This is a genomic window from Streptomyces sp. NPDC058145 (assembly GCF_042884245.1).
Taxonomy (GTDB): domain Bacteria; phylum Actinomycetota; class Actinomycetes; order Streptomycetales; family Streptomycetaceae; genus Streptomyces.
The window spans coordinates 340,240-455,582 of the sequence record NZ_JBHVUH010000006.1; the positions used below are offsets into that span (position 1 = coordinate 340,240).

Sequence of the window (115,343 nt, forward strand, 5' to 3'; positions counted from 1 at the left end):
GCTCGTGCATGGGTGAACAGCGAGCGGGCCCGTATCCGAGCCGTGGCGAACGGATACGGGCCGCGAGGAAGGACCGGTGCAGGACCGGTGCGTCCCGTCGAGTTCCGGTCAGCCGGTCTGGTGGCGGGCCGGTGTCACGAGAGGCCGCACTAGAACTTGCTGCTGCACTGCAGCGGGTACAGGTCGCTGTCGAAGCGGACGCACACGCGGTACTTGTACTCCGGACCGCCGAGCATGTTCGACCAGTCGGTCTTGCCGTAGCCGGGCGTCCTGACGGACAGGGACTTCAGCAGCTTGCCGTCGAGGCTCCACTTCTCGATGGTCGCGGTGGAGTCGTAGACCGACGGGTCCGCGTTGTTCTTGATCCGCACCCAGCCGGCCAGGCAGTCGGCCGACCAACGCAGTTCCGCCACACGGCCGTTGCTGTTCACCGTCCGCTTGGTGGAGCTGCTGTCGTCGCACTTGTAGGTGACCGGGCCCTTGTTGTCGCACCCGGCACCGGAACAGCCGGCGGCGTACGACGTACCGGCCAGCGGAACCATCGACAGCGTCGCCGCCGCCACACCGATGAGCGCCAGCCTGGCTGTGGTCTTGCGCATGACTGAGTTTCCCCCTCAGGAGTATGCGGTGTCCGGACACCCCGTTCGGCGCTGGGCCGTCACGCCGGAACCGCGGTGGAGCGCACCCGGCTGGTCAGTGCCGTGCGCGCTGTCGGTCGACGATCTTTCCGTCGACCAAGTGAGCCTGATCCACATCGAACACTCAAGTCAACGAAATTCTTCCCAAACCCCTGCTTTCAGGGCATGTTGGCCGAAAAATGACTGGCGCCGGGTTCCGCTGAACCCGGCCGCGTCGACCTCGGACATCGCACAGGCGACAAGTCGGCAGTGGCCGCACGGGGTTGTCGGTGGCAGGCACTAACGTGCCCGCAGTGCCCGTCGATCTTTGAACCCCCGAGGAGCCGCGATGCCCGGTGCCGCGCCCGAGTCGCCCGCGAAGGACCTGCGCTCACTGATACCGGAGTACGCGGGTCTTGCCCGGCAAGCAACCCTCCTCAACCCGGAGCCCGGCGACCCCGGTGCGCTGGACAGCTCGCTGGGAGGCGAGTTGCTGTGGCCCGCGGACGAACCGTGGCCGTACTGCGCGCAGGAAGACCACTGGACGTTCGGATCCGACTCGCGCAACCGCACCGAGATCGTCCCCGGGGCGGTGCCGATGGTGCCGATCCTCCAGCTGTTCGCCCGTGATGTGCCCGGCTTGGAGTTCCCGGAGGGCAAGGACCTGCTGCAGCTCGTGTGGTGCGCGCTGATACATGAGCAGGACCCCGGCCCGGTGATGCCGCGGCTGTACTGGCGCAACGAGGCGGAGGTCGTGGCGGGAGGGCTGCTGTCCGAGATCCCGGAGGCGAGCGAGGGGGAGTACGACGAGGACAACATGCCGGTACCGTCCACGCTGTCCCCGGTCGCCGCGGAGGACTGTCCGAGGTGGCTCGATCTGCCCAAGGACATCCGGGAGTCCTGGGAACCCCGTCTCCGGTCGCCGTCGGGCGGCTCCAAGTGGCCACCCGACTCCAACGTCATCGGTACGAAGGTCGGCGGCTGGCCCGCCTGGGCGCAGCCCGCCGACTGGCCGAACTGCGAGAGCGGACACCGCATGGAGCACCTCCTGACCATCACCGGCGACATCCAGCTGGGCGACTGCGGCGGCGTCTACTTCTTCCATTGCCGCCAGTGCCCCGGCCTCCCGTGGGACTGGCGGTTCGACTGCCACTGACAGGTGAGGCGGCGGAGGGGCTTTGAGCCGGAGCCGCTTCGGCGCGAGTGATCAGGCTCCGTGGGCTTCCGGCGCGTCGAGCAGTCGGTGGACCTGCCCGGTACGCACATCGTCTGGGCCGTAAAAAGCCCTCCCGGTCGGGAGGGCGGAGACTTGCGCCCCCGGCAGGACTCGAACCTGCGGCCAAGCGCTTGGAAGATGCGGGCAAGCCATGGTGGGCCGGCGGCTCGTCTCGTGCCGCCACCGTGTCGGGTCGCCGAGTAGCCGCTGCCGTCCGCCGTCGTTGCCGTCGGCGCTGCCGTCACTGCCGTCGGACCTGGCGTGAGCGAGCACCGTTTCAGGAGTTCGATCGGGCGGCTCTTCTCGGCCTGCATAGTGGCTTCGTACCGACGGTTGTGGGTACGCCCTCAGCTGCACTTCTACGCCGACGTTCGCGCCCGTTGATGTCGGGCGTAGATACCAGCTGCCTCCCTGACGCCCTTGTTGACCCGCGGATCACGGGACAAGGCGTTTGCGGAGTCACAGGGCGTACCGCCCCCGACCGTGTGGGGGCGATACGCCCTGCCGTGCCGCTGGCTAACCCATGGTCTTGGCGCCGTCCAGGGACTCGCGGATGATGTCGGCGTGGCCGGCGTGCTGGGCGGTCTCGGCGATGATGTGCATCAGCACCCGGCGGGCCGACCATCGCGCGCCCGACTCGGACCACGGTGCCTTCGGCAGTGGCTGTGTGGCGCCCAGGTCGGGCAGAGTGACGACCAGTTCGTCGGTCCGACGGGCTACCTCGGCGTAGTCGGCGAGCACGCCGGTCAGCGTCTCGCCGGACAGCATCCGGAACTCGTCGGCCCGCCGGGCCCAGTCGGCCTCGGTCATGGCGGTGAAGTCAGGCATCGCCGACGGGCCCTCCAGGATGAACTGCACCCAGGTTCGCTCGACCGCGGTGACATGTTTGATCAGGCCGCCCAGGCACAGCTGGCTGGCGGTGGTCCGGCGCCCGGCCTGCTCGTCGGTGAGGTCACGGGTGGTGAATCGCAGGAATTGCCGATGCTGGGCCAGCGCCTCCAGCAAGTCGGCGCGCTCGCCGGTGGCGGTCGGCTCATGGGCCGGGTCGTGAGTGGCCAGTTCGTTGACGGTCACGGTCTCGCTCATGGTCGCTGCCTTCCGTGGTTCGTGTTCAGCCGGGCAAGGAGGACGCTAGAGGCCGTAGAGGTCAGATCCTGACCTAAATGACGGGAGAGGTGAGATTTCCATGATTCATTCCCCGCTCGCTCCCCAGGCGCCTTCCAGGAACGCGTCAGGCCCGGCCTCCTGATAGGCGGCCGGGCCTGACCTGGTGTTTCACCTGTCGGGGCGGCGGAATCCGAACCCACGACCTCTCCGTCCCGAAGCAACGTGAGCGAGGGCTCCGCCTTGGGCCGGTGTGGCCCGATCCAGATTCTTCGGACTTCGGCGGTCTGCTGATGTCGAGAACGTGCCACCGGCTCCGTCCCAGGGACATCAGCGGCCACCACCGGCCGCACGAGGAACAAGGAGAAGCCAGCATGGCGATTCAGCGGATGGACAACGTCGGCATCGTCGTCGAGGACATGGATGCCGCCATCGCGTTCTTCGTGGAACTCGGTATGGAGCTGGAGGGCAGGGCGGAGGTCAAGGGCCTCTTCGCCGACCAGTGCACCGGACTCGACGGCGTCCGCTGTGACATCGCGATGGTCCGGACCCCAGACGGTCACAGCCGGCTCGAGCTGGCGAAGTACCGCAGCCCCGCGGTGATCAGCGCCGGGCCGCGCAACCGGCCGCACAACATTCTGGGCACGCACCGCGTCATGTTCGCCGTCGACGACATCGAGGACACCGTTGCCCGCCTGCGCCCTCACGGCGCCGAACTCGTCGGCGAGATCGCCCGGTTCGAGGACAGCTATCTGCTCTGCTACCTCCGCGGCCCGGAGGGCATCATCGTCGGACTGGCCGAGCAACTGCGCTGAGCAGATGGCGAGCCACCTCTCTGCGAGGTCCATCTGATGGCTTCCATTCGGCTGCATGGTTCGGTTCCTCCTTAAGAAGGCGCGTGGCTAATAGGGGACGAGCCACCTCCCTACCTGCGAGCTTGTAGCTGCTCGACCTACGAGGAAGGCATATTTCGACACCCATTCGACAGGCAGCGGACCATGCCCTTCTTGCTTCGGGGCCCGTTCTGGCGAGAGCGGCCGTGACTAGCCCTCTTGGAGCTCAACCCGCATGAGCTCGCTGAACTGCTGGACAAGCTGTTGCATCGTGTCCAGGTCGTCGGTTTCCGCGGCCACCCGCCAAGCCTCAGCGAACTGGCGAGCTCCGGCGCTCCCGAACGCGTGCAGTGCAATGAGGGCCTCCATGCTCATTTCGATGCGTTTGGTCTTAGTCCAGTAGCGCTCTACTTTACGAAGCCTTCTGACCTTACGAGCCCGCTCGTACCGCAGGCGGCGGATATCGAGTACGGCTACGCGGAGTGCAGCGAAATAAGCATCGCGCCGCTCCTTGCGCAGATAGGTGCGCTGCTCGGCTTCATGCGACTGGGCAACCATGCGCTCTGCATGTGCTCTACCCTGCGCTCCCGCGAGCCACGTGAAGACGACGCCAACGGCTCCTGAGACGCCAGTGACTACAGGGGCGATCCACTCCGATGCCATGCGTTTATCGTGCGCTGTGAGCCGGTGTCCGAGACGACATCGTTGATGCTGGGCACGGCCTGCACCCATTGCTCCGTCCGCTCACGCCGAACGTGGTCGATGGCAGCAGACCGCTTCGTCCCGAAGCAATTTGGGCGGGGCGCTGCCTTGGGCATGTGGGCCTCTCATCTGCGGTGAAGGTCCATGGGTGTCCGCGCCCGTCCGTCGCTGTCGTCGGCGTTGTCACGTAATTGGACACTCACTGGTGGCAGTCTGGTCCCATGAGTGGGACGACGGACCCCAGTAATCCGAACGGCATCCAGGTAGGCGACATCTACGAGGACTGCTCGTTCCACCCGGTCCTGTGCACTGCGGTCGATGAGGTAGCGGGTGTGGTTCTCAGCGGCATCTCGCTCATCGACGGCACCTTTCCTCGTTCCTGCGATGCCCTGCACTGCGGGCCTATCCGGATTCGCGTTGAGGAAGTCATGGCCATCAGGCAAGACCTCGACGGCTACATCCGCCGGCGAAAGGAAGAACTACGGACCAGTGACAACACCTGATCCGTAGTTCTACAGAGATCGGTCAAGGCGGGTCATAGAGACCGCCGTTCGGTCCTTGAGAGCCGCTGGTGGTCATGGTCGGCGGCTGGGCGAGCACCGCGATACACCAGTACTGCCCTGCGTGATGCCCGGCTAGCACACGTGCTGAAGGAGACGCGCAGTGCTGTCCGTGCCGGTGAGCTGACCCGGGCATACACCGAGTTCACCGTGCGGGGGGTGAGGCGGTCGTTCTTCACCAAGTGGTTCGCCACTGTCGATGACCCGGATGCCGAGTGCGAGCGTGCCTTGATCCTGGATGACCGCGTCTTCCGCTCCCTCAACTCGCTCGGCTGGTCCAGCAAGGAAGCCGCGAGCACACGTCGTGCACGAGTGGGCCGGCTCCCTGGGCGTCACGGCGGCCTGGCTCGAGTGGCTGATGTTCGACCTGAACGGTCATGTAGAGGCCGAATGACCTCAGCTTGGGAAGCTGCGATCGGTTGGGGCCGGTTCGGGCGCTGACCTGGGAGGAACGATCGAGGAGCGGCCTTGCCGGGCTCGGTGGCTCTCCACCGTGGTTCCCCGCTGTTCCCCGCTCGATCTGGTGCGCTTGTGGTGCAGGGCTGCAACGCCACATGCCGGGTATCCGTCCCCGCATGGTGGCCATCGTGTATCGGTCCTACGACGCAGCGACGACCGTTTGGGCGTTCGTGTTGTCGCTTCTGGTCGTGCTGGTTGTGGGCTGGTACGTCCGGCGGCGCAGGTAGGTGTGACCATCGCATTAGGAGTTCGATCCGCCCTCGGCCTGGTCGGGACCCACCTCATGCACCAGTGCTGGACGCGGTTGCTGTATGTCGCCGCCGTCCGCGGTCGTCGCCGAGCTGCCCACGCCCTCCGTGCCCCATGCCCTTGCCGCTGCTGACGCGGCTATGTACGCGGCCAAGGGCCGCAGCCGCCGGGGCTCGCGCACCTCTCGCTGAAACGCCGCCGGGTGGCGCCCAAGCCGCCAAGCACGCCGCCACCCGGGGCATCACCCTCGGCGGCCGCGACACCCGCGGCCACCTGCGCACCATCACCGCCCACTGCGCGTTTGCCACGGCACCGGCACCGCCCCCGCCCGCCGCGACCGGGAGGGCGCCCGTGCCTGAGACGCTGCTCGACCCGACCACCCTCGGCGAAGACCTGCTGACGGCGGCTTCGGCCCCCGACTACGGCCGCTGGGAAGACCAGATCCGCCGCACCGAAGGCTGCGCCGACCCCATCCATCTGACCGGCTGGACCCTGCACAAGGACAAGACCACCGGCGAGACCCTGCACCACTACTCCACCGCGAACGAACCCGGCGGACACCTGCGCCTGGCCTGCGGCAACCGCCGCGCATCCCGCTGCCCCGCCTGCGTCTGGACCTGTGCGGGCGGCACCTACCACCTCATCCGCGCCGGGCTCGCCGGTGACGACCGCCGCGACATCGCCGCCACCGTCCGCGACCACCCCCGCGTCTTCGCCACCCTCACCGCCCCGTCCTTCGGCCGCGTCCACAACCGGCCCGACCACGGCCTCTGCCGCTGCGGCACCCGGTCAACCCTCTGCCCAGGGGCAAGGAGTCCACAGTCGTCAGGAGGTCGGGAAGCAGTGGACCGACACGGGGGAGATCCACGAGCAACGCGACCTCGAAAGCCGTGCGGAGGGCGAGACACGCGCTGTGCCGAGGCATCCCGCCCTGACCGCATCCTTCGACAGCACATCGAGGACGAACAGCTCCAGTCGGCTGAACTCTTGTTCCAGGGTGAGTCGGGTGGCATTCTCGCCGGCTCTGTCATCCGTCGGGCGTGGCGCAACGCGCGCAAGGCCGTACTCCCTCCGCACGTCTTCGGGTCGCCCACCGGACGGCGCGTGTACGACAACCGGAACACGCGCCTGACGAAGTGGCTCGACGACGGCATCCCGCCCGCCCAGGTGGCCGAGTGGGCCGGGAACAGAGTCGCCGTGCTCCTGGCGACCTACGCCCGCTGCATCGACGGGCAGCTGCCGGACCTGAAGCGGCGGCTGGAAGCCGCGGGCGACCTGCCCGAGCCGGAGGTGCCGAGTGCTGGCTGATCCTCCTCGGGTCGAGAACTTCGACACGCATTCGACACAGCCACCCGCGAGAACCCGGTGACAGCCGGACAGCCCCGGAGTCTGCCCCTGATCATCAAGAGGGCGACCAGGGCTTCGTCGTGGTCGGCGCTGCCGGCCCTGACCAGCAAAAAGCCCTCCCGAGGGGAGGGCTGAGGGTGGGCGCCCCCGGCAGGACTCGAACCTGCGGCCAAGCGCTTAGAAGGCGCCTGCTCTATCCACTGAGCTACGGGGGCCTGGTGGCGGGACAAGGATAAAGCTCCTCGTTCCCTGACCCTGTCGCTTCGCCTCCGTGGCTCGATGTGGAGGTTCGGTGAAGCGATCCTGATAATCGCAGGCAGGTACGAATCGTGCACCGCTTTTGGCCCCCGACGCACCGGGTGTTGTGCACTCGTTATGCCTGGACTGCGCCCTCGTACCAGTCGTCCCTTACGTCGGTTGTGTTCCATCGGCGCGCTGAGATGTCCATATGCTTCAGAATTCCCCTAAAATTGGGCATTCTTCACATGTGGTGACCTTGGACGTTCAGCCTCAGCTGCTCGACACACTCTCCGCTCTGCGCGACCGTGTCGCCGCCGCACGCTTTCCGCTGCCCCTGGCCGGGGCCCCACGCGCGCGTGCGAACCGTGATGAGCTGCTTGCGCAGCTCGACGACTATCTTGTGCCCCGACTAAAGGACCCCGGTGCTCCTCTGCTGGCCGTCATCGGCGGGTCCACCGGGGCCGGCAAGTCGACCCTCGTGAACTCCGTCGTGGGGCGCCGGGTCAGCGAGGCGGGCGTGCTCCGGCCGACGACCCGGACACCGGTCCTGGTCTGCCATCCGGAGGATCATCACTGGTTCAGCGGCATGCGCGTGCTCCCCGACCTCACACGCGTGTGGGCGCCCCAGCCGGACACGGGAGACGATCTGCTGTTCCCCGGCCAGGCCCCCGCGCGCGTGCTGCGGGTGGAGACCGCCGAGAGCCTCCCGCGCGGACTCGCCCTGCTCGACGCCCCCGACATCGACTCGCTGCTCGCCGACAACCGCGTTCTGGCGGCCGAACTGATCTGCGCCGCCGACATCTGGATCATGGTCACCACGGCCGCCCGCTACGCCGACGCCGTGCCCTGGCATCTGCTGCGTACGGCCAAGGAGTACGACGTCACCCTGGTGACCGTCCTCGACCGTGTGCCGCACCAGGTGGTCTCGGAGGTCTCCCGGCAGTACGGCGCTCTGCTCACCAAGGCCGGGCTCGGCGACGTACCGCGTTTCACCGTGCCCGAGCTGCCCGAGTCGGCCTGGGGCGCCGGTCTGCTGCCCAGCACCGCCGTGGCGGCCCTGCGGACCTGGCTCGTGCACCACGCGCAGGACGCCGCGGCCCGCGAGCACGTCATGGCCCGCACGGCGCACGGCCTGCTCGACTCGCTCAAGTCGCGCATGCCCGAGCTGGCCGCCGCCGTCGCCGCTCAGTACGCTGCCGCGCTCCGGCTCACCTCCGCCGTCGAAAGCGCCTACGACGGCGAGCACGCGCGCGTGCGGGGCCGGCTGCAGTCCGGGGCCGTACTCGCGGGGGACGCGCTCAAGCGCTGGCGTGCCTTCCCCCTGGACTGCACGGCGGGCGAGCTGCTGGACGCCCTCGTGGAGAGCCTGGGCGCGCTGCTGCTGTGTGCCGTCACGGCCGCCGACGAGCGCGTCGACGAGGCCTGGCGGCGCGAGCCCGGCGCGGCCGCTCCGGGGCTCGCCGAACGGCATCCCTCCCCGGACAAGGCCGAGCACCGCATCGGGCTCGCGGTCCGTCGCTGGCGGCGCGAGCTGGAGGAGTACGCCGAGGACGAGGCGCGGGACATCGAGCGCAGCACCGCTCCCGACTCCGAGAGCGTCGCCGCACTCGTCGCCACCGCGCTGCTGGGCGGGAGCCGGGCGCGTACCGCGGGCGAGCGGCTGGCCGAGCGGATCGGTGCCCATGGCGCGCTGCGGCTGCGCGACCGGGCCGAGCGCCTGCTCAACGACACCGTCGACCGCGTCGTGCACACCGAACGCGAGCGGCGCCTCGCCCCGCTCGACGCCCTGGACCTTCGTGCCGAGCCCCAGGCGGAGCTCATCGCCGCGCTGTCCGTACTGCAGAAGGAGAGGTGAACGGTGACAGCCGTCACTGACCATGATCACACGGACCACAGGGACCACAGGGACCACACCGATCACATGACTCACATGGACCGCATGGACCGCACGACACACGTGGGCCCCTCCGACCACGCCGGTCCTGCTGCTGCCGGCACGGACGGCCGGGCCGGGGGAGAGGGCGAGACGGTCAACGGCCGGACACCGGTCGCCGGCGGCTCCGCACACGTCACCCCCGGCACGGCGCGCGGCGCGGAAGCCGGTGACGACACCGGGGCAGGGCCCAGGGTCGAAGTCACCGAGGCCGAGCCACACCGGGACGAGAGGGGAGGCCCGGAGACGGACGGCCGCGGGCACGCGCGCGTGCCCGCGAAGCGCTCCGACCGCGAGGAAGGCGCGTCCGCCCATGAAGGCGGCGACCAGGCATCCGCCCCCGCGGGAGAGCGGGAAACGGACCCGCACGCGAAGGCCCCGGGTAGCAGGACCGGCACCGGGACCGATGGGGGCCCGCACCGCCCCGCGGAGGACGACGGGAAGGCCGGCCCCGACGCGGACGCCGACGCGTCCGACGCCTGGGACGACGGGCTCATCGCCCGCCGGGTGACGGACAGCGGCGAGCGCGTCTCCGTCCTCGACAAGCCCGTCCGCGCACCCGGCACCCACACCCCCGCGCCCCTGGCGTACGACGGCCCCCTGCGCTCCCGGCTCGACGCGCTGCGCGAACTCGTCGGCCTGTCCCGCGCCCGCCTGGACACCCGCACCCTCGCCGAGGCCGGCCGGGTCCTGGACGAGGCGGCCGCCCGCCGCAAGCTCTCCGGCGGGCACACCGTCGTCGCCATCGCGGGCGCCACCGGCAGCGGGAAGTCGCAGCTGTTCAACGCCCTGGCCGGGGTGGCCATCTCGGAGACGGGGGTGCGGCGCCCGACGACCGCGGCGCCCATCGCGTGCAGTTGGAGCGACGGCGCGGCGGGCCTCATCGACCGGCTCGGCATTCCGGGCCGGCTGCGCCGGCGCCCCCTGCAGAGCGCGGAGGCCGAGGGGCAGCTGCGCGGACTGGTCCTGATCGACCTGCCCGACCACGACTCCGCGGCCGTGGAGCACCGCGAGCAGGTCGACCGGATCCTGAAGCTGGTCGACGCGGTCATCTGGGTGGTCGACCCCGAGAAGTACGGCGACGCCATGCTTCACGAGCGCTACCTGCGGCCCATGGCCGGTCACGCGGAGATCATGTTCGTCGTCCTCAACCAGGTCGACCGGCTGCCCGGGGAGGCCGCCGACCAGGTGCTGGACGATCTGCGCAGGCTGCTCGACGAGGACGGTGTCGCGCTCGGCGAGTTCGGGGAGCCGGGCGCCACGGTGCTCGCGCTGTCCGCGCTCACCGGCGACGGCGTCGGCGAACTGCGCGAGACACTGGGCCACTTCGTGATGGAGCGCGGTGCGGCGGCCCGCCGGGTCGCGGCCGACCTGGACGCGGCCGCGGCCCAGTTGCGGCCCGTCTATGCCACCGGCCGGCGTGTCGGCCTCAGCGAGGAGGCACGCGAGGAGTTCGCCGCCCGGCTCGCCGACGCGGTGGGCGCCACCGCGGCCGGCGAGGCCGCCGAACGCGCCTGGCTGCGCAACGCCAACCGGGCCTGCGGTACGCCCTGGCTGCGGCTGTGGCGCTGGTACCAGGGCCGCGGCGGGCCCAGCACAGGCCGGATGGCGGTACGCCACCAGGCCGACGAGGAGGCCACAGCCCGTCAGCGCGTCGAACAGGCGGTCCGTACGGTGTCCGACCGAGCCTCGGCCGGTCTGCCCACACCGTGGGCGCAGGCGGTGCGGGAGGCGGCCGTGCGCGGCTCGCAAGGACTGTCCGAGGCGCTGGACGACCTGGCGGCCCGGGCCGGGCTGCCGCCGGGACGGCCGCCCCGGCCGGGCTGGTGGCCGGTGGCCGTGCTGGTCCAGGCCGCCATGACCTTGCTGCAGGTCGTGGGCGGGCTGTGGCTGGTGGGCCAGATCGCCGGAGTCATGGCACCCAACCTGGGTGTGCCAGTGCTGCTGATGGTGTGCGGGATCGTCGGCGGGCCGTTCGTGGAGTGGGGCTGCCGGATGGCGGCCCGGGGACCCGCCCGCCGGTACGGCCAGGACGCGGAACGGCGACTGCGGGAGGCGGCCGCGAGCTGCGGCCGGGCCCGGGTGCTCGATCCGGTGGCCGCGGAGCTGCTGCGGTACCGGGAGGTGCGGGAGCAGTACGGCCGGGTGGCGCAGACGGGAGTGGGGGTGGGGTGAGGCCGGGGCGGTGAGGTGCGGGGAGGGGCTGGGCGAAGGAATAGCGGCTCCCTCGTCCACAGGCCGTAGGACCGGTTCCCTCAGCCCGCCCCGGAGCCCGTCCCTCAGCCCGTCTCTCACCCGTGCGGGTGGCGGACTTTTCCACAGCTCGGCGGTGGTCCACAGCGCTCAGAGGGCCCGGCCCTGCGGAGGCAGTCTGTTCTCGCGGCGATCGTGCCGCAGGGCAGACGCCGCCGTACGGGACGGGCCCGTACGCATGTCCGCCCGGCCGTGAGGGGCCGGGTGAGGGAGGGGTTCACGATGAACGAGACCATGGTGTGCGTGGTGGGCAACGTGGCGACGCCGCCGCTGTACCGGGAGACGGCGGCCGGCCCTTCGGCCCGGTTCCGGCTGGCGGTGACCGCGCGCTACTGGGACCGGGAGAAGAGTGCCTGGACGGACGGGCACACCAACTTCTTCACCGTGTGGGCCAACCGCCAGTTGGCCGTCAACGTGGCGGCCTCGGTGGAGGTGGGACAGCCCGTCGTCGTCCAGGGCAGGCTGAAGGTGCGCACGGAACTGCGCGACGGGCAACAGGGCCGCACCTCGGCCGACATCGACGCGGTGGCCATCGGCCACGACCTGGCGCGGGGCACCGCGCTCTTCCGCCGCGCGGTCCGGCAGGAGGCGCCGGCGACGGCCCGGCCGGAGCCGAACTGGGAGACACCAGCCACCGGAATCCAGGACGAGCCACTCGCACAACCGGCCATGGCGGCAACGGCGGTGACATGACGTCAGCGATCACGCCAGCCCTACGTGTCACCACACCGTGACTGTCGCACCTTGTCGACAGGTGGCCACCGAGCGTTCCGAACCGGCCCTGAGCACCATGTATTTGTCGACAAGGCCGTTCGGCGTGCCACGCCGGCGATAACGATTCCGGATCGGATCGCCCCATGTGACGATCCGACCGGCAAGCGCGGTCCCTGTGATCCATAGGATGCCGGGCATGCCCCTCGGGGCAGCCGATTCTGCTGGTGGGACCGTCCCCCACATCCAACGGGTCCTGCTCGAAGGGGAATTCTGTGCTTGCTGCGTTCACTGGGTTCACTCGGTCCCACGTGGCCCGCCTCGCGGCCGTGACGCTCGCGTCCGGCCTCGCGGCGACCACCGTGCTGTTCGGCGCGGGTACGGCCGCGGCCGACGAGACACCGCAGACCCAGGGCGGCGCGACGGCGACGATAGGCGGCCTGAAGACGTACGGCCAGGCCGTGATCCACGAGGACGGCGGCGACCAGCAGGTGTCCGCCGGCCTGTTCGAGATGTCCGTGGACGGCGGCGGCACCCTGCAGACGTACTGCGTCGACATCCACAACCCCACCCAGCGCGACGCCCACTACCAGGAGACCCCGTGGAGCGGCACCTCGCTGGGCGCCAACAAGGACGCCGGCAGGATCCGCTGGATCCTGCAGAACTCCTACCCCCAGGTGAACGACCTCGCCACGCTCGCCCGGCGGGCCGGCACGAGTGGTCTGAGCGAGCAGGACGCGGCAACCGGCACGCAGGTGGCCATCTGGCGCTACTCGGACGGGGCGAAGGTCGACGCCGTGGACCCGCAGGCCGAGAAGCTCGCGGACTACCTGGAGAAGAGCGCCACCGACAGCACCGAGCCGCAGGCCTCGCTGACCCTGGATCCGCCCGCGGTCTCCGGCCGCCCGGGTGACCTGCTCGGACCGGTGACCGTGCACACCAACGCGCGCAGCGTGACGGTCGGCCCGCCGGCGGGCGTGGGCGCCGGCGGAGTGCGGATCATCGACAGGACCGGCAAGGTGATCACCTCGGCGAAGGACGGCAGCCAGCTGTTCTTCGACGTTCCCGAGGGCGCGGCGGACGGTTCCGCCCAACTGACCGTCCAGGCCTCCACCACCGTCCCGGTGGGCCGCGCCTTCGCCTCCGAGAGCCGCAGCCAGACCCAGATCCTGGCCGGCTCCAGCGAGTCCACGGTCGCCGCGACCGCGGGCGCCACCTGGGCGGACAAGGGCGCCATGGCGGTGTCGGCCCGGAAGAACTGCGCCAAGAGCGGCGTCGACATCACCGCGGCCAACAAGGGTGAGCAGCCCTTCACCTTCGAGCTGATGGGCGCCGAGCACACCATTGCGGCCGGGGCCTCCCGCACGGTGACGGTCCCGCTCCAGGAGGACCAGCCCTACGACTTCACGATCACCGGTCCGAACGGCTTCAGCCACCGCTTCACCGGGGTCCTCGACTGCAAGACCCAGGGCACGGTCACCACCGAGTCCACTCAGACCCTCAGCGAGCCCAGCCCCGCGACGGTCGGCGGCAACAGCACGGCCCCCGACACCGACCTCGCGGCCACGGGCAGTTCCGCGATCACCCCGATGATCGCCGGAGTCGCCATCGGACTCGTGGTGATCGGCGGCGCGGTGCTGGTGGTGCTGCGCAGGAAGGAAGCGGCGGCGGGCGAGTGAGGTCCGGCCGCGCCGGTACCTCCTGATCCCGCCGGCCGGGCGAGCCGCGTGACGCCGCTGGTCAGCCGACGCGCGGCGCGCCCTGGCGTGGACCGGTCTCCCTGGGCTGGGCCACGCACATGGCCCAGATGGCGACGCCCGAGAAGGCGATCATCAGGGTGGACCAGAGCGGGGAGTAGGGCAGGGACAGGAAGTTGGCGATGATGATCAGTCCGGCGATGACGATGCCGGAGATGCGCGCCCACTTCGCGGTCTGGAACAGTCCCAGGCTGACCACCACGGCGACGGCGCCCAGGATGAGGGTGACCCAGCCCCAGCCGGTCAGGTCGAACTGGAAGACGTAGCCGCGCGTCGCGATGAACACGTCGTCCGCGGCGATCCCCATGATGCCGCGAAAGATGTCGATCACTCCGGTGATCATCAGCATGACGGCGGCGAAGAGCATCAACCCGCCGGCCCACTGCTGCTTGCGAGCCTGTGTGGTGTGTGTCGTGGTCATTTCTGGGCCTCGATCGAATACGTCCGGCGATTGCGTCCGGCGATCAGTGAGGGCGCTCCCCTTCGTCCTTCCCCGGGCTTCGGACGACGTTTCCGGATCCACAGTGCGCCTGCTCAGGACCGGCGACATCACTCGGCCCGGGTGATTTCCTCCGGCCGCCCCGCTCGACGCGCGCCTCCACATGGGGGTGCCTACGCTTGACTCGAACCGCCGTGCACTCAGGGGGGATCCCGCATCCAGCGGATGGCGGACCAACCCCCTGGGGCATCACCGCATGAACGACGGCAGGAAGACATCCCACCCGTCACAGCGCGCCCTCCGATGGCGTGCGAACCAGGCGTGGCAGGCCGCGTTCCGCCGTTTCGAGGAGAGCGGGCCGGGCCGGCTGTGGCTCCGGCTCTCGGCGGTCGACTTCTTCGGGCACTCCTTCCAGCTGGCCGCGCTCGCGCTCCTGTGCTTCTTCCCGTTCCTGATCATCCTCACGGCGGCGGCAGGGCAGGACACGGCCGCGGTCATCGCCGGCTGGCTGGGGCTGAACGAGCAGGCGGCCCAGGCCGTGGCGACCCTGTTCGCGCCCACCACGACCTCGTACACCCTGACCGGAACGAGCGCCGTACTGCTCCTGCTCGGCGTCCTGGCCGTGGCCGGCACCCTTCAGAGCTGGTACCGGATCCTGTTCGACGTCCCGGAGGACGCGAGGTGGAAGACCACGGCCCGGCTCACCTGGCTCGCCGGGCTGTTCGCCTACGTCGCCGCGCAGGCCGCCTTCGGCAGGGTGCTCCACGGCTGGCTCCTGATCGGCCTGACCGGCTTCCTCTGGGCGGTCGTCTTCTGGTGGGGCAGCATGTACGTGCTGCTCGCCGGGAGGGTGCCCTGGCGCGCCCTCCTCCCGCCGGCCCTGGTCACCAGCGTGTGCTGGACCGGCCTCGGCGTTTTCTCCGCCCACTACTTCTCCGCGGCGATCGTGGCGAACGAGCAGAAGTACGGTCCCATCGGCGTCGTCATGGTCATCCTGTCCTGGCTGGTGGCGGTCGGCGTCGTGATCCACCTGGGCGCGATCGTCGGCCGAGCACTCCAGTGAAACCCCAGGTCACGGAACTGCGGGCAGAGCCAAGACGGCTCTGCCCGCGGTTTTGTGAATGACCGGGTCAGCGGCATGGGGACACGGGGGGCCAGCCCCCCCGCGGACGCCGTCACCCAGCAGCCACGACCTGGCCGGCCGTGACCTGAGGAGGGTTGGGGAGCAGCGACGCGAGGTTGTCGCGCACGAAGTCCGCCGCCCGCTTGACCGACTCCTCGGCTCCGGCCTGTTCTTCGTAGACGCTGGTGGAGAGCATCACTCCATCCCCCGCGTCCACCCAGTAGTAGGCCACGAAGCCGGGGACCTGGCGGAGGAGGGGGATGAATCCCTCGTCCACTCTGCGGCCCGCCTCGGCAGGATCCGTCACCCCTTCGTACCGCCGAACCACTGCGTACATAGCTGATCTCCTCATGGATCCCAGGGACGCCTTGCTCGAAGCGACATACCCCTCAGCGCGTGTCTACCGCTCGTGCCACGTCCGGAAGACACTCGGATAGACGCATGGGCCGCCCGGCCGGGCCTCTGCTCTGTTCGGGGCGAGACAGGGGCTTCACGAAACTCCGGGCAGAGCCGTTTTCGCAGATTTCCGTCAGCCACCGCGGCGACAGACCGGGGCGTCGGACAGGCTCGGATGCCGGTGCCGACAGCTCAGTAGCAGGTCGGAGCGGTGATCGATGAGGCGTCAGCAGGTCACCGCCCCCGGTGACCAGTTGCGGCCGTGTCTGCGGCAGTCCTCGGGTTCACCAGGAGTGAGATTGCGTTCGATCATGTCTGAGGAGCCTCCGGATCAGCAGAAACACACCGATGGCGATCAGGGCCAGCCCGATGACGATCAAGGCCGCTCCGAGAGTGATCAGAAACGTCCCGATCAAGATCAGGAGCGCTCCGATGAGGACCAAGAGCGTCCCGATGATGAAGAGAAAGATCGCGAGGACGGTCACGGCTGTCCTCCTGTTCTCCCTCCCGCTCTGGCTTCCTACCGGCTCCCCTGCAAGCAGTCTGCGCCACACCGCCGCGACTTGCGGCCAAGATGCCCCCATGGCTGGCAGCCAGGACGCCTGGGGCCGTCCTGAGCCGTGCGAACGCCCCGAGGTCACCCAAGCGTGACCGACAGCGACATCCGAGCCGCAGTCCGCCGCATTGAAACCCAAGGTCAGAGCGCCCGGACCAGACGGGTTTCCATCCAGGGGTGGCGGTCAGGCAAGATGGGGTGTATCTGCCCACTGCCAGATTTCAAGCTGCCGGACGGTTTCTCTTGGCTGAGTTCATTTACACCATGCGCAAGGCGCGCAAAGCGCACGGCGACAAGGTGATCCTCGACGACGTCACCCTGAGCTTCCTGCCGGGAGCGAAGATCGGTGTCGTCGGCCCGAACGGTGCCGGTAAGTCGACCGTGCTGAAGATCATGGCCGGTCTCGAGCAGCCGTCCAACGGTGACGCGTACCTGTCGCCGGGCTACAGCGTGGGCATCCTGCTCCAGGAGCCGCCGCTCAACGAGGAGAAGACCGTCCTGGAGAACGTCCAGGACGGTGTCGCCGAGATCAAGGGCAAGCTCGACCGGTTCAACGAGATCGCCGAGCTGATGGCGACCGACTACTCCGACGCGCTGCTCGACGAGATGGGCAAGCTGCAGGAGGAGCTGGACCACGCCAACGCGTGGGACCTCGAGTCCCAGCTGGAGCAGGCCATGGACGCGCTGGGCTGCCCGCCCGGCGACTGGCCCGTCACCAATCTCTCCGGTGGTGAGAAGCGCCGCGTCGCGCTCTGCAAGCTGCTGCTGGAGCAGCCCGACCTGCTGCTCCTCGACGAGCCCACCAACCACCTCGACGCCGAGTCCGTGAACTGGCTGGAGCAGCACCTGGCCAAGTACCCGGGCACCGTCGTGGCCGTCACCCACGACCGGTACTTCCTCGACAACGTCGCCGGCTGGATCTGCGAGGTCGACCGCGGCCGCCTGCACGGCTACGAGGGCAACTACTCGAAGTACCTGGAGACCAAGGCCACCCGTCTGAAGGTCGAGGGCCAGAAGGACGCCAAGCGGCAGAAGCGGCTCAAGGAAGAGCTGGAGTGGGTGCGGTCGAACGCCAAGGGGCGTCAGGCCAAGTCCAAGGCCCGTCTCGCTCGGTACGAGGAGATGGCCGCCGAGGCCGACAAGATGCGGAAGCTGGACTTCGAGGAGATCCAGATCCCGCCGGGCCCGCGTCTGGGCAGCGTCGTGGTCGAGGTCGACAAGCTCAACAAGGCCTTCGGTGAGAAGGTCCTCGTCGACGGCCTCAGCTTCACGCTGCCGCGCAACGGCATCGTGGGCGTCATCGGCCCGAACGGCGCCGGCAAGACCACGCTGTTCAAGATGATCCAGGGCCTGGAGACCCCGGACTCCGGCGACATCAAGGTCGGCGAGACCGTCAAGATCTCCTACGTCGACCAGAGCCGCGCGAACCTCGACCCCAAGAAGACGCTGTGGGAGGTCGTGTCCGACGGGCTCGACTACATCAACGTCGGACAGGTCGAGATGCCGTCCCGCGCGTATGTCTCCGCCTTCGGGTTCAAGGGGCCGGACCAGCAGAAGCCGGCCGGTGTCCTCTCCGGTGGTGAGCGCAACCGCCTCAACCTGGCCCTGACCCTGAAGCAGGGCGGCAACCTGCTGCTCCTCGACGAGCCCACCAACGACCTCGACGTCGAGACCCTCAGCAGCCTGGAGAACGCGCTGCTGGAGTTCCCCGGCTGCGCCGTGGTCGTCTCCCACGACCGGTGGTTCCTGGACCGTGTCGCCACGCACATCCTCGCCTACGAGGGCGAGTCGAAGTGGTTCTGGTTCGAGGGCAACTTCGAGTCGTACGAGAAGAACAAGATCGAGCGGCTGGGCGCCGACGCCGCGCGTCCGCACCGTGCCACCTACAAGAAGCTGACCCGGGGCTGATCGGTCTTGCGCCACATCTACCGCTGCCCGCTGCGCTGGGCGGACATGGACGCGTACGGCCACGTCAACAACGTGGTGTTCCTCCGCTATCTGGAGGAGGCCCGTATCGACTTCCTGTTCCGCCCGGACAAGGAGTTCAAGCAGGGGTCCGTGGTGGCGCGCCACGAGATCGACTACAAGCGGCAGCTCGTCCACCGGCACCACCCGGTGGACATCGAACTGTGGGTCACCGAGATCCGGGCCGCGTCCTTCACCATCACCTACGAGGTGAAGGACGGGGATCTCCTCTACGTACGGGCCTCCACCGTCATCGTGCCGTTCGACTTCGAGGCACAGCGGCCGCGCCGGATCACCCAGGAGGAGCGGGAGTTCCTCCAGGAGTACACGGACGCCGCCGAGGACGCGGAGACCGCGGGGGAGGCCGTCGCCGCATGACGGTCCTGCACCTCGCCGACGAGACGGAGGCGGCCGACCTCGCCGCCTTCCTCTCCCGGTTGCTCCACTACGACCGTGGAGCGGCGGTGCGCCTGCAGGCGGCCGGTACGGCGCTCGCCGTGTTCGGCCGGCCGCCGTCCTTCGAGGTGCTGACGATCCGCGCGGTGCGGCTCGCCAAGCCTTACGAGAACGGGCTCGACGTCACGCTCGACGTCACCGTCTCGGCCGGTGAGTTCCTGGAGTCCGTGGACGAACGGTCGGCCACGGCCGCCGTACCGGCCGCGGTCACCGGACCGCCGTGGGCCGGTGTGCTGCCGCCGCGCGGCGGCTGGCGGCCCGAGCCGGGGCTGCCCGTGCCGGACGCGCTGCGCACGACGGTCGCCGAGTCCGTCGCCGAGTTCCGGTCCCGTACGGAGGAGTTGACGCCGGAGCGGCGTACCCGTGCGGAGCTGGACCGGATAGGGCGGGACATCTGGTCGCGGGAGGTCGGGAACACGCCGCTTCCGGTGCGGGCCGTGCACGCGGCCCAGTCCCTCGGCTTCCTGCGGCCGGGGACCGGTGCGGCCGACACCGGGCTGTTCTCCTCGGGCGTGTGGCTGAGGCTGCGGACGCCCTACGGGTCCGTCGCGGTGCGGCGGTCGGGGCTCGGCGCGCTGGGTGTCAGCGTGCGCTGAGGGGTGCTGCGCAGGCTCGGGCGGCCTTTCGGGCGCCCTCGCCGCTCTCCGCTCCCGCATGCCCCCCCCTCGCGTGCCTGGGTGTCTGGTGCGCGGCTCGGGCGGCTTTGGTCTCGTCCCGTTCTGGTCGCCGGTCGCTTCTTCCCGCGGTCACCTCTCGTCGCTGTCGTCCGGCCACACCCCGATGTGGTCCGGTTCCAGTTCCAGGGCCACGCGGTCGCGCATGTTCAGGGCCCGCGTGTACTCGGCGGGCAGCTGGAGGCGGCCCGCGCGGTCGAGCATGGCGTACTCGCGGGCGACCACCGTCTCGTGGCCGGTCGTGGCGTCCACCTCGCTGCGGCGCAGCACCTCGGTGGAGGTACGGCCGTCCCTGATGGCGACCGTGCGGCGGACCTCGCCGGCCACCGCCTGGTCGTGGGTGACGATGACGATGGTGGTGCCGAGGGTCTCGTTCGCCGTGCGGAAGGCGTCGAAGATCTGCGCGCCGGTGTGGGAGTCGAGTTCGCCGGTGGGTTCGTCGGCGAGCAGGACCGCGGGGGCGTTCGCGAGGGCCACGGCGATCGCCGCGCGCTGCTGCTGACCGCCGGACATCTCGTGCGGGTGGCGGTCGCGGCAGTCGGCCACCTGGAGCAGGTCCAGTAGTTCCAGGGCGCGTTCGGCGCGGGCGCGGCGGCGCATGCGGGTGCCGGAGAGCTGGAGCGGGAGGGCGACGTTCTGGGCCGCGGTGAGGTAGGGGAGGAGGTTGCGGGAGGTCTGCTGCCAGACGAAGCCGACGACCTCGCGGCGGTAGGCGAGGCGGTCCTTCGCGGTCATGGTGAGCAGGTTGCGGCCGGCGACGTGGGCTCCGCCGGCGGTGGGGGTGTCCAGGCCGGCGAGGATGTTCATGAGGGTGGACTTGCCGCTGCCGGAAGCGCCCACCAGGGCCATCAACTCGCCCTCGCGGACCAGGAGGTCGAGGCCCTGGAGGGCCTGTACCTCGATGCCGTCCGCGGAGAAGATGCGGACGAGGCGGTCGCAGGTGATGAGGGCGTCGTGGCCGTAGACGGGGCTCTTGCGGGACTCTGTGACGCGGGTGGTGAGGTCGGTCAGGGTGGTGGCAGTGGCGGGGTCGGTGGTCCCGGCGGTGTTGGCTGTGGGGTCGGCTGTCATGGGGTCTCCTGCTCCGGTGCCCTGTGCTGCCGCTGGGCGGGTGTGTTTCGCATGCCGGTGCTTGCGGGGTGCACGGTGCCGGTGCCGGCCGAGCGTGTTTCGCTTGCCCGTGCCGGCAGGGTGCCTCCCCCACTCCCGGCTTCGCTCGAGTGACGGGACCTCCACCGCCCACCCGTGCCGCCCTGGGAGTCCCCCCAGGCCCTTGAGGCGCTGGGGGAGGTGGGGGAGGCACGGATGTCCGCGGCTACGCGGGCTCGGCCGTCCGCGGTCGCGCGGTGCGCGGTCATCGGGGGTCTCCTGCCCGTAGTTCTCGGACCGAGCTCCGGCGGGTCGTCCACCAGGCCTGGGTGGTGGCGACCCCTACTGCCAGGGTCACGACCGTGAGGGCCGGGAGGGTCAGGGACCAGGGGTCCGGGCGGAGGACGGCCTCGCCCACCGGGGTCTGGGACGAGGCGAGGGCGATCGTCGTCAGGTCGATGCCGGGGGAGAGGAGGTGGACGGCGGCCCAGCCGGTCAGGGTGCCGCCGGCCGCGGCGAGGAGGGCCTGCGGGAGGGACTCCAGGACGAGGAGACGGCGGCCCTGGGCCCGGGTGAGCCCCATGGTGCGCAGCCGGGCGAGCAGCGCGGCGCGTTCCGGGGCCGCCCGCAGCAGCGCGAGGAGCAGGGCGAGGACGGCGAAGCCGGCGCCCGCCGCCACCGCCGCCGTGTATACGTGCCCGGCGCCGGTCTGCAGGGGCGAGTCGGCGTACCGGGCGCGCTCCTCGGTGAGGAGCCGGGCCGTGACCGAGGCGGGGGCCGTGCGGCGCAGCGCGGCTGCGTCCGGATGGGCGCCGGTGAGCAGCAATGCCGTCGGCCGGGCGGCGGACGACGGGAGCCCGGCGCGGTCCACCACCAGGAAGTCGCCGGCGGGTGCTGCCGGGGTGCGGTCGCGGACGGCGGTGATCCGGACGGTGACCGTGCTGCCGTCCGCGAGCCGCACCGAGAAGGGCCGGGTGCCGTGGTTCCGTGCCACGGCCGGGGACGCGACGGCCGGGAGCGGGTGCGAGTCCTGCCCCTTCAACTGCTTCGCCGTGATGACCCCGAGGCCCGTCCGGGCCGTCAACTCGGCGTACGCGGGCGGGTCCACGCCCACCAGCGGCACGGTGTCCACGCCGTCCGTCGGCGTCGCCTCGTAGGTGATGGCCGCCGCGGTCACCCCGCGCACCCCGGGCAGGGCGCGTACCCGGGCGGCCAGGCCGGCCGGCAGCGCGGTGGCCGAGTCCAGGCGGGCGTCGGCCCCGACGGTGAGCAGGGCCGCGTGGTCCCGGGCCTCGGCCACGCCCGCCAGGACCGAGCCGCCGAAGGCCGCCGTGGTCAGGGCGGTCAGCAGGGCCAGCAGGGGCAGTACCGCCGAGGCCCTGGTGCGGCCCGCGCGGGCCAGGGACAGCGGGGCCACCGCGCCCCGCAGCCGGCCGGCCGGGCGGGCCAGACGGCGCAGCAGCAGCGGGTAGAGGCGGAGCAGCAGCAGGGCCGCGATGACACCGGTCAGTACCGGTGCCAGGGACACCAGTTGACCTGCCGAGGCGCCTCTGCCGCGCAGGGTGGCCACCGCCCCGGCCGCCAGCGCCAGCAGGGTCAGTTCGGCGACCGTGCGGCGGCGGGAGGGGCGCACCGAGCCCATGTCCTCCCGGGGGCCCGTCAGCCGCACCGAGCGGTGGGCGAGCACGGCGTGCAGCGGGAGGGCGGCGCAGGCGGTGAGGGTGACGGCGAGGGCGGCGTCGACGGCGTGACCGGCGCGGGCGCCGGGGAGGAGGACGAGGGCGGCCGCGAGGCCCACCGCTCCGGCGGGTACGGCGACCACGGCGGTCTCGGCCAGCAGCCGGCCGGTGAGGCCGGGCAGGGAGACGCCTCGGGCGCGCAGCAGGGCGAGTTCGGCGCGGCGCCGGTCGGCGGCCAGGCCGCCCGCCATGAGCAGGACGACGGCGGCGACCGTGGCGGTGCCGGCCGTGGCCACCCCGACCAGCGGGGAGATGCCCGAGCGCAGCCGCCCGAAGGCGATGACCACGTCGTCCAGACCGGTACCCACGTCCAGGTCCGGATCGGTGAGGGAACGGGCCCGCCGCAGGCCCGGTCCGGACTCCAGCGACGCGACGTCGGACCGCAGTCGGCCGAGATCATGGGCGTGCCGGCCGCCGGTGCCCGGAGCGAAGTGCCAGTAGCGGAAGGGGTCCCTGCCGGTGCCCAGCACGGTGAGGGTCGCCTCCGGGGGGAGCAGGAGCGCGCCGTGCCAGTAGGTCTGCGGCGGGCCGGGCTGGGGCACCCGTTCCAGCGCGGGCGTGCGCAGCAGCGGCACCGTCGACCAGTAGGCGCCGGCCGGGTCGCGCGGGGCGACGATTCCGGTGATCCGGACGGAGAGGGTGCCATTGGGCCTGGGCACGTGGATGACCGAACCCGGCTTGATGTGAAGGGTCTTGGCGGTGGCGGTGGAGACGGCGGCCTCCGCCTCGTCCACGTCCGGCCGGCCCGTGGTACGTGGCAGCCGGCCCTCGCTGACGCGTGCGTGTCCGGCCAGGCCGCTCTGCGCGACCAGCGTGACCTTGGCGGGCAGGCCGGTCGGGCGGGGGAGCCACGGTTCGAGCACCGAGCTGCCGTCGTCGGTGGTGACGCCGTACGCCGACTGGGCGCGGTCGACGGGCACCGAACCGTCCACCACGGGCAGCAGTTTCCCGAACTGCCGTTTGAGGACCTCGAAGCTGAACGAGACGTCCGGGTCCTCGCCGGACGTACCGTACCCCGGCATCGGCGCGGTCGCCCGTACGGAGGTGCGCTCGGGGCCCGCCTGGTCGAGGGCGTGCCGCAGGCCCGCGTCCTCGTACCGGTCCACCGCGCGCGGCAGCGCGCCCGCCAGGCAGGCGGTCAGCGCGACCAGCAGCGCGAGCGCCGGCGCGGCACCGGGAGCGGCCCGCAGCCGGGTCCGTACCCAGGGCGCGACCACGGCCGGTACGGAACGCACGTCACTCACCCCCCTGTTCACGCAGTGCCCGGGCCGGATCGGCCCGGCGCAGGGCCGTCACCACGGCCACCGCCAGCGGCGCCGCGGCGACGCCCGCCAGCAGCAACGCCACCTGTCCGGGAGGCAGCCGCACCAGAAGCCCGGGTACGGGCCGGGTGGCCTCGCCGGTCAGCACGATCAACGGCAGCACTCCACGGGCCAGTACGGTGCCCAGGACGGCGCCCACCACGAGGGCCAGGCCCACCAGTACGGCGAGTTCGGCGGCGACCGTCCGGGCCAGCCGGCGGCGCGGGGCGCCGAGGGCGCGCAGTACCGCGAAGTCCGCCTCGCGTGCCCGCAGCGAACCGGCGGCGCCCACCGCGAAGCCGACCGCGGCGAGCGCCGCCGCCACCACGGCGGCCGCGGTGAACGCGGCCGTGGGTCCGGCGCCGAAGGGGTCGTCGCGCAGCTGGGCGCCGATCTCGTCGCGGACCACCACCTGTTCCGGGTCGACGTCCGGCAGCGCCCGTACCGCGGCGGCCACCGAGGCCGCGTCACCGGGCGTGGTCCGCAGCCACCATTCGTTCGGGGTGGCGCTCTCCCCGTACCGCGCCTGCAGCGCCCGGTTCGCGGCGCGCAGGTCGACCAGTACCGCGCCGCCGTCGTGGTCGGCGGCGGCGGCCGGGGTTCCGGTGGTGGGCAGCGCCCGTACCGACCGGACGATCCGCACCGGCAGGCTCTGGCCGCCGACGGTGACGTCCAGGCGCTGGCCGGTGCGGGCGCCCGCCGAGGTCAGGAACCGGTCCGTCGCGACGGCCCGCACCTCGGGCGGCGCGGGCCGCGCCACCTGGAGCCGCACGGACACCGTGGCGACCGTCAAGATGTCGGCGTTCGGCAGGTAGCCGGTGCCGTAGGAGAAGGCCAGGGGGCGGGTGGAGACGATCCGGGGCCGGGTGGGGCTGGTGCGCGGGGACGGGACGGCCGCGCCGCCAATCTCCACGGCCGTGGACCAGGTCGCCGGCAGGGTGAGCGGGTGCCGGGTTCCGTCGGTGCCCTCGGCGGCCAGGTCCCGGACCGTGAGCCGGTGCCGCTCGGCGCGCTCGGCGGGCTGGGTCATGTCGAGCCGGAGCCCGGTGACCAGCGCCGGGCCGGCGGCGGAGCCGAGGTCGAGGACGAGGGGGTGCGGGCGGCCGTCGGCGGACAGCAGCCCGGCCGGCATCGCGTACGGCACCCCGGCCCCGTCCTCCAGCCGGACCGTGACCATGGCGGTCGTCCCGGGGCCGGTGGAACTGCGCAGGCTCGCCGTCAGCCGCAGCCGGGCGGTGTGGGCCGGCACCCGGGCCCCCACCGGGGAGTCCTTCGGCGTCAGCCCGGCCAGCAGCGACTTCACGGGTTCGTGCGCCAGGTCCGGGCGCATCAGCAGCGCGTTCGCCGCGTGCGCGGCGTCCAGGGCCAGCACGGTCGCCGTACGGTCACCGGACAGGCCCTGCTCGCCGCGTACTACGGGCACCGCCCCGCGGACGTGCGGCAGGGCCGCGTAGGCCTCCGTACGGCCGAGCCCGCCCTGCCCGGCGTCCAGCACCCGCACCGGCGCCCCGGCGCGGAAGTCGGCCTGGTCGTCCTGCGAGCGGTTCCAGGAGGCACCCTGACCGATGGCCAGCATGCCGAGCGCGACGGCGAGCACCAGCAGCAGCACCGGCCCCGCCGCCCGCGCGGTGCGGCGGCTGAACTGCCAGCCGGCCAGTGCCGCCGGCAACCCCCGCCCGGCCGCCGCCCACCGTTCCGCCAGCCGCGCCACCGGCGGCAGCAGCCGCAGCGTCAGCACCGTCCCGGCGAGCAGCGCCAGCGCGGGCGCGGCGACCAGCAGCGGATCAACTCCGAGCGCCCCGGACCGGTCGGTGGCGACACCCCCGAAGCCCTGCTGCCCCAACTGCCAGTAGGCGACCCCGGCCACGGCGAGCAGGCCCAGGTCGGCGCCCGCGCGGAGCGGGGTGGGGACGAGGCCGCCGCCCGCGCGGCGGGGCCTGGCACCGGGCGGGCCCGCGGAACGGTGTCCGCGGAAGCGGGGGACGCGCGGACCGCGCGGCCGGCCGGACTCCGTGCCCCGCCGCCCGCGCCGGCCGGACGGTTCCGCGTCGGCGCCGGTCAGCGCCGGGAGCGTCACCGTCAGGGCGCAGCCCAGGGCCACCGCCACCGCCACCAGCCACACCCCGGGGCTCCCGGCGGGCGGGAGGTCGAGACGCAGGTCGAGACGGGCCAGCGGACCGTGGGCGGTGAGCAGGGTGGTGAGCGGTCCGGCGAGGAACGGCGCGCAGAGGGCCGCGGGCAGGGCGACCAGCAGGGACTCGGCCCCGGCGAGGACCGCGATCCGGGGGCGGGACGCGCCGCGCGCCCTGAGCAGCCGCGTCTCCGCGGCCCGTTCGGCGCCCAGCAGCCGGGCCACCAGCAGCAGCGCGTACCCGCCGAGCAGCACCAGTTGGAGCGCGACGATCAGCAGGGTGGAGCGGGCGACGAGCAGCGAGCGGTCGATGCGGTCCAGCACGTCCGGCAGCGAGGTCGTCACCGCCGTCGCGCCGCGCAGGGCGGCGTCCTTGCGCAGTTCCCCGTTTCCCGCCCGTACGGCTGCGCGCAGTTCCCCCGTGCGCCCGGTCGTCATCGTGTCGAAGTCGGCCGACGCCAGCCAGGCCGTCCCACCGGTGCTCACCCGCCCGCCGGCGAGGACCGAGGGATCGGCGAGCAGCGGACCGTACGTGGTGAAGCCGGACCTCTTCACCCCGCGGCCGAGCAGGTCGTCCAGCCGCCAGTACGGCGTGCCCGTGGCGGCGGGCCGGTACAGCCCGGTGACGCGCACCCGGACCTTCCGGTCGCCGAGCCGGTCGGCCAGGGTGAGGCGGTCGCCCGGTTCGAGCCCGAGCGGCTGGGCGGCGGCCTGCGGGACGGCCACCTCGATCTCGCCGGTCTTCCGGCCCGGGAGCCGCCCGGCGGTGGGCCTCACCTGGGTGTGGTCCAGGGCCGCGAAGTAGGTCAGGTCCGGGTCGCCCGAGCGCCGCGCGGGCGGCCGCGGGTACCGGGGGAGCGCGTACGGGCCGGATCGGCGCAGCGTCCGCACGGTCACCGGCAGCCCGTCGAAGGCCTTCCGGGCGCCCTCGCGTACGGCGGTGTCGGCTGCGGCGTGCTGCCCGGCGGCGACGTCGGCCTTGACGATCAGCGCGGTGGCGGCCGCGTCGCGCGGGTCGTTCAGCACATGGCGCAGCGCCGCGTCCCCGATCGCGCCCGAGTACGCCGTGAGCGTGGCCAGTACGGCGGTGGTCAGCAGCACCGTGAGCAGCGCGGAGCCGAGCAGCAGGCGGTGTGCCCGCGCGCGTGAGACGACGAACCCCGTCACCCGACCCCCGTGTCATCCGGACTTCCGCAAGCGCTGTCTGGATCTCGGGTGATGCTCGCAGAGGGGACCGGTCGCGGGTAACCGGTTGCCGACCGGTCTATACCGGATCGTGACCGGAATCCGGCGCCGAACGACCGGAATCCGGGATTCAGCAGGTCAGTCGGGGGTGTTGATCATCGACTGCGCCGCGTACGTCAGGTAGTTCCACAGCGTCCGCTCGTGCTCCTCGGCCAGGCCCAGCTCGTCGACGGCGACCCGCATGTGCTTCAGCCAGGCGTCGTGCGCGGCGCGGTTCACGGTGAACGGCACGTGCCGCATGCGCAGCCGCGGGTGGCCGCGGCTCTCGCTGTAGGTGCTGGGGCCGCCCCAGTACTGGATGAGGAACAGGGTCAGCCGGTCCTCGGCCGGGCCCAGGTCCTCCTCCGGGTACATCGGCCGCAGGAGCGGGTCCTCGGCGACGCCCTCGTAGAAACGGTGGACGAGCCGGCGGAAGGTCTCCTCCCCGCCGACCTGCTCGTAGAACGTCTGCTCCTGAAGCGTGCCGCGCCGAATCTCATTCACCCGTCCATGGTCTCAGACCGGCTGACCCAGGACTCGAGGCCCAGGACCCTGCCCGCCCCGGGCACCCCGCGCCCCTACTGTGGGGGGTATGGGCGCCTACGACACCGGGATCGAACGTCTGGCCACCGTGGCGCGGGCCGCGCTGGTGCGGGAGATCGACGCCGAGGGGGCCTGGGCCGAGGACCCGGTGTGGCGGGAGGCGTTCGCGACGGTGCCCCGGCACCTGTTCGTGCCGTACTACTACGTCGGGGTCAGGGGCGGATACGAACGCCGGTGGGGCCAGAGCCCGGACCCCGAGGCCCGGGAGCGCTGGGTGCGCGGGGCCTACGACGACACCCCGCTGGCGACCCGGCTGCGCGACGGCGAACTGCTCTCCTCCAGCAGCCAGCCCTCCCTGATGGCGCTGATGCTGGCCGCACTGCGCGTCGAGGACGGCGACCGGGTCCTGGAGGTGGGCGCCGGCACCGGCTACAACGCCGCCCTGCTCGCCCACCGGCTCGGCGACGACGACCTCGTCACCACCGTCGACCTCGACCCGGAGATCACCGAGTCGGCCCGGCAGCACCTGGCCGCGGCCGGCCACCACCCGGCCGTCGTCACCGGCGACGGCGCGCGGGGGGTGCCCGAGCGCGCACCCTTCGACCGGATCATCGCCACCTGCGGGCTGCCCACGGTGCCGGGCGCCTGGCTCGCCCAGTGCCGGCCCGGAGGCCGGATCCTCACCCCGCTGGCCACCGGCCTGCTCGCCCTCACCGTCCGCGGCCCCGAACACGCCGAGGGCCGCTTCCTGCCCACGGCCGCCTACTTCGTACCGCTGCGCGGCGCGGGCCGGGCGGAACCGGCGGTGTCCCTGAGCGGGCTGCCGGGGCGGGCCCGCGAGCAGGAGCCGTTCCGCTTCCTGCTCGACCTGACCCGGGGCGCGCTGGACCCGCGGGAGGCCCACGCGCTGTGGGAGCGCGAGGGCTGCCCCGACCGGGAGCGCTACGGCGTCACGGTCGGCGGCGGACACACCTGGGCCTGGCTGGACGACCCGGAGGGGCCGTACGCCTGGCCCCTCCCGTGAGGTGCCTCAGCCCCTGCGGACGGTGATCGTCGTCCAGGCGCCCACGTGTACCCGGTCGCCGTCCTGCAGCGGCACCGGCACGAACGGCTGGATCGGCTCGTCGGAGCCGTTGACCGTGGTGCCGTTCGTCGAGTTCTGGTCGACGACCGCCCAGTTGCCGTCCGGCTGCTGCACCAGCACCGCGTGCTGGTGCGAGACGCCCGGGTCCTCCGGCGGCACCGACAGGTCGATGTCGGGGGTGTCGCCGGTGGAGTGCCGGCGGCGGCCGATGGTGACCTGGTTGCCGCTGAGCGTGCGCTGCTGCTCGGGTGAGTAGGCGGGCAGGTTCAGGCCCGCGGCCTCGGGGCCGGAGCGCTGCATCATCGCCATGAAGTAGTCGCGGTCCGGACCGATGGTCGCGGTCCAGGTGGCCGGCCCCTGCGGGGCCTGCGGGAAGCCGTGACCGGGCGGGGCCTGGGTGGCGCCGGGCTGCGGGTAGCCGTAGCCGCCGCCGGGACCACCGGGGCCGCCGGGGCCGCCGGACGGCGGGGAGATCACCCAGTCGTCCTCGCCACCGCCGAAGGGGCCGCCACCGGCCGGGGGCCGACCGGTCTCCTGCGGGAAGGCGGGCGCGCCGGGCTGCTGGAAGGCCTGCGGCGGACCGCCGGCCATGCCGCCGGGACCCGCGGGCGGGGTCGGGCCGGGCGGCGGAACGGGACGCGAGGGGTCACCACCGAAGTCGGCGGGACCGGGACCACCGGGACCACCGTGGCCGCCAGGACCGCCAGGACCACCGGGCTCACGGCCGAAGGGCGGCGGGCCTCCCGGACCACCGGGACCGCCACCGAAACCGGAAGGACCGCCGGGGCCGCCGGGGCCACCGGGGCCCTGCTGCCCCGGTACGCCCCCGAACGGCGGCGGACCGGCCGGCGGCCGGCCGCCGCCACCGAAGCCGGACGGGCCGCGCTCGCCGGCGAACGGCGTCGGGCCCGACGGCTCGCTGCCGAAGGACGGGATCGGCTCGGCGGGCCGGTTCACCTGCGAGGGCCGCGAGCCCTGGTACTCGTACGAGTCACCGCCGCCGTACGTCGCGCTCGGCGGCTCGAAGCGGGGCTGCGGCGAGCGCGGGGCGGCCGGGGTGTAGGAAGTGGCCGTGTTGGTCAGGAAGTTCCACCGGCACTCCTCGCAGAACGGCGCGCCGCCCTCGCGGGGCGTACGGCACTGCGGGCACAGCTCCGGCTCGTGGCCGCCGGGCGGGCGGCCGCCGGGCTGCGCGCCCTGCGGCGGGAAGCCGTAGCCACCGCCGGGCGGGGGCGGCGGAGGGGGCGGAGGTACGGCACCGGCCATGCGGTGACCGCAGACCTCGCACCAGTCGTCGGAACCCGACTGGTGTCCGTTCGGGCAGGTCGGCATGTCGGCGCTTCCCCTTCTCCTGAGGGTCCTCCGGTACGTCCGGATCTCTTCCTGGTTGTCCCGCGGTCTCCCGCAGGTCACTTCTTTACACGAACAGTCTTTGTCGACCGGGTCTCGAGGGTCATCTCGTCGGCCTCCGCGACCTTCGCCTTCAACCGCACAGTACCTGTCGCGGCGTCGACCACGTCCACCACCTTCGAAAGGAGTTTCGCGGTATCCGCGTTGCCCGAGGCGCTCGCGAGCTGAACGGCGCGCCCCAGTTTGGCCGTTGCCCGCTCGAAATCGCCCGCTTTGCGGAGGTCCAGACCCTGCTGGATGGCCTGTGCCAGTTCGGCCTGCCCGGTGTAGTGGGCGACCTGGGGGCTGATCGAGGTGGAGGCCGCCATGTCGTCGGTCCACACCGCCCTGACCAGCCCCTGGCCGCCGAGATTCCGCACCTGCCCGTCCGGCTGCGGCACGACCAGGGAGATCCGGGCGGCCAGCATCTCCTGGCCGAGACCGGCCGCCGGGACCTCCACGCACAGGTGGTAGTCGCGGGACTCGTCGCCCCAGGACCCGGTGGGATAGTCCCCGGCCCGCGGGCCCGCCTCGGTACGGCGGTCCGTCAACTCCTCGACAGCGGGCGCCACTTGTTTGACGAACCGGAGGTTCGCGCCGACCGGGGTCCACACCCGCAGCGCCACGTCGGCGACTTCCTTGCCCATCGCCGTCTCCATCATCCGCGTGAAGTCGGCGGCCAGCCCCGCCGGGTCGGCGACGATGTCGGCGGTGCCGAGCAGCGCGGAGGCGATGCCTGTGACTTCTTTCACTTCCCAGTCGGTGCCCACGCCACGCGCGTCACAGGTGAACCGTCCGGCGCACTCGTCCAGCGCCGCCCGCAGGTCCTGCGGCGACTCGTGCTCGTTGCGGCCGTCGGTCAGCAGGATGCCGTGCCGGATGGACACGTCCGCCGAGGACAGCAGCCGGTCGGCGAGCCGCAGCCAGGTGCCGATGGCCGTGCCACCGCCCGCACCGAGCCGGCGCAGCGCCTGCTTGGCCTGCTCGCGCGTGGTGGCGTCGGCGACCGCGAGCCGCCCGCCGCCCGGGTAGACCTCCTCGGCCACGTGCGTGCCGCCGACCACCGCGAAGTGCACCCCGTCGCGCAGGGTGTCGATCGCGGCGGCCGTGGCGTCCCGGGCGTTGCGCATCTTGGTCGGCGGATAGTCCATGGAGCCCGAGCAGTCGACCATGATGGCGACCGCCGCGGAGGGCCCCTGGCCGGGCGCGTACCGGTGCGGGGCCGTGGTGGCGCCGCCCACCGTGCCGCCGCCGGTGGCGGTCACGGTGACGATGGCGTTGACCTCACGGCCGCCCTCGGGCAGGTACTCGTTCTGGTAGACGTCGACCGAGAACTGCGGCACGTTCGGTTTGGCGAAATTGGCCATGACTGTTCAGATCCCCCTGTGACGCCCCGCTGACGCGAGGCAATGCCGGTGGACGGACCGGTCCCCTCCGGTCCGCCGGGACTTCCCCGCGGTGGTGCGGCCTCAGGCCGATACTGCCCCTTGCGGCGGCGCGGGGAACGGCACGACGGCCACTGTTACGTTGTCGTGGCCCCCGCCGTCCAGGGCGTGGCCGACCAGGACCTGGGCGCTGTGCAGCGGACGGGCGGCCGCGTCCGCGGGTACGACCTCGGCCATCTCCTCGGCCGTCTCCGCGTAGTTCCACAGGCCGTCGGTGCACACCAGCACGACTCCGGGCCGGTCCGGCTTGAAGGCGGCGGTGTGCGGCTCCAGTTCGTAGGCGTCCGCGCCGAGCCAGCCGGTGATCGCGTGGGCGCGCTCGTCGGCGTACGCCTGCGCCTCGCTCATCAGGCCGGCCGCGACCATCTGCGCGGCCCAGGAGTCGTCCTCGGTGAGCCGGGCCGGGGGCGCGGAGCGGTCGTCCGGCACCCAGTAGACGCGGCTGTCGCCCACCCAGCCGACCACCAGCAGCCCGCCCGTGACGATCGCGCCGACGATGGTGCAGGCCGGGGAGTTCTGGTGCGGGTCGTGCTCGCGCGCCGCTTCGGGCTCCTCCGCCAGGGAGTTGACGGCCTGCGCGGCGGCGACGATCGCCTCGTGCATCGCCGCCTGCGGGTGGGTGCCGCGCGGCAGGGCCGCCAGCAGGGTGTCGACGGCCGCCTGCGAGGCGGCCATCGACGCCTCGTCCGGCCGGGTCGCCGAGGACACGCCGTCGCACACGATGGCCAGCGTCGCGGGAGAGCCGTCGGGCAGCGCGGTGTGGGCGACGGCGAAGGCGTCCTCGTTGCGGTGGTGGCGCAGGCCGCGGTCGCTGACCGCGGCGACCGGGCCCGACTCCCGCTCCATGCGGTCGCGTTCCCGGGGCTGGGCGTGCCCGCAGTTCTCGCAGTAGCCGTCCTCGTCCACCCGGCCGGCCCGGCAGGCCACGCAGACCTGCGCGGGATCGGCCGCGTCGGGAGCGGCGGCCGGGCCGGCCGGTGCCGAGGACGCGGCGGGACCGGCCGAAGCGCGCGGGTCGGGGGCCTGCAGCGGGTACTCGTCGGGCTCCGGACGCCGGTCGAAGCGGACGCCGGGCGCGGCCTGCTCCTCGTGGTGCAGCGCGTTGCCGCCCGAGTCGGTGCCGGGCACATCGGTCGACCGGTGCGCCGCCGGCTGGGTGCTGCTGGAGCCGGCCGGCTCGGGGGCGGGCCAGTCCACGCCGTCCCCGGGCCCGGCGGAGCCGGTCATGGTGAGGGTCGGGTGGTCCTGCGGCGCGGCGGGCACGGACAGGTCGTATCCGCACGCGCCGCAGAAGAGGTCACCCGACTCGAGCGGCTCGGCACAGCTCGGGCACTTCGCCAGTGCGGCCTGCTGGGGCATCTGCGACATCAACTACACCCACGTCCGGGGGCGGTAACGGTTGGCCCGTTCCACCAGCTCGATCCTCTCCTCGCCGCCGGGCGCCAGCCTGGCCAGCGTGCGGTACGCGCGTTCCAGGCCGAAGCGCAGGCCCCGTTCGTCCAGACCGCTGCCGAGCAGCTTCCCTCCGCCGACGGCCGGTGGGGCGGTGTCCCGGCCTGTGGAGAGTACCCAGTCCAGCGCACTGCCGAGCACTTCGGCGGACAACTGCTCGCGGCGCGCCGGGTCCAGACCGTACGCGTCCAGCGCCTCGACCTGCCCGGCGGCGGCCGTCAGGTCGTCGAGGAACGGTACGTCACCGGCGCTCGGCGTACGTCCGCGCAGCCGGGCCCGGACGGCGGCGACCCGGGCGGCCGTGTAGTGGATGGACGACTCGGGCACCGACTCCAGGGTGTCGACGGCACCGCGCCGGTCACCGGCCGCGAGCCGCACCCGGGCCAGCCCGAAGGCGGCGCTGACGAAGCTCGGGTCGGTCGACCACACCAGGCGGTAGTACTCGGCCGCGTTGTCCAACTGGCCCAGCACCTCGGCGCACAGGCCGAGCGCCAGCTTGGGCGCGGCCTCGCCGGGGAAGGCGTCGTAGATCGCGTCGAAGCCCAGCGCGGCACCCTCGAAGTCCCCGGTGACCAGCGCCGCCACTCCCCGGTACCACACCACCCGCCAGTCGTCGGGCCGCGCGTGTACGCCATCGGGCCCACGGGGCGCCCCAGCCGGTGTGGAGGCCGCGCCCGGACCCGACCCTTCGGAACTCCGCGCTCCCCCTCTCTCGGCTTCGCTCGAGCGGGAGGCCCCCCATGCAGCCTCGGCACCGGCGCGCCCTTCCGGCCAGGACTCCAGCTCGCTCAGGGCCGTGAGCGCGGCCCGGTGGTCGCCGCTCTCCAGCCGGGCCCTGATCTGCCGCAGCCGCGACTCCACGCTCGGCGCGGGCGCCGCGTCCAGGGCGCTGATCAGCTCGGCCGGCGCGGACGCCATGAGCCCGGCCAGGAAACCGGCGTTGGGGTCGGTCGGGTCGACCAGCGGCACGCACAGCGCCAGGGCGGCGGCGGGCGTGTCCACGGGCCTGACGACGGCCTGCCCGGGCAGCGCGGGCTCCGGCACGGCACCGCGCGCCGGGCGCGACCCGAGCAGCGACACGTCCCCGTGCGCCCGGGGGAACAGCTCGGTGTCGACGACCTTCACCTCGGGCCCGAACAGCGTGGACAGGGCGGGTCTGGCCTGCCCGGTCTGCAGCGAGACGACCTCGCGGAGCACGCCGGTCAGCTGCTCGGACATCTCCTGCGCGGAGGCGAACCGGCGGGCCGGGTCGGGGTCGGTGGCGCGGACGAGGAGCCGGTAGAAGGACTCGTAGCGGTGGAAGACCTCGATGTTGTCCGGGTCGGGCAGGGAGTCCACGAAGACGTTCGTGTAGCCCTGGAAGTCGAAGGTGAGGACGGCGAGCGTACGGCCCACCGTGTACAGGTCGCTGGCCACGGACGGGCCGACGTCCGCGACCTCCGGCGCCTGGTATCCGACCGTGCCGTAGATCGCCGACTCGTCGTCGTCCATGCGGCGCACGGCGCCCATGTCGATCAGCTTGAGCTGGTCCTCGGTCTGGATGGCGTTGTCGACCTTGAAGTCGCAGTACAGCAGGTTGCGGCTGTGCAGATGGCCGAGCGCCTCCAGGGCCTCGATGCCGTACGCGCAGGCCTGCTCCACCGGCAGCGGGTCCCGCCTGCCGTCGGGCGTGCGGCGGGCGTTGGCGATCTCCTTCAGCGACTTGCCGCCGACGTACTCCATGACGATGTAGCCGTCGAGGGAGCCGGTGCGCTGGTCGAGGTGCTCGACGAAGTTGTAGATCCGCACGATGTTGGCGTGCTCGATCTCCGCGAGGAACCGCCGCTCGGAGATCGCCGCGGCCATCGCGTCCTGGTCGCCGGTGTCCAGCAGGCCCTTGAGCACCACCCACCGGTCGGACACGGCCCGGTCCACGGCGAGATAGACCCAGCCGAGGCCGCCGTGCGCGAGACAGCCCGCGACCTCGTACTGGCCGTGCACGATGTCCCCGGCCTTCAGCTTCGGCATGAACGAGTACGGGTGCCCGCACTTGGTGCAGAACCCCTCCGTGCGCCCCGTCCGCTCGCCCCGGGCGCGCCCGACCGGCGCCCCGCAGTCGGACCGCGAGCAGAACCGCTTGCGCTCGGGTACCTCCGGGTTCTCCAGCACCATCGCGCGCGGGTCGGGCCGCGGCACCTGCGGTACCGAGACCAGGCCGGCGCCGAGCCGCCCGCGGGTCGAGGTGCCGGAGGACGAGCCGGAGCTGCGCACCGACACCGAGCGGGCGCTGGACCCGCCCGACAGGGAACGCGACAGCCGCCCGGACACCGAGCGCCGCGACCTCGACGACTGCGAGGAGGTGCGCGAACTGCGGGCGCTGGCGCGGGAACCGCCGCTCGCCGCCGAGCCCTTCGTGACGCCCGTGGCCGGCGAGCCGACCATGCCTCCCCCGGAGGGGGGACCCCCAGGCGACACGACCGGGGCGAGGCCGCAGGTGTCGCAGTACAGCTCGCCGCCGCCGACGTCCTCGTAGGAGCCCTCGCAGCCGGGCCGCTGGCACGTCCGCTGTGCCTGACTCATGACGACCCACCTCTACGGTCCTCGGGTCCGCCCTGGCGGGGGACACCCGGTGCGCCGAGCAGCTCGGCCGCCGCCTGCTGGTAGCGCAGCACGGCCTGTTCGGCGACACGCAGGTCGCACGGGGCGCTCCACAGCATCCGCCGGGCCGCGTCGTACCGCTCGACCAGCAGCGGGTCCTCGGCGAGGCCGTTACGGCTGGTCTTCGCCCGGTACGCGTCCAGCCGGCCGCGCAGCTCGGCGCGGACCGCGAGCGGGGCGGTCACGGCGCTCAACGACTCACGTGCGCGCAGCAGTTCGTCGTCGGCACGCTGCTCCAGGGACTCCAGCAGCGGGGAGAGCCGGTGCCACTGCGCGTGCCGCCGGTACTCGGCGGCCGCGGCCAGCTGCTCCTGCAGCACGGTGGGCGGTCCGCCGACCACCGGGACCTCGGTCGCCGCGATCTTCGCCAGCACCTCACCGCGCGCGGTGCGCGCCTCGGCGAGGGTGCGGTCCGCGCGGGAGAGCACGTCCCGCAGCCGGATCAGTCGCGCCTCCGCGTCCTGCCGGACCGTCAGCACCGCGTCGATCTCGCGCCGCACGTCCTCCAGGGCGCGCGCCTCGCGGTCGTACACCGTGGTGTCCGGACGGCCGCCGCCGGGCGCCGAACTGCCCTCGGCCCGCACCCAGAAGGCGAGCGGGTCTGAGACCACGTCCGCGCGCAGGGCGGTCAGCGTGCGCGTGATGCGCTCCAGGTCGTCACCGGCCGGGTGCTCGCCCGGGCGGACGCCCACGGAGTGCGCGAGCCTGCGGGTGCGCTGGAGTTCCGCGGCGAGTAAATCGATCCGGGCGGGCAGTGCCGACCAGACCGCGTCGGCGGTGACGACCAGGTCGAGCGAGGACGCGTACAGCTCGTTCATCCGGTCGACCAGGGTGGTGAGCGAGAAGCTCTCGCTGAGCTTCGCGACGGCCGTGGGACCGGTGCCGCCGGGCACGGTGACGGACGCGCCGCGCAGCAGCTCGGTCAGCTCCGTCAGGTCCTCGCGGTTGGACCAGCGGCGCCGGGCGCGGATCTCCCGGGCGGAGCGCAGCGCCGCCGTGTAGGCGTCGAAGTACGCCCACAGCAGGGTGATCGACGCCTCCGCGGCCTGCCAGCGCTGCTGGGTGACGCCGGTCAGCTCGGCGCCTTCGAGGAGTCTGCGGCCCGCGTGGTCCTGGAGGGCGAGCAGCGAGGTCTCGATCGCCTCGTGCTCCGCGCCGAGCCGCGCCAGCGCACGGTCCACCTCGTCCCGGTCCATCACCGGCCCGGCGGGGTCCGTGACGCCCATCGATCACCTCTCGCTGCTGTGTGGTTGGCCTGGGTCGGGTCGGGTTCAGCCGTTGCGCAGGTACTGCGGCGCGGGCGGCTTGGACGGGTCCGAGTCCTTCCCCAGTGTGGCCGACAGCCACCTGTCGTACGACGCCTGCCAGCCGTCCGCGCGATAGTCGACCAGGATGCGGTTGACCCGGCGTACCAGATCGGTGGCGTCCTTCTTCATCGCCACGCCGTAGTACTCGGTGGTGAACGCGTCACCCTTCAGGGCGAGTGTCGGGTCCTGGGCGGCCTGGCTGGCGGCGAGGGCGCCGTCGGTGACCACCGCGTCGACCTCGCCGAGCTGCAGCCGGACCAGACAGTCGAGTTGGTTGGGCACGGTGGTGGAGATGTCGGTGGAGGCGGGCAGGTCACCCGCGTCCCGGTCGGCCTTCAGCTTGCCGTAGGCGGTGGAACCGGACGCCGTGCAGATCCTCTTGTGCGCGAGCGTGCCGTCGTAGCCCTTGACGGAGGAGGACTTGGGGGCCAGCACCTGCTGGCCGGTCTTGAAGTAGGGCGCGGAGAACGCCACGTCGTCCAGGCGCTCGCAGGTGATGGTCATCGTGCGGACCACCATGTCGACCCGGCCGTCCTTGATCGCGGGTATGCGCTGGCTGGTCGGGATGGCCTTGAACTGCACCGCGTCCGGGTCGCCGAGGATGTCCTCGGCGATCTTGTGGACGAGGTCGATGTCGAAGCCCTCGAGCTGGGCGGTCTCGGTGTTCGGGTTGCGGTAGCCCCAGTGGTAGCTGTTCTGGTCGACGCCGACGATCAGTTTGCGCTTGGCGCCCGTACGGGACTTGATGGCGTCGATGGTCAGGCCGTCCGCGCCGGACGGGGACATCGTCTGCTTCTGCGCCTCGGAGTCCTCGCAGTCACCGGCGCGCGCCTGGCTGCCGTTGGCGAGGCCCGGGCCGACGGTCCGCGCGCCGCCGCCGTCGTCGTGACGCGGCTGCGTGCACGGCAGCAGCAGCGCGAAGGCCAGGGCCAGCGCGCACAGCACCGCCATCGCGCCGACCCCGCCCCAGCCCCGCAGGGAGGTCCGTACACGGCTCGCGTACATCGTCACGCCCCCTGTCACCGGTACTCCGAAAGCCTGCGCCCGACACCGGCCAACGCGCCCGCCGCGGCGAGCACGCCCAGCACGGCGGCGCCGACGGGCAGCCCGGTCATCGCGTTCCGCCCGTCACCGGCGGCCCGCTGGAACTCGGTCTGCTCGTGGCCGATGGCCAGGGCGAGATTGCGGTCCACGCTGTCGAAGCACGCGCCGGTGGCGTCCGCGCCGCCGATCACCTTGTCCAGCGCCTGCTGGTAGTTGCCGTTCTCGTCCTCGGTACGGGCCGAGGCGTGGCGCTGCTTCCAGACCGCCATGTTGCCCTCGGCCGCCTTGACCGGCCCGGTGCCCGCGTTGTCGTCGGCGAGCCGGCGGGCGTCGGTGAGGCCCTTGGCGAGCACGCCCATGTCCCGGTCGAAGTCGTAGTAGTAGGCGTCGTACGTCTGTCCGCCCACCGTGACGGTCTCGGCGCCGCGCGCCACGAGGCTCAGGTTCTCGTTGCCCCGCGCCTTCAGGGAGGCGATGCGGGCGTCGTGCAGGACGTTCAGCGAGCGGACGCCGTTGTCGTAGGAGCCGTTCAGGCCCGACCTGGCGACCGAGTGCCCGGCCACCAGCCACAGCAGGGCCACCGCGGTGGCGGCGGAGGCGGCCACCAGGCCGTGGTTGAGGACGCGGTTGGTGCGCCGGTAGGTGCGGTGCTGGGCCCAGCCGAGCGCGGCCAGGGCGAGCACGCCGAGCGCGATCGCCGCCCACGGGTAGGGCGTCGCGTCCCCGTAGTCGGCGTTCAGCCGCTGGTTCTCCTTCTTGTAGAGGTCCTCCGCCGCCGGGAGCATCTCCTTCTGCATCTTCTCGTTCGCGTACCGCAGATAGGCGCCGCCGACCGGATAGCCCTGCCGGTTGTAGGTGCGGGCGCGCTCCACGAGCCCCTTGTACTCGGGCAGCAGCTTGTTCAGCTTGGCGACGGCCGCCTCCGACGGTGACCCCGGCTCGGAGTTGGCGGCGGCGGTGACGAGGCCCGCGGCGGCCGTGCGGATGTCCTTCTCGTACCGGTCCCGCGAGTCCGCGGTCTCCTGCCCGCCCGCCAGGAAGCCGCTGGAGGCGGCCGTGTTGGCGTCGGCCAGTGAGCGGTAGATGTCGGCGGCGCCGGAGCTCAGCGGCTGGCTGCTGTGCAGCACGTCGTCGGCGGCGGCCGCGCGCTCGGCGGTCTGCCAGGCGGTGACCGCGCCGAACGCGACGACCAGCACGGCGAGGACGGCACCGATGATGCGCAGCCGCCCGGGCTCGGTGGTCGCGGCGCTCCGCAGCCGGTCGACGCCCTCGGCGAATGCGGTACGGCGGGGCGCCGGGGGCCGGCTCGGCGGGGCGGGCGGCGCCGGCGCGGGCTGCGGGGGGATCGCGGGCATGACGACACCCGCCGATGGCGGTGCCGTGCTGCTCTTCGGCGGGTGTGTCACCTGACCTCCCCCGTGGTCATCCGTTCGCCGCCAAGTATTGCGGCACGGACCGACATCCGCACCGGCCTTCGCTGGATCTTGATCGGATCGCAGCGTCCCCTGCCCATGAATACGCCGTGGGCACGTGTTCGGTTCCCGTGGCCACCTGCCCCGGAGCGCCCCGGCCGGGTTCAGCTCCGGCCGGTGTCCCAGTGGGCCCGGGCCCGTTCCAGGGCCGCCTCTTCCGCGCGCAGATGGTCCAGGCCCAGGAGGGCCGCGCCCAGGACCGGGGCGGCCGTGACCACGCGGACGTCCGCCTTGGGGGCGCGGGACGCCAGCAGGTCGCGTACGCCGTCGTCGAGCTGGGCGTGACCGGCGCTCAGGACGCTGCCGCCCAGCAGGACCGGGGTCTGTTCGCCCAGGAGGTCGAGCCGGGTCAGAGCCACCGTGGCCATCGTCGCGACCTCCTCGGCGAGGCGGTCCACGAGGGAGCGGGCGACCCGGTCCCCGTGCGCGGCCGTGCGGAACAGCACCGGCGTCAGCTCGTGCCGGCGGCCGTGCTCGACATGCCCCAGGTGCAGGGCCTCGATCAGCGCGTACATGGACCGCAGGCCGAAGTGCGCGGGCAGGGCGCCGGCCAGCTCGGTCGCCTCGCCCCGGCCGTCCTCCGCGCGGGCCGCGTACCACAGGGCCTCCTCGGCCAGGCCCCAGCCGCCGCCCCAGTCGCCGGAGATCCGCCCGATGGCCGGGAAGCGGGCGGTGCGGCCGTCGGGGCGCATCCCGACGCAGTTGATGCCCGCACCGCACACCACGGCCACGCCCCGGGGCTCGGGCACACCCGCCCGCAGGATCGCGAAGGTGTCGTTGCGGACCTCCACCGAGGCACCCCACGCGCGCGCGTGCAGCGCCGCCGCCAACTGCTCCTCCTCCACCGGCAGATCGGCGTTGGCGAGACAGGCGGAGACGTGCGAGGCGGTGGTCGCGCCCGCGTCCGCGAACGCCCGCGCGACCGGTTCGGCGAGGGCGTCCACCGCCGCCCCGACACCCACCGCCGGCGGGCGGAAGCCGCCGCCGCGGGCCGTGGCCAGCACCTCGCCCCCGGCGGTGACCACGGCCACGTCGGTCTTGCTGTTGCCCGCGTCGATGGCGAGCACGGTCGGGATCAGGCCCACGCGAGGTGCTCCCGGTTGTGCGCGACCAGCCGGTCGGTGAGGGCTTCGGCGTACTCGTACTGGCCGACGAGCGGATGGGCCAGCAGGGCGCGGAAGACCCGGTCCCGGCCGCCCCGCAGCGCCGCGTCCAGCGCCAGTTCCTCGTACGCCGTCACGTTCGCCACCAGGCCCGCGTACAGCGGGTCGAGGTCCGGCACGGCGAGGGGCGCGGCACCGGACGGGCCCACCGCCGCCTGCACCTCGATCACCGCGTCGTCCGGGAGGAACGGCAGCGTGCCCCTGTTGAGCGTGTTGACCACCTGGTACGGGCTTCCCGTGCCGCCGCCCAGCAGGGCCGCCGCAAGGTCCACGGCCGCCTCCGAGTAGAAGGCACCGCCCCGCTTCGCCAGCAGCGCCGGCTTCTCGTTCAGGGCCGGGTCGCCGTACATCGCCAGCAACTCGCGCTCCATGGCCGCGACTTCCGCCGCCCGGGAGGGCTTGGTGCGCAGGTCCCGCACCACCTCGTCATGGGCGTAGTAGTAGCGCAGGTAGTAGGAGGGGACCACGCCCAGGCGGTCCAGCAGGGGCCGGGGCAGGCGCAGGTCACCGGCGATGGCGTCGCCGTGCCCGGCGAGCAGTTCGGGCAGGACGTCCGCGCCCTCGGGGCCGCCGAGCCGTACCCCCGTCTCCCACGTCAGGTGGTTCAGGCCCACGTGGTCCAGGTGCACGTCCTTCGGGTCGGTGCCCAGCAGGGCCGCGAACTTGCGCTGCAGTCCGATCGCCACGTTGCACAGACCGACCGCCCGGTGCCCGGCCTCCAGCAGGGCGCGGGTGACGATGCCGACGGGGTTGGTGAAGTCGATGATCCAGGCGCGCGGGTTGGTACGGCGCACGCGCTCGGCGATGTCCAGGACGACCGGGACCGTGCGCAGCGCCTTGGCGAGGCCGCCCGCGCCGGTCGTCTCCTGGCCGATGCAGCCGCACTCCAGCGGCCAGGTCTCGTCCCGCTGCCGGGCGGCCTGGCCGCCGACCCGGAGCTGGAGCAGTACGGCGTCGGCGCCGTCCACGCCCGCGTCCAGGTCGGAGGTGGTGACGATGCGGCCGCCGTGGCCCTGCTTGGCGAAGATGCGGCGGGCCAGGCCGCCCACCAGTTCCAGGCGTTCGGCGGCCGGGTCCACGAGGACGAGTTCCTCGACGGGCAGGGTGTCCCTGAGCCGGGCGAAGCCGTCGATGAGTTCGGGGGTGTAGGTCGAGCCGCCGCCGACCACGGTGAGTTTCATATGCAGTTCAACCCTTGACTCCGGTGAGAGTGACGCCCTCGACGAACGCCTTCTGGGCGAAGAAGAACACGAGGATCACGGGGGCCATGACCAGTACGGTCGCGGCCATGGTGAGGTTCCAGTCGGTGTGGTGGGCGCCCTTGAAGGACTCCAGGCCGTAACTCAGCGTCCAGGCGCCGGGGTTCTCCGAGGCGTAGATCTGCGGGCCGAAGTAGTCGTTCCAGGCGTAGAAGAACTGGAAGAGGGCCACCGCGGCGATGCCGGGTTTCGCCATCGGCAGCACCACCCGCACCAGGGTCCTGAGGTCACCGCAGCCGTCCACCTTCGCGGCGTCCACGTACTCGTTCGGGATCGTCATCAGGAACTGGCGCAGCAGGAAGATGGAGAACGCGTCCCCGAACGCCATCGGGATGATCAGCGGCCACAGCGTGCCCGACAGGTCGAGCTGCTTCGCCCAGAACAGGTACATCGGGATGATGACCACCTGCGGGGGCAGCATCATCATCGAGATCACCAGCATGAGTGACAGATTCCGGCCCCGGAAGCGGAACTTGGCCAGCGCGTACGCCACCGGTATCGAGGACGCCACGGTGAGCACGGTGCCGAGCCCGGCGTAGATCAGGGTGTTCTTCCACCAGGTGAGGAAGCCCGGGGTGGCGAGGACCTTGTGGTAGTTGCCCCACTCCCAGGTGTGCGGGACCAGATCCCGGCTCAGGGCCTGGCTGTCGCTCATCAGGGAGGTGAGGAACACGAACACGAAGGGGAGGGTGAAGAAGAGCGCGGCGGCGACACCGAGGGAGTGCACCGCGATCCACTCCAGCAGCGCCCGGCGCCGTGCCGTCCGCTCGGCGCCCGAGACGGCCGGGGCCGCCTTCACCGGCTTCTCCAGTACCTGGGTCATGGTCAGTCACCTGCCTGGACGAGGCCGCCCCGGCGCCGCATCAACAGCGCGGTGAACGCCATCGACAGGGCGAACAGGACCAGGGCGACGACACACGCCGAGCCGTAGTCGAAGCGCTGGAAGCCGAGGTTGTAGACGAGCTGGGGGAGGGTGAGCGTGGACCGGTCCGGGTAGCCGGGTTCGAACTGGGTGCCCGCGCCCTGGATCACGCCCGAGGCGACCTTTCCCGCGATCAGCGGCTGCGTGTAGTACTGCATGGTCTGGATCACGCCGGTGACCACGGCGAACATCACGATCGGGGAGATGTTCGGCAGGGTGACGTAGCGGAAGCGCTGCCACGCCGACGCCCCGTCCAGCTCGGCCGCCTCGTACTGCTCCGCCGGTACGTCGAGCAGCGCGGCCATGAAGATGACCATCAGGTCACCGATGCCCCACAGCGCGAGCAGGGTCAGGGCCGGCTTGGACCAGGCGGGGTCGTTGAACCAGCCCGGCGCCGGGACGCCGATCCTCTCCAGGATCGAGTCGACCGGGCCCGTACCGGGGTTGAGCAGGAAGGCGAAGGCCATGGTCGCGGCGACCGGCGGGGCCAGGTAGGGCAGGTAGAACAGGGTGCGGAAGACACCGGCCCCCGTCCTGATCCTCGTGATGAGCAGACCGACCCCGAGCCCGAAGACGACCCGGAGCGTCACCATCACCAGGACCAGCCACAGGGTGTTGCGCAGCGCGGGCCAGAACAGCGGGTAGTGCTCGAAGACATAGGTCCAGTTCTTCGTGCCGCTCCACGTCGGCGGCCGGAAGCCGTCGTAGTGCATGAAGGAGAAGTAGACCGTCGAGATCAGCGGGTACGCGAAGAAGACCGCGAAGCCGATCAGCCAGGGCGACATGAAGGCCGCCGTGCGCAGCGCCGCCCGGCGGCGCCTGGAACCCAACGTGGTCGTGGCCATGGCTACTTCGCCTGCGCGATGTCCGTGTCGATCTGCGCGGCCGTCTTCCTCAGTCCGGCCTTCAGATCGGTGACCCTGCCGCTCTCGTAGTCGTACCCGAACTGCTGGATCGTCACCAGGTACACACCGCCGTTGACCGAGGCGGGGGTGGTGGTGGAGTGCGGGTCGGCGGCGATGTCCAGGAAGGTCTTGAACCGCGGGTCGTACCGGAGCTTCGGCGACTTCAGCGCGGCCAGGGTGGAGGGCACGTTGTGGATGTCGTTGGCGAAGCCGACCACCGCGTCCGTGTCCGTGGTCATGTACTTCACCAGCTCCCAGGCCGCGTTCTGCTTGTGGCTGGTGGCCGCGATGCCCGCGATGGTGCCGGTGATGTAGCCCTTGCCGTACTGGTCGGCCTGGTCGTCCGGGACGGGCAGCGGGGCCACCCCGATCTCGAACTTCGGCTTGGCCTCCTCGGCCATGCCCAGCCGCCACTCGCCGTCGAGCTGCATGGCGACCTGCCCGGTGTGGAAGGGGTGCCTGGCGCCCCACTCGTCGCCGAGCGTGGCCCGGAACCTCTCCAGCCGCTGGAATCCGCCGAGTTCGCCGACCAGCCGCTTCTGGAGCGTGAAGCCCTTCTCGAAGGCGGGGTCCTCGGCGAGGTCCGACTTGCCGTCCTTGCCGAAGTAGACCGGGGAGAACTGGGCGAAGTAGTGCTCGGTGGTGGACTCCCAGCCGTGGTAGTTCGGCATGAAGCCGAGCTGCTTGTAGCCGTCGCCCTGCGTGATGGTCAGCTTCTTGGCGTCGGCCTCGAACTCCGACCACGTCTTCGGCGGGGCGGTGATGCCGGCCTTCCGGTACGCCGTCTTGTTGTAGTAGAGGCCGTAGGCGTCGCCCAGCAGCGGTGCCGCGCAGCGGTCGCCGTCGAACCGGGTGTACTCGTTCATCGCTTTCGGGAAGGTCGTCTCCGGGTCGATGCCCGCCTTCTCGAAGAAGGGGTTCAGGTCGATCAGCGCGCCCGACGAGCAGAACTTGCCGACGTTGTTGGTGGTGAAGGAGGAGATCACGTCGGGGGCCCGGTCGCCGCCGGTGCGCAGCGCCTGGTTGATCTTGTCGTCGGTCATGTTGCCGACGACGTTCACATGGATGTCAGGGTGTGCCTTCTCGAAGCCGGCGACCAGGGACTTCACCGCCTTGACCTCGTTCGGCGCGCTCCAGGCGTGCCAGAAGTTGATCGTCGTCTCCTTGGCGGCGTCGTCGGTGGCGCCGGAGCCGGACTGGCCGGTGCAGGCGGTGGCGAGCAGGGCGAGGGAGGCGGCGAGGGCGAAGGCCGCTTTTCGGGCGGTTTCGGGTACGGCTGTGGGCATGGCGAGGTCTCCCGGGGGCGGGGTGGGTGAGGAGGGGAGTGCTTCGGTGGGACTGGGGCGCTCAGCGCGAGGTGTCGAAGACCTCGTCGCGGGCGGTCGCGAGCGCGGACTCCAGCGCGCCGCGCAGCACGGGGTGTTCCGTCACGTCGCCGACGACCAGCCGGGGGCGGGCCGCGGCGAGTTCCTCGAGCTCGGCCTGGACGAGGGCACGCAGCACCTCGCCGCCGGCCGTGAGGGCGGAGCCGCTGAGGACGACGAGTTCGGGGTCGAGGACGGAGACCAGCGAGGCGAGACCGGTGGCCAGCCGGGTCGCGTAGGTCCGCAGCAGTTCCCGGTGCGGTCCGCCGGCGTGGTCGGCCGCCCGCGCCAGCAGGGTTGCGGCCACGTCGGTGTACGGGCCCGCCGGCACATCGGTGACGCCGAGTTCGCGGGCCAGTTTCGGTACGGCCTGGGAGCCGGCCAGCTCCTGGTAGCCGCCGCTGTTGGCCTTGGTCACCTGGCGCACCAGAGGAGTGCCCGGCACGGGCAGGAAGCCGACCTCGCCGGCGCCGCCGGTCCAGCCGCGGTGCAGCCGTCCGCCGAGCACCAGGGCGGCGCCCATGCCCTCCTGGTTCCACAGCAGGACGAAGTCCGCGTGGCCGCGGGCCGCGCCGAGCCGCTGTTCGGCGATGGCGACGAGGTTGACGTCGTTCTCGTACTCGACCGGCATCGGCAGCGCGGCGGCGAGTTCGTCGAGCAGGCTGGGGGAGTGCCAGCCGGGCAGGTGCGAGGCGTAACGCAGCCGGCCGGTGTTGGGGTCGAAGGCGCCCGGGGTGCCGATGACCAGCCGGTGCACATCGGACCGGGCGAGGCCCGCGGCCTTCACGGCGCCGTCGAGGGCGTCGGTGACCTGCTGTACGACGGGCCGGGCCGGACGCCGCCCCGGGGTGGGCAGCTCGTACTCGCCGACCGTGCGGCCGGTGACGTCGGCGACGGCGGCGCGGATGCGGTGCGGGGTCACGTCGAGCCCGGCCGCGTGGGCGGCGCCCGGGTTCACGGCGTAGAGCTGGGCGTTGGGGCCCGGCCGGCCCTCGCTGGTGCCGGTGACCCGGACCAGACCGGCCGCCTCCAGACGGGCCAGGAGCTGGGACGCGGTCGGCTTGGACAGGCCGGTGAGCTTGCCGATGCGGGTGCGGGACAGCGGCCCGTGCTCCAGGAGGAGGTCCAGCGCGGCGCGGTCGTTCATGGCGCGCAGGACGCGCGGGGTGCCCGGCGTACCGGCGGTTCCTGCCATGCGGTCGACACCTGCCTTTCCAACTGCCCAGCTTTTCAGCGACCCGGGCATGACGTCCAGCCGTGATCAACGGGCGCCCGGAAGATCACTGTTAGGAAACTTTCCTATTGGCGTGGGAGGAACGTAAGCCCAGGACGAAGAGGGCGTCAATAGACAACGCCCCCGAGGCAACGGAGTCGTTACCTCGGGGGCGTGGGGCCCGGGCGCCGGCGGCGCCGCGCGCGACCGCTTCGCTACTTGCCCGGAGGGGCCGGGCGCTGGGAGGCGATCGGGGTCGCCGCCACCGACTGCGGGGACTCCGCGTTGGCGTACACCGACGGCGCCGCCACCGCCGCGGCCGGATCCGGGGCGTCCTCGACGTCCTCCACGGCCGTCGCGCCGCCCACGATGCGGATGCTCGCCGCGTCGAAGGCCCGCTTGACCCGCCAGCGCAGCTCGCGCTCCACGGCCACCGACTTGCCGGGCATGGTCCGCGCCGTGAGCCGCAGCACCATGGAGTCGATCAGCACGCTGTCCAGGCCCAGCACCTCGACCTGGCCCCACAGCAGTTCGTTCCAGGGCTCTTCCTTGCTCATCTTCTCGGCGACCTCGTCCAGGATGGTCTTCACCCGGTCGAGGTCCTCGCTCGCCCGCACGGTCACGTCGACCCCGGCGGTCGCCCAGCCCTGCGAGAGGTTGCCGATCCGCTTGACCTCGCCGTTGCGGACGTACCAGATCTCGCCGCCGTCACCGCGCAGCTTGGTCACCCGCAGCCCGACCTCGATCACCTCGCCGGAGGCCACACCCGCGTCGATGATGTCGCCGACGCCGTACTGGTCCTCCAGGATCATGAAGACACCGGAGAGGAAGTCCGTGACCAGGTTCCGGGCGCCGAAACCGATCGCCACGCCCGCCACACCGGCCGAGGCCAGCAGCGGCGCCAGGTTGATCTTGAAGGTGGACAGCACCATCAGCGCGGCGGTGCCGAGGATCAGGAAGCTGGCCACCGAGCGCAGCACGGAGCCGATCGCCGCGGCCCGCTGCCGGCGCCGCTCGACGTTGACCAGCAACCCGCCCAGCGCGCCGCCCTCCGCGGCCTGCGCCGTCCGGGTCATGCGGGCGATCAGCTTGGTGATCGCCCGCCGCACCATCGCTCTGAGCGCCACGGCCACGACCACGACCAGCACGATCTGCAGGCCCATCGCCAGCCAGGTCGACCAGTTCTGCTCCACCCAGCTCGCGGCGTTCGTCGCGTGCTCCTGGGCGTCCTGCAGGGTGGGAACGGCCGGCGCCGTCGAACCCGAGGGGGACGGCGAGGGAGACGCACCGGCGGCCGCAAGGACGACGGGCAAGGACACGGCAGGTACCTCCATGGTGCTGCGCGGTCCGCTCCGGTGGGGCGGTCAAGGTCTTCGGGATCACGAAAAGGTCACCGGACGGACAGAACCAACACACTAACGGGGCATCGTGTGTGCTCCGCGCCGTTCCGCCCAAGGGAGACCGGTCTCACCTGGGCTTGAACACGCCATGATCCGGGGGACACATCGGGTGTGGTCGAAAACACTCCCAGCCCGTTACCGGGACATGGTGGCGCGTCCACCAGGCATGAGGGGAGACTGACTGCAGATCGTCCCGGCGCGAGCCACGCGCCGCCGACGCCCAAGGAGGCACCCGTGCCGCACGTCCTGGTCCTCAACGCGTCGTACGAGCCGCTCGGCGTCGTACCGCTCCGCCGCGCGCTCGTCCTCGTCCTGGAGAACAAGGCCGTCTCCCTCGAGGAATCCGGCGCCTTTATGCACAGCGCGACCGTCACAGTCTCCGCACCCAGCGTGGTCCGGCTGAAGCGTTTCGTGCGGGTTCCCTACCGGGGGCCCGTTCCTCTCACCCGCCGGGCGCTGTTCGCGCGTGACGGGGGCCGGTGCATGTACTGCGGTGGCGTCGCAACCAGCGTCGACCACGTCATCCCGCGCAGCCGCGGGGGCAAGCACGTCTGGGACAACGTGGTGGCCTCGTGCCGCCGCTGCAACCACGTGAAGGCCGACCGCCATCTCGTCGAGATCGGCTGGCGGCTGCGCCACAAACCCGCCCCACCCACCGGTCTGGCCTGGCGCATCATCGGCACCGGTCACAGGGACCCGCGCTGGCTGCCCTACTTGCAGCCGTACGGCGCGGACGACGCCATGGCCCGGATCGACGGCATCTCAGCCTGACGATTCCGGGCCTTCGCGCACCCCGTGGCCGGACGGCCCCACGTCTGCGGCGTGATCCGCCGGACAGACCTAGGGCCTCTCGTTCGGATCATGCCGGGCTCGCGGGGTCTGGTGCCGCGCCTCGCCGCGTTGTCGTCGGTTGCCATGGCTCCGCCATGGCGCCCTCCTCCGCCTTTCGATGCACGGCACCAGACCCCGCTCCCTGACCCGGCCTGATCCAAACGAAAGGCCCTAGCCGCGGGGTCCTTCGGCACGCGCCCCGCGCACCGCGTACAGCGCGGCGCCCACCACGAACGCGGTCAGCGCCGCGGCCCAGGCGCCCGGTTGCGCGCCCGGTTGCATCGGCCACGCCCACACCGTGACCGCGCGCCCGCGCGCCCCCGAGGAGGCCAGATAGACGGCTGTCACATAGCCGAAGGCGGGCAGCCAGCTCAGCCGGGCGCCCAGCACGACGGCCGCGGCGGCCGTGACACCGGTGCAGCCGAGCGTGTTGCGGACGACCGCGGGCGGCCCAAAGGTCTCCGCGTGTCCCAGCACCGCCAGCGGCAGCACCAGTGCCGCCAGCGCGGTCAGCGCCCCGAGCTGCGCCAGCCGCCGCGGCCACCAGGGCCGTACGGCCGTCCGGTCCAGCTCGTCCGACGCCGAGTACAGGCTCGTGCCGATCACGGCGGCCGCCAGCAGCGGGGCCAGGGCGACGACCGGCACCCGGCGGTAGGGGTCGAGATAGGCGTCCAGGCTGCCGGCGGCCCACACCGCGAAGGCGGTGGTGCCGGCCAGCGCGAGCAGGGTGAGGGGGAGAGCGCGGGAGCGGGCGTAGAGGAGGAGGCCGGTCACAGGGAGGGCACCCCCTTCACGTCACAGGTGCCCGCCGTCGCGAAGTACGCCGACAGCCAGTCCCGGCGCTCCTCCTCGTCCATTCCGGCCAGCCTGGCCCGGGTGGCGAGGCGCTTGCGCAGGTCGGCGCGGTGAGCCGCGTCGCCGTGGGCATCCATGTCGTCGAAGGTCCTCTGCCCCGGGCTGGGGGCGAGGTACGCCTCCACGGCGTCGTCGGCCCGGCGCATCCGCTTCGTGGAGTGCGGGCAGTCGGGGCGCCGCTCCAGCGCCGCCGCCGCCTCCCACGCGAACTCCCGCGGATCGGTCAGCCGGCCCCGTACGACCGACCAGCCCAGCGGCGTGAGGCTGGGCAGCTGGGCCTCGGCGTCGTGCGACTCGTGGTCGCGTTCCTCCCACCGCACCGGCAGGTTCCTCACCCCCTTGAGCTTGCCCGTGATGCCCGACAGGGCGTCGGCGACCTGCGGCAGCATCCCCGCGTACCGGGCGTTCACACAGACCGCCGGGGTGGTGGAGGTGTCGCACACCTGCCGGCGCGCGAGCGGGGCCTCGTGCCACAGGCCGTCCCCGGTCTGCGTCAGCACCGCCCCCGCGGCCACGGCGGCGGCCAGCGGCAGCAGGGCCGTCACCCGGCGCCGCGCGGCGTACGCCAGCACGGCGGCGAACGCCAGGCCCGCCGTCCACACGGCCATCGAGACCGGTTGCCACCACACCGGGGCGTCGGGGGCCATGATCGGGAACGCCGGGTCGAGATGCCGCGCGGAACCCGAATGGCTCACCGACAGCACGCCGAGCCCCACGTACCCGGCGATCGCCAGCAGCGGCGCGGCCAGCCGGGTGGGCAGGGCCCGGCCCACCACGTGGCCGAGCAGCGCGGCCGCCGCCACCGCCACGGTGTCCCCCGGCAGCAGGGCCGGGTGCGGCCGGTCGCCCTGTGCGTAGGGCCAGGTGGCGAGCATCGCGAGGCCCGCCGCGGCCAGGTAGCCGGCGGCCGTCCAGAGCGCGACCGGCAGGGCCTGGGCCAGGAACCGGGCGAGCGGCGCCCGGACGACCGTTCCCCACAGCTCCTCGGTACGTCGCCGCCGCTCCCGCCCGCCCTGCCAGCAGCCCGACGCGGCGGCCAGCGGTACGGCGATCAGCACGGTGATGTGCGTCTGGGCGGCGGTCTCGGCCCAGCCGCCCTGCCAGCGGGCGGCGGAGCCGGCCAGCAGGACGCCGAGGGTGAGCAGTACGGCGGCCCCGGCGAAGGGCGCGAAACCGCGCAGGGCCTCCGCGCGCAGCGGATGGGGCGCCCGTGCGGCGGGTGCCTTCCGGTCGGTCACGACGCTCATCGCACCGACTCCCGCGTCCCCGCGCCGCCGCGGTGGGCCCGCAGCGCGGCCGTGTAGCCGCGCTCGATCGGGTGGTCGCCCGGCCCGCCCGAGGTCTCGCCCATCAACGTGAGCGAATGCGGGGTGCCGCGGTAGGCGATCCGGCCCCCGTCGAGGAGGGTGACCTCCGTGCAGGCGGCGGCCACGTCCTCCACCAGGTGGGTGGAGACCACCACCGTGGCCGAGGCGCCGAGCTCGCGCAGCAGCTCGCGGAACTCCACCCGCTGCTCCGGGTCGAGACCGGCGGTGGGCTCGTCCAGCAGCAGCACGCCCGGCTCGTTGACGATGGCCTGGGCGATGCCGACCCGGCGGACCATGCCCCCGGACAGGGTGCGGATCTTCGCGTCGGCGCGATCGGCGAGGCCGACCCGGGCCACGGCGTCCGCCACGGCGGCCGGGACGCGCGCGGCGGGCATCTCCTTCAGCCACGCCACGTACGCCACGAACTCCCGCACCGTGAAGCCCGGGTAGTAGCCGAACTCCTGCGGCAGATAGCCAAGCCGGCGCCGGATCGCGGCCCGCCCGCGATGGCCGGCGGTGTCCTGGCCGAGGATCTCCATTCGCCCGGCGGACGGGCGGGCCACGGTGGCCAGGACCCGGATCAGCGAGGTCTTCCCGGCCCCGTTGGGCCCGAGCAGCCCGTGCACACCGGTGCCGAGGTCCAGATCGACGCCGTCCAGCGCGAGGTTCTTCCGGTGCCGGACCCGCAGGCCGGACACGAGTATGGAACTCAAGGGGTCTCCAGAGATGGCTCGCCGGGGCCGGGCCACCGGGGTGGTGGCGGAGCATCGGCGGATCAGGTGGTCGGGAACGGGACGGCACCGTCGCTGCCGCCGTCCCGGACGGTGCGAGGGGTCCGGTTCCGGTGGGTTCGGGCTCCCGGCAGGCGCCGGCGCCTGCCGGGCTGGTCAGGTCGTGGGTGGTGCCGTCAGGGGGCCGGGCGGTGCGGCAGGGCCCGCAATCACCGGCGGAGGAGGTGGTCGTAGGCCGGGCGGCGGGCCATGAGGAGGGCCGTGCTCAGGACGGCCGCCGCCGCCCACGCGCCCTGCGCCCCCGCGCCGTCGAAGCAGCGGGACAGTTGCTCGGCCAGGCGCGTGGTGATCTCGCCGCCCGGCGCACCGGGCACGGGCGCGCCGACGGCGCACAGCCAGCCCCCGGCCGTGGCCCCGGCCGCCGTACGGCAGCCGACGAAGGAGGCCAGGGCCAGCGTGCCCAGGGTCAGGGCCAGCCCCGGCAGCAGCCAGGCCGCGGCGGCCGGGGTGCCTGAGGCGGGCAGCAGCAGCCCGGTCAGGGTCAGCAGCGGCAGGCTCACCGCGAGCACGGCGGCCGTCCGGGTCAGCGCCAGACGCAGCCCGCCGGCCGGGCTGGCCGCCACCACCTCGTACAGCGGGTCGGCGTGCGGCCCGTAGGACAGCGCGACCCCGGCCACGGGCACCACGGGCGCGATCGCCAGCAGCAGCGCCCGCGCGCCGGGCACGCCACCCCCGTACCCCAGGACCATCGCCCCCACCGCGACGAGCAGCACGGCCGGCAGCCACGCCCCCCGCACGGCGGGCCCGGCGGCCCAGAGCAGCCGGGCGAGCCGGGACAGCGCGGGGGCCGGGGCCGCCACGGAGCGAGCCGCCCCCGCGGGCGCGGCTCCCAGCACCGCCTCCCGCACCTCGTCCAGTACCGCCCCCGCCGCCGTGCCGCGCACCGCCCGCGACACCAGCGCCGCGCATCCCGGGCAGCTCTCCAGGTGCTTCTCCAGGGACCACGCGTCCGGCTCCGCCAGGGAGCCGTCGGCATAACGGGCGACGAGGCCGGCGGTGGCGTGCCAGACACGCGCGTTGCCGTGGGTCATGCCGTACCTCCCAGCGGGGACGGGTTCAGATGGGCCAGCGCGGACCGCAGCTCTCTACGGGCGCGCCGGGCACGGGACTTGACGGTGCCCTCGGGTATGCCGAGCAGCCGGGCCGCCTCCCGGGTGCTCAGCCCGTCGACGACGGTCGCGCGCAGCACCTCGCGCAGCTCGGGGGAGATCCGGTCCAGCGCGGCGCCGACGTCCCCGTACTCGAGACCAGCCAGCACCCTGTCCTCGGCGGAGGGCGCGGCGGCGGGTTCATGGGCGCCGTCCGCCGACTCCAGCGGCGCGCCCGCCACCCGCGCGGCCCGCTCCTGCGCCCGCCGCGCGTCGACCAGACGCCGGGCCGCGATCGTCCACAGCCAGCCGCCGGTCTCCTGCCCGCGGTGCCCGGCCGCCGACCGCCACACGGTGACGAACGTGTCCTGCAGCACCTCCCGGACGACCTCCGGATCGGCACAGCGCCGGGTCAGCCGCGCGTGCAGCCAGCCGGCGTGCCGGTCGTACAGATCGGCCATGGCCGCCGGATCGCCCGCCGCGACGGCCCGCAGCAGCGCCGCGTCCCCGTCCTTCTCCCGCTGGCCCCCCACGGGGCGGAACAGTCTCACACCCCCTCTATCGACCACGCGCCCGGTATCGGTTCACGGGATGCGCACACGCGTGCTCGGACGGTGTGGTGAGTGGCTTCGGCGTCGTGGGGTAGGCCTGCCCTGACCACCGCTAGCCGCGGCAAGCGACCCAGAGACAAGGAGGCCCCCGTGGCCGCACCTGCTCATCCCACCATCCCGGCCCAGTGGAAACCCTTGGCGGAGCCGTCCGCCGAGACCGACGACGCGCGGCTGTGCGTCTTCAGCGCGGAGAGCGCCTGCGTGGAGGCGCCGCTGACCAGCGAGCCGCCCCTGCCCGACGCCGAACCCCTGACCAGCGAGCCGCCGCTCGCCGAGGCCGCCCCGCTGACCAGCGGGTCCGACCCGATCCCCGACTTCTTCGGCGCGGGACTGTAGATGGCCGCGGCCGCCGACGAGGAGCTGGCCCGGCTCGCCGCACTGCACGGGGTGGACACCTCCTACCGCCCCGCCCCGGACCGCACGGTCGACGTCCCCGCCTCCGCCGTGGTGGCCGCCCTGGCCGCCCTCGGCGTCGATGCGGGCACCCCGGACGCGGTACGCGCCGCGCTCGCCGAACGGCGACGCGAGCTGCGCGAACGGCTGCTCCCGCCGACGGTCGTGCACTGGGCCGGCGACCCGGACGGCCCCGCCGCCCTCGCCGCGCTGCCCGCCGGCACCCGCCTCACCATCGAGGCCGAGCAGGGCGAGACCCGGGACACGGCCGAAGGACTGCCGCTCGGAGTGCACCGGGTGACCGCCGTCGCGCCCGACCGCCGCACCGGGCACGCCCATCTCGTCGTCGCCCCGGACCGGCTGCCCACCCCGGGCACCCGCTCCTACGGCCTGCTCGTCCAGCTGTACTCACTGCTCTCCCGGCGTTCCTGGGGCATGGGCGACCTCGGTGACCTCGCCGAACTGGCCGGCTGGGCCGGACGCACCGTCGGCGCCGGATTCGTGCAGGTCAACCCGTTGCACGCGGCCGTGCCCGGCGCCCCGACCGACCCCTCGCCGTACCGGCCCTCCTCCCGCCGCTTCCCCGACCCGGTGCACCTGCGCGTCGAGCTGATCGACGAGTTCGCCCACGTCGAGGACCAGGACCGGCTCCGCGGCCTGCTGGAACGCGCCGCGCGGCTGCGCTCCGACGTCCTCGACAAGGGCGCCCTCATCGACCGCGACGCGGTGTGGGAGCTGAAGCGGGAGGCGCTGGAACTGGTCCTCGCCGTCCCCCTCGGCCCGGGACGGCAGGCCGCCTACGACGCCTTCCGCGCCGAGGAGGGGCAGGCCCTGGAGGATCACGCCACCTGGTACGCGCTCGCCGAGACCCACGGCTCCGACTGGCACCGGTGGCCCGCGGGCCTGCGCGACCCGCGCTCCGCCGAGACCGCCCGAGCCCGCGCCGCCCTCGCCGACCGGGTCGGCTTCCACTCCCGCCTCGCCTGGCTCACCGACGGCCAGCTCCGCGCCGCCCAGCGCGCCGCGCGGGAGGCCGGCATGCCCGTCGGGATCGTGCACGACCTCGCCGTCGGCGTGCACCCTCAGGGCGCGGACGCCTGGGCGCAGCAGGACCACTTCGCCGCCGGGATGTCGGTCGGCGCCCCGCCCGACGCCTTCAACGCCCACGGCCAGGACTGGGGGCTGCCGCCCTGGCGCCCCGACCGGCTGGCCGCCTCCGGCCACGCCCCCTACCGCCACCTGCTGCGCGCCCTGTTCCGCCACACCGGCGCCCTGCGCATCGACCATGTGATGGGCCTGTTCCGGCTGTGGTGGGTGCCCCAGGGCAGCCCGCCCACCGAGGGCACCTACGTCCGCCACGACGCCGAGGCCATGCTCGCCCTGCTCGCCCTGGAGGCCTTCCGGGCCGGGGCGGTGGTGATCGGCGAGGACCTCGGGACCGTGGAGCCCGGGGTGCGCGAGAGGCTGCAGCGGCGCGGAGTGCTCGGCACCTCCGTGCTCTGGTTCGAACGGGACTGGGAGGGCGACGGCCGCCCGCTGCCCCCCGAACACTGGCGCGCCGACTGCCTGGCCACCGCCACCACCCACGACCTGCCGCCCACCGCCGCCCGGCTCACCGGCGACCACGTCGGCCTGCGCGACCGCCTGGGCCTGCTCACCCGCTCCGCCGCCGAGGAGAGCGCCGAGGCGGCCGCGGACACGGCGGAGTGGCTCGCCCTGCTGGGCAGCCTCGGGCTGCTCGACAGCCCCGCGGCCGGGCCGCCCGGCAGCGACGAGGAGGCGGAGATCCAGGGCGTCCACCGCTTCCTGCTGCGCACCCCGGCCCGGCTGGTCGGCGTCTGGCTCCCGGACGGCGTCGGCGACCGCCGCCCGCAGAACCTGCCCGGCACCTGGGACGAGTACCCGAACTGGCGGCTGCCCGTCGCCGACTCGGAGGGCCGCCCGGTGACGCTGGAGGAGCTGGCGGCCTCGCCCCGGCTCCGGGCGCTGCTGGACGTGCTCAGGGAGGAGATGGGGCGGTGAGAGCCGCCTAAGGGACCCCGGGCGCGCGTCCGATCGGGTGGTTCGCTAACTTGAGACTGTGGACAAGAAGAACGCCCTGCGCGCCGGCGCCCTGGCCGCCGGTACGACGCTGATGATGCTGCTCATGTCGTCCCCCGCGCTCGCGCTGACCCGCGACGACGGTGACGACCCCGGCCCCGGCCTGAGCGTCGTCCAGACGCTGGGCCTCTACGTGCTGGCGCCCATCGCCCTGTTCGTGATCATCGCGGGCCTGGTCATGGTGCTGGAGAAGTCCCACGCCAAGAAGGACACCACGACGTCCAACATCAACGTGAAGGGCGAGGCGAAGGCCTGACCGGCCTCCCCGTCCCGCCGAGGGCGCCGTCCTCCCCCCGGTACGCGCACAGCGCCGTACCCGGGTGAGGCTGGCGCCCTCGGCGTTTCCCGGCGGGCTCAAGGGCTGGGCGCGGTGAGGTACCGCTGCACGGTCGGCCCCAGCCAGGCCACCAGCTCCTCGCGCGTCAGCGCCACCGCCGGCGGCAGCCGCAGCACATAGCGGGTGAGGGCCAGCCCGAGCAGCTGCGCCGCGCACAGCGCCGCGCGGGCCGGAACCTGCTCCGGGTCGGGACACACCTGCCGGGCCACCGGCAGCAGCTGGTCCCGGAAGATGCCCTGCATGCGCTCGGCCCCGGCCCGGTTGGTGGCACCCACCCTCAGTACCGCCGTCAGCTCCTCGTTCTCCTCCCACAGGCCGAGGAAGTGCGTGACCAGCGTCCGGCCGGCCTCGTCCCGGGGCACCGGCCCCAGATCGGGCAGCCGCAGATCGAGCGCGACGGCCGCCGCGAACAGGCCCTCCTTGCTGCCGAAGTACCGCATCACCATGGAGGGGTCGATGCGCGCGTCCTTGGCGATGGCGCGGATGGTGGCCCGTTCGTAGCCGTCGGTGGCGAAGCGCTCGCGGGCGGCCGCGAGGATCGCGGTGCGGGTGGCGTCCGAGCGGCGCGACTGACTGGTGCTCTTCCCGCTGCCGGAGTCGCCGCTGCCGGTGTTGTTGCTGCTGCTGGTGCTGGCGGTCATGCCTACAAGCGTAGGCCCACGAGCGTTGGCCAACAAGCGTTGACAAGCAATCGGGGTCGCCGTAGGTTTGCCAACAAGCGTTGACCAACAGCTGTTGACCGGCGAGCGCGGGCCAGCAGGCGTAGGCCAACAAATGTTGGCACCAGGAGGTCCTCATGAACGGCACCACTGGAAACACCGGCCCCACCGCTGCCCCCAGGCCCGCCTCCAACCCCCGCCACCCTCGCGTCCTCGTCGTCGGCTCCGGCCCCACCGGACTCCTCCTCGCCGGTGATCTCGCCGCCGCGGGCGTCCCGGTCACCGTGCTGGAGAAGCGCCCCCACGGGATCAGCAACCTCTCCCGCGCCTTCGTCCTGCACGCCCGCACCCTCGAACAGCTCGACGCCCGGGGCCTCGCCGAGGGCCTGGAGGCCGTCGGGCAGCCCCTGGACCGGCTCCGCCTCTTCGGCCGGCTCACCGTCGACCTCGCCGCCCTGCCCTCCCGCTTCAACCACCTCCTCGTCCTCCCGCAGTACGAGGTGGAGAAGGCGCTGGAGCGGCGGGCGCTCGAAGCCGGCGTCGACTTCCGGTACGAGACCGAGCTGACCGGCCTCACCCAGGACGCCGACGGAGTCACCGTCGAGGTCAGTGGCCCCGGCGGGCGCGCGGAAACCTTGCGGGTCGCCTACCTCGTCGGCGCCGACGGCATGCGCAGCGCCGTACGGGACGCGATCGGGCTGCCGTTCCCGGGCAGGTCGGTGATCCGGTCCGTCGTCCTCGCCGACGTCCGGCTCGCCGAGAAGCCCCCGGCCCTGCTCACCGTCAACGCCGTCGGCGACGCCTTCGCCTTCCTCGCGCCCTTCGGCGACGGCTACTACCGGGTGATCGGCTGGCACCGCGGACGCAACGTCCCCGACAACGAGCCGCTGGACCTGGCCGAGGTCAAGGAGATCACCCGGCTCGCCCTCGGCCGGGACTACGGGATGCACGACGCCCGCTGGCTGTCCCGCTTCCACAGCGACGAGCGCCAGGCGCCCGCCTACCGGGCCGGCCGGGTCTTCCTCGCCGGGGACGCCGCGCACGTGCACACCCCCGCCGGCGGTCAGGGCATGAACACCGGGCTCCAGGACGCGGCCAACCTGAGCTGGAAGCTCGCCGCGGTCGTCGGCGGTCACGCGGATCCCGAACTGCTCGACAGCTACCAGGCCGAGCGGCACCCGGTCGGCAGGGCGGTGCTGCGCAGCAGTGGCGGGATCGTGCGCCTCGCCATGGCCAAGCGCCCCTGGACGCTGGCGGCCCGGGGCGCGCTCACCGCGTTCCTCGACGCCGTCGGCCCCGCCCGCCGCAAGGTCGCCGGCCAGGTCACCGGCATCGGCTACCGCTACCCCGCGCCCCGCGGCGCCCACCGCCTCACCGGCGCCCGGGTCCCGGACGTCGCCCTGTCCGGCGGCGGCCGCCTCTACGAGGCGCTGCGCGGGGGCCGGTTCGTGCTGATCACCCCGGAGCCGTACGAGGGCGGGCACGGCGACCGGCTGGCCGTGACGCGCTGGGCGGGTGACCGCCGTACGGCCCTGCTGGTGCGCCCCGACGGATACGTGGCCTGGGCGGCCGACTCGGCCGGCCCCGCGGAGATCGGGGCGGCCGTGGCCGGACATGTCGGCGGCTAGTTGCCCGTCTCCCGCGTCCCGGAGAGCAACTCCCTCAGCAGGCCGGCCAGTTGGCCGGCCTGTTCGTCGTCCAGGTGGGACAGGGCCTCCGTCTGGACGGCGAGGCCCGCGCCGACCGCCCGGTCGATGACGTCCAGCCCCTTCTCGGTCAGGGTCACCTGGAGTCCCCGGCGGTCGTGGGGGTCGGGGGAACGGCGCAGCAGTTCGGCCCGCTCCAGTTTGTCGAGGCGGCCGGTCATGCCACCGGTGGTGAGCATCAGGGTCGCCGAGAGCTGGCGGGGGGACAGGGCGTACGGCTCGCCGGAGCGGCGCAGGGTGGCCAGCACGTCGAACTCGCCCCGGGAGACGCCGTAGGGCTCGTAGGCCTTCTCCATGCGGTCGCCCATGGTGCGGGAGAGGCGGTAGATCCGCCCGAAGACCTCCATCGCCCTGGTGTCGAGGTCGGGGCGGACGGCCGCCCACTGCCCGATGATCGCGTCGACGGGGTCGTTGGGCTGCTGCCGGCCTGCGTTCATGCGTCCGAGTATCGCCGTCCTGACGGTCGCCCGCAAGAAAGTGGCTTGACGACAAGTTGCTTGAAGCTAAGCTACTTGCTCCTAAGTCATTTCGGAGGGGGCGGCATCATGCGGACGGGAAGCGGACGAAGCGAGCGCATAGCGGGGGAGTGGGCGCTGCCCGTGGCCGCCGCGGTCAACGGCGTCGGCACCGGCATGTACGTCCCGTTCACCCTTGTGTTCTTCCACCACGTCACCGGGCTTTCCTTCACGGTCGTGGGCGCCGTGCTCACTGTCACCGGCCTCGTCGGGTTGGCCGCGCTGCCCGTCGCCGGGGTGGCCGTGGACCGGTACGGGGCCCGGCCCGTGCAGTACGTGCTCTACGGGGTGCGGGCCGCGGGGTTCGCCCTCTTTCCCTTCGCCGGCTCCCTGACCGCCTTCGCCGGCCTCGCGCTCATCACGGCGGCGGCCGACCGGGCCTTCCCGGCGGCACAGCAGTCCCTGATCGGCGAGGTGGCGAGCGGCGCCCACCGGGACCGGCTGCAGGCCTCCTCGCGTGCGCTGCAGAACGCCGGCAACGGCGCCGGAGCCCTCCTGGCCTCCCTGCTCCTGGCCTTCGCGGGCGGCACCGGCTACGCCTGCGCGGCCTGGGGCAACGCCCTCTCCTTCGCGCTCGCCGCGCTGCTGCTGCGCCCGCTGCGCCCGCTGCGCCCGGCGCGTCCGGAACCGGGAGCGAGGGTCCGCGGCACCGGCCCCGGCTACCGGCTCGTCCTCGCCGACCGTCCCTTCCTCGTCGTCACCGGCGCCAACTTCCTCAACGCGCTCAGCTACTCGGCGCTCGCCGTGCTGTTCCCGCTGTTCCTGGTGGAGACGCTGCACGGGTCCGCCGCCCTGAGCGGCGCCGCCTTCACGATCAACACGGCACTGTGCGCGGTCGCCGGGGTCTTCGTCGGCGGCCTGGTCCGCCGGGCCGGTGCCCGCCGTACCCGGGCGGCGGCCCTGGGCGGCGCGCTGTTCGCGGCCTCTTTCGCCGCGCTGTGCGTGCTCGCGAGCGTACGGCCGGCCTCCGGACCGCTGCTCGCGGCGCTCCTGGCCGCCGTGGCCGTCGTCTACACGCTCGGCGAACTGATCCACAGCCCCGCCGCCCAGGTGCTCGCCGTCTCGACGGCACCGGAGGCGGTGCGCGGCCGGTACATGGCGGCTTACCAGATGTCCTGGTCGCTGGCGAAGGCCGTGGCGCCCTCGCTGTTCACCACCCTGCTCGCGGTGGACGGCCGGGTGCCGTGGGTCTTCCTGATCCTCACCTCGGCGATGGCGGCCGCCCTGCTGATCCGGGCCGAGCGCCGCCTCCCGGCGGACGCGGTGTGGCCGGCCACCGCGATCATCGCCCGCGGCGGCTCCCCGTCCCCGGCGCCCTCCACGGTGTGACTCCCGCTCCTCGACGAAGACCCTCCGAAGCCACCCGTGAAGCCGCCCGCAGCCACCCGTGAAGCCGCCCGAAGCCGCTGCCAAGACCCCGCGAAAGGGCCCGGTCTCATGAAACGCCCCACGACCGTCCTGCTCACCGCCCTCGCCCCCGTCTCCTGGGGCACCACCTACGCCGTCACCACCGAGTTCCTGCCGCCGGACCGCCCCCTGTTCACGGCCCTGGTCCGCGCCCTGCCCGCCGGACTGCTGCTGCTCGCCCTCACCCGGGTGCTGCCGCGCGGCATCTGGTGGGCGAAGGCGGCCGTGCTGGGCGCGCTGAACATCGGCGCCTTCTTCCCGCTGCTGTTCGTGTCGGCGTACCGGCTGCCCGGCGGGATGGCCGCCGTGGTCGGCTCGGCCGGGCCGCTGTTCGTGGTCGGCCTCTCGGCGCTGCTGCTGCGGGAGCGGCCGGCCGCCCGCACGCTGGTCACCGGGGCCGTGGCCGCGCTCGGCGTCAGCCTCGTCGTGCTCAAGGGAGCCGGCGCCCTCGACGCGGCCGGGGTGCTCGCGGCCGTCGCCGCCACCGCCTCGATGGCCGCCGGAACCGTGCTGACCCGGCGCTGGGGCCGGCCGGACGGCGTAGGCCCGCTCGCGCTCACCGGCTGGCAGCTCACCGCCGGCGGCCTGCTCATCGCCCCGGTCGCCCTGCTGGCCGAGGGCGCCCCGCCCCCGCTCGACGGCCGCGCGGTCGGCGGCTACCTCTACCTCGCGCTGGTGAACACGGCGGTCGCCTACTGGCTCTGGTTCCGCGGCATCGGCCGGCTCGGCGCCACCCGGGCCGGCTTCCTCGGCCCGCTCTCCCCGCTGACCGCCGCCGTGACCGGCTGGGCGGCCCTGGGGCAGGCGCTCACCCCCGTGCAGGTGCTCGGCATGGCCCTGGCGTTCGCGGCGACGGCGGCCGGGCAACTCGGGAGCGGAACGGTCTACGGGCGCCGTACCTCGTACAGGAAGCACCCGTACTCCACCGCCCGCACGTGCACCAGCGCCACCTCCGGGTCGGCGAAGGCGTCCGCCAGCGCCGGTTCGAAGCCGTCCGGGTCCTCGACCAGCCGGCCGCCGAGGATGCGGCCGTCGGCGGAGTAACGGCGCAGCGTGCGGTGGGCGCCCGTGAAGGGGAGCGCGTCGCCGTCCGGTCCGGCGCACTCCCCGGCGTGGATGAAGACGGGGCCCTGCTCGTCGTAGGCCCCCGGGTCGGCGCCCGTCGCCGCCGCCCAGCGGCGCAGGGGCGCGTACGACACCAGGGCGACGCGCTCGCCCGGCGCGCTGCGGCGCAGGCAGCAGCGCAGCGGTGCGCCGCCCTCCGTGTCCTCGAAGGCGGCCATGGGGCGGGCCGCGTCGTCCGAGACGCGCAGCTCCGCGAGGACCGGGGGCGGCAGGGGCCGTGCGGTGTAGGTCATACGGCCAGCGTGGCGCGCCGACGGCGCCGCGCACCGGCGGAATCCGGACGTCGAACCCGGCGCCCCGGCCGCCGGCACGGAAAAGGGCGCCCGGTGCGAGACCGGGCGCCCTCGTCGCCGTACCGGCGTTACGCGGTGGCCGCGTCCGCCGCCTGCGCGCTCAGCGCGCGCTCGACGCCCGAGCGGGACTCCGAGACCAGCCGGCGCAGGGCCGCGCCGGGCTCGGCCGAAGCCAGCCAGCCGTCCGTCCTGGCCAGGGTCTCCTCGGAGATCTGCACCGCCGGGTACAGGCCGACCGCGATCTGCTGGGCCATCTCGTGCGAACGGGCGTCCCAGACGTCCTTGAGGACCTCGAAGTACCGCTCCGCGTACGGCGCCAGCAGCTCCCGCTGGTCGGTCTGCACGAAGCCGCCGATCACGGCCTCCTGCACGGCGTTCGGCAGCTTGTCGGAGTCGACGACCGACGCCCACGCCTCCGCCTTGGCCTCCGGCGTCGGACGGGCCGCCCGGGCGGTGGCGGCGTGCCGCTCACCGGCCGCGGTCCGGTCCCGCTCGTACTCCGCCGAGATCTCCGCCTCGTCGAAGCGGCCGACCGCCGCGAGCCGCTCCACGAACGTCCAGCGCAGCTCCGTGTCGACGGCCAGACCCTCGATGGTCTGCGAGCCGTCCAGCAGCGCGTCCAGCAGGTCCAGCTGCTCCGGCGTGCGGGCCGTCGCCGCGAACGCCCGGGCCCAGGCGAGCTGGTGGTCGCTGCCCGGCCCGGCCGAGCGCAGGTGGGCCAGCGTGGCGTCCGTCCAGCGGGTCAGCAGGGCCTCACGGGCGGCCGGGTCGGCGTACAGGTCGATCGCCAGCTTCACCTGGCGCTGCAGCGACTGCACCACGCCGATGTCGGACTCCTTGCCGATGCCGGACAGCACCAGCGCGAGGTAGTCCCGGGTGGCCAGCTCGGCGTCGCGGGTCATGTCCCAGGCCGAGGCCCAGCACAGGGCGCGCGGCAGGGAGGCCTCGAAGTCGCCGAGGTGCTCGGTGACGGTCCGCAGCGACTCCTCGTCCAGCCGGACCTTCGCGTACGACAGGTCGTCGTCGTTGAGCAGCACGACGGCCGGCCGGCGCCGGCCCGAGAGCTGCGGCACGGCCGTCAGCTCGCCGTCGACGTCGAGCTCGATCCGGTCGGTGCGCACCAGCTTGCCGCTGCCGTCCAGGTCGTACAGGCCGATCGCGATGCGGTGCGGGCGCAGCACCGGCTCGCCCTGGGCGCCGACGGGCAGCGCCGGGGCCTCCTGTCGGACGGCGAAGGAGGTGATGACACCCTCCGCGTCCGTCTCGACCTCGGGGCGCAGCACGTTGATGCCGGCCGTCTCCAGCCACTGCTTCGACCAGGTCTTCAGGTCGCGGCCGGAGGTCTCCTCCAGGGCGCCCAGCAGGTCGGACAGGCGCGTGTTGCCGTACGCGTGCCGCTTGAAGTAGGCCTGCACGCCCTTGAAGAACTCGTCCTCGCCGACGTACGCGACGAGCTGCTTGAGCACGCTCGCGCCCTTGGCGTACGTGATGCCGTCGAAGTTGACGAGCACGTCGTCCAGGTCACGGATGTCGGCCATGATCGGGTGCGTGGAGGGCAGCTGGTCCTGCCGGTACGCCCAGGTCTTCATGGAGTTCGCGAACGTCGTCCACGCGTGCGGCCAGCGGGAGCCGGGCGCGGCGGCCTGGCAGGCGATGGAGGTGAAGGTGGCGAACGACTCGTTCAGCCACAGGTCGTTCCACCACTCCATGGTGACCAGGTCGCCGAACCACATGTGGGCCAGCTCGTGCAGGATCGTCTCGGCGCGCACCTCGTACGCCGCGTCGGTCACCTTGGACCGGAAGACGTACTGGTCGCGGATGGTGACCGCGCCCGCGTTCTCCATCGCGCCGGCGTTGAACTCGGGCACGAACAGCTGGTCGTACTTCTTGAACGGGTACGCCAGCCCGAACTTCTCCTGGAACCAGTCGAAGCCCTGCCGGGTCACCTCGAAGATGGCGTCCGAGTCCAGGAACTCGGCCAGCGAGGGACGGCAGTAGATGCCGAGCGGCACGCTCTGCCCGTCGCGCTCGTACACGCTGTGCACCGAGTGGTACGGGCCGACGATCAGCGCCGTGATGTACGACGAGATGCGCGGCGTCGGCTCGAAGACCCAGACGTTCTCCTCGGGCTCCGGCGTCGGCGAGTTGGAGATGACCGTCCAGCCATCCGGCGCCTTCACGGTGAACTGGAAGGTCGCCTTCAGGTCGGGCTGCTCGAACGAGGCGAAGACCCGGCGGGCGTCCGGCACCTCGAACTGGGTGTACAGGTACGCCTGCTCGTCGACCGGGTCCACGAAGCGGTGCAGGCCCTCGCCGGTGTTGGTGTAGGCGCAGTCGGCGACGACGCGCAGGATGTTGCGCCCGTCCAGCAGGTCGCGCAGCGCGATGCGCGAGTCGGCGAACACCTCGGCGGGGTCGAGCGAGTCCCCGTTCAGCGTCACCTCGTGGACGGCCGGGGCCACCAGGTCGATGAAGGACGTGGCGCCCCTTGTCGCCACGTCGAAGCGCACCGTGGTCACGGACCGGTAGGTGCCGCCCTCCTGCGCGCCGGAGAGGTCGAGATCGATCTCGTACGAGTCAACGGTGAGCAGCTTCGCCCGCTGCCGCGCCTCTTCGCGAGTCAGGTTTGTGCCAGGCACGCGGTCATCTCCTCGTTATGTGTGGGTTGCGCCATCCTTCCATGGCGGCCACGGGGAAAGCGATGAGGTCGGGCATGCGAAAGGGGCGGTCACGCGCACGTGACCGCCCCTTTCGCACCGGGTGCCTACCTCTCGGACAGCTCGGCCGCCACCAGTTCCGCGATCTGGACCGCGTTCAGCGCGGCGCCCTTGCGGAGGTTGTCGTTGGAGACGAACAGCGCCAGGCCGTTGTCCACCGTCTCGTCGCGGCGGATGCGGCCGACGTACGACGGGTCCTGGCCGGCCGCCTGCAGCGGGGTCGGGATGTCGGAGAGGGCGACGCCCGGGGCGCCGGCGAGCAGCTCGGTCGCCCGCTCCGGGCTGAGCGGCCGGGCGAAACGCGCGTTGACCTGGAGGGAGTGGCCGGAGAAGACCGGGACGCGCACGCAGGTGCCGGAGACCTTCAGGGCCGGGATCTCCAGGATCTTGCGGGACTCGTTGCGCAGCTTCTGCTCCTCGTCGGTCTCGTTCAGACCGTCGTCGACGATCGAGCCGGCCAGCGGGAGCACGTTGAAGGCGATGGTGCGCTTGTAGACCTGCGGCTCGGGGAAGTCGACCGCCGCGCCGTCGTGGGTCAGCTTGTCGGCCTCGGCGGCCACCTTCTGCACCTGGCCGTGCAGCTCGGCCACGCCCGCCAGACCGGAGCCGGAGACCGCCTGGTAGGTGGCGACGATCAGCGCCTCGAGGCCGGCCTCCTCGTGCAGCGGCTTCAGGACCGGCATCGCGGCCATCGTGGTGCAGTTCGGGTTGGCGACGATGCCCTTGGGCCGGTCGGCGATGGCGTGCGGGTTCACCTCGGCGACCACCAGCGGGACCTCGGGGTCGCGGCGCCAGGCCGAGGAGTTGTCGATCACCACGGCGCCCTGGGCGGCGACCTTCTCGGCCAGCGCCCTGGAGGTCGCGCCGCCCGCGGAGAAGAGCACGATGTCCAGGCCGGAGTAGTCGGCGACCGCCGCGTCCTCCACCGTCACGCCGTCCAGCACGGTCCCGGCCGAGCGGGCCGAGGCGAACAGGCGCAGCTCGGTGACGGGGAAGTTCCGCTCCGCGAGGATCCTGCGCATGACCGTGCCGACCTGACCGGTGGCTCCGACGATTCCGACCCTCACGGCGACTCCCTCTGTGTGTCTGTTGCTGCTTGCCTTCGCATGACCGGGGCTTTTCCATCATGCGGCCAGTCCCGGTCCACCTGTCCAATTCTTTGCGGTGCCTGCCCGGAAAGTGGGACACGATCACCCGGCGTCCGGTTCCGGACCTCCGTCGAACACCGCGCTGAGCTGCAGATGTTTCCCCGGCGGCGGCCCCGCGCCGGAAGCTGTGCTGTGCCGCCCCTGCCCGCCGGGCCACCGCCCACACGGCGATGTGACGTACGCCTCCAGGGCCCCCGGCGCCCGGCCGAACGTTTCCGCCCCCTCGTGCGTCGTAGGGGCAGACGCGGGAGGGGGTGGCTTGTGCTGCGCGGAGGGGCGCGCCGCGATCAGGGGGCGTACGCCGGTGCGGACCGTACCGGCGGGGACCCACTGGACGTGGCCCAGGAACGCCGGGTGCGGGCGGTGCTCGCGCTCGGCGGGGTGCCGCAGGCGGACCTGCCGGACGGGGTGCAGCAGGTCCGTCTGCGGCTGCTGGAGCGGGCCGCGAGCGGGCGCGAGGCGCCGCGGGACGTGTCGGCGTGGGCGGCGGTGGTCGCCTCCAACCTCGCCATGGACTGGCACCGGGCCAAGCGGCGCCAGGAGCGGCTGGGGGAGCGGCTGGCGGCCCTGCACGAGCCGGCGCACCCGTCGGGCGAGGAGACCAGCGTGCTCTCCCTCGCCGTCGCCCGGGGCCTGGACGAACTGCCCGACGCCCAGCGCCAGGTCCTGATCCTGCGCTTCTTCGCCGACCTGCCGGTGCGCGGCATCGCCGAGGAGCTGGGCGTTCCCGAGGGCACGGTCAAGAGCCGGCTGCACACGGCGGTCCGCGCCCTGCGCCGGCGACTGCACGAGGACGAGGTGGTGTGAGATGCCCGCCGGACACGAGGGCACCGGGGAGCACGGCGGCATGGACGCCCTGATGGCCGCGATCACAGGCACCCCCCTGCCACCGGACGCCCACGACGACCCCGCCTTCCTCGCGGAACACCGGTCGGCCGAGGCGGACATGGCCGTACTCAAGGAAGAACTGACATGGCTCGCCGAGGCCCTGACGGGGGAGCCGCGTACGGAGCAACCGACGCGAGGGACGGCGGGCGCGGAGGAGCGCGGCCAGGCCGCGCCCGAGACGGCCGCCGCGGGTGCCGACCGGTCTGGGCCGGGGGAAGCCGTCTCCGCCGCGGGTGCCGTCCGGGGCGGGGCGGGCGAGGCCACTGCGTCCGCTCCGGATGCCGACCGGGACGGGTCGGAGGGTGCCGCCTCCGCTCCGGATGCCGACCGGGACGGGTCCGACGGTGCCCGCGTCTCAGGGCCGGGCGCCGACCGGGCCGGGTCGCAGGGCGGCGGTTCTGGCGCGGGTGACGAGAGGGCCGGGGCGGAGGTAGCCGCTTCCGCCGCGGGTGCCGCTCGGGGCGGGGCGGAGGTGGCCGCCATGTCCCTCCTGGGAGGCGGCCGGGTCGCCGATCGCCCGCGGAGTGTCAGGCGGCCGGGCGGGGTCGGGCGGCCGGTGCGGGCGGGTGGGGTTCGGCGGGGAGTGCGGGTGGCGCTCGGGTCGGTCGCCGGGGTGGTGGCCTTCGGGCTGGTGGCGGGGCTCGGCTGGGCGATGGTGCGGTCGGGTGGCGGTGCCTCGATGAGCTCGGACAAGAGCGCCGACGCGAAGAGCGAGGCGGATGCCCCGGCCCGGGCCGCGGGCGGGCCGGCGCTCTCCTGCTACCGGCTGCTCGCCGAGGGCACCGTGGCCCGGGTGGACCGGCGCACGCACGCCCCACGGATCCGCGTCGTGCTCACGGTGACCCGTTCCTACCGGCCCGCCCACGGCCCGTCGGAGGTCGCCTTCCTCCTCGGCGACGCCGCGAGCCCGGCCCCGCGCCAGGGGCAGCACGTGCTCGCCGGGGTGGGCCGGAACGGGCAGGAGGCGACCCTGTGGGCCGTCGGCGACACCCGCGTGGTCGCCGAACGCGCCCGGCTCACCGGGACGGCGCCCGAGGCCGCGCACACCCCGTGCGACGAGCCGTGAGCGGGGCACCATGAGGCCGTGGCGATGGGCCGTCGGCGTGGGAGCGCTGCTGCCGCTCGCCGCGGCGGCGGTCGCCGTCCTCGTCGTGTCGGAGCGAGGGCACGCGGACGTGTGTCCCGCCTGCGGGACGGACGGGACGGACTGCGCCGGAGGGCGGTGAACCGGCGCACGGCCGAGGGGCGGGTGCCCGTGTCCGGACACCCGCCCCTCACCTTGGATCACCCGTTACGGCGTGACCTTCTCGATCTTCACGCTGGCGGTGCCCGCGGCCGTGCCGCGGCCGTTCACCAGCTGGACCCGGCCGAAGAACTCGCGGCCCGCGGGGGCCTCGGCGGCGGCCGTGACCTGCCCGCTCACCGTGGCCGAGTCGCCCGTGCCGAGCTTGACCGCGGCCGAGCCGTCGACCGTGACGTTGCCGAGGGTGCTGGAGAAGAACACGTCCCGGTAGTCGTACTCGGTCGAGCCGGCCGGAACCGAGTAGCCGACGACCTTGACGGTGTACGTGCCGGCGGCCGGGGACGGGATGGAGACCGCCTCCTCCGAGTCGCCGTCCGCGGACTGCGCGACCTGCGTGCCGTTCGCGTCGTACACGGTCAGGTCCAGGTCGGCGGCCGCGTCGGAGACACCGCCGATCGCGACGTCCAGGGACTTGGCGCCGGCCGGGACGTCCACCGTGGTGGTCTGCGTCTCGCCCTCCTTGATGGACGGGCGGGCCGACTTGGAGGAGCCCAGCGGGCCGCCGACCAGCTTGCCGTCCAGCGCCGCGTACTTGTTGGTCACCTTCCAGGAGACGGCGGCCGGCGTGCCGACCTTCGCCTCGGGCACGGTCACGGTCTCCGGGTCGAAGGCCGCGCCGAGCACGGTGACGTCCAGCTTGTACGGGTTGTCGAGCAGCGGGGACGTACGGCGGGCCTCGACCTCGACCTCCCAGACGCCGGGCTGCGGGTCGGCGTAGGAGCGGACGTCCGGCTTGCAGCCGTTGCCGTCGAGGTAGTTGTTGTAGCAGTACGGCGTGCTGGTGTTGTCCACCGGAGTGCCGTACGGGTGGATCGCGATGAACCGGGTCTGGCTCTTGTCCTTCAGGCCGCCGATCGCGACCTCCAGGGACCTGGCGCCCTCGGGCACGGTCACGAAGTACGACCGGGTGCTGTTGCGCTGCACCGAACCGGACGTGGAGTAGGTGTAGTTCACCGGGGAGGCGACCACGACGGTGGTGAGGATCTGCTTGTCGACCCCCTCCGTGCGCGGGTCGTCGACGTCCAGGATCGCGCTCTTGAGGCCCGCGGACCCCGGGGCCGCCTGGACCTTGACCGTCACCGGCTGGTTCAGCGGCAGCCGCACGTCCTCGTCACCGACGATCCGGAAGGTCCGGCCGGCGTTGTTCTCGAAGCTCAGCTCGTGCCGCAGGGCACGGTCCGGGCCGGAGGTACGGGTGATGGTGACGTCGTACGTCTTGCGCTGGCCGGCCTTCAGGCCGCCCTCGCGGTCGTACAGACCGGTGCCGAAGCCCGGGGTCTTCAGCGCGTAGTCGATCGCGGTGTCGACCGGGGCCTTCACGGTGTAGTCGTGGGCGGCGGCGCCGTCGCGGATCGCGTCCCAGGCGTCCACGATGTCGATGAGACCGGCGCCCTCCTCGTAGGCCTGGACGCCGCTGATGTGGTCGGCGGTCGAGGTCAGCGCCGTGCGCAGCTTCGCGGGCGTCAGGTCGATGCCCTTCTGCTTGGCGGCGCTCAGCAGCAGCGCGCTCGCGCCCGCCGCCTGCGGGGAGGCCATCGAGGTGCCCTGGAGCATCGAGTAGCCGGCCGGCAGCGAGTAGCCCGCCTCGGCGACCGGGGAGCCCGGCAGCCAGGTCTGGGTGGTGTTGATCGCGGCGCCCGGGGCGCTCAGGGTCGGGGTGAAGCCGCCGTCCTCACGCGGGCCGCGCGAGGAGAAGGGCATCATCGCGTACCTGGTCTCCACGGCCGAGCCGTAGTTGGCGGCCCAGGTCTCCTTGGAGATGGTCGCGCCGACGGAGATCACCTTGTCCGCGAGGCCGGGGTCGCCGATGGTGTTGGCGCCGGGGCCGGAGTTGCCCGCGGAGATCACCAGCTGGACGCCGTAGGTGTCGATGAGCCGCGTGTACAGCTCGGCGCGCGCGTTGTTGCCGTCGTTCAGCGCCGGCAGACCGCCGATGGACATGTTGACGACGTCGACACCGCGGTCGGCGACCAGGTCGATCATGCCCTCGGTGAGCGCGACGTTGGTGCAGCCGCCGCTCCAGGTGCAGGCCCGGGAGGAGACGATCTTCGCGCCCGGGGCCGCGCCGTTCATCCGCCCGCCGAACAGGCCGTTGGCGGAGGTGATGCCGGCGACGTGCGTGCCGTGCTCGGACTCGATGACGCCGATGTTGACGAAGTCGGCCGTCTTGCCGACCCAGTCGCCGCCGTACGGGTCGGTGGGCACGTCCTTGCGGATCTGGACGACGAACGGCTGCCGCTCGACCACGTCGGTCTTCGGGTCGTCGGTGCCGAAGTACCCGATCTGGTAGCCGTCCTTGTACGGCTTCATCGGGGTGTCGTCGGTGAAGTCGAGGTTGTTGTTCAGGTCGACGCGGACGGTGCCGGCGGCCGGGTCGTAGAGGACGCCCCAGACGTCGGTGGTGTCGCCGTCCCGGTTGGCGTCGCCCTTGGCGTCGCCGCCCGCGGTGGCCGACTCGCGGAACAGGTTGACCTGGTAGTTGCCCTCGGGCGCCTTCCAGGTCGCGCCGCCGTAGCTGAACGACGGGCCGCTGACCGGGTTGGTCATCCGGCGCCAGGTGCCGTCGCCGTCGATGATCGGGTCGGTGGCGGTCACCCAGTCGGTGATCTTCCGCTCGCCCGTGGTGGTCTTCTGCAGCGCCGGGTGGCCGAGGTCCACGCCGGAGTCGAGGATGCCGATGGTGACGCCCCGGCCGTCCGCCTTCGGGTGGTCCCGGACGAAGTCGACGGCACCGGTCTCGAAGGACGGGTTGTACGGGTTCTCGGCCGGGGTGCTCTTGCCCGGTCCTGAGTAAGTGGCCGCCGAGCCGTTGCTCTTGGCCCCCTGGGCGGTGTCCGCGCTGGGCGTCGGGTCGTCCAGCGCGATCTCCTGGCGGAGGTCGATCGCGTGCACCGAGGAGAGCTTCGCGGCGGCCGCGATCGCCGAGTCCGCCTTCGCGGTCGGGACGGTGGCGCGGACGTAGCCGAGCCTGTCGTAGGTGCGGCCCACCGAGCCGCCCTTGACCGCGTCCAGCTCCGAGGCGACCCGCTCGGTCTGCCCGGGCGCGGTGGCGATCATCATCGTGACGTTCTTGTCGCCGTCCGCCTTGGCCTCGGCGAGCCGGTCGGCGTCGTCCGAACCGAGCTTGTCGTGAGCGGACTTGACGGCGGGGTCGGCCGTGGCGGGCGGCGCGTCCGCGCCGAGGGCCAGCGGTAGCGGCCCGGCCGCGGAGAGGGCGGCCACCACGCCGACGGCCACGGCTATGCGGGTCAGGCGTCTCGGGCCGGATATCGGGTCGCGCTCGGGGGTGTGGGTCATCGGCATCCCTTGCAGGTGAGAACCAGTGCCGGACGAGCGCACAGCTTTACCCAAGGCAAGGGAATTTGGGGACCGTTGACCTGAACGTAATCAATGTATGGGGAAAACCCGCGATGGGATTTGACGGGATGAATCCCATCGTGTCCCGGATTGGCTCAACTCTCCTTCGAGCGGGCGTAATGCCGGGACGCCTTGGCGCGGTTTCCGCACGACGCCATCGAGCACCAGCGGCGGGTGCCGTTCCGGGAGGTGTCGAAGAAGTGCAGGACGCACGCCTCGTGGGCGCAGCGGCGGATCCGGTCCGGGGCCCGGTCGAGCAGGTCCAGGTAGTCGCGGGCGGCGAGCCAGGCCGGCGCCCAGGACGCGTCGGTGAACTCCGGCTCCTCGAACGCCCCCTCGCCGGTCAGCCGCGCCCGGATGCGCCCGTGTGCCAGAACGGCGTCCACCAGCGGCGCGCCCTCCTCCAGTGACCCGTCAACCGCGGCGCCGAGCGCCTCCCGCGCCTGCCGCAGATGGCGCAGTACGTCCGCGTCGGCCGGGTGCTCGCCGTCGAGTCCGTTGTCCGCGAGCCACACCGCGAGGCCCTCGGTGCCGTCGAGCAGGTCCTGGGTCACGCCCTCCTTGTTCCACCGGGTGTTGAGCAGGTCGAGAGCGAGGGGCTCACCGGTGAGCGGGCGGGGGTCATGGGCGGCGGGCATGAGGCACTCCTTCTCTGCTAACCGGTCAAGGGTACGTGACCGGTTGACGCTCCGCAGTCTAACCCTCTAACGTAGCTTATGAAGGTTAGATAGATCAAAGGGGAGAGCCATGACCTTGCGCACCGGCCACACCGGCCTGAACGTCACCGACCTCGACCGTTCCCTCGCCTTCTACCGGGACGTCCTGGGCTTCGCACTGCTCGCCGAGGGCAAGGAGGACGACCGCAGGTACGCGTTCCTGGGCGAGGCCGGGGGCGACGGGCCCGTCCTCACCCTCTGGCAGCAGGCCCGCGACTCCTACGACGGCGGCCGGGCCGGGCTGCACCACCTCGCCTTCACAGCCGGCTCGGTGGACCGGGTCCGGGAGTACGAGGCGGCGCTCAGGGCCGCCGGGGTGGAGTTCGCCCACGAGGGCGTGGTGGCCCACCGGGAGGGCTCGGCCTCGGGCGGGATCTTCTTCCACGACCCGGACGGCACCCGCCTGGAGATCTCCGTCCCGCACGGCGCCGAGGGCGCGCCCGCCCCGCACGCCTCCACTCCGACCTGCGGTTTCTTCTAGGGCCTCGCGTCATGAGCGTCTATCACGCCGGTTCCCGCGCCGTGCAGGACCTGGTCGGTGTGCGGGATCGCGCCGACCACGTCGGCCGCTCCCTCGGGCCGGACATCAAACCGGTCGCGGCGGCTTTCCTGGAGCTTCAGCCACTTCTCGTCGTGGGCGCCGCCGACCCCGGCACGGGCCGGGTGTGGGCCTCCGCGGTCACCGGCACCCCGGGCTTCGTCCGGGCCACCGGACCCCGGCAGATGTCCGTCACGGGCGGGCCGCCCCCGGCCGACCCGCTCGCGACGGCCCTGACCACGCCGGGCACCTCCGTGGGCACCATCGCCCTCGATCCGCGCACCCGGCGCCGGATGCGCCTCAACGGCCGGCTCCGGCCCACACCCCGCGGCTTCGCCGTGGCGGCGGAGCAGGTGTTCGCCAACTGCCCCAAGTACATCCAGCGCCGGGAGACCTGCGAGCGGGTGCCGGACCGCGCGCCGGGCACCCCCCGCCCCCTGGCCCGGCTCGGTGAGGAGCAGGCCGGGCTCGTCGCGGCGGCCGACACCTTCTTCCTGGCCACCGTGCACACCGACGGCGCCGACGTCAGCCACCGCGGCGGCGACCCCGGCTTCGTCCGGGTCGTCTCACCGCGCGAACTGGCCTGGCCGGACTATCCCGGCAACGCCATGTTCCGCAGCCTCGGCAACCTGCACGCCGACCCGCGTGCCGGACTGCTCTTCCTGGACTGGACGACCGGCACCACCCTCCAGCTCACCGGCTCGGCCCGCACCGGGTTCGGCGCCGGCGGCGAGCGGACCGTCCGCTTCACCGTCACCGGCGCCGTACACGCCCCGGCCGCCCTGCCGCTGCGCTGGTCCGCGCCGGACCATTCCCCCGCCGATCCGGACACCTCGCGCTAACGTCCGGGCATGCGAGAGAAGTTGAGGGTGGCGGCCTACGCCGTGTGCGTCCGTGACGGACAGATCCTGCTGGCCCGCTCCCCGGCCCCCGGCGGCACCCACGAGTGGGTGCTGCCGGGCGGCGGCATGGAGCACGGCGAGGACCCGTACGACACCGTCCGGCGCGAGGTCACCGAGGAGACCGGCTACCGGGTCGAGGTGACCCGGCTGCTCGGCCTGGACTCCTCCCGCCATGTCTTCCGCAGCGGCCGGCCGCTGCGCCGCACCGACCACCAGGGGGTGCGGATCCTCTACGAGGCCGAGATCACCGGCGGCGAACTCCGCCACGAGATCGGCGGCTCCACCGACTTCGCGGCCTGGCAGGACCTGGACGCGGTGCCCGGCCTCACCCGGATCCGCCTCGTGGACGTGGCGCTGCGGCTGTGGCGCGAGCGCCCGGAGACCGGACATCTCGGACCCGGGGCCCATCCCCTACCCCGGCAGATGAACGAGGAGTGACCGCCCCCCGGCCACCCGCGTTCCACTCCGTGACCGCGCTCCGCACCCCGTGATCCACGTACGGTGATCGGCGTTGCGCGTTGCCGCCCTGTTCACGCACAGGTCATCCCCGGTGCCAACCATCCAATGCGAGCGGGGCGTTCGCGCCTGCGACGGCCCGCGACCACCGCCGATGCGTTCGCACCCGGGGAGATCGCGCCATGTCGCGCATACGCTCTGTCGCCACCTCCACGCTGGGGGTCCACCGCCGTACCGTGCTCGCCGCCGCCGGAGCCGTCTCGCTCTCCGCGGGCGTCGGCTACGCCCTGCGCCCCACCGACAGCCAGGCCGCCACCGCCGCCGAGGCGCCCGTCGCCACCTCCCGCAAGGCGGCCCCGGCTCCGCTCGCCCCGTACACCAAGGGCACCACCCTCGCCTCCGTCGCCGCGCCCCTGAGCGGCTCCGGCTACCGGCGGCTCGGTGACGGCGCCGGCTGGAAGCGGGTCGTGCGGGACGAGCTGGCCGCCCCCAAGTCCGGCCGCACGGAACGCCGTACCACCCTCGCGGCATTCGTGCAGTTCACCGACCTGCACCTGATGGACGTCCAGCACCCGCTGCGCCTGGAGTTCCTGCGCGCCCACGACCCGCACGCCTGGCGCCCGCACGAGGCGCTCACCGTGCCCGGCGCCGTCTCGCTCGTCGAGCGGGTCAACGCGCTGCGCGGCGCCCCCGTCACCGGCGCCCCGCTGCACTTCGTGATGACCACCGGCGACAACACCGACAACAACGCCCACTCCGAACTGGAGTGGTTCATGAAGGTGATGAGCGGCGGCCGCATCACCCCGAACTCCGGGGACCCGCGCCACTACGAAGGCGTGCAGAACAGCGGGCTGAAGCTGTACTGGCAGCCCGGCTCCACCGCACGCGACGGCGACAAGGCGCTGGGTTTCCCGTATCTGAAGGGCTTCCTGGCCGCCGCGACCCGCGAGGTCCGCAGCCCCGGCCTCAACCTGCCCTGGTACTCCACCGTCGGCAACCACGACGCCCTCCCGCTCGGCTGCTACGGCTCCCACGGCGACCCGTACCTCACCGAGGCGGCCATCGGCGGCCGGAAGCTGATGAGCGTCTCCGCCGCCGACGCCAAGAAGCTGCAGGACACCATCAAGAAGGCCACCGACCCCAAGGGCGTCGGCTATCGCGACTTCCTCAAGGCCCACGCCCGCACCATGCGCCAGGTCACCCCGGACGAGAAGCGCGCCCCGTACACCCGGGCCGACTACCTGAAGGCCCACGTGGACCCCGCCTACCAGGGCCTCGGCCCGGCCGGCCACGGCTACTCCTCGGCGAACCTGGACGCCGACACCCAGTACTACGCCTTCCGCATCTCCGAGGACGTCATCGGCATCAGCCTCGACACCACCGACCCCGGCGGCCACTACGAGGGGTCCGTCGGCACCGCCCAGCTCAAGTGGCTCGACAAGACGCTCAAGGACAACAAGGACTCCTACGCCGTCGTCTTCAGCCACCACACCAGCAAGACCATGACCAACACCCGCCCCGACCCGGGCCGTCCGGGGGAGCGCCGCCACAACGGCGCCGAGGTGGTCTCGGTGCTCTCCTCCCACCGCAATGTGCTCGCCTGGGTGAACGGTCACATCCACCGCAACGACATCACCCCGCACCAGGCCTCCGGCGGCCGCTCCTTCTGGGAGATCTCCACCGCCTCGCACGTCGACTTCCCCCAGCTCGCCCGGGTCGTCGAACTCGTCGACAACAAGGACGGCACGCTCTCCGTCTTCACCACCCTGGTCGAATCCGCCGCCCCGCACCGCACCGACCACGCCGACCTCTCGCAGACCGGCCTCGCCGCCCTCTACCGTGAGCTGTCGTACAACGCCCCGGGTGCGAACAAGGCGCTCGCGGGCGGCGCGGGGGACCGGAACACGGAACTGGTGCTGAAGAAGGGCTGAGAGTCACTCAACCGGGTTACGGGCAGGCACGATCGCGCGCGCTGCCGGGTATCTCCCCCCGATCGCACCGAACACCACACGTTGGGGGACAGCATGCGCGTCCGCACCGCCCTGGTGGGCACCACCGCCCTGCTCCTGTCGGCGGCCCTGGCGGGCCCGGCCGTCGCGGCCGGTCCCGTCGCGGGCGGCCGCGACGCCGGCGGCCACCCGGCCACCCGCCGGGCCATCGAGGCGGCGGTCGCGGCCGGTGTGCCCGGGGTGACCGTCACCGCGAAGGACACCCGAGGCACCTGGTCGGCGACCGCGGGCGTGGGCGACATCGTCACGGGCGCGCCGCGCTCGGCGGCCGACCGCTACCGGGTCGGCAGCATCACCAAGACCTTCGTCGCCACCGTCCTGCTCCAGTTGGAGGCGGAGGGCCGGCTCACCCTGGACGACACCGTGGACACCTGGCTGCCCGGCCTGCTGCGGGGCCACGGCCACGACGGCCGCGGGATCACCGTCCGGCAACTGCTGAACCACACCAGCGGCATCTACAACTACACCTCCGACGCCGACTTCGTCCGCGCCTACTTCCTCAGGGACGGCTTCTTCCGGCACCGCTTCGACACGCTCTCCCCGCGGGACCTGGTGGAGATCGCCATGCGGCACGAGCCGGACTTCGCGCCGGGCACGTCCTGGAAGTACTCCAACACCAACTACGTCGTCGCCGGCATGGTGATCGAGAAGGTGACGGGCCACTCGTACGCCGCCGAGATCGCAAGGCGCGTCATCCGACCGCTGCGGCTCACCGCCACCTCGCTGCCCGGTACCCGGGTCACCGTTCCCCGGCCCAGCAGCCGGGCCTACTCCAAGCTCGCCCTGCCGTCGACGGGCCCGACCTACGACGTCACCGAGCTCAACCCCTCCATCGCCTCCGCGGCCGGCGAGATGATCTCCGACTCGGCGGATCTCGACCGCTTCTACTCCGCCCTGCTGAGCGGGAAGCTGCTCCCGCCCCGGCAGCTCAAGGAGATGAAGACCACCGTGCCGATCGACGGTTCCCCCAACGCCGGTTACGGACTGGGCCTGATGGACACCAGGCTGAGCTGCGGCGTCCATGTCTGGGGCCACGACGGCGGCATCCACGGCTCCGCCTCCTCGGCGGTGACCACGGCCGACGGCCGGCACTCCCTCGCGCTCAACTTCAACGGCGACTGGGTGGGCGGCACCGACGCCGTGACCGAGAAGGAGTTCTGCGGTGGTTAGTCCTCCGCGCTGACCGGCCTTCCCGGAAGCCGGACGTGCCGGGACGAACGGAGCACGTCCACCACGACGCCCCCGGGACCGCGGCGGAGAACCGACCCGGAGAGGACGACACCAGGAGGGGCCACCGGTGTTCAGGTCCGGTGGCCCCTCGTCGTGCCGTTCGTTGCCGGCCCTGGCCGGTCCTCACTACCGGGGCAGCACCACGACGTACGCGGCCGGATCGCGGTCGCCGGACGCCATCAGGGCCGTCCGTACCACCGCCGCCTGCTGCTCCATGGACTCCCTGAGCCTGCGGGGAGTGATGTGGACGACCGTGATCCCCAGCCGCTCCAGATGCTCCCGCTTGCGCGCGTACTCCGACCACATGGCGTCCTCGTCCTGCCGGGGCGCGCGGTTGTCGAGCTCCACCGCGACCGCATGCTCGGGCCAGTACGCGTCCAGGCCGCCGAGGTGGGGTCCGCCGGGCAGGCGCAGATCCACGTTCCAGACCGGGTCGGGCAGCCCGTGCTCGCCGACCATCCGGTACAGCCTGTCCTCCGCGACCGCCCGGCCCTCGGCCACCAGCGAGTCCACCGCGCCCACCACGTGCGGGCGGTTCAGCAGCTTCGCCCGGGTCAGTTCGCGCACCACAGCCGCGGGTTCGCAGTGGCCGTCGCGCACCGCCTCGGTCAGCAGCCGGCGTACCGCGCCCGCGTCCGCCAGTCCCGCCACCGCGTCCGCCAGCGCGCGCGGTACCGGCGCCACCGGCAGGCCCGTCACCGCCACGGGCGTGGGCAGGTCCGGGACGCGCAGGACGCGGACGTAGCCCGTGGTGCGCAGCCGGCGCAGCCGCGGGACCAGGACGTCGACACGGTCCAGGGAGAGCAGTGGCGGGGTGGAGGCGAAGCCGTGCAGGGTGAGCGCCGCCAGACCCGTGATCACCGTCTCCGGGTAGACCGGGCGGTGCGGGTCGCCGGCCGTGGGCTGCGTGGGGACGCCCGGCGCCGATTCCCGCGCCGCGTACAGCAGCGCGCCGTGCAGCCGCTCCTCGCTGGTCGGCGGGCCGGGGTGGAGCAGGACCACGTTCGGCAGCAGCAGTTGCCAGGTGCCGCCGGGGCGGCACTGCTCGTTCAGCTCGGCCGTGGAGACCCCGTGGGCGCGGAGCTGAGCGGCCGTCATGATGCGCCGGTGGACGTCGGGGAGGTGGCGCAGGGTGCGGGGGGAGAGCGGGGTGTCGTGCGTCATGGCGTCGACGTTCCCGCGCTTCGTCCCCCCTGTAACCGCTGTTACACGCTCGTCGAGGAATGCGGACAACGCGGTATTAAAGGACGAGTGTTCGGATGCCGAGTAGGGACCGGAAACCCCTGGTCCGATCGGGTGCGGACCAGGGGTTACGGCTGCTATTGACTGAATTCCGTAACGGTCACCGAAAGCGGAATCCGTGGCCAAGGGTCATCGGCCGGCCGCCGCCGCGTCGCACTCCTGTCCGCGCAGTGCCCGCGCCAGGTCGTCCCGTGCCTCCAGCACCAGCCGGCGCAGCGCCGGGGCCGCGTCCGCGTGCGCCTCGAGCCAGGCGTCGGTCGCCGCCAGCGTCTCCGGCCGGTCCTGGTAGGAGGGGTACAGACCGCGCACGACGTCCATGCCGATCTGGATCGACCGCTCCCGCCACACCCGCTCGATCACCGCGAAGTACTTCTCCGCGTACGGCGCGGTCAGCTCCCGCTGCGAGGGCAGGCCGAAGCCCGCGATGGTCGCCTCCACGAGCGCGTTGGACAGCGCGTCGGACTCCACCACCCGCGCCCAGGCCTGCGCCTTCACCGCCGCCGACGGGCGGGCCGCCAGACAGCGGACCTGGTGCCGCTTGCCGGACGCCGTGTCGTCACGGGCCAGTTCGGCCGCCAGCACCGCCTCGTCCGCCACCCCGTGCGCCGCCAGCGGCTCCAGGAACGCCCAGCGCAGCTCCTGGTCCACCGCCAGACCGTCGACCGTCTCCGTGCCGTCCAGCAGGCCCTTCAGCAGGGCGAGGTCGGCCTCCGCCGAGGTCACCGTGGCGAAGAAGCGCGCCCAGGCGAGCTGGTGCTCACCGCCCGGCTCGGCCGCCCGCAGCTCGCGCAGCGCCCCCTCGGCCACCAGCCGCTCGCCGGTCGCCCGCCACGCCGGCGCCGCGTAGTGCACCAGCGCCGAGTTGGCCCAGGCGTGCAGCATCTGCAGCACGCCGATGTCGGACTCGCGGCCCGCGAACCGCAGCACCAGGCCGATGAAGTCCCGGGCCGGCAGCAGGGCGTCCCGGGTGAGGTTCCACAGCGCCGACCAGCACAGGGCGCGGGCCAGCGGGTCGGTGAGCGCCCCCAGGTGCTCGCGCAGGGTGGCCAGCGAGGTCTCGTCGAAGCGGACCTTGCAGTACGTCAGGTCGTCGTCGTTGACCAGCACCAGCTCCGGCGCCTCGGCACCGGCCAGCTCCGCCACGACCGTACGCGGTCCCTCGACGTCCGTCTCCACGCGCGCGTACCGCTCCAGCGCGCCCTCGGGCGTACGCCGGTACAGGCCCACCGCGACCCGGTGCGGACGCAGCTCCGGGTACGCCTCGGGCGCCTCCTGGACCACGGCCAGCTCGGCGATCCGGCCGCCCTCGGTGTCCAGCAGCACCTGCGGGATCAGTGAGTTGACGCCGGCCGTCTGCAGCCAGGACCGGGCCCACACCGTCATGTCCCGGCCGCTGGTCTCCGCCAGCACCGACAGCAGGTCGCCGAGGCGGGTGTTGCCGTAGGCGTTGCGCTTGAAGTAGCGGCGGGCACCCTCGAGGAAGGCGTCCTGGCCGACGTACGCCACCAGCTGCTTGAGCACGGAGGCGCCCTTGGCGTAGGTGATGCCGTCGAAGTTGAGCTTGGCGTCCTGCAGGTCGCGGATGTCCGCAGTGATCGGGTGCGTGGAGGGCAGCTGGTCCGCGCGGTAGGCCCAGGCCTTGCGGCGGTTGGCGAAGGTGATCCAGGCGTCGGTGAAGCGGGTCGCGCCGACGTTCACGAACGTGCCCATGAAGTCCGCGAAGGACTCCTTCAGCCACAGGTCGTCCCACCACTCCATGGTGACCAGGTCGCCGAACCACATGTGGGCCATCTCGTGCAGGATCACGTTGGCCCGCGCCTCGTACGACGCCTGCGTCACCTTGCCGCGGAAGATGTACTCCTCGCGGAAGGTCACCAGACCCGGGTTCTCCATCGCCCCCAGGTTGTACTCGGGGACGAAGGCCTGGTCGTACTTCCCGAACGGGTACGGGTAGTCGAAGTGGTCGTGGAAGAAGTCCAGGCCCTGCTTGGTGACCAGGAAGACGTCCTCGGCGTCGAAGTGCGGGGCGAGCCCCTTGCGGCACATCGCGCCCAGCGGGATCTCCAGCTTCGTGCCGTCCTCGAAGACCCGCTCGTAGTGGTCCGTCACATGGTGGTACGGCCCCGCCACCACGCAGGTGATGTACGTCGAGATCGGCTTGGTCTCCGCGAACCGCCAGACGCCGTCCTTGAGTTCACCGGCGCCGTTGCTCCACACCGTCCAGCCCTCGGGCGCCCGCACCTCGAAGCGGTACGGCGCCTTCAGGTCCGGCTGCTCGAAGTTGGCGTAGACCCGGCGGGCGTCGGCCGGCTCGTACTGGGTGTAGAGGTAGACCTCGCCGTCCTCGGGGTCGACGAAGCGGTGCATGCCCTCACCGGTGCGGGAGTAGGCGCACTGGGCGTGGACCGTCAGCTCGTTCTCGGCGGCCAGGTCCTCCAGCAGGATCCGGGAGCCGTCGAAGACCGCGCCGGGGTCCAGGTCCTTCCCGTTGAGCGTGATCGAGGTAACGCTCGGCGCGATCAGGTCGGCGAAGCTCGACGCGCCCGGCTCGTCGCAGCGGAACCTGATCACCGTCACGGAACGGAAGGTGCGCGGCTCGGCGCCCCCGTCCCCGACGGCGGACCGCAGATCCAGCGCCACCTCGTAGCCGTCCACCGACAGCAGGGCGGCCCGCTCCCGGGCCTCGTCGCGGGTCAGATTCTCACCGGGCACGTCGTGGCACTCCCTTGTGGTCGCTTGGACACCTCACAACAGGACCGATCCTGCCATGCGCACCTGACACGGCACATCAGGGAAACCCCTCGACACGGCCGGTGCGGGAATGGCGGGAGCGGTGGGGCTGTTGCCGCTTCAAAAGACCTTCGCTGAGGAGAAGCATGTCCGAGACCGCGACCCCCTCCGGCAAGACCCCCGTGGACTTCTGGTTCGACCCGCTGTGCCCCTGGGCCTGGATGACCTCCCGCTGGGTGCTGGAGGTCGAGAAGGTCCGGGACATCGAGATCAGCTGGCACATCATGAGCCTCGCCGTCCTCAACGAGAACCGGCTGGACGAGCTGCCCGAGGACTACCGGGACATGCTCGCCACCAAGGCCTGGCAGCCGGTGCGCGTGGTCACCGCCGCCTGGCAGAAGCACGGGGCGGACATCCTCGGCCCGCTCTACACCGCGCTCGGCACCCGCATCCACAACAACGGCGAGGGCCCCACCCTGGAGGCCGTCGCGGGCGCGCTCGCGGACGTCGGCCTGCCCGCCGATCTGATCGAGTACGCCGAGCAGCAGGACTTCGAGTTCGACGCCGAGCTGCGCGCCTCCCACAAGGAGGGCATCGAGAAGGTCGGCCAGGACGTCGGCACCCCGGTCATCGCGGTGCCGGGCCCCGACGGCGAGCAGATCGCCTTCTTCGGCCCGGTCGTCACCCCCGCCCCCAAGGGCGAGGAGGCGGCCCGCCTGTGGGACGGCACCCTCGCGGTCGCCTCCGTCCCCGGCTTCTACGAGATCAAGCGGACCCGCACCAAGGGCCCGGACTTCAGCAACCTGTAGAGCCTGCGCACAGCCGGAGGGCCCCCGCGAGTCCTGTCCTCGCGGGGGCCCTCCCTCATCCGCCTGCCGCCGTGAAGGGTGAGAAGACGATCACGAGGCAGGACGTTCTCACGGGGCGAGCGGCAGCACGTCCGCGCGGGACCTGGCGGCCGTGTAGCGCCTCGCCACGTCCTGCCAGTTCACGACCTGCCACATGGCCTCGACGAAGTCCACCTTCTGGTTGCGGTACTGCAGGTAGAAGGCGTGCTCCCAGGCGTCGAAGACGAGGATCGGGTCGAGCCCTGGCCGACGTTGCCCTGATGGTCGTAGACCTGCTCCACGATCAGCCGGCCAGCCTTCGGGGTGGAACCGGGGCGGGGCCGGGTCAGCTCCTGGCGCGGGTCCGCTGCCAGGCGTAGCCCACGGCCGCGAGGAACAGCGTCATGCCGCCGGTCGACAGCAGCTGCAGGCGGGTGTCCGGCTCCCGGGCCATGAGGACGAAGATCGCCGCCATGCCGGCCAGGGCGACCCAGGTGAGGTACGGGAACGCCCACATCCGCACGACCAGCTTCTCGGGCGCCTCCCACTCGATGCGGCGGCGCAGCAGCAGCTGGGAGACCGCGATGAAGATCCAGACGACCAGGATCACCGCGCCGATCATGTTCAGCAGCCAGGCGAAGACGTCGTCCGGCCGCCAGTAGCTGAGCAGCACGCACCCGAAGCCGACGACCGACGAGACGAGGACGGCGATCCGCGGCACCCCGCCGGAGACCTTCGCCAGCACCTTCGGGCCCTGGCCGCGCTCGACCAGCGAGTAGGCGATGCGCGAGGAGCCGTAGATGTTGGCGTTCATCGCCGACAGCAGGGCCACCAGGATGACCACGTTCATCACCTGGTCGGCGCCGGGGAGGCCGATCTCCCGCAGGGCGGCGACGTACGGGCCGTCCGTCACGACCGACTTGGCGTTCCACGGGACCAGGGCCACGATGACCGCCATCGAGCCGATGTAGAACAGGGCGATCCGCCACATCGCGGTGCGCACCGCGCTCGCCACGCCCTTGACCGGGTCCTGTGACTCGGCCGCCGCGATGGTGACCGTCTCCAGTCCGCCGTAGGCGAAGACCGAGGCCAGCAGGCCGACCACCAGGCCCTCGCTGCCGTTCGGCAGGAAGTCGCCGAGGTGCGAGGTGCCGGGGGAGTGGGTGCCGGGCAGGACGCCCGCGAGGGCCAGCCCGCCGAGGACCAGGAACAGGCCGATCGCGCCGACCTTCAGCGCCGCGAACCAGAACTCGAACTCGCCGAAGTTCTTCACGGCCGCGAGGTTCGCACCGCAGAACACCAGCATGAACAGGGCCACCCAGGCCCACTGCGGGGTGTTCGGCAGCCAGCCCTGCACGATGTTCGCCGCGCCGATGCCCTCCAGGCCCACCGCAGTGCACAGCAGCACCCAGAAGGACCAGCCGGCGGCGAACCCGGCCCACGGGCCGATGGCCCGCTCGGCGTGGGCGGAGAACGATCCCGAGGACGGGTAGGCGGCCGACATCTCGCCGAGCATCCGCATCACCAGCATCACCAGCACGCCGGAGATCGCGTACGCGACGACGATGGAGGGTCCGGCGGCCGCGATACCGGCGCCGGAGCCGACGAACAGGCCGGCGCCGATCACTCCGCCGAGGGCGATCATCGACAGGTGGCGCTGCTTGAGACCGTGGGAGAGGGAGTCGCCGGACCGCTGCCGCGGTGGCGTCTCGAGGGTGCTGTGGGGCATGGGCGCGGCTCGTCCAGTCATCGGCGGGCAAAAACCCGGCCAGTCTGGGCGGCCCGTTCGCTCACGCGAAGGGGCCGCCCAGCATCCGGACGCGCGCTGTACGAAGGGTGAGACTCCGGTTACGCGGCGAGCGGGGTGTAGTGCGAGGCGTCACCCTCGATCGAGTAGCTCTCCTTGCCCTCGACACCGACCGGGACGTCACCGGCGGCGGTCACCCGGTGCAGCCGGCGCGGCCGCCCGTCGTAGTTGTCGATGGCGTAGTGCTGGGTGATGCGGTTGTCGAAGAGGACGAGCTGGTTCGGCGACCAGCGGTGGCGCAGCACGTTCTCCGGGCGGGTGACGTACGCCTGCAGCACGTCGAGGATCTTGCGGGACTCACCCACCGACAGCCCCACGATCCGCTGCGCGAACCCGCCGATGAACAGCCCGCGCTCACCGGTCAGCGGATGGACGCGGACCACCGGATGGGCGGTGCGGTACTTGATCGACGTGAACCGGGCGCGCTGGGCGGCCTTCTCCTCGTCGATCGCCTCGTCCGGCACCGCGTAGTCGTAGTCGTTGGTGTGCTCGGCCCACAGGGTGTCGGCGAGCCGGCGCAGCGGCTCGGGCAGATCCCGGTAGGCGGCCGCCGCGTTCGCGATCAGGGTCTCGCCGCCGTACGGCGGGACGGTGATCGAGCGCAGTGTGCTGGCCTGCGGTGGGTTGAGGACGAAGGTGACGTCGGTGTGCCAGTGGTTGGCGCGGCCCCGCTCGCTGTCCACGGGCAGCACGTTCGGGGAGCCGTCGACGGCGCCGACCGTCGGATGGGCGGTGGTGAGGTCGCCGAGGTGGCGGACGAAGGCCTGCTGGCCGGCGTCGTCCAGGTGCACGTCGTCGAAGACGAGCGCCTTGTGGGCGTTCAGCGCCTCGCGGATGCCGGCGACCTGCTCCGGGGCGAGCGGCCGGGAGATGTCGACGCCGGAGACCCGGGCGCCGATGCGAGCGGTGACCTTGGTGATCTCGAGTGACATGTTCGGTGGTCCTTTCAGACGGAGGCGGGTGTGAGGTACTGGTTGGCGGGGCGGGGCAGGCCGTAGCGCTCCCGCAGGGTTTGGCGGGGGCGGCCGTCGTACTCCGTGCGCAGCAGGCCGCGCTTGCGCAGGATCGGCACGACGTGCTCGACGAAGGCCTCCAGACCGGAGGGCAGTACGGCGGGCATGATGTTGAAGCCGTCGGCGGCGCCCTGGGTGAACCAGGTCTCTATCTGGCCGGCGACCTGCTCGGGCGTCCCGGCGAAGGTGAGGTGCCCGCGTCCGCCGCCGAGCCGTCCGATGAGCCGGCGTACGGTCAGCCGCTCGCGCCGGGCCAGCTCCACCACGAGGGTGTAGCGGCTCTTGGCGCCCTCGATGGCGGTCTCCGGCGGCAGGTCCTCGGGCAGTCGCCGGTCCAGGTCGAGGGTGCCGGGCTCCAGGTGCAGCAGGTTCTCCAGCCGGGCCCGGCCGTGCTCGGGGACGATGTGGTCCTCCAGCACCTGCTCGCCGGCCCGCGCCTCGGCCTCGGTCGAGCCGAGCACCGGGACGATGCCGGGCAGCACCTTGATGTGCTCGGGGTTCCGGCCCGCCCCGGCCGTACGGGACTTGAGGTCGGCGTAGAAGGCCTGGGCGTCCGCGAGGGTCTGCTGGGCGGTGAACACCGCCTCCGCGTACCGGGCGGCGAAGGCCTTGCCGTCCTCGGAGGAGCCGGCCTGCACCAGCAGCGGGTAGCCCTGCGGGGAACGCGGCACGTTGAGGGCGCCCTCGACGCCGAAGTACGTTCCCTTGTGCCGGGGCGGGTGGATCTTGCCGTCGTCGCCCCAGACGCCGGCCGCCTTGTCGGCGACGATCGCGTCGTCCTCCCAGCTGTCCCAGAGCTTGAGGGACACCTCGAGGAACTCGGCCGCGCGGGCGTACCGCTCGGCGTGCGCGGGTTCGGCGTCCAGACCGAAGTTGCGGGCGGCCTCCCGGCCTGCCGTGGTGACGATGTTCCAGCCGGCCCGGCCGCCGCTGACGATGTCCAGCGAGGCGAACCTGCGGGCCAGGTTGTAGGGGGAGTTGTAGGAGGTGGAGGCGGTGGCGATCAGCCCGATGTGCTCGGTGGCCGTCGCCAGCGCGGTGAGCAGGGTGAGCGGTTCCAGGGCGCCGGCCGGGCGCTGGGCGAGGTTGCTCCACAGCTGCGGGCCGTCGGCGAGGAAGAGCGAGTCGAAGGTGCCGCGCTCGGCGATCCGGGCCAGCCTCACGTAGTGGGCGAGGTCGACGTGCGCGTACGGGTCGCTCTCCGGCAGCCGCCACGACGCCTCGTGGTGGCCGGTGTTCATCAGGAACGCGTTGAGGTGAAGCTGTCTCGTGGTCACTCGTGGTCCTCCGTGACACCGAGCGCGGCCAGCAGCCGCTCGCGGTACTCGCCCAGCACCGGCTCCCGGTAGGAGCGCGGGTGGGGACGGTCGATGGTCAGGTCGAGGCCGATCCGGCCCCGGTCCAGGACGAGGACCCGGTCGGCGAGCACGATCGCCTCGTCCACGTCGTGGGTGACGAGCAGCACCGAGGGCCGGTGCCGCTTCCACAGCTCGCGCAGCAGGTTGTGCATCCGGATCCGGGTCAGCGCGTCCAGCGCCCCGAACGGCTCGTCCGCCAGCAGCAGTTCGGGCTCGCGGACCAGGGAGCGGGCGAGCGCGGCGCGCTGTGCCTCGCCGCCGGACAGCTCGCCCGGCCAGGCCCGCTCGCGGCCGCCGAGTCCCACCTCCGCCAGGGCGGCCCGGCCGCGCTGTTCCGCGTCCTTGCCCTCGGTGCCGAGCAGGACGTTGTCCAGCACTCTGGCCCAGGGCAGCAGCCGGGAGTCCTGGAAGACCACCGACACCCGTTCCGGGGCGCTGAGTTGCCCGTTCCCGGCGACTCCGTGATCGAGTCCGGCGACGGCCCGCAGCAGGGTCGACTTGCCCGAGCCGCTGTGCCCGAGCAGGGCCGTGAACTGGCCGGCGGGCAGATCGAGATCGATGTTGTCGAGGACGGTACGGCCGCCGAACGACCGGGTCAGGCCGCGCAGTCGTACCGCGGGCCGGGTCAGCTGCTCAGTGTGCGGCGCCACGACAGCACCCTCCGTTCGACGAGACGGACCACGCTGTCGGAGATCAGGCCGAAGACGCCGTAGATCAGCAGGCCGACCAGGATGACGTCGCTCTGGCCGTAGTTCTGCGCCTGGAACATCAGGTAGCCGAGGCCGCTGGTGGCGTTGATCTGCTCCAGGACCACCAGGCCCAGCCAGGAGCCGGTGACGCCGAGCCGGAGTCCCACGAAGAATCCGGGCAGCGCCCCGGGGATCACCACCCGCCGGACGAAGGCGAGCCTCGACAGGCCCTGCACCTCGGCGAGTTCGACGAACCGGGTGTCGATGCCGGACAGCGCGGCGTGCGTGTTCAGATAGATGGGGATGTAGACGACGATCGCGATGATGGCGATCTTGAAGGTCTCGCCGATGCCCAGCCAGAGGATGAACAGCGGGATCAGACCCAGGGTCGGGATCGCCCGGTTGAGCTGCACGGTCCCGTCGATCAGCGCTTCCCCGGCCCGGCTGAGCCCGGCGACCAGCGCGAGCAGCACGCCGGCGGTCAGGCCGATCGCGAAGCCGTAGGCGGCCCGCCTGAGCGAGGTGAGCACGTCCGTGGGCAGCGTGCCGTCGGTCCACAGGTGGCCGGCGGTCCTCAGCACCGTCCAGGGCGCCGGTATCGCGCCCGGGTCGAGCGCGCCCGCGGCCGAGGCGACGGCCCACAGGGCGAGGACGGCGAGCGGCCCGGCGAGCCGGGCGGCGGGCAGCCGGCGCCCGGGGGAGAGCCGCCGGCGCCGGCGGACCTGGGGCAGTTCCGGGGCGGCCGGTGCCACCACGGCGGTCGTGGTCGTGGTCACGGCGCTCACCTCCGGTACTCCGCCGGTACGGCCCTGGCAGCGATGGCCTCGAAGCGGTGGTCGAAGAGCGAGGAGACGTCGAACTTCTTCACGAACCCGCCCTCGGCGAGCAGATCGGCCGTCTCCTGCTCCCACCTGATCGCCTCGTCCCAGCTCGGCGGGAACAGCGGCTTGTTGGCGAGCGCGGTGACGGCCTTCGCCTGGTCGAGAGTCAGGTTCTGCGTCTTGACGTAGAACTCCTCGTCCCACACGTCCGGGTGTTCGTACTGCCACACCTGGCCCTTGGCCCAGTGCGGGATGTACGCGGCGACCGCGGCGGCCTTCGCCGGGTCGGCGAGCACGGACCGCGGTGCCCACAGCAGGTTGAGCAGGTCGACGACGTCGGTCTTGATGACACGGGCGCCCCTGCTCCCGTACTGCTTGAGATAGGCGGGTGCCTGGCTGTTGCCGAGCGGGGCCACGTCGACCTGGCCGGACTGCAGGGCGGTCAGGAACTGGTTGCTGGTCAGCGGGACCAGCGTCACCTGGTCGTACTTCAGGCCTGCCTTCTTCAGCGCCCGCAGCAGCACGACGCCCTGGGCCTGGCCCTGCGAGAAGGCGAGCTTCCTGCCGCGGAAGTCCTCGGCCGTGCGGATGTCGCTGCCGGGCTTGGTGGCGAAGAGGTAGTTGGGCTTGCGGGTCACGTTGATCGCCACGATCTTCGCGTCGAAGCCCTGGTAGTGCGCCTGGATCGGCGGGATGCCCGCGTTGTTGGCGAGGTCGAGGGACTTGGCGCGGAAGGCGTTGATGACGTCCGGACCGGCCCCGATGTTCAGCCAGTCGGACACCTCGAACGGCAGCGCGGGCAGCTTGGCCAGCTTGAACTGGAGCTGCTGGGTGTTCTGGTAGGAGGAGATCTTCAGGCTGGTGCCGGCCGGGACCTTGGCGGCGAGGGGGCGGGTGAGGGCGCCCTCGGTGCCGGCGGCGGCGCTGCCGCCCGCGCAGCCGCCGAGACCCGCGACGGCGGCGGACGCGCCGAGCACGGAGGTCAGGAACAGGCGGCGGTCGAGACCGGTGACAGGCGGAGCAGACATGGGAGGACTCCCTGGGTACGCAAAGCGGAAAGGCAGGCCGTAAGGCAGCCGGAATTCCCGGCGGAAAGCCGGAGGAAAAGCTCATGGGAGAGCTTGGGGAAAGAGAACTCACGCAGACGGAAACGCGCGCTTCATGCGCGGCAACATGTCAGCAACAGAGGGTGCGACAGCTCGTGAGCGAGTTCATGACCAGCATGTTCGCCGCCATCGCCGCCCCCTGTCAACATTCCGAGTTTCTGAATTAAATAGCCTCAGGTGAAGCGCCCAGCGGATCCCGGAACAGCACGTCCAGCATCACCGAGCCACCCGCCACCGCGAGTACCGAATCGGGGAAACTCGTCGGCAGCACGGACGCCGCGCGTCGTTTCCCGGCCGCTTCCCGCAGCGCGGTCAGGCAGTCGTCGAAGCGCATCGCACCCACCTCGGTCACCACGACCGTCTCCGGGTTGAGCACGTCCAGCAGCAGCCCGGCCGCCCGGCCCGTCGCCCGCGCCCGCTCCACCAGCAGCCGCCGGGCCACCGCGTCACCAGCCGCCGCCGCGGCCACCACGTGCATGGGATTGCCCGAGTCGGTCACCCCGGCCGCCCGGGCCCGTCGGCACAGCGTCCGCTCGCTCAACTCGGCCTGCAGGCACCCCGTACGGCCGCAGACGCACGGCTCGGTGCCGCCGGGCACCGGAAGGTGGGCGATCGCACCGGCCTGCGAGCGGGGCCCGTGGTGCACCTCGTCGTTGGTGGCGAACGCCGCGTCGACCATGTTGCCGACGAACAGGTGCAGCACGCTCCGGCTGCCCCGGGCCCGCCCGAACAGCCGCTCACCGCTCACCAGCGCCCGCGCGTGCCCGTCGACGTGGACGGGCAGGCCGGTGCGGTCCTCGAGCAGCTCCCGCACCGGCACCTCACGCCAGCCCAGCAGTTCGTGCTCGACGACGGTGCCCGACTCCCGGTCCACCCAGCCGCCGGCGGCGACACCGATCCCCAGCGAGCGGCGGTCCGGCGCCCGCGCGAGCAGCGCCGCGAGCCCGTCAGCGGCGCGGGCCAGCACCCGTTCCGGGTCCGGCCGTTCGTGCTTCAGCTCGTGCCGGGCGACCACCCGGCCGCGCAGATCGAGCAGTGCGACGGTGGTGTACGGCACGGCCACGTGCACCCCGCCGACCACGAACCGCCCGGTGTCGAGGTCGACGGGGACGTGCGGCCGGCCCACGCCGTTCGAGCGGCGCGGCGCGGGCTCCTCGCGGAGCAGCCCGAGTCCGGCCAGCCGGGCGCAGTGCTCGGTCACGGCCGCGGGGGACAGCCCGGTCAGCCGGGCGACGGTGCTGCGCGCCACCGGCCCGTGCTCCAGCACGGACCGCAGCACGACACTGGCGCTCGTGCGCCGCCGGTCGCTGTCGGCGGCACGGGGAACGGGGGAGACAAGGGTGGATGCCGCGGTACGGGGCATGGAGGACCGTCCTCGGGAACGGGGCCGACACGTCTCGGAGGGCGAGGGCGCGCCGGGGTGCGCCCCTACCCCGGACGGCGACAGGTGGCCGTGCCCTGCCGTCGCAGGTCGACATAGCGACGCGACGTGAAGTACCGGGCCTGGGCAACCATGCCGGAAGCGTAGGGCAGGAAGGGGGAATCCGACCAGTCCACTAGGGTTCATTGGCGAGGTTCCACAGTCCCGTCGGCGGCCCCCGAGTGGGCTGCGCATCCCCGCCTCAGTGACCGTTGTCACGCCGTACCGGGTGTAACCGCCACCTTTTGTCGGGAGCCCATAAAGCCCTCGTTCCCCCCTTTGTCGAGCGCTGACGGTGATCACCGCGAGGCCGCCGGGATAGCGTCACGGTGTCCCATCTGCCCTCGCCCCACGCGGAGTCCCCATGAGCACCGCCACCGCAACCGTCCGCCCCGGTGAAGTCCTCGCCGACCTGCTGCCCGCTTCGCGGACCCGCGACATCGCGCTGGTGCTCGGCGGTGCCGTGCTCACCGGCCTCGCGGCCCAGCTCTCGGTGCCCGTGCCCGGCTCCCCGGTGCCGGTGACCGGTCAGACCTTCGCCGCGCTGCTCGTCGGCACCGCCCTCGGCGCCCGCCGCGGCTTCCTCTCCCTCGCCCTGTACGTGCTCGCGGGCGTGGCCGGCCTGCCGTGGTTCGCGGAGGGCGGCTCCGGCGCGGGCGCCGTCTCCTTCGGTTACGTCCTCGGCATGCTGCTCGCCTCCGCCGCCGTCGGCGCCCTGGCCCGTCGCGGCGCCGACCGCTCCCCGCTGCGCATGGCGGGCGCGATGGTCCTCGGGGAGGCGATCATCTACGCGGTCGGCGTGCCGTACCTGGCCCTGGCCGCCCACCTGTCCTTCTCCCAGGCCGTCGCCGCCGGCCTCACCCCGTTCCTGATCGGCGACGCCCTGAAGGCGGCCCTGGCCATGGGCGCTCTGCCCGCCGCCTGGAAGCTCACGGGCAGGCGCTGACACCCCCGCCCCAGCCGGGCGTACGAACGACGAAGGGGAGGGAGTCCCATGGGACTCCCTCCCCTTCGTCATGGCGGTGGGCCGGGTGTGGTCAGCCGACGGACACCTTCTCCGCCGCGTCCTCCACGGCCGGAGCCGGCCGGCGGCCCGCGACCTTCTGCTTGATCAGAGAGGCCGCGATCACGAGGGCGGCCACCAGCAGGGACAGCTCCACGGTCGTCCGGCCGCTGCTCTCACCCTGGGTGTCGGTCAGCATGTAGCAGAAGACGCCCACGATCAGCGCAGCCGTCGCCCAGGTCAGGTACGGGTACAGCCACATCTTCACGACGAGCTTCTCCGGCGCCTCCCGCTGGATGATCCGCCGCATGCGCAGCTGCGAGAAGCAGATCACCAGCCACACGAACAGGGCGACCGCACCACTGGAGTTGACCAGGAAGAGGAAGACCGTGTCCGGGAACTTGTAGTTGAAGAAGACGGCGGCGAAGCCGAAGAGCACGGACACGAGGATCGCGGTCCGCGGCACACCGCGGGACGTGGTCCGCGCGAACGCCTTGGGCGCGTCACCGCGCTGGCCGAGCGAGAACGCCATCCGGGAGGCCGTGTACAGACCCGAGTTCAGGCAGGACAGCACCGACGTCAGCACGATGAAGTTCATGATCTGGCCGGCGTGCGGGATGCCCAGGGAGCCCAGGGCGGCGACGTACGAGCCGTCCTTCTGGATGGCCGGGTCGTCCCACGGCAGCAGGGTGACGACGATCAGGATCGAGCCCAGGTAGAAGACTCCGATACGCCAGATGATGCTGTTGGTGGACTTGGTGACGGCGCGCTGCGGGTCCTCCGACTCGCCGGCCGCCAGGGTCGCGATCTCGCTTCCCATGAAGGAGAAGACGACCAGCAGCACACCCGTGAGGATCGCGCCGGGGCCGTGCGGCAGGAAGCCGCCGTGCGAGGTGAGGTTGGCGAAACTCGCCTTGTCGGTGTGCGCGCCCGGCAGCACGCCGAACACGGCCAGCAGGCCGACGACGATGAACGCGCCGATCGCCACGACCTTGATGCCGGCGAACCAGAACTCGAACTCGCCGTAGGAGCCGACCGAGATCAGGTTGGTCGCGGTCAGGACGGCCATCACGATGAGCGCCCAGCCCCATTGCGGCACGGCCGGGATCCAGCCCTCGAGGATCTTCGCGCCGGCGGTGGCCTCCACGGCCAGCACGACGACCCAGAAGAACCAGTAGAGCCAGCCGATGGAGAAACCGGCCCAGGGTCCCAGCGCACGGTCGGCGTGCGCGGAGAACGAACCGGAGGTGGGGTTGGCGGCGGACATCTCGCCGAGCATGCGCATCACCAGCACCACGAGCGTGCCGACGAGGGCGTACGACAGAAGGATGCCCGGTCCCGCGGTAGCGATACCGGAACTGGAGCCGACGAAGAGGCCGGCTCCGATGACGCCACCGATCGCGATCATCGTCAGGTGGCGGTTTTTCAGTCCTGCTTGAAGGCCCGAACCAGGGGTCATGGACGGATTTCCTTTACGCCAGGTGGAGCTGCCCGCACGAGCGGTGTACGAGCCGGTCCAGTGAATCCGAGGTGAACGGATTCAGGAACCTCTGAATCCAGATTGTTACTTGAGGTTCCCTTGAGGATCTATGGCAGGATTCACATTCCGCCGATGTCACACCCGCGGCTGCTGCCCTGAAACCGGCGTGTCACACTCGTCCCATGCGCGTGTATCTCGGCTCCGACCATGCGGGCTACGAACTCAAGAACCACCTCGTCGACTGGCTCAAGGCGGCGGGGCACGAGCCCGTCGACTGCGGGCCCCACATCTACGACGCCCAGGACGACTACCCGCCCTTCTGCCTGCGCGCGGCCGAGCGGACAGCCGCCGACCCCGACGCGCTCGGCATCGTGATCGGCGGCTCCGGCAACGGAGAGCAGATCGCCGCGAACAAGGTGAAGGGCGTGCGCGCGGCGCTGGCCTGGAGCGAGGAGACGGCCGGGCTCGGCCGCCAGCACAACGACGCCAACGTCGTGGCGGTCGGCGCGCGCATGCACAGCACGGAGGAGGCGACGAAGTTCGTCGAGGTGTTCCTCAACACCCCGTTCTCCGGTGACGAGCGTCACATCCGCCGCATCGACATGCTCGCCGCCTACGAGACGACCGGCGACCTGCCCCCGATCCCGGCCCACCACCCGCAGCAGTAGCGCCCACGAGGGCCCGGACCGGTACCGGGCCCTCGTCGCCTCTCCACCGGCCGGGACGGACCGGCGGGAAGCGGCAGGAAAGGACACCTCAGCCGTGCCAGAAGGGCACACCATCCACCGGCTGGCCCAGGACTACGCCGAGCGCTTCCAGGGCACCACCCCTCGGGTGACCAGCCCCCAGGGCAAGTTCTCCGACGCGGCGGACCTGCTGGACGGTGCCCTTCTGACCGGCACCGAGGCCCACGGCAAGCACCTCTTCCTCCGGTTCCGGGACACGGACTGGGTCCACATCCACCTCGGCCTCTTCGGCAAGGTCGCCTTCGGTCCGGCCCCCGCGCCCCCGCCCACGGACACCGTCCGGCTCCGGCTGGCCGCCGACACCGCGTACGTCGACCTGCGCGGCCCCACCACCTGCGCGCTCATCACCGACGCCGAGAAGCGGGCGGTACACGACCGCCTCGGCCCCGACCCGCTTCGCACGGACGCCGACCCGGGTGCCGCGTACCGCAGGATCTCCCGCAGCCGTACGACCGTCGCCGCGCTGCTGATGGACCAGAAGGTCATCGCCGGTGTCGGCAACGTGTACCGGGCCGAGGTCCTCTTCCGGCACGGCATCGACCCCTACCGCGCGGGCCGGGACCTCACCCCGGCCGAGTGGGAGGCGATCTGGGCCGACCTGGTCGCGCTCATGCGCGAGGGCGTGCGCGACAACCGCATCGACACCGTCCGCCCCGAGCACACCCCCGAGGCCATGGGCCGCCCGCCCCGCGTGGACGACCACGGCGGCGAGGTGTACGTCTACCGCCGGGCCACCCAGCCCTGCCTCATCTGCGGCACCGGCATCCGCACCGCCGGCCTGGCCGCCCGCAACCTCTTCTGGTGCCCCACCTGCCAGAAACCCTGACCGTGGGGAACCGGCGGGCGCAGAGACCGTGGGGGACCGCTCCGGCGTGCGCAGAGACCGTGGGGGACCGCTCCGGCGGGCGCGGAGACCGTGCGGGACCGGCTCGGCGGGCACAGAGGCCGTGCGAGACCGGCCCGGCGGGCACAGAGACGGCGCGGGACCGGCCCTGCCGGATCAGCCCCGCCGCATCAGAAGCCGTGCGGCAGCCACGGCACCACCGGCGAGCCGAACGCCACCGACGCCTCCGCCAGCGCCCCCGGCCGCAGTTCCCGCACCCGGCCGGCCGCCGCCAGCGACAGCAGCGACACCCCGCCCAGGTACGCCGTCCCCAACTCCCGTACGGACAGCTCCAGGTCGGCGGCGTCCCGGGCGCGCTCGCAGGACGCGCCCTTCGCGTCGCCGGTCAGCCGCCAACGCCCCGTGTTCCAGGGGCAGAAGGCGTCCTCCACCTCGAACACGACGTCCACCGGCGCCTGGTAGGTACGGGTCGACAGCGCCGCACCGACCTCGACGAGACGGAGATGGCACGCGTCCCGGAAGCGCGGCCGGCAGCGCCGGATGTCGGAGACCAGGTACTGCCAGGCGTCGTCGACCGGTCGCCCGCGCACGTTCAGGGTCGTCATCAGGTCGATGTCGAACAGGAAGCGCCACAGCGCCGCGTCGGTCGCCGGGTCCAGCGCGGCCAGGTCCTCCAGCGTCACCGTGCCGTCGTGCCCGCTCGGACCCCAGCCGAGCTTGGTGCGGAACCGGGCGAACCCGGTGACCGCGCCGTCCCGCTCGGCCACCACGCACTGCAGCGCCGACGCGCCGTCCCGGTTGCCCGCCGGGTCGACCAGACCGGCCTGCTCCCAGCCCGGCTGCCGGGCCAGCATCCCGGGCCTGCGGGGCACCAGCGCCGCGTACACCGCCTCGCACTCGGCCAGCGCCTGGGCGGGCTGCGCGTACCGCAGCCGTACGTCCCCGGCGCCGGCGACCGGGGCCAGGGCCACCCGGCTCGTGTCGATCTCCGCGTGCAACTGGAAGGTCGCCGCGCCGTACCCGAACCGGCCGTAGATCGCCGGCTCGGAGGCGGTCAGCGCCGCCAGCGGCTCACCGAGCGCGCGCACGTCGTCGAGCTGGCGCCGCATCATCGAGGTCAGCACCCCGCGCCGCCGGTGCGTGGCGGACACGCTCACCATGGTGACGCCCGCGGTGGGCACCTGGGAGCCGCCGGGCACCGTCATCCGGAAGCTGAAGGCCCCGGCCGTCCCCACGAGCGTGTCCCCGTCCCGGGCGGCCAGGGAACGGTCGAACTCGGTGACCGACCGATCCAGTTCGCGTTCCTCCGCGGAGGCCTCACCCCCGCCGAAGGCACGGATCAGGTGATCGAACCACCCGTCCCACTGCTCGGGGCGCAGCACTGTCAGCTCGGTCACACGCTCGGTCGCCATGAGCCATGCCTATCAGCGCGTCCCGGGACGAGCCAGCGAATTTCTCCCAGGCGGCGGCGCGAAGGCGCCGCGTGCCGTTCACTGTGAAGTCGAACCGCGAAGCGGAGCCTCGCACGGGGGACAAGTGGGACCTCCCGTGCCAAGTGGCTGGTCCGATGGATAGGGTCCCGAACTGATGGCAGCAGGACGAGAGCGGCGTTCGAAGGCCGAGACGTTCACGGCCCGGTGGAAGATGCAGTGGCACCGGGTCCGCGTCGGCCTGCGCAGAAGCGCCGTGGACTACTTCCGCGGCGACGGCTCGGACTGGATCGCGCTCGTCGGCCTGCTGCTCACCATTCCCGTCCTCGCGGCCCTGACACTCGGCAACTCGGTGTGGTTCTCGCCGGGCGCGCTGGTGCTGCCCATCGTCGCGGGCGGCCTGCTGCTGCGTCCGGCCAGCCTGCTCGGCCTGTACGCCGCCGCGGCCACCGCGCTGATCGTGGAGTCGGTGCGGCTCGGCCCGTACACCGAGGGGCCCTCGCGGGTCACCCCGGGCGTGGTCCTGGTGGTCGCCGCGTGCGGCGCCTTCGGGTTGCTCACCGCCCAGTTCCGCAGCCGGGTCGGCGTGCCCTGGCGGCGCGGCGGCACCATGCTGTTCGACCTGCGCGAGCGGATCCGGGTGCAGAGCACGCTGCCGAAGCTGCCGCAGGGCTGGCACCACGAGATGGCGCTGCGCCCGGCGGGCGGCCAGTCCTTCTCGGGCGACTTCGTGGTCGCGGCCCGCACCAACGGGGGCCGCACCCTCGAGGTCGTCCTCACGGACGTCTCCGGCAAGGGCATGGACGCCGGATCGCGCGCCCTGCTGCTGTCCGGCGCCTTCGGCGGCCTGCTCGGCTCCCTGCCGCCGCACGCCTTCCTCCCGGCGGCCAACGGCTACCTGCTCCGCCAGGACTGGGACGAGGGCTTCGCCACCTCCATCCACCTGGTCCTGGACCTGGACTCCGGCGACTACGAGCTGTACTCCGCGGGGCACCCGCCGGGCCTCCAGCTCAGCGCGGGCAGCGGCCGCTGGGAGGAGAAGGCCGCCGAGGGACCGCTGCTCGGGGTGTACGACGGCGCCCAGTTCGACTCCACGAAGGGCTCGCTGCGGCCCGGCGACGTGCTCATGCTCTTCACGGACGGCCTGGTGGAGACCTCCGACCGGGACATCGTCGAGGGCATCGACCGCCTCACCGGCGAGGCCGACCGCTATGTCGCCGGCGGCTTCCACGGCGCCGCCTGGCACCTCATCGAGGCGGTCGCCAAGGACGTCAACGACGACCGGGCCCTGCTGCTGATCTGCCGCCAGGCCACGTCGGCTCCCCGCTGACCCGGGTACCGGACGCCCCGCGCACCGGGGACACTGGGGCGATGAACGGGACGCCACTCGGCCCCGACGAGGTCGAGAGCCTCGCGCGGGCCGCGCACGAAGGACAGACCGACAAGGCGGGGCGGCCGTACGCCGAACACCTCGCGGCCGTCGCCGAAGGGGTACGGGCCCGGGGCGGGGACGCCGAACAGATCGCGGCGGCCTGGCTGCACGACGCCGTGGAGGACGGCGCGCTGAGCGAGGAGTGGCTCGAGGGCGCCGCCCTGACGGAGCGCACCAGGGCCGTCGTGCGCGCCGTCACCAAGCGGGCCGGTGAGGAACCCGGGGCGTACGCGCGGCGCATCCTCGCCACCCCGGGCGCGCTGCTGGTGAAGGAGGCCGACCTGGCGCACAACGCCGACCCGGCCCGGCTGGCGGTCCTGGACGAACCGACCCGGAAACGACTGACCGAGAAGTACGCGCGGATGCGGGCACTTCTCGGTCTCGGCCAGGGTGAGGCCGGGTGCTGAGAGGGGAGGCTAGGCGCTGACCTTCTCGCGCTCGCGCTCCTTCTGCTGACGTTCGCGGGCCAGTTCGGCCGCGTCCTGCTTGAACGCCCAGGCCATCTTCGGCTCCATCGCGAACCGGAACGTCCGCCGCACCGGAGCGGTGCACAGCAGCGTGACGACGGTGGCCGCGACGACGGTGACCAGGATCTCGCCGAGCGGGTGGTGCAGCACGGAGTGGTCGAACCAGCCCCGGTAGTCGGCGAACTTCACCAGGAAGCCGTGCAGCAGGTAGCCGTACAGGGTGCCCGCGCCCAGGGCCGTGAACCACATCCTGCGGCGCGGCACCCAGGCGAAGAAGCACGCCGTCAGCAGCAGCGAGCAGCCCATCATCGCGAGCACCATCACCGGGCCGATCCACCACGGCGCGCCCAGCTCCTGCGCGGAGTCACGGTGGTAGAACCACGCCGTGTTCATGCGCGGCACCGCCCACCAGCCGAACGCCAGCGCGACCGCGAACACCGGCACCGAGGCGATCCGCACCCAGCGCCGGCGCACCATGTGGAAGTGCTCGGGCTTCATGCACAGGCCGAGCACGAAGTACGGCAGGAACTGCATCACGCGCTGGAGGTCGAGGTCGTCACCGATGTTCGGGGTGACGCTGGCCAGCATGGCGATGCCGATGGCCACCGGGAGCGGCCAGCGAACCAGCTTCCACACGGGCGTGGTGAGCCGCCAGACGAACAGGGCGACCAGGAACCAGGTCAGATACCAGGGATCGAGGAGACTGATCTCCTCGTTGGAGTGGTCGACGACGTTCTTGAAGAGCGGGTACGCCGTCTCGAAGAGGACGTACGGCACGGCCACACCGGTGATCAGCCGCTTCAGCCGGTCCGGGCGCATGTCGAAACTGCGGGAGAAGAAGCCGGAGATGATGATGAACGCCGGCATGTGGAAGGTGTACACGACCGTGTAGAGGCCTTCCAGGATGCGGCTGTCGCCCTTCAGCGGCTCCCAGGCGTGACCCATCGCGACCAGCACGATGGCCAGGTACTTCGCGTTGTCGAAGAACGAGTCGCGCTCTTTGCCCGGTCTGTCCACCGTCGTCCGCCCCTTCTGCTCGCTCATCGGGGTACGCGGACGAGGCACTCCGTCGGCCGGCGACTGTGCCGGGGGGAGTGGTCTGCGGTTCTGGCCGGGGGACGAGGCGGCTTCAAACATCTCAGGCACCCTAGCGTCGACTGTGGGATTCCGTAAAACCCCGCCTGTTATTCCTGGTTATCACGTTCGGGTACCCCCTGATTTACATAACTTGCCTACCCTGTCCACGTGATGGTGGGCACAGCGGTACCCCCGTTCACCCCTGATGTCCCGATTCATCCTGACTAATTCGGGCATACGTTGCCTCTGTGTCATCAATTCGAATTACCTGCGCACATGATGTGTGGACATGGAAACCAAGCTGCGCAATTCCCTGTGCCGCAGGTGCCGGTGTGCCCGTCGAATTACTGTGCGGGGTCTCTCGGGGGCCGGACCGGCACCCGACGTTGTGTCACGACCCGCATACAAGGGCCGGGTTGGTGGCACGATGGTTCTGGCTGGGTTGCGCGGGGCCGCATCCCAGGGCCGGGAGAGCGGACCGACCGAAGGTGTGATCAGTTGTGGCCATTTCACTGTCCGTGGTGCTGCTGTTGGCGATCATCCTTGTGGTGCTGATCCGAGGGGGGAGCATCAAGGCCGGCCCGGCCATCGTCGCCGTCCTCTTCGGCTTCTTCCTCGCCTCGACGGGCATGGCGCCGTCGATCAACCGCTTCATGAACTCGATAGCGGAGACGATCAACCAGATCAGCTTCTGACCCCCGCCCCACCCGGCCGTGACGATCGGGGGCGGGCGAGGAGTCGATCAGGGCTCGATTGGTCCACTGCCGTCCGACGGCAGTGGACGTATTGTCCGTATATGGGTGACGTCAGGTACGGCCGGTCCGGTATCGGGCTCCCGGGACCGCCCTCTCGTCGCTGCCGGTGCCGACGCTGTCCGACGCCACTGGCAGATGCACGCTGGACACAGCTGCTGCGCGGGACGGTACCTGCCGATCAGAACCCATGGGGCGCTCGACGCGATCCCGGGTCACAGCCCGGACAATGGCGTCCAGCAACGGCGGACAGAAAGACGGGTCGCCGGTTGGCGCTTCACGGGGAGGTGAAGCGTGTGCGACACAGCCGCTGACGCTCGCTCCCCGGGGTCCGGCCCTGGCGTACTGGAACCTGTCCTCGGCCGGTGCGCGCGGGAGACCGGTGCCTACGCCGGCGGGGTCTACGTACTGTCCCCGGACGGGCAGGTACTGCAGCTCGCGGTGCTGAGCGGAATCTCCAAACGAATCGCTGCGCCCTGGGCACGAGTCCCACTGCCCGCCGCGACCCCAGTGAGTGATGCGGTGCGGCAGCGAGGTTTGGTATGGATCGGCAGCCAGGAGGAGCTGGCGCGCCGCTACCCGCAGCTGGCACTTGTCCTGCCGCATCCCTTCGCCATGGCCGCCGCTCCGATCGGCACCGATTCGTGGGCGTGGGGCGGCCTGGTGCTGCACTGGTCCAGCGCGCACCCTCCCACGCTGAGCCCTCATGAGCGTCGGGTGATCAGCGACACCTGCCGCAGCCTGCGCCCGATCCTCCAGGAGGCCGCCGAGAGCGGCCACGTACTGACCGGGCCCGAGCCACGAATCCTGCCCGCCCCGCGCAACCGCACCGCCGGCCCGGCCGAAGCCCAGGCCGCTGTCGACTTCACCGAGCGCCTACCCAGCGGCTGCTGCGCGCTCGACACGGACGGCCGGATCACCTTCCTCACCACCGCCGCGGCAGAGCTCCTCGGCGTAGACATCGCCGACCTGCTGGGTGCCCGCCCCTGGGAGGCGCTCGCGTGGCTGGACAACCCGGTCGCCGAGGACCGCTACCGGGCGGCGGTGCTCAGTCACCGGCCGACGTCATTCACCGCCCGGCGCCCCCCGGACCAGTGGCTGCAGTTCCACCTGTATCCGGACGCGTCCGGCATCAGCGCGCGCATCGTGCCCGCTTCCGCGTCGGATGCCGTGCCACCTCCGCAGCTCCTGCACCCCGCACCCGCCACCGACCCCGGCCGGGCCACCGCCCTGTATCAGCTGATGCACCTGGCTGCCACGCTCACCGAAGCGGTCGGCGTGCAGGACGTCGTCGCAAGTGTTGCCGACCAGGTGCTACCCGCCTTCGGCGGTCAGGCCCTCGCTCTGATGGCCGCTGAGGAAGGCAGGCTGCGGATCATCGGATACGACGGCTGCTCCGCGGAACTCATGGACCGTTTCGACGCGGTCCCGCTCACCTCGGACGCCCCTGCGGTGCACGTCTTGACGACGGGTGTCCCGAGCTTCTTCGGCACCTTCGCCGACCTCGCACGGGCCTACCCGCCCGCCGTCCTGCAGGACGCGATGGCCGCCTGGGCGTTCCTGCCGCTGATCGTCTCCGGCCGCCCGGTCGGCTCGCTGGTCCTCGCCTTCGACCGGCCGCGCACCTTCCCCTCCGAGGAGCGCTCCGTCCTCACCGCGACCGCCGGACTGATCGCACAGGCACTGGACCGCGCCCGTCTCTACGACGCCAAACAGCAGCTCGCCCACGACCTCCAGGCCAGCCTCCTGCCGCGCACGCTGCCTTGCATACCCGGCCTCGACGTGGCCGCCCGCTACCTTCCCGCCGGCTACGGCATAGAGGTCGGGGGCGACTTCTACGACCTCATCCGCCTCGGCAAGACGGCGGCCGTCGCGGCCATCGGTGACGTCCAGGGACACAACGTGAAGGCCGCCACTCTCATGGGTCAGGTCCGCACCGCCGTCCACGCCGGTGCCGGCGCCCCGCCCGGCGAGGTCCTGGCCGGGGCGAACCGTCTACTCACCGACCTTGATGCGGGCCTGTTCACCAGCTGCCTCTACGTCGCCCTCGACCTCGCCCGCCATCGGGCCTGTATGGCCACCGCAGGGCACCTCCCGCCGATCCTGCGTCACCCGGACGGCCACACCGAGATTCTTCAGCCGCAGCCCGGGCTCCTTCTCGGCATCGACCCCGCCGCCGACTACCCCACGACGGAGCTACCGCTGCCACCCGGCGCCGTGCTCGCCCTGTACACCGACGGACTGGTCGAAGCAGCGGGTACGGACATCGAGGACGCGATCACCGCCCTCGCCGACCGGCTCGCACACACCCGCGACCAGTCCATGGACGCCCTGGCCGACAGTCTGATCATCCGTGCTCAGCGATCCGCACCCCGCAGCGACGACGTCGCCCTGCTCCTGATCAGCCCGCATCAAACCCTCACCTGACGCAGTGGGTGGCAAAAGACCCCCGGTCCCAGTGGACCGGGGGTCTTCTCGTATGTGGGGCCAACAGGACTTGGACCTGTGGCCTCATCCTTGTCAGGTCGATCACGCGAGGCCGCCGACGCGGGCTACCCCTGCCTGTACCTGGCCTTGCTGTGCGCCGAGGGCCGGCCTCGACCGCCGTTGTTCGTCCCTGTTGGTGTCAGCCATTGATGTCCCCCCATGACAGCCTGGTGGAGACAGAGGGTCACGGGCGGTTGAGACCCCACGTCTGCAGGGCGTAGGGCCGCCCCTTCTCCTCACCCGTGATCAGTGGCACGTCGAGCAGTCCGAAGCCCGCCTTGGTGGCCACGGCGACGCTGGCAGCGTTCTCGGCCTCCAGCTCCAGGATCACCTGCCTCGCGCCCAGGTGCTCGAAGGCGTACGCGGCCATCACCCGCACCGCCCGCGCCGCCAGCCCCTGGCCGCGGTGCGCTGGGCCGATCGCGTAGCCGAGTTCCGTGCTCTCGGAGGCGCGGCGCAGCATCACCTCACCGAGCGGCGCGCCGCCGTCGACGGTGATGGCGAGCAGGATCGTCGTGCCGTCCGCCCGCAGCTGCCGGTCCCGGTCCAACCGTGCGCGGGCGGCCGCTTCGTCGAAGGGGGAGACCATCGGTGTCCAGTACGCGATGTCGGGGTGGTCGAACAGCTCCGGCATCGCGACCAGGTCCGCCTCCGTCCAGTCGCGGAGGACGAGACCCTCCCCCGAGAGCTCGATCCGCTCGGGAAAGGACGACGTGGTGCTGCTCATGGTGCGGACCTCCCGGGCCTGTTCAGGACGAGGCAGGATATCCGCGGGCAGGCAATGGCCGACCAATGTTTTCCGGGCTCGGGGACTTCTGCGCCCTGCGCTGGGGCGAGTTGGTGGCACTGCGCCGGCGGGACGTCGACCTGGAGGCGGGCAGGATCCGGGTGCGCGGCTCGGTGTCCGAACTGAACAGCGGCAAGCGGATTTACAAGGCGCCCAAGAGCGAGGCGGGCAAGTGGTCCGTGGCCATTCCGCGCTCGATCCTGCCGCTTGTCGCCGCACACACCGGCAACACGCTCGCGTCCCAGGCCGGAGGGGCACGCGGGGTACATGCAGGGCTGAACAGCTCGGAAAACGGTCGAAGGCCCAGGGGCAGTGAATTTACTGCCTACCTGGGCCTTCGCCGTGTGGAGCGGGCGACGGGAATCGAACCCGCGTAGCTAGTTTGGAAGACTAGGGCTCTACCATTGAGCTACGCCCGCGACAACGTGCCACCGGTCTGCGACCGTGGCACTGCAGAGCATCGTAGCGGGTCGCCCGCCGCGGAGGCCAACGTGTTGGACTGCGGCGATGTCGTATGCGCGGCGCAGGTGAAACCGGCCGACGGAATCGGCCGGGGCATGTACCCTACGTGTCGCACCAGACGGGGTGTGGCGCAGCTTGGTAGCGCGTCCGCTTTGGGAGCGGAAGGCCGTGGGTTCAAATCCCGCCACCCCGACCACCGGCTCACGGCATCCTGATGATCGCCTTTTGGGGCGCTGACCGGCTGCGGTTACTATGCAAGCTGCGCGCCCGTGTGTCCCGGCCCACTCGGCCTACGAACTCCTCCGGGCGGCGAAATCCGCCGGACCAGTCCGGCTCCGGCAGAAACCAAGAAGTCAGCCCCAAGGAGACCGAACCGTGAAGAGCGCCGTGGAGACCCTGAACCCGACCCGGGTTCGGCTCACTGTCGAGGTGCCCTTCGAGGAGCTCAAGGACAGCCTCGACGCGGCGTACAAGAAGATCAACCAGCAGGTCACGGTGAAGGGCTTCCGTAAGGGCAAGATCCCGGCCCGCGTCATCGACCAGCGGTTCGGCCGCGGTGCGGTGCTGGAAGAGGCCGTCAACGACGCGCTTCCGAAGTTCTACACCGAGGCGGTCAACGAGGCCGAGCTCAGCCCGCTGGGCCAGCCCGAGGTCGACATCACCGACCTGAAGGACGGCGAGACGCTGAACTTCACCGCCGAGGTCGACGTCCGCCCGGCCCTGGAGATCCCGGACTACTCCGGCATCGAGGTCGAGGTCGACGCCGTCGAGGTCACCGACGAGGACCTCGAGAAGTCCGTCGAGCAGCTCCGCGAGCGCTTCGCCTCCACCTCCCCGGTGGAGCGCGCCGCCGAGGACGGCGACGTCGTCACCATCGACCTGCAGGCCAAGGTCGACGGCGAGGTCCTCGAGGACGGCATCGCCGACGGTGTCTCGTACACCATCGGCTCCGGCGAGCTGCTGGACGGCATCGACGACGCCGTCAAGGGCCTGTCCGCCGGCGAGGAGGGCACCTTCACCTCCGAGCTGAAGGGCGGCTCCGCCGCGGGCAAGGAGGCCGAGGTCACCGTCAAGGTCACCCAGGTCGCCGCCCGTGAACTGCCCGAGCTGGACGACGAGTTCGCGCAGCTCGCCTCCGAGTTCGACACCCTGGACGAGCTGAAGGCCGACAGCCGCAAGCGCCTGGCCAACATGAAGCAGTACGACCAGGCCACCCAGGCCCAGGAGCGCGTCCTGGAGAAGCTCCTCGAGCTGGTCGAGGTCCCGGTCCCCGAGAAGCTGCTCGAGGACGAGATCAACACCCGCAAGCACAACCTGGAGCACCACCAGCTCGGCCAGATGGGCCTGGACCTCGACAAGTACCTGGAGATCCAGGGCAAGACCGCCGAGGAGTTCGAGGCCGAGACCCGCGACGCCGCGGTCAAGGGCATCAAGACCCAGTTCGTCCTCGACGAGCTGGTCAAGAAGGAGAACCTCAACGTCAACCAGGAGGAGCTCACCGAGCACCTCATGCGGCGTGCGGCCTCCTCCGGCATGTCCCCCGACCAGTTCGCCCAGGCAGTCGTCGAGGGCGGCCAGGTTCCGCTCCTGGTCGGCGAGGTCGCCCGCGGCAAGGCCCTGGCCGTCGTGGTCGAGGCCGCCACGGTGAAGGACACCAACGGCGAGGTCGTCGACCTGGACGACGAGGAGGAGGAGACCGAGGCCGCCGAGGCGTCGGAGACCTCCGAGGAGAACGCCGAGGGCTGAGCGCCCCCACGGCGCCTCTGAAGCGCGTAGGACGGGCCCCCGGGGAGTGTGCTTCCCCGGGGGCCCGCGCCGTTCGGCCCCCGGATCCGCGCCCGGCCCCGCGGCGCGGCCGCTACGCCCCCGGCGAACACTGTCATCTCCGGGATTCCCCGAGGGGACCTGAGCGTTAGGGTCCTTGAATACGGGGGCAGGGGAGTCTCCTGAAACCCCCAGTCAAGCCTCCGGCAGGACGACGTGAGACGGCCCGGCGCCGTCGTAAGACGAGCAGGTGGATACGTGACGAATCTGATGCCCTCCGCCGCCGGCGAGCCTTCCATCGGTGGTGGCCTCGGCGACCAGGTCTACAACCGGCTGCTCAACGAGCGGATCATCTTCCTCGGTCAGCAGGTCGACGACGACATCGCCAACAAGATCACCGCACAGCTGCTGCTCCTCGCCGCGGACCCCGACAAGGACATCTACCTCTACATCAACAGCCCCGGCGGCTCGGTGACGGCCGGCATGGCGATCTACGACACCATGCAGTTCATCCCGAACGACGTGGTCACGATCGGCATGGGCATGGCGGCCTCGATGGGCCAGTTCCTGCTCACCGGCGGCACCGCGGGCAAGCGCTTCGCCCTGCCGCACACGGACATCATGATGCACCAGGGCTCCGCGGGCCTGGGCGGTACGGTCTCGGACATCAAGATCCAGGCCCAGTACCTGCTGCGCACCAAGAAGACGATGACCGAGCTGACCGCGCTCCACTCCGGCCAGTCGGTCGAGACGATCCTCCGCGACGCCGACCGCGACCGCTGGTTCACCCCGGAAGAGGCCAAGGAGTACGGTCTCATCGACGAGATCATCAGGAACGCCTCGGGTGTTCCGGGAGGCGGCGGCACCGGTGCCTGACCGGCCCGGCCACGCCACACACCGCCGAGACACCAGCCCCCCGAACGCCACCAGGACGGTGAACACCCTCATGAGCAACTTCCCCGGCGCCGCCAGCGGCATGTACGAAGGGCCCCGGCCCGACAACCGCTATGTCATCCCGCGCTTCGTCGAGCGCACCTCCCAGGGCGTCCGCGAGTACGACCCGTACGCGAAGCTCTTCGAGGAGCGCGTGATCTTCCTGGGCGTCCAGATCGACGACGCCTCCGCCAACGACGTCATGGCGCAGCTCCTGTGCCTGGAGTCGATGGACCCCGACCGGGACATCTCGATCTACATCAACAGCCCCGGTGGCGACATGACGGCCCTCACGGCCATCTACGACACCATGCAGTTCGTGAAGCCGGACATCCAGACGGTGTGCATGGGCCAGGCCGCCTCCGCCGCGGCCATCCTGCTCGCCGCCGGCACCCCGGGCAAGCGCATGGCGCTGCCGAACTCGCGCGTGCTGATCCACCAGCCGGCCGGCTCCACCGGCCGCGGCCAGCTCTCCGACCTGGAGATCATCGCCAACGAGTTCACCCGGATGCGTGAGCAGCTGGAGAACATGCTGGCCAAGCACTCCAACCGGCCGCTCGAGCAGGTCCGCGAGGACATCGAGCGCGACAAGATCCTCACGGCCGAGGAAGCGCTCGAGTACGGCATCGTCGACCAGATCATCTCCACCCGGAAGATGAACAACGAATCGGTCCGCTGACCCGAGGCGGCGTACGCTCAGGCCCCCTTGGCAGGATTCACGTCAAAGTGAACCCTGCCAAGGGGGACCCGAACACGGGGCCCGGCAAGGTACCGTCGGACATAAGGCAGCACCAGGAGCCGCTGGATTCGAAAGCGTCCAGTCGTCTCCCAGGCGAAGGGGAAGCACACCGTGGCACGCATCGGTGACGGCGGCGATCTGCTCAAGTGCTCGTTCTGCGGCAAGAGCCAGAAGCAGGTCAAGAAGCTCATCGCAGGGCCCGGTGTGTACATCTGCGACGAGTGCATCGATCTCTGCAACGAGATCATCGAGGAGGAGCTCGCGGAGACCAGCGAGGTGCGCTGGGAGGAGCTGCCCAAGCCCCGCGAGATCTACGAGTTCCTCGAGGGCTACGTGGTCGGCCAGGAGGCCGCCAAGAAGGCCCTCTCGGTCGCGGTGTACAACCACTACAAGCGGGTCCAGGCGGGCGAGAGCGGCGGCGCCCAGAGCCGTGACGACGCCATCGAGCTGGCGAAGTCCAACATCCTCCTGCTCGGCCCCACCGGCTCGGGCAAGACGCTCCTCGCGCAGACCCTGGCCCGCATGCTGAACGTCCCCTTCGCGATCGCCGACGCGACGGCGCTGACCGAGGCGGGCTACGTCGGCGAGGACGTGGAGAACATCCTCCTCAAGCTGATCCAGGCGGCCGACTACGACGTCAAGAAGGCCGAGACCGGGATCATCTACATCGACGAGATCGACAAGGTGGCCCGCAAGAGCGAGAACCCGTCGATCACCCGCGACGTCTCCGGCGAGGGCGTCCAGCAGGCCCTGCTGAAGATCCTCGAGGGCACCACGGCCTCGGTCCCGCCGCAGGGCGGCCGCAAGCACCCGCACCAGGAGTTCATCCAGATCGACACGACGAACGTCCTGTTCATCGTGGGCGGTGCCTTCGCCGGCCTGGAGAAGATCATCGAATCCCGGGCGGGCGCCAAGGGCATCGGCTTCGGCGCCACCATCCACTCCAAGCGCGAGCTGGAGGCCAAGGACCAGTTCGAGGACGTCATGCCCGAGGACCTGGTCAAGTTCGGCATGATCCCCGAGTTCATCGGCCGCCTGCCGGTGATCACCTCGGTGCACAACCTGGACCGCGAGGCCCTGCTCCAGATCCTGGTCGAGCCCCGCAACGCCCTGGTCAAGCAGTACCAGCGCCTCTTCGAACTCGACGGCGTGGAGCTGGACTTCGAGCGCGAGGCCCTGGAGGCCATCGCCGACCAGGCCATCCTCCGCCAGACCGGCGCCCGCGGCCTGCGCGCCATCATGGAGGAGGTCCTCATGTCGGTGATGTACGAGGTCCCGTCCCGCAAGGACGTCGCCCGAGTCGTCATCACGGCCGACGTCGTCCACTCCAACGTCAACCCGACCCTGATCCCGCGGGACGCCCGCGGCCGGGGAACGGGCGAGCAGAAGACGGCGTAGCCGCCACGGCAGGACATACGAAGGGGCCCCGGTCGGGTGACCGGGGCCCCTTCGTATGTCCTGCCGTGGCACGCGTCAGGCCGGGACGCGAACCTCCTTGCGGAACTTGGCGGTCAGCTCCGCGGCACCCGCGAGGTCGGCACCCTTGCCCGCCATCGCGTCGGCCATTTCAAGGCTGATGATGGCGCCCATCGTGCTGTGGTCGCCCCAGATGCAGACCGGCATGCTGACGGCGCTGGGCCCGCCGGACGAGGAACCGGTGGACGAGTCGCTCTTGTACTTGATCTCCTGGCACTTGAGGATCGCGCCGTCCAGCCCGCTGGGCGAGAAGGACTGCGGGCTGCCGACGACCTCGCTCTCTTTCCCGTCCTTCGTGGCGCTCTTCTTCATCTCGGCGAACATGCCGTCGACGACGGCTTCGGGGTCCTCGATGTCGCCGTACACGCCCATGAAGTTGATGACTTTGCCGGCGAGCGGGTTGCTCTTGTCTCCGGACTGGTAGCCGGCGTGCACGTCCTTGGCGTTCTTCACGCCGTGCTTCTCGGCGTCCTTGACGTCGTTCTCGTCGAAGCCGCCGCTGTCCTGGGCGGCGGACTTCTTGTACTCGCCCAGCACCGTCGCCGGCGTCGTCAGCTTGTGGGGGCCGTCGTCCGCGACGTCCGAGCCGCCGCTGCCGCCCAGCACGAAGTACGCGCCCACCGCGATCGCCGCGACGACGGCCACCGCGCCGATGATCAGGCCCGTCTTCTTCTTGCCGCCGCCCGGGGCCGGCGGCTGCGGGACGCCGTAGGGCTGCTGGGGGTAGGCGCCCGGCTGCTGGCCGTACGGGTTGGGCTGCTGCGGCACACCGCCCTGCTGCGGGTAGCCGTACCCGGGCTGCGGCGCGGCCGGGGGAGTCTGCTGGGGGTAGCCGTAGCCGGGCTGGGGCGCCTGCGGCTGCTGGCCGTAGGGACCCGGCTGGCCGTAGGGACCAGGCTGCCCCGGCTGGCCGTAGGGCGGCTGCTGGCCGTACGGGCCCGGCTGGTTGTGGCTCATTTCTGGGCTCCCCCTCAGATGCTTATGTGTCCCTGACATCCTGGCCCAGGCGCCGGGGGCACACGGCACCGGGGGCCGCACCGTTACAGAACAAACGCGTTTCGGGACCACCCCGTGACACCCCTAAACTGACCCCCGTGACCGAGAACGCTCAGCAGCAGCCACCCGCGCCCGACTCCGAACTGCCGACCCAGTACGCGCCGGCCGATGTAGAGGGGCCGCTGTACGAGCGCTGGGTAGAGCGCGGTTACTTCGAGGCGGACGCGAAGAGCGACAAGCCGCCGTTCACCGTCGTCATCCCGCCGCCGAACGTCACCGGCAGCCTCCACCTGGGCCACGCCTTCGAGCACACGCTCATCGACGCCCTGACCCGCCGCAAGCGCATGCAGGGCTTCGAGACGCTGTGGCAGCCGGGCATGGACCACGCCGGTATCGCCACCCAGAACGTCGTCGAGCGCGAGCTGGGCAAGGAGGGCAAGTCCCGCCACGACCTCGGCCGCGAGGCCTTCGTCGAGCGCGTCTGGCAGTGGAAGGGCGAGTCCGGCGGCCAGATCTCCGGCCAGATGCGCCGCCTCGGTGACGGCGTCGCCTGGTCGCGTGAGCGCTTCACCATGGACGAGGGCCTCTCGCAGGCCGTCCAGACCATCTTCAAGCGGCTCTACGACGACGAGCTGATCTACCGCGCCGAGCGCATCATCAACTGGTGCCCCCGGTGCCTGACGGCCATCTCCGACATCGAGGTCGAGTACCAGGACGACGACGGCGAGCTGGTCTCCATGAAGTACGGGGAGGGGGACGACACCATCGTCGTCGCCACCACCCGTGCCGAGACCATGCTCGGCGACACCGCCGTCGCCGTCCACCCCGACGATGAGCGCTACAAGCACCTCGTCGGCAAGCTCATCAGGCTCCCGCTGACCGACCGATCCATCCCGGTCGTCGCGGACGAGCACGTCGACCCCGAATTCGGCACCGGCGCCGTCAAGGTCACCCCGGCCCACGACCCGAACGACTTCGAGATCGGCCAGCGGCACGACCTGCCGTCCCTCACCGTGATGGACGAGCACGCCGTCATCACCGCGCACGGCCCCTTCCAGGGCCTGGACCGCCTCGAGGCCCGCTCCGCCATCGTCGCCGCACTGCGCGCCGAGGGCCGGATCGTCGCCGAGAAGCGCCCCTACGCCCACTCCGTCGGCCACTGCTCGCGCTGCAAGACCACCATCGAGCCGCGCCTGTCCATGCAGTGGTGGGTCAAGGTCGGCCCGCTGGCCAAGGCCGCCGGTGACGCCGTCCGCGACGGCAAGGTCAAGATCCATCCGCAGGAGATGGAGAAGCGGTACTTCGACTGGGTCGACAACCTCCACGACTGGTGCATCTCTCGGCAGCTGTGGTGGGGCCACCGCATCCCGGTCTGGTACGGCCCGAACGGCGAGGTCGTCTGCGTCGGCCCCGACGAGCAGCCGCCCGGCACCGAGGCGGAGGGCTGGAAGCAGGACACCGACGTCCTCGACACCTGGTTCTCCTCCGGCCTGTGGCCGTTCTCCACCCTCGGCTGGCCCGAACAGACCGAGAGCCTCGCGAAGTTCTACCCGAACTCCGTCCTGGTCACCGGCTACGACATCCTCTTCTTCTGGGTCGCCCGGATGATGATGTTCGGCCTCTACGCGATGGACGGCACCCCGCCGTTCCACACCATCGCCCTGCACGGCATGGTCCGCGACCAGTTCGGCAAGAAGATGTCGAAGTCCTTCGGCAACGCGGTCAACCCGCTGGACTGGATGGACAAGTACGGCTCCGACGCCCTCCGGTTCACCCTCGCCCGCGGCGCCAACCCCGGTGTCGACGTGCCCATCGGCGAGGACTGGGTCCAGGGCTCCCGCAACTTCGCCAACAAGATCTGGAACGCCACCCGCTTCGCGCTGATGAACGGCGCGACGGTGGACGGCCCGCTGCCGGACCCGGCGAAGATGTCCGCCACCGACCGCTGGATCCTTTCCCGGCTCAACTCGGCCGTCGCCGAAGTCGACGCGTTCTACGACGACTTCCAGTTCGCCAAGCTGTCCGACGCCCTCTTCCACTTCGCGTGGGACGAGGTCTTCGACTGGTACGTCGAGCTGTCCAAGACGACGTTCCAGGCGGGCGGCGAGGCGGCCGAGGTCTCCCAGCGCGTCCTGGGCGAGGTCCTCGACGTCACGCTCAGGCTGCTGCACCCGGTCGTCCCGTTCGTCACGGAGACCCTGTGGACCACGCTCACGGGGGGCGAGTCGGTCGTCATCGCCGAGTGGCCGGCCGACAGTGGCTTCCGGGACGCCGGCGCCGAGCGGGAGATCGAGACCCTGCAGTCCGTCATCACCGAGGTCCGCCGCTTCCGCGCCGACCAGGGCCTCCAGCCGGGCCAGCGGGTCCCGGCCCGGCTGACCCTGGACGGTACGGCGCTGGCCCCGCACGAGGCCGCCATCCGCCAGTTGCTGCGCCTGCAGCCGGAGGGCGAGTCCTTCACGGCCACGGCCACCCTGCCGGTCGCCGGCGCCGAGGTCGCCCTCGACCTCTCCGGCACCATCGACGTGGCCGCCGAGCGCAAGCGCCTGGCGAAGGACCTGGCCGCCGCCGAGAAGGAGAAGGCCCAGTCCACCGCCAAGCTCGGCAACGAGGCGTTCCTGGCGAAGGCCCCGGAGAACGTGGTCGACAAGATCCGCACCCGCCTCGCCAAGGCCGAAGAGGACATCACCCGCATCCAGGCCCAGCTGGACAGGCTCCCGCAGGCGTAGGGACGCGGCCGGCGCACCCGCGCCGGCCCGCGTGAACGGCAGCCGAAGGCCCTCGGAACTCCACAGCTCCGGGGGCCTTCGCCCACCCATGTCACCGGGCCTCCGTAGACTGGCACCGTGAGCGACCACCCCGGCACCAGCGACACCCCCGACCCCCTCGACGGCTTCGACGAGATCATCGAGGCCGAGACCACCCGCGACCCCGACCTCGCCGTGATCGAGGCCGGCAGCCGCACCCTGCGCACCCAGGGGGGCCCGCCCGAGGCCGACGTACCGGCCCGGCCGGAGGACCCCGAGGTCGACAGGGCCCTGCGCGAGGTCGAGACGGAGCTGGCCACCCGCTGGGGCGAGACCAAGCTGGAGCCCTCCGTCAGCCGGATCGCCGCGCTGATGGACCTCCTCGGCGAGCCGCAGCGCTCGTACCCCTCGATCCACATCACCGGGACCAACGGCAAGACCTCCACGGCGCGCATGATCGAGGCCCTGCTCGGCGCCTTCGAGCTGCGCACCGGCCGCTACACCAGCCCGCACGTGCAGTCGATCACCGAGCGGATCAGCCTGGACGGCGCGCCGATCTCCGCCGAGCGGTTCATCGAGACGTACCAGGACATCAAGCCGTACATCGAGATGGTCGACGTCTCGCAGGAGTACCGGCTGTCCTTCTTCGAGGTGCTCACCGGCATGGCCTACGCGGCCTTCGCGGACGCGCCGGTCGACGTGGCCGTCGTGGAAGTGGGCATGGGCGGCTCCTGGGACGCCACCAACGTGATCGACGGCGACGTCGCCGTGATCACCCCCATCGGCCTCGACCACACCGACCGGCTCGGTGACACGCCGGGGGAGATCGCGGGGGAGAAGGGCGGCGTCATCAAGCAGGGCGCGACCGTGATCCTGGCGCAGCAGCCGGTGGACGCGGCGCAGGTACTGCTGAAGAAGGCCGTCGAGGTCGACGCCACCGTGGCCCGCGAGGGTCTGGAGTTCGGCGTGACCGCCCGGCAGATCGCCGTCGGCGGGCAGTTGCTCACCCTGCGTGGGCTGGGCGGCGAGTACGAGGAGGTCTACCTCCCGCTGCACGGCGCCCACCAGGCGCACAACGCGGCCGTCGCGCTCGCCGCCGTGGAGGCGTTCTTCGGGGTCGGCGCGCAGCGCGCGGAGCTGCTGGACATCGGCACGGTGCGCAAGGCCTTCGCGGCCGTCTCCTCGCCGGGGCGCCTGGAGATCGTGCGGCGCTCTCCCACCGTCGTCCTGGACGCCGCCCACAACCCGCCGGGCGCCGAGGCCGCCGCCGAGGCCGTGCGGGAGGCGTTCGACTTCAGCCGGCTGATCGGCGTGGTCGGAGCGAGCGGCGACAAGAACGTGCGCGGGCTGCTGGAGGCCTTCGAGCCGATCTTCGCCGAGGTCGTCGTCACCCAGAACTCCAGCCACCGCGCCATGGACGCGGACGAGCTGGCCGCGATCGCCGTCGAGGTGTTCGGCGAGGACCGCGTCCAGGTCGAGCCGCAGCTGCCCGAGGCCCTGGATGCCGCGATCACGCTGGCCGAGGAGGAGGGCGAGTTCGCGGGCGGTGGGGTGCTGGTCACCGGCTCGGTCATCACGGTGGGCGAGGCCCGCCTGCTCCTGGGAAAGGGCTGAGGAGTCCGTCGTGCGTACGCTCTGTTCATCGACGCTGATCGGCGAGTTCTTCGTCATCGGGTTCGCCGGTCTCGTGGCCATGAAGGACCCGGACCTGTCCGCGTCCACGGTGTGGCTGGTCAGCGGCATCGCCATGGTCCTGTGCGTGCTGCTGTGCGGCATGGTGACCCGGCCGGGCGGCGTCGCCCTCGGCTGGGCGCTGCAGCTCGCCCTGATCGCCTCCGGCGTCTTCGTCCCGACGATGTACTTCATGGGCGCGGTGTTCGCCGCCCTGTGGTGGGCGTCGGTCCACTACGGACGGAAGGTCGACGAGGCGAAGGCCCGGTTCGCGACGCAGGGGGAGTCCGCGGACCCCGGCCCCTCTACAACCTGACGCTGCGTAACGGCGGCGAGGACACGCCCTGTAACCTCGTTCCACCGCACATGTCAGTCGTAAGGAGCCCCCCGTGAGCCAGCGCACCCTCGTCCTCCTCAAGCCCGACGCCGTCCGTCGCGGCCTGACCGGCGAGATCATCAGCCGTATCGAGCGCAAGGCCGGCTGGCAGATCACCGCGCTGGAGCTGCGCACCCTGGACCAGGACACGCTGGAGCGGCACTACGGCGAGCACAAGGGCAAGCCCTTCTACGAGCCGCTGGTGGAGTTCATGGCCTCCGGCCCGGTCGTGGCGCTGATCGTCGAGGGCGAGCGCGTCATCGAGGGGCTGCGCGCGCTGGCCGGCCCGACCGACCCGATCGCCGCCGCGCCCGGCTCCATCCGGGGCGACTACGGCGTGATCGTCCGGGAGAACCTGATCCACGCGTCCGACTCGGAGGAGTCCGCCGAGCGCGAGGTGAAGATCTTCTTCCCGGGCCGCGCCTGAGCCGCCACCTGGCCGAATTTCCGCGAATTTTTCTGAGGGGGCGTCAGGTCCGCTCGGAGTCCTGACCTGGGACGGCCGCACCTTTTCGGCCGTCCTTCGGCATATGCGTCGCCGATCGGGGGAACGTGTGCCCCCGATGGGCCGTCTCCAGAAGCGAGGCGGCGCGCCATCTGATGACAATGGCGGAGACCCTCGCGCAGTGTTCGTGCAGGCGCGTTTACGATGGAAGCCTTCACGTCACAGCACCCGCCTCGCCGACCTGATATGCCCTCAAAAGCCCAGGAAGGCCAGATGAATCCGGATGGGGAACTCAATGTCGTTCATCGGCCGTGACATGGCTGTCGACCTCGGGACCGCCAACACGCTGGTGTACGTCAGGGGTCGCGGCATCGTCCTCAACGAGCCGTCCGTCGTCGCCATCAACACCAACACCGGTGGCATCCTCGCGGTCGGTGCCGAAGCGAAGAAGATGATCGGCCGCACACCGGGCAACATCGTCGCCGTACGTCCGCTGAAGGACGGCGTGATCGCCGACTTCGAGATCACCGAGCGGATGCTGCGCTACTTCATCCTGAAGATCCACAAGCGGCGGTATCTCGCCCGTCCGCGGGTCGTGGTCTGTGTGCCCTCGGGCATCACGGGCGTCGAGCGCCGCGCCGTCATCGAGGCGTCCTCCCAGGCCGGCGCCCGCCAGGTGCACATCATCGAGGAGCCCATGGCGGCCGCCATCGGTTCCGGTCTGCCGGTCCACGAGGCCACCGGCAACATGGTCGTGGACATCGGCGGCGGCACCACGGAGGTCGCGGTCATCTCGCTCGGCGGCATCGTCACCGCGCAGTCCATCCGTGTCGCGGGCGACGAACTGGACAACGCGATCATCCAGTACATCAAGAAGGAGTACAGCCTGCTGCTGGGCGAGCGCACGGCCGAGCAGATCAAGATCACGATCGGTTCGGCGTACGAACTCGACGCCGAGGAACACACCGAGGTGCGCGGCCGCGACCTGGTCTCCGGGCTGCCGAAGACCGTGGTCATCTCCGCCGCCGAGGTCCGCAAGGCCATCGAGGAGCCGGTCAACGCCATCGTCGACGCCGTCAAGACGACCCTCGACAAGTGCCCGCCGGAGCTGTCCGGCGACATCATGGACCGGGGAATCGTGCTGACCGGCGGCGGCGCCCTGCTGCGCGGCCTGGACGAGCGGCTGCGGCGCGAGACCGGAATGCCGATCCACATCGCCGAGGACCCGCTGGACAGCGTGGCGCTCGGTTCCGGCAAGTGC

94 protein-coding genes, 3 tRNA genes and 3 pseudogenes (1 of these 100 running past the window's edge) are annotated in these 115,343 nt (G+C 72.0%); 47 read left to right on the forward strand and 53 right to left on the reverse strand.

Translation table 11 applies throughout. The annotated features are described in order from the left end of the window. Window positions 1–149 precede the first annotated feature (149 nt). Window positions 150–599 (reverse strand): DUF2690 domain-containing protein, encoded by a 450-nt coding sequence (locus ACFVVO_RS16275; RefSeq protein ID WP_390055394.1) that lies wholly within the window; start codon window positions 597–599, stop codon window positions 150–152. Window positions 600–966: 367 nt separating this feature from the next. Between ACFVVO_RS16275 and ACFVVO_RS16280 the strand changes: the two genes are divergently transcribed. After that, on the forward strand, window positions 967–1,773 hold the full coding sequence (locus ACFVVO_RS16280) for a DUF1963 domain-containing protein (protein ID WP_390055396.1): 807 nt from the start codon (window positions 967–969) through the stop codon (window positions 1,771–1,773). A 576-nt stretch (window positions 1,774–2,349) separates the two neighbouring features. Here ACFVVO_RS16280 and ACFVVO_RS16285 read toward each other — a convergent pair. Then, complete coding sequence (locus tag ACFVVO_RS16285; protein WP_390055397.1) at window positions 2,350–2,919, reverse strand: DinB family protein; 570 nt, start codon at window positions 2,917–2,919, stop codon at window positions 2,350–2,352. Between the two features lie 392 nt (window positions 2,920–3,311). Between ACFVVO_RS16285 and ACFVVO_RS16290 the strand changes: the two genes are divergently transcribed. Beyond that, window positions 3,312–3,752, forward strand: a complete 441-nt coding sequence (locus tag ACFVVO_RS16290; RefSeq protein WP_390055399.1) for a VOC family protein — start codon at window positions 3,312–3,314, stop codon at window positions 3,750–3,752. A 228-nt stretch (window positions 3,753–3,980) separates the two neighbouring features. On the opposite strand, the gene ACFVVO_RS16295 is transcribed toward ACFVVO_RS16290, so the two are convergent. Beyond that, window positions 3,981–4,328: a hypothetical protein gene (locus ACFVVO_RS16295; RefSeq protein WP_390055401.1), complete on the reverse strand. Its 348-nt coding sequence runs from the start codon at window positions 4,326–4,328 to the stop codon at window positions 3,981–3,983. 365 nt (window positions 4,329–4,693) lie between these two features. On the opposite strand from ACFVVO_RS16295, the gene ACFVVO_RS16300 reads away from it, so the two are divergent. From ACFVVO_RS16300 to ACFVVO_RS16310, 3 genes and pseudogenes are all read left to right on the forward strand, one after another. After that, on the forward strand, window positions 4,694–4,975 hold the full coding sequence (locus ACFVVO_RS16300) for a hypothetical protein (RefSeq protein WP_390055403.1): 282 nt from the start codon (window positions 4,694–4,696) through the stop codon (window positions 4,973–4,975). Window positions 4,976–5,086: 111 nt separating this feature from the next. Continuing rightward, a pseudogene (locus tag ACFVVO_RS16305) lies at window positions 5,087–5,266 on the forward strand (hypothetical protein); the annotation flags it as partial. Between the two features lie 825 nt (window positions 5,267–6,091). Then, window positions 6,092–7,048: a replication initiator gene (locus ACFVVO_RS16310; protein ID WP_390055405.1), complete on the forward strand. Its 957-nt coding sequence runs from the start codon at window positions 6,092–6,094 to the stop codon at window positions 7,046–7,048. Window positions 7,049–7,229: 181 nt separating this feature from the next. Here the strand turns inward: ACFVVO_RS16310 and ACFVVO_RS16315 are convergent. Beyond that, window positions 7,230–7,302 (reverse strand) — tRNA-Arg (locus ACFVVO_RS16315). A gap of 272 nt (window positions 7,303–7,574) precedes the next feature. On the opposite strand from ACFVVO_RS16315, the gene ACFVVO_RS16320 reads away from it, so the two are divergent. From ACFVVO_RS16320 to ACFVVO_RS16335, 4 genes are all read left to right on the forward strand, one after another. Beyond that, a complete protein-coding gene (locus ACFVVO_RS16320) occupies window positions 7,575–9,182 on the forward strand; it encodes a dynamin family protein (RefSeq protein ID WP_390055406.1) in 1,608 nt (535 codons plus the stop codon). Window positions 9,183–9,266: 84 nt separating this feature from the next. Next, window positions 9,267–11,435 carry a GTPase gene (locus tag ACFVVO_RS16325; RefSeq protein ID WP_390055407.1) on the forward strand — a complete coding sequence of 723 codons (2,169 nt, stop codon included), beginning with the start codon at window positions 9,267–9,269 and terminating at the stop codon, window positions 11,433–11,435. Window positions 11,436–11,735: 300 nt separating this feature from the next. After that, complete coding sequence (locus ACFVVO_RS16330) at window positions 11,736–12,206, forward strand: single-stranded DNA-binding protein (protein ID WP_390055408.1); 471 nt, start codon at window positions 11,736–11,738, stop codon at window positions 12,204–12,206. A 293-nt stretch (window positions 12,207–12,499) separates the two neighbouring features. Beyond that, on the forward strand, window positions 12,500–13,903 hold the full coding sequence (locus ACFVVO_RS16335; protein ID WP_390055409.1) for a Cys-Gln thioester bond-forming surface protein: 1,404 nt from the start codon (window positions 12,500–12,502) through the stop codon (window positions 13,901–13,903). Window positions 13,904–13,964: 61 nt separating this feature from the next. On the opposite strand, the gene ACFVVO_RS16340 is transcribed toward ACFVVO_RS16335, so the two are convergent. Continuing rightward, window positions 13,965–14,402 (reverse strand): hypothetical protein, encoded by a 438-nt coding sequence (locus ACFVVO_RS16340; RefSeq protein WP_390055410.1) that lies wholly within the window; start codon window positions 14,400–14,402, stop codon window positions 13,965–13,967. A 274-nt stretch (window positions 14,403–14,676) separates the two neighbouring features. Between ACFVVO_RS16340 and ACFVVO_RS16345 the strand changes: the two genes are divergently transcribed. Further along, a complete protein-coding gene (locus tag ACFVVO_RS16345) occupies window positions 14,677–15,483 on the forward strand; it encodes a YhjD/YihY/BrkB family envelope integrity protein (RefSeq protein ID WP_390055412.1) in 807 nt (268 codons plus the stop codon). Between the two features lie 112 nt (window positions 15,484–15,595). Here the strand turns inward: ACFVVO_RS16345 and ACFVVO_RS16350 are convergent, their stop codons facing one another. Both ACFVVO_RS16350 and ACFVVO_RS16355 read right to left on the reverse strand, forming a co-directional pair. Further along, window positions 15,596–15,880, reverse strand: coding sequence for a hypothetical protein (locus ACFVVO_RS16350; RefSeq protein WP_390055414.1), 285 nt, complete (start codon window positions 15,878–15,880; stop codon window positions 15,596–15,598). Window positions 15,881–16,223: 343 nt separating this feature from the next. Next, window positions 16,224–16,424, reverse strand: a complete 201-nt coding sequence (locus ACFVVO_RS16355; RefSeq protein WP_390055416.1) for a hypothetical protein — start codon at window positions 16,422–16,424, stop codon at window positions 16,224–16,226. A gap of 314 nt (window positions 16,425–16,738) precedes the next feature. Here ACFVVO_RS16355 and ettA point away from each other — a divergent pair, with 314 nt between their 5' ends. The 3 genes from ettA to ACFVVO_RS16370 are packed head-to-tail and all read left to right on the forward strand — an operon-like array spanning window position 16,739 to window position 19,512. Then, window positions 16,739–18,403: an energy-dependent translational throttle protein EttA gene (ettA, locus tag ACFVVO_RS16360; RefSeq protein WP_390055417.1), complete on the forward strand. Its 1,665-nt coding sequence runs from the start codon at window positions 16,739–16,741 to the stop codon at window positions 18,401–18,403. Between the two features lie 6 nt (window positions 18,404–18,409). Continuing rightward, window positions 18,410–18,838, forward strand: coding sequence for an acyl-CoA thioesterase (locus ACFVVO_RS16365; RefSeq protein ID WP_390055419.1), 429 nt, complete (start codon window positions 18,410–18,412; stop codon window positions 18,836–18,838). Further along, window positions 18,835–19,512 carry a hypothetical protein gene (locus ACFVVO_RS16370; protein WP_390055420.1) on the forward strand — a complete coding sequence of 226 codons (678 nt, stop codon included), beginning with the start codon at window positions 18,835–18,837 and terminating at the stop codon, window positions 19,510–19,512. Before ACFVVO_RS16365 ends, ACFVVO_RS16370 begins: the two co-directional genes overlap by 4 nt. Window positions 19,513–19,662: 150 nt before the next feature. Here ACFVVO_RS16370 and ACFVVO_RS16375 read toward each other — a convergent pair whose 3' ends face one another. The 4 genes from ACFVVO_RS16375 to ACFVVO_RS16390 form a co-directional block, all read right to left on the reverse strand. Beyond that, the gene (locus ACFVVO_RS16375; protein WP_390055422.1) at window positions 19,663–20,661 is read right to left on the reverse strand and encodes an ABC transporter ATP-binding protein; all 999 of its coding nucleotides are present in this window, start codon (window positions 20,659–20,661) and stop codon (window positions 19,663–19,665) included. 283 nt (window positions 20,662–20,944) lie between these two features. Beyond that, a complete protein-coding gene (locus ACFVVO_RS16380) occupies window positions 20,945–23,653 on the reverse strand; it encodes an FtsX-like permease family protein (protein ID WP_390055424.1) in 2,709 nt (902 codons plus the stop codon). Between the two features lies 1 nt (window position 23,654). After that, window positions 23,655–27,017: an FtsX-like permease family protein gene (locus ACFVVO_RS16385; protein ID WP_390055426.1), complete on the reverse strand. Its 3,363-nt coding sequence runs from the start codon at window positions 27,015–27,017 to the stop codon at window positions 23,655–23,657. 156 nt (window positions 27,018–27,173) lie between these two features. Further along, a complete protein-coding gene (locus ACFVVO_RS16390) occupies window positions 27,174–27,578 on the reverse strand; it encodes a globin (protein WP_390055428.1) in 405 nt (134 codons plus the stop codon). Window positions 27,579–27,666: 88 nt separating this feature from the next. Here ACFVVO_RS16390 and ACFVVO_RS16395 point away from each other — a divergent pair, with 88 nt between their 5' ends. Further along, window positions 27,667–28,641: a methyltransferase domain-containing protein gene (locus tag ACFVVO_RS16395; protein WP_390055430.1), complete on the forward strand. Its 975-nt coding sequence runs from the start codon at window positions 27,667–27,669 to the stop codon at window positions 28,639–28,641. A gap of 6 nt (window positions 28,642–28,647) precedes the next feature. Here ACFVVO_RS16395 and ACFVVO_RS16400 read toward each other — a convergent pair whose 3' ends face one another. From ACFVVO_RS16400 to ACFVVO_RS16465, 14 genes are all read right to left on the reverse strand, one after another. After that, complete coding sequence (locus ACFVVO_RS16400) at window positions 28,648–30,033, reverse strand: FHA domain-containing protein (RefSeq protein ID WP_390055432.1); 1,386 nt, start codon at window positions 30,031–30,033, stop codon at window positions 28,648–28,650. Window positions 30,034–30,110: 77 nt separating this feature from the next. Beyond that, window positions 30,111–31,457 (reverse strand): VWA domain-containing protein, encoded by a 1,347-nt coding sequence (locus ACFVVO_RS16405; RefSeq protein WP_390055434.1) that lies wholly within the window; start codon window positions 31,455–31,457, stop codon window positions 30,111–30,113. A 102-nt stretch (window positions 31,458–31,559) separates the two neighbouring features. Further along, complete coding sequence (locus tag ACFVVO_RS16410; protein WP_390055436.1) at window positions 31,560–32,903, reverse strand: PP2C family serine/threonine-protein phosphatase; 1,344 nt, start codon at window positions 32,901–32,903, stop codon at window positions 31,560–31,562. Between the two features lie 3 nt (window positions 32,904–32,906). Further along, window positions 32,907–35,546 (reverse strand): tetratricopeptide repeat protein, encoded by a 2,640-nt coding sequence (locus ACFVVO_RS16415; protein WP_390055438.1) that lies wholly within the window; start codon window positions 35,544–35,546, stop codon window positions 32,907–32,909. Continuing rightward, entirely contained in the window at window positions 35,543–36,850 is a 1,308-nt protein-coding gene (locus tag ACFVVO_RS16420; protein ID WP_390055440.1) for a hypothetical protein, read from the reverse strand. Before ACFVVO_RS16420 ends, ACFVVO_RS16415 begins: the two co-directional genes overlap by 4 nt. A gap of 45 nt (window positions 36,851–36,895) precedes the next feature. Then, window positions 36,896–37,936 (reverse strand): glutamate ABC transporter substrate-binding protein, encoded by a 1,041-nt coding sequence (locus ACFVVO_RS16425; protein WP_390055442.1) that lies wholly within the window; start codon window positions 37,934–37,936, stop codon window positions 36,896–36,898. A gap of 14 nt (window positions 37,937–37,950) precedes the next feature. Then, window positions 37,951–39,330, reverse strand: coding sequence for a hypothetical protein (locus ACFVVO_RS16430; RefSeq protein ID WP_390055444.1), 1,380 nt, complete (start codon window positions 39,328–39,330; stop codon window positions 37,951–37,953). 221 nt (window positions 39,331–39,551) lie between these two features. Continuing rightward, window positions 39,552–40,532, reverse strand: a complete 981-nt coding sequence (locus ACFVVO_RS16435) for an N-acetylglucosamine kinase (RefSeq protein WP_390055445.1) — start codon at window positions 40,530–40,532, stop codon at window positions 39,552–39,554. Beyond that, window positions 40,523–41,791: a 6-phospho-beta-glucosidase gene (locus ACFVVO_RS16440; protein ID WP_390055447.1), complete on the reverse strand. Its 1,269-nt coding sequence runs from the start codon at window positions 41,789–41,791 to the stop codon at window positions 40,523–40,525. Before ACFVVO_RS16440 ends, ACFVVO_RS16435 begins: the two co-directional genes overlap by 10 nt. Window positions 41,792–41,798: 7 nt before the next feature. Further along, complete coding sequence (locus tag ACFVVO_RS16445) at window positions 41,799–42,692, reverse strand: carbohydrate ABC transporter permease (RefSeq protein WP_390055449.1); 894 nt, start codon at window positions 42,690–42,692, stop codon at window positions 41,799–41,801. Window positions 42,693–42,694: 2 nt separating this feature from the next. Beyond that, window positions 42,695–43,636, reverse strand: coding sequence for a carbohydrate ABC transporter permease (locus tag ACFVVO_RS16450; RefSeq protein WP_390055451.1), 942 nt, complete (start codon window positions 43,634–43,636; stop codon window positions 42,695–42,697). Window positions 43,637–43,638: 2 nt separating this feature from the next. Then, window positions 43,639–44,982 (reverse strand): ABC transporter substrate-binding protein, encoded by a 1,344-nt coding sequence (locus ACFVVO_RS16455; protein WP_390055453.1) that lies wholly within the window; start codon window positions 44,980–44,982, stop codon window positions 43,639–43,641. Window positions 44,983–45,043: 61 nt separating this feature from the next. Next, window positions 45,044–46,255 carry an ROK family protein gene (locus ACFVVO_RS16460; RefSeq protein ID WP_390055455.1) on the reverse strand — a complete coding sequence of 404 codons (1,212 nt, stop codon included), beginning with the start codon at window positions 46,253–46,255 and terminating at the stop codon, window positions 45,044–45,046. A 233-nt stretch (window positions 46,256–46,488) separates the two neighbouring features. Continuing rightward, window positions 46,489–47,592, reverse strand: coding sequence for a mechanosensitive ion channel family protein (locus ACFVVO_RS16465; RefSeq protein WP_390055457.1), 1,104 nt, complete (start codon window positions 47,590–47,592; stop codon window positions 46,489–46,491). Between the two features lie 315 nt (window positions 47,593–47,907). Between ACFVVO_RS16465 and ACFVVO_RS16470 the strand changes: the two genes are divergently transcribed. Continuing rightward, window positions 47,908–48,444, forward strand: coding sequence for an HNH endonuclease (locus ACFVVO_RS16470; protein WP_199210575.1), 537 nt, complete (start codon window positions 47,908–47,910; stop codon window positions 48,442–48,444). A 231-nt stretch (window positions 48,445–48,675) separates the two neighbouring features. On the opposite strand, the gene ACFVVO_RS16475 is transcribed toward ACFVVO_RS16470, so the two are convergent. The 5 genes from ACFVVO_RS16475 to ACFVVO_RS16495 all read right to left on the reverse strand — a co-directional run bounded on the left by ACFVVO_RS16475 (window position 48,676) and on the right by ACFVVO_RS16495 (window position 53,096). Beyond that, on the reverse strand, window positions 48,676–49,278 hold the full coding sequence (locus ACFVVO_RS16475; protein ID WP_390055459.1) for a hypothetical protein: 603 nt from the start codon (window positions 49,276–49,278) through the stop codon (window positions 48,676–48,678). Next, the gene (locus tag ACFVVO_RS16480) at window positions 49,275–50,606 is read right to left on the reverse strand and encodes a hypothetical protein (RefSeq protein WP_390055460.1); all 1,332 of its coding nucleotides are present in this window, start codon (window positions 50,604–50,606) and stop codon (window positions 49,275–49,277) included. The genes ACFVVO_RS16475 and ACFVVO_RS16480 overlap by 4 nt, the downstream gene beginning before the upstream one ends. After that, on the reverse strand, window positions 50,603–51,364 hold the full coding sequence (locus ACFVVO_RS16485) for an ATP-binding cassette domain-containing protein (protein ID WP_390055596.1): 762 nt from the start codon (window positions 51,362–51,364) through the stop codon (window positions 50,603–50,605). Before ACFVVO_RS16485 ends, ACFVVO_RS16480 begins: the two co-directional genes overlap by 4 nt. Window positions 51,365–51,606: 242 nt before the next feature. Further along, complete coding sequence (locus tag ACFVVO_RS16490; protein ID WP_390055462.1) at window positions 51,607–52,488, reverse strand: anti-sigma factor family protein; 882 nt, start codon at window positions 52,486–52,488, stop codon at window positions 51,607–51,609. Next, complete coding sequence (locus tag ACFVVO_RS16495) at window positions 52,485–53,096, reverse strand: RNA polymerase sigma factor (RefSeq protein WP_390055464.1); 612 nt, start codon at window positions 53,094–53,096, stop codon at window positions 52,485–52,487. Before ACFVVO_RS16495 ends, ACFVVO_RS16490 begins: the two co-directional genes overlap by 4 nt. Window positions 53,097–53,246: 150 nt before the next feature. Between ACFVVO_RS16495 and ACFVVO_RS16500 the strand changes: the two genes are divergently transcribed. The 3 genes from ACFVVO_RS16500 to ACFVVO_RS16510 are packed head-to-tail and all read left to right on the forward strand — an operon-like array spanning window position 53,247 to window position 55,905. After that, the gene (locus tag ACFVVO_RS16500) at window positions 53,247–53,492 is read left to right on the forward strand and encodes a hypothetical protein (protein ID WP_390055466.1); all 246 of its coding nucleotides are present in this window, start codon (window positions 53,247–53,249) and stop codon (window positions 53,490–53,492) included. After that, window positions 53,493–55,571: a 4-alpha-glucanotransferase gene (gene malQ, locus ACFVVO_RS16505; protein ID WP_390055468.1), complete on the forward strand. Its 2,079-nt coding sequence runs from the start codon at window positions 53,493–53,495 to the stop codon at window positions 55,569–55,571. A 58-nt stretch (window positions 55,572–55,629) separates the two neighbouring features. Next, entirely contained in the window at window positions 55,630–55,905 is a 276-nt protein-coding gene (locus tag ACFVVO_RS16510) for a hypothetical protein (RefSeq protein WP_390055470.1), read from the forward strand. Between the two features lie 98 nt (window positions 55,906–56,003). Here ACFVVO_RS16510 and ACFVVO_RS16515 read toward each other — a convergent pair whose 3' ends face one another. Next, entirely contained in the window at window positions 56,004–56,627 is a 624-nt protein-coding gene (locus tag ACFVVO_RS16515; RefSeq protein ID WP_390055472.1) for a TetR family transcriptional regulator, read from the reverse strand. Window positions 56,628–56,782: 155 nt separating this feature from the next. On the opposite strand from ACFVVO_RS16515, the gene ACFVVO_RS16520 reads away from it, so the two are divergent. Continuing rightward, the gene (locus ACFVVO_RS16520; protein WP_390055474.1) at window positions 56,783–58,273 is read left to right on the forward strand and encodes an FAD-dependent monooxygenase; all 1,491 of its coding nucleotides are present in this window, start codon (window positions 56,783–56,785) and stop codon (window positions 58,271–58,273) included. Here ACFVVO_RS16520 and ACFVVO_RS16525 read toward each other — a convergent pair. After that, on the reverse strand, window positions 58,270–58,788 hold the full coding sequence (locus ACFVVO_RS16525; protein ID WP_359544520.1) for a MarR family transcriptional regulator: 519 nt from the start codon (window positions 58,786–58,788) through the stop codon (window positions 58,270–58,272). The two genes, ACFVVO_RS16520 and ACFVVO_RS16525, sit on opposite strands and share 4 nt — an antisense overlap. 108 nt (window positions 58,789–58,896) lie before the next feature. Between ACFVVO_RS16525 and ACFVVO_RS16530 the strand changes: the two genes are divergently transcribed. Both ACFVVO_RS16530 and ACFVVO_RS16535 read left to right on the forward strand, forming a co-directional pair. Then, window positions 58,897–60,195, forward strand: coding sequence for an MFS transporter (locus tag ACFVVO_RS16530; RefSeq protein ID WP_390055476.1), 1,299 nt, complete (start codon window positions 58,897–58,899; stop codon window positions 60,193–60,195). A gap of 108 nt (window positions 60,196–60,303) precedes the next feature. After that, window positions 60,304–61,317, forward strand: a complete 1,014-nt coding sequence (locus tag ACFVVO_RS16535; protein WP_390055478.1) for an EamA family transporter — start codon at window positions 60,304–60,306, stop codon at window positions 61,315–61,317. On the opposite strand, the pseudogene ACFVVO_RS16540 reads toward ACFVVO_RS16535, so the two are convergent. The 3 genes and pseudogenes from ACFVVO_RS16540 to ACFVVO_RS16550 all read right to left on the reverse strand — a co-directional run. Next, window positions 61,224–61,631: pseudogene (locus ACFVVO_RS16540) on the reverse strand (DUF1203 domain-containing protein); the annotation flags it as partial. The gene ACFVVO_RS16535 and the pseudogene ACFVVO_RS16540 overlap by 94 nt on opposite strands. Before the next feature lie 128 nt (window positions 61,632–61,759). After that, window positions 61,760–64,330, reverse strand: a complete 2,571-nt coding sequence (pepN, locus tag ACFVVO_RS16545) for an aminopeptidase N (protein ID WP_390055480.1) — start codon at window positions 64,328–64,330, stop codon at window positions 61,760–61,762. Between the two features lie 125 nt (window positions 64,331–64,455). Beyond that, complete coding sequence (locus ACFVVO_RS16550; protein ID WP_390055482.1) at window positions 64,456–65,475, reverse strand: aspartate-semialdehyde dehydrogenase; 1,020 nt, start codon at window positions 65,473–65,475, stop codon at window positions 64,456–64,458. A gap of 342 nt (window positions 65,476–65,817) precedes the next feature. On the opposite strand from ACFVVO_RS16550, the gene ACFVVO_RS16555 reads away from it, so the two are divergent. Both ACFVVO_RS16555 and ACFVVO_RS16560 read left to right on the forward strand, forming a co-directional pair. Continuing rightward, complete coding sequence (locus ACFVVO_RS16555; protein ID WP_390055484.1) at window positions 65,818–66,363, forward strand: sigma-70 family RNA polymerase sigma factor; 546 nt, start codon at window positions 65,818–65,820, stop codon at window positions 66,361–66,363. Between the two features lies 1 nt (window position 66,364). After that, window positions 66,365–67,510, forward strand: coding sequence for a hypothetical protein (locus tag ACFVVO_RS16560; protein WP_390055486.1), 1,146 nt, complete (start codon window positions 66,365–66,367; stop codon window positions 67,508–67,510). Window positions 67,511–67,735: 225 nt separating this feature from the next. Here the strand turns inward: ACFVVO_RS16560 and ACFVVO_RS16565 are convergent, their stop codons facing one another. Further along, a complete protein-coding gene (locus tag ACFVVO_RS16565; protein WP_390055488.1) occupies window positions 67,736–71,044 on the reverse strand; it encodes a S8 family serine peptidase in 3,309 nt (1,102 codons plus the stop codon). 155 nt (window positions 71,045–71,199) lie between these two features. Then, window positions 71,200–71,742 (reverse strand): CGNR zinc finger domain-containing protein, encoded by a 543-nt coding sequence (locus ACFVVO_RS16570; protein ID WP_390055490.1) that lies wholly within the window; start codon window positions 71,740–71,742, stop codon window positions 71,200–71,202. A gap of 109 nt (window positions 71,743–71,851) precedes the next feature. Between ACFVVO_RS16570 and ACFVVO_RS16575 the strand changes: the two genes are divergently transcribed. The 5 genes from ACFVVO_RS16575 (at window position 71,852) to ACFVVO_RS16595 (ending at window position 76,895) form a co-directional block, all read left to right on the forward strand. Next, a complete protein-coding gene (locus ACFVVO_RS16575; RefSeq protein WP_390055492.1) occupies window positions 71,852–72,301 on the forward strand; it encodes a VOC family protein in 450 nt (149 codons plus the stop codon). Between the two features lie 11 nt (window positions 72,302–72,312). Then, window positions 72,313–73,200 carry a pyridoxamine 5'-phosphate oxidase family protein gene (locus ACFVVO_RS16580; protein WP_390055494.1) on the forward strand — a complete coding sequence of 296 codons (888 nt, stop codon included), beginning with the start codon at window positions 72,313–72,315 and terminating at the stop codon, window positions 73,198–73,200. A gap of 9 nt (window positions 73,201–73,209) precedes the next feature. Beyond that, window positions 73,210–73,698 carry an NUDIX hydrolase gene (locus ACFVVO_RS16585; protein WP_390055496.1) on the forward strand — a complete coding sequence of 163 codons (489 nt, stop codon included), beginning with the start codon at window positions 73,210–73,212 and terminating at the stop codon, window positions 73,696–73,698. A 200-nt stretch (window positions 73,699–73,898) separates the two neighbouring features. After that, the gene (locus tag ACFVVO_RS16590) at window positions 73,899–75,647 is read left to right on the forward strand and encodes a TIGR03767 family metallophosphoesterase (RefSeq protein WP_390055498.1); all 1,749 of its coding nucleotides are present in this window, start codon (window positions 73,899–73,901) and stop codon (window positions 75,645–75,647) included. A gap of 93 nt (window positions 75,648–75,740) precedes the next feature. Then, window positions 75,741–76,895: a serine hydrolase domain-containing protein gene (locus ACFVVO_RS16595; RefSeq protein ID WP_390055500.1), complete on the forward strand. Its 1,155-nt coding sequence runs from the start codon at window positions 75,741–75,743 to the stop codon at window positions 76,893–76,895. A gap of 186 nt (window positions 76,896–77,081) precedes the next feature. Here the strand turns inward: ACFVVO_RS16595 and ACFVVO_RS16600 are convergent, their stop codons facing one another. Then, on the reverse strand, window positions 77,082–78,119 hold the full coding sequence (locus ACFVVO_RS16600) for a hypothetical protein (RefSeq protein ID WP_390055502.1): 1,038 nt from the start codon (window positions 78,117–78,119) through the stop codon (window positions 77,082–77,084). A 207-nt stretch (window positions 78,120–78,326) separates the two neighbouring features. Continuing rightward, a complete protein-coding gene (pepN, locus tag ACFVVO_RS16605; protein ID WP_390055504.1) occupies window positions 78,327–80,909 on the reverse strand; it encodes an aminopeptidase N in 2,583 nt (860 codons plus the stop codon). Between the two features lie 164 nt (window positions 80,910–81,073). On the opposite strand from pepN (ACFVVO_RS16605), the gene ACFVVO_RS16610 reads away from it, so the two are divergent. Further along, on the forward strand, window positions 81,074–81,736 hold the full coding sequence (locus ACFVVO_RS16610) for a disulfide bond formation protein DsbA (protein WP_390055506.1): 663 nt from the start codon (window positions 81,074–81,076) through the stop codon (window positions 81,734–81,736). A 108-nt stretch (window positions 81,737–81,844) separates the two neighbouring features. Here ACFVVO_RS16610 and ACFVVO_RS16615 read toward each other — a convergent pair. The 8 genes and pseudogenes from ACFVVO_RS16615 to ACFVVO_RS16650 all read right to left on the reverse strand — a co-directional run. After that, window positions 81,845–82,077 (reverse strand): annotated as a pseudogene (locus ACFVVO_RS16615) (Fe-Mn family superoxide dismutase); the annotation flags it as partial. Between the two features lie 23 nt (window positions 82,078–82,100). Further along, window positions 82,101–83,483: an amino acid permease gene (locus ACFVVO_RS16620; protein WP_390055508.1), complete on the reverse strand. Its 1,383-nt coding sequence runs from the start codon at window positions 83,481–83,483 to the stop codon at window positions 82,101–82,103. Window positions 83,484–83,602: 119 nt separating this feature from the next. Continuing rightward, window positions 83,603–84,493: a TauD/TfdA dioxygenase family protein gene (locus ACFVVO_RS16625; RefSeq protein ID WP_390055509.1), complete on the reverse strand. Its 891-nt coding sequence runs from the start codon at window positions 84,491–84,493 to the stop codon at window positions 83,603–83,605. A 14-nt stretch (window positions 84,494–84,507) separates the two neighbouring features. Beyond that, on the reverse strand, window positions 84,508–85,851 hold the full coding sequence (locus ACFVVO_RS16630; RefSeq protein WP_390055511.1) for an LLM class flavin-dependent oxidoreductase: 1,344 nt from the start codon (window positions 85,849–85,851) through the stop codon (window positions 84,508–84,510). Next, on the reverse strand, window positions 85,848–86,582 hold the full coding sequence (locus ACFVVO_RS16635) for an ABC transporter ATP-binding protein (protein WP_390055512.1): 735 nt from the start codon (window positions 86,580–86,582) through the stop codon (window positions 85,848–85,850). The genes ACFVVO_RS16630 and ACFVVO_RS16635 overlap by 4 nt, the downstream gene beginning before the upstream one ends. Continuing rightward, window positions 86,558–87,406 carry an ABC transporter permease gene (locus tag ACFVVO_RS16640; RefSeq protein ID WP_390055514.1) on the reverse strand — a complete coding sequence of 283 codons (849 nt, stop codon included), beginning with the start codon at window positions 87,404–87,406 and terminating at the stop codon, window positions 86,558–86,560. The genes ACFVVO_RS16635 and ACFVVO_RS16640 overlap by 25 nt, the downstream gene beginning before the upstream one ends. Then, window positions 87,403–88,470: an ABC transporter substrate-binding protein gene (locus ACFVVO_RS16645; RefSeq protein WP_390055516.1), complete on the reverse strand. Its 1,068-nt coding sequence runs from the start codon at window positions 88,468–88,470 to the stop codon at window positions 87,403–87,405. The genes ACFVVO_RS16640 and ACFVVO_RS16645 overlap by 4 nt, the downstream gene beginning before the upstream one ends. 241 nt (window positions 88,471–88,711) lie before the next feature. Then, on the reverse strand, window positions 88,712–89,911 hold the full coding sequence (locus tag ACFVVO_RS16650) for an ROK family protein (RefSeq protein WP_390055518.1): 1,200 nt from the start codon (window positions 89,909–89,911) through the stop codon (window positions 88,712–88,714). Between the two features lie 421 nt (window positions 89,912–90,332). Between ACFVVO_RS16650 and ACFVVO_RS16655 the strand changes: the two genes are divergently transcribed. Further along, a complete protein-coding gene (locus tag ACFVVO_RS16655; RefSeq protein WP_390055520.1) occupies window positions 90,333–90,914 on the forward strand; it encodes a biotin transporter BioY in 582 nt (193 codons plus the stop codon). 91 nt (window positions 90,915–91,005) lie between these two features. Here the strand turns inward: ACFVVO_RS16655 and ACFVVO_RS16660 are convergent, their stop codons facing one another. Further along, the gene (locus ACFVVO_RS16660; RefSeq protein ID WP_390055522.1) at window positions 91,006–92,430 is read right to left on the reverse strand and encodes an amino acid permease; all 1,425 of its coding nucleotides are present in this window, start codon (window positions 92,428–92,430) and stop codon (window positions 91,006–91,008) included. Window positions 92,431–92,633: 203 nt separating this feature from the next. Between ACFVVO_RS16660 and ACFVVO_RS16665 the strand changes: the two genes are divergently transcribed. Continuing rightward, on the forward strand, window positions 92,634–93,119 hold the full coding sequence (locus tag ACFVVO_RS16665; protein ID WP_359544545.1) for a ribose-5-phosphate isomerase: 486 nt from the start codon (window positions 92,634–92,636) through the stop codon (window positions 93,117–93,119). Between the two features lie 94 nt (window positions 93,120–93,213). Continuing rightward, window positions 93,214–94,023 carry an Fpg/Nei family DNA glycosylase gene (locus ACFVVO_RS16670; protein ID WP_390055524.1) on the forward strand — a complete coding sequence of 270 codons (810 nt, stop codon included), beginning with the start codon at window positions 93,214–93,216 and terminating at the stop codon, window positions 94,021–94,023. Between the two features lie 188 nt (window positions 94,024–94,211). Here the strand turns inward: ACFVVO_RS16670 and ACFVVO_RS16675 are convergent, their stop codons facing one another. Then, window positions 94,212–95,453, reverse strand: a complete 1,242-nt coding sequence (locus tag ACFVVO_RS16675; RefSeq protein WP_390055526.1) for a GNAT family N-acetyltransferase — start codon at window positions 95,451–95,453, stop codon at window positions 94,212–94,214. Window positions 95,454–95,628: 175 nt separating this feature from the next. Here ACFVVO_RS16675 and ACFVVO_RS16680 point away from each other — a divergent pair, with 175 nt between their 5' ends. Further along, on the forward strand, window positions 95,629–96,801 hold the full coding sequence (locus tag ACFVVO_RS16680; RefSeq protein ID WP_390055528.1) for a PP2C family protein-serine/threonine phosphatase: 1,173 nt from the start codon (window positions 95,629–95,631) through the stop codon (window positions 96,799–96,801). A gap of 41 nt (window positions 96,802–96,842) precedes the next feature. Beyond that, window positions 96,843–97,310 (forward strand): HD domain-containing protein, encoded by a 468-nt coding sequence (locus ACFVVO_RS16685; RefSeq protein WP_390055530.1) that lies wholly within the window; start codon window positions 96,843–96,845, stop codon window positions 97,308–97,310. 9 nt (window positions 97,311–97,319) lie between these two features. Here ACFVVO_RS16685 and ACFVVO_RS16690 read toward each other — a convergent pair whose 3' ends face one another. Further along, the gene (locus tag ACFVVO_RS16690; protein ID WP_390055532.1) at window positions 97,320–98,414 is read right to left on the reverse strand and encodes an acyltransferase family protein; all 1,095 of its coding nucleotides are present in this window, start codon (window positions 98,412–98,414) and stop codon (window positions 97,320–97,322) included. A gap of 533 nt (window positions 98,415–98,947) precedes the next feature. Between ACFVVO_RS16690 and ACFVVO_RS16695 the strand changes: the two genes are divergently transcribed. Both ACFVVO_RS16695 and ACFVVO_RS16700 read left to right on the forward strand, forming a co-directional pair. Further along, a complete protein-coding gene (locus ACFVVO_RS16695; protein ID WP_136325240.1) occupies window positions 98,948–99,142 on the forward strand; it encodes a hypothetical protein in 195 nt (64 codons plus the stop codon). Between the two features lie 351 nt (window positions 99,143–99,493). Further along, window positions 99,494–101,626 (forward strand): SpoIIE family protein phosphatase, encoded by a 2,133-nt coding sequence (locus ACFVVO_RS16700; RefSeq protein WP_390055533.1) that lies wholly within the window; start codon window positions 99,494–99,496, stop codon window positions 101,624–101,626. Window positions 101,627–101,870: 244 nt separating this feature from the next. Here the strand turns inward: ACFVVO_RS16700 and ACFVVO_RS16705 are convergent, their stop codons facing one another. Continuing rightward, a complete protein-coding gene (locus tag ACFVVO_RS16705; RefSeq protein WP_390055534.1) occupies window positions 101,871–102,413 on the reverse strand; it encodes a GNAT family N-acetyltransferase in 543 nt (180 codons plus the stop codon). A 65-nt stretch (window positions 102,414–102,478) separates the two neighbouring features. Here ACFVVO_RS16705 and ACFVVO_RS16710 point away from each other — a divergent pair, with 65 nt between their 5' ends. Beyond that, on the forward strand, window positions 102,479–102,850 hold the full coding sequence (locus ACFVVO_RS16710) for a hypothetical protein (RefSeq protein WP_390055535.1): 372 nt from the start codon (window positions 102,479–102,481) through the stop codon (window positions 102,848–102,850). Here the strand turns inward: ACFVVO_RS16710 and ACFVVO_RS16715 are convergent. Further along, a tRNA-Gly gene (locus tag ACFVVO_RS16715) sits at window positions 102,819–102,892 on the reverse strand. The genes ACFVVO_RS16710 and ACFVVO_RS16715 overlap by 32 nt on opposite strands. A 162-nt stretch (window positions 102,893–103,054) precedes the next feature. On the opposite strand from ACFVVO_RS16715, the gene ACFVVO_RS16720 reads away from it, so the two are divergent. The 5 genes from ACFVVO_RS16720 (at window position 103,055) to clpX (ending at window position 107,769) form a co-directional block, all read left to right on the forward strand. Then, window positions 103,055–103,131, forward strand: a tRNA-Pro gene (locus tag ACFVVO_RS16720). 179 nt (window positions 103,132–103,310) lie between these two features. Continuing rightward, window positions 103,311–104,681, forward strand: coding sequence for a trigger factor (tig, locus tag ACFVVO_RS16725; RefSeq protein ID WP_390055537.1), 1,371 nt, complete (start codon window positions 103,311–103,313; stop codon window positions 104,679–104,681). Window positions 104,682–104,969: 288 nt separating this feature from the next. Continuing rightward, entirely contained in the window at window positions 104,970–105,575 is a 606-nt protein-coding gene (locus ACFVVO_RS16730; protein WP_199213517.1) for an ATP-dependent Clp protease proteolytic subunit, read from the forward strand. A gap of 70 nt (window positions 105,576–105,645) precedes the next feature. Further along, window positions 105,646–106,311 carry an ATP-dependent Clp protease proteolytic subunit gene (locus ACFVVO_RS16735; RefSeq protein WP_390055539.1) on the forward strand — a complete coding sequence of 222 codons (666 nt, stop codon included), beginning with the start codon at window positions 105,646–105,648 and terminating at the stop codon, window positions 106,309–106,311. Window positions 106,312–106,482: 171 nt separating this feature from the next. After that, a complete protein-coding gene (clpX, locus tag ACFVVO_RS16740; protein WP_390055541.1) occupies window positions 106,483–107,769 on the forward strand; it encodes an ATP-dependent Clp protease ATP-binding subunit ClpX in 1,287 nt (428 codons plus the stop codon). A 75-nt stretch (window positions 107,770–107,844) separates the two neighbouring features. Here the strand turns inward: clpX and ACFVVO_RS16745 are convergent, their stop codons facing one another. Further along, window positions 107,845–108,804: a hypothetical protein gene (locus tag ACFVVO_RS16745; RefSeq protein ID WP_390055543.1), complete on the reverse strand. Its 960-nt coding sequence runs from the start codon at window positions 108,802–108,804 to the stop codon at window positions 107,845–107,847. A 137-nt stretch (window positions 108,805–108,941) separates the two neighbouring features. On the opposite strand from ACFVVO_RS16745, the gene ACFVVO_RS16750 reads away from it, so the two are divergent. The 5 genes from ACFVVO_RS16750 to ACFVVO_RS16770 all read left to right on the forward strand — a co-directional run. Next, window positions 108,942–111,572 carry a valine--tRNA ligase gene (locus tag ACFVVO_RS16750; protein WP_390055545.1) on the forward strand — a complete coding sequence of 877 codons (2,631 nt, stop codon included), beginning with the start codon at window positions 108,942–108,944 and terminating at the stop codon, window positions 111,570–111,572. A gap of 117 nt (window positions 111,573–111,689) precedes the next feature. Next, window positions 111,690–113,204, forward strand: coding sequence for a bifunctional folylpolyglutamate synthase/dihydrofolate synthase (locus ACFVVO_RS16755; RefSeq protein ID WP_390055547.1), 1,515 nt, complete (start codon window positions 111,690–111,692; stop codon window positions 113,202–113,204). A 10-nt stretch (window positions 113,205–113,214) separates the two neighbouring features. Further along, the gene (locus ACFVVO_RS16760) at window positions 113,215–113,577 is read left to right on the forward strand and encodes a DUF4233 domain-containing protein (protein WP_390055549.1); all 363 of its coding nucleotides are present in this window, start codon (window positions 113,215–113,217) and stop codon (window positions 113,575–113,577) included. A gap of 73 nt (window positions 113,578–113,650) precedes the next feature. Continuing rightward, on the forward strand, window positions 113,651–114,064 hold the full coding sequence (gene ndk / locus ACFVVO_RS16765; RefSeq protein ID WP_390055550.1) for a nucleoside-diphosphate kinase: 414 nt from the start codon (window positions 113,651–113,653) through the stop codon (window positions 114,062–114,064). Between the two features lie 313 nt (window positions 114,065–114,377). Beyond that, window positions 114,378–115,343, forward strand: the 5' portion of a protein-coding gene (locus ACFVVO_RS16770) for a rod shape-determining protein (RefSeq protein WP_390055552.1). The gene runs 54 nt beyond the window's last position; the window shows 966 of its 1,020 coding nt (coding positions 1–966); the start codon lies at window positions 114,378–114,380; its stop codon lies beyond the right edge, outside the window.

Coding starts and splice junctions, on each gene's coding strand:
- ACFVVO_RS16375 (WP_390055422.1), bottom strand. CDS start 20,661: ATGACAGCCGACCCCACAGCCAACACCGCCGGGACCACCGACCCCGCC.
- ACFVVO_RS16445 (WP_390055449.1), bottom strand. CDS start 42,692: ATGACCCAGGTACTGGAGAAGCCGGTGAAGGCGGCCCCGGCCGTCTCG.
- ACFVVO_RS16585 (WP_390055496.1), top strand. CDS start 73,210: ATGCGAGAGAAGTTGAGGGTGGCGGCCTACGCCGTGTGCGTCCGTGAC.
- ACFVVO_RS16420 (WP_390055440.1), bottom strand. CDS start 36,850: ATGGGCGTCACGGACCCCGCCGGGCCGGTGATGGACCGGGACGAGGTG.
- ACFVVO_RS16425 (WP_390055442.1), bottom strand. CDS start 37,936: ATGTACGCGAGCCGTGTACGGACCTCCCTGCGGGGCTGGGGCGGGGTC.
- ACFVVO_RS16520 (WP_390055474.1), top strand. CDS start 56,783: ATGAACGGCACCACTGGAAACACCGGCCCCACCGCTGCCCCCAGGCCC.
- ACFVVO_RS16395 (WP_390055430.1), top strand. CDS start 27,667: ATGGGCGCCTACGACACCGGGATCGAACGTCTGGCCACCGTGGCGCGG.
- ACFVVO_RS16705 (WP_390055534.1), bottom strand. CDS start 102,413: ATGAGCAGCACCACGTCGTCCTTTCCCGAGCGGATCGAGCTCTCGGGG.
- ACFVVO_RS16665 (WP_359544545.1), top strand. CDS start 92,634: ATGCGCGTGTATCTCGGCTCCGACCATGCGGGCTACGAACTCAAGAAC.
- ACFVVO_RS16675 (WP_390055526.1), bottom strand. CDS start 95,453: ATGGCGACCGAGCGTGTGACCGAGCTGACAGTGCTGCGCCCCGAGCAG.
- ACFVVO_RS16460 (WP_390055455.1), bottom strand. CDS start 46,255: ATGGCAGGAACCGCCGGTACGCCGGGCACCCCGCGCGTCCTGCGCGCC.
- ACFVVO_RS16645 (WP_390055516.1), bottom strand. CDS start 88,470: ATGTCTGCTCCGCCTGTCACCGGTCTCGACCGCCGCCTGTTCCTGACC.
- ACFVVO_RS16480 (WP_390055460.1), bottom strand. CDS start 50,606: ATGAGCGTCGTGACCGACCGGAAGGCACCCGCCGCACGGGCGCCCCAT.
- ACFVVO_RS16430 (WP_390055444.1), bottom strand. CDS start 39,330: ATGCCCGCGATCCCCCCGCAGCCCGCGCCGGCGCCGCCCGCCCCGCCG.
- ACFVVO_RS16515 (WP_390055472.1), bottom strand. CDS start 56,627: ATGACCGCCAGCACCAGCAGCAGCAACAACACCGGCAGCGGCGACTCC.
- ACFVVO_RS16290 (WP_390055399.1), top strand. CDS start 3,312: ATGGCGATTCAGCGGATGGACAACGTCGGCATCGTCGTCGAGGACATG.
- ACFVVO_RS16295 (WP_390055401.1), bottom strand. CDS start 4,328: ATGGTTGCCCAGTCGCATGAAGCCGAGCAGCGCACCTATCTGCGCAAG.
- ACFVVO_RS16410 (WP_390055436.1), bottom strand. CDS start 32,903: ATGTCGCAGATGCCCCAGCAGGCCGCACTGGCGAAGTGCCCGAGCTGT.
- ACFVVO_RS16650 (WP_390055518.1), bottom strand. CDS start 89,911: ATGCCCCGTACCGCGGCATCCACCCTTGTCTCCCCCGTTCCCCGTGCC.
- ACFVVO_RS16565 (WP_390055488.1), bottom strand. CDS start 71,044: ATGACCCACACCCCCGAGCGCGACCCGATATCCGGCCCGAGACGCCTG.
- ACFVVO_RS16530 (WP_390055476.1), top strand. CDS start 58,897: ATGCGGACGGGAAGCGGACGAAGCGAGCGCATAGCGGGGGAGTGGGCG.
- ACFVVO_RS16350 (WP_390055414.1), bottom strand. CDS start 15,880: ATGTACGCAGTGGTTCGGCGGTACGAAGGGGTGACGGATCCTGCCGAG.
- ACFVVO_RS16620 (WP_390055508.1), bottom strand. CDS start 83,483: ATGCCCCACAGCACCCTCGAGACGCCACCGCGGCAGCGGTCCGGCGAC.
- ACFVVO_RS16370 (WP_390055420.1), top strand. CDS start 18,835: ATGACGGTCCTGCACCTCGCCGACGAGACGGAGGCGGCCGACCTCGCC.
- ACFVVO_RS16610 (WP_390055506.1), top strand. CDS start 81,074: ATGTCCGAGACCGCGACCCCCTCCGGCAAGACCCCCGTGGACTTCTGG.
- ACFVVO_RS16405 (WP_390055434.1), bottom strand. CDS start 31,457: ATGGCCAATTTCGCCAAACCGAACGTGCCGCAGTTCTCGGTCGACGTC.
- ACFVVO_RS16575 (WP_390055492.1), top strand. CDS start 71,852: ATGACCTTGCGCACCGGCCACACCGGCCTGAACGTCACCGACCTCGAC.
- malQ (WP_390055468.1), top strand. CDS start 53,493: ATGGCCGCGGCCGCCGACGAGGAGCTGGCCCGGCTCGCCGCACTGCAC.
- ACFVVO_RS16535 (WP_390055478.1), top strand. CDS start 60,304: ATGAAACGCCCCACGACCGTCCTGCTCACCGCCCTCGCCCCCGTCTCC.
- ACFVVO_RS16280 (WP_390055396.1), top strand. CDS start 967: ATGCCCGGTGCCGCGCCCGAGTCGCCCGCGAAGGACCTGCGCTCACTG.
- ACFVVO_RS16600 (WP_390055502.1), bottom strand. CDS start 78,119: ATGACGCACGACACCCCGCTCTCCCCCCGCACCCTGCGCCACCTCCCC.
- ACFVVO_RS16590 (WP_390055498.1), top strand. CDS start 73,899: ATGTCGCGCATACGCTCTGTCGCCACCTCCACGCTGGGGGTCCACCGC.
- ACFVVO_RS16440 (WP_390055447.1), bottom strand. CDS start 41,791: ATGAAACTCACCGTGGTCGGCGGCGGCTCGACCTACACCCCCGAACTC.
- ACFVVO_RS16400 (WP_390055432.1), bottom strand. CDS start 30,033: ATGCCGACCTGCCCGAACGGACACCAGTCGGGTTCCGACGACTGGTGC.
- ACFVVO_RS16330 (WP_390055408.1), top strand. CDS start 11,736: ATGAACGAGACCATGGTGTGCGTGGTGGGCAACGTGGCGACGCCGCCG.
- ACFVVO_RS16595 (WP_390055500.1), top strand. CDS start 75,741: ATGCGCGTCCGCACCGCCCTGGTGGGCACCACCGCCCTGCTCCTGTCG.
- ACFVVO_RS16685 (WP_390055530.1), top strand. CDS start 96,843: ATGAACGGGACGCCACTCGGCCCCGACGAGGTCGAGAGCCTCGCGCGG.
- ACFVVO_RS16415 (WP_390055438.1), bottom strand. CDS start 35,546: ATGAGTCAGGCACAGCGGACGTGCCAGCGGCCCGGCTGCGAGGGCTCC.
- ACFVVO_RS16325 (WP_390055407.1), top strand. CDS start 9,267: ATGGACCGCACGACACACGTGGGCCCCTCCGACCACGCCGGTCCTGCT.
- ACFVVO_RS16340 (WP_390055410.1), bottom strand. CDS start 14,402: ATGACCACGACACACACCACACAGGCTCGCAAGCAGCAGTGGGCCGGC.
- ACFVVO_RS16710 (WP_390055535.1), top strand. CDS start 102,479: ATGTTTTCCGGGCTCGGGGACTTCTGCGCCCTGCGCTGGGGCGAGTTG.
- ACFVVO_RS16455 (WP_390055453.1), bottom strand. CDS start 44,982: ATGCCCACAGCCGTACCCGAAACCGCCCGAAAAGCGGCCTTCGCCCTC.
- ACFVVO_RS16490 (WP_390055462.1), bottom strand. CDS start 52,488: ATGACCCACGGCAACGCGCGTGTCTGGCACGCCACCGCCGGCCTCGTC.
- ACFVVO_RS16580 (WP_390055494.1), top strand. CDS start 72,313: ATGAGCGTCTATCACGCCGGTTCCCGCGCCGTGCAGGACCTGGTCGGT.
- ACFVVO_RS16735 (WP_390055539.1), top strand. CDS start 105,646: ATGAGCAACTTCCCCGGCGCCGCCAGCGGCATGTACGAAGGGCCCCGG.
- ACFVVO_RS16300 (WP_390055403.1), top strand. CDS start 4,694: ATGAGTGGGACGACGGACCCCAGTAATCCGAACGGCATCCAGGTAGGC.
- ACFVVO_RS16690 (WP_390055532.1), bottom strand. CDS start 98,414: ATGAGCGAGCAGAAGGGGCGGACGACGGTGGACAGACCGGGCAAAGAG.
- ACFVVO_RS16285 (WP_390055397.1), bottom strand. CDS start 2,919: ATGAGCGAGACCGTGACCGTCAACGAACTGGCCACTCACGACCCGGCC.
- ACFVVO_RS16730 (WP_199213517.1), top strand. CDS start 104,970: ATGCCCTCCGCCGCCGGCGAGCCTTCCATCGGTGGTGGCCTCGGCGAC.
- ACFVVO_RS16450 (WP_390055451.1), bottom strand. CDS start 43,636: ATGGCCACGACCACGTTGGGTTCCAGGCGCCGCCGGGCGGCGCTGCGC.
- ACFVVO_RS16625 (WP_390055509.1), bottom strand. CDS start 84,493: ATGTCACTCGAGATCACCAAGGTCACCGCTCGCATCGGCGCCCGGGTC.
- ACFVVO_RS16345 (WP_390055412.1), top strand. CDS start 14,677: ATGAACGACGGCAGGAAGACATCCCACCCGTCACAGCGCGCCCTCCGA.
- ACFVVO_RS16570 (WP_390055490.1), bottom strand. CDS start 71,742: ATGCCCGCCGCCCATGACCCCCGCCCGCTCACCGGTGAGCCCCTCGCT.
- ACFVVO_RS16275 (WP_390055394.1), bottom strand. CDS start 599: ATGCGCAAGACCACAGCCAGGCTGGCGCTCATCGGTGTGGCGGCGGCG.
- ACFVVO_RS16560 (WP_390055486.1), top strand. CDS start 66,365: ATGCCCGCCGGACACGAGGGCACCGGGGAGCACGGCGGCATGGACGCC.
- ACFVVO_RS16680 (WP_390055528.1), top strand. CDS start 95,629: ATGGCAGCAGGACGAGAGCGGCGTTCGAAGGCCGAGACGTTCACGGCC.
- ACFVVO_RS16655 (WP_390055520.1), top strand. CDS start 90,333: ATGAGCACCGCCACCGCAACCGTCCGCCCCGGTGAAGTCCTCGCCGAC.
- ACFVVO_RS16745 (WP_390055543.1), bottom strand. CDS start 108,804: ATGAGCCACAACCAGCCGGGCCCGTACGGCCAGCAGCCGCCCTACGGC.
- ACFVVO_RS16525 (WP_359544520.1), bottom strand. CDS start 58,788: ATGAACGCAGGCCGGCAGCAGCCCAACGACCCCGTCGACGCGATCATC.
- ACFVVO_RS16660 (WP_390055522.1), bottom strand. CDS start 92,430: ATGACCCCTGGTTCGGGCCTTCAAGCAGGACTGAAAAACCGCCACCTG.